The organism is Virgisporangium aliadipatigenens (assembly GCF_016863615.1).
Lineage (GTDB): Bacteria > Actinomycetota > Actinomycetes > Mycobacteriales > Micromonosporaceae > Virgisporangium > Virgisporangium aliadipatigenens.
Genome location: NZ_BOPF01000033.1, coordinates 1 through 111,528, shown reverse-complemented (window position 1 = coordinate 111,528; position 111,528 = coordinate 1). Strand labels below are relative to the sequence as shown.

115 protein-coding genes and 1 tRNA gene (1 of these 116 only partly in view) are annotated in these 111,528 nt (G+C 71.6%); 55 read left to right on the top strand and 61 right to left on the bottom strand.

The window, feature by feature from the left end; all coding sequences use genetic code 11:
• The 6 genes from Val02_RS35275 to Val02_RS35250 all read right to left on the bottom strand — a co-directional run.
• Positions 1-12 carry the 5' end (the start) of an ABC transporter ATP-binding protein gene (locus Val02_RS35275; protein ID WP_203903627.1) on the bottom strand. 891 nt of this gene lie to the left of the window's left edge, so only the first 12 of its 903 coding nucleotides appear in the window; it begins with the start codon at positions 10-12; the stop codon falls past the left edge of the window.
• Between the two features lie 112 nt (positions 13-124).
• Positions 125-592, bottom strand: coding sequence for a hypothetical protein (locus Val02_RS35270; RefSeq protein WP_203903626.1), 468 nt, complete (start codon positions 590-592; stop codon positions 125-127).
• A 117-nt stretch (positions 593-709) separates the two neighbouring features.
• On the bottom strand, positions 710-1,588 hold the full coding sequence (locus Val02_RS35265) for a hypothetical protein (protein ID WP_203903625.1): 879 nt from the start codon (positions 1,586-1,588) through the stop codon (positions 710-712).
• Positions 1,589-1,627: 39 nt separating this feature from the next.
• Complete coding sequence (locus Val02_RS35260; RefSeq protein WP_203903624.1) at positions 1,628-1,843, bottom strand: hypothetical protein; 216 nt, start codon at positions 1,841-1,843, stop codon at positions 1,628-1,630.
• A gap of 33 nt (positions 1,844-1,876) precedes the next feature.
• Positions 1,877-2,740: a lysophospholipid acyltransferase family protein gene (locus Val02_RS35255; protein WP_203903623.1), complete on the bottom strand. Its 864-nt coding sequence runs from the start codon at positions 2,738-2,740 to the stop codon at positions 1,877-1,879.
• Between the two features lie 11 nt (positions 2,741-2,751).
• Positions 2,752-3,492 carry a GNAT family N-acetyltransferase gene (locus Val02_RS35250; protein WP_203903622.1) on the bottom strand — a complete coding sequence of 247 codons (741 nt, stop codon included), beginning with the start codon at positions 3,490-3,492 and terminating at the stop codon, positions 2,752-2,754.
• Positions 3,493-3,668: 176 nt separating this feature from the next.
• Here Val02_RS35250 and Val02_RS35245 point away from each other — a divergent pair, with 176 nt between their 5' ends.
• The 4 genes from Val02_RS35245 to Val02_RS35230 all read left to right on the top strand — a co-directional run bounded on the left by Val02_RS35245 (position 3,669) and on the right by Val02_RS35230 (position 8,860).
• On the top strand, positions 3,669-3,956 hold the full coding sequence (locus Val02_RS35245) for a hypothetical protein (RefSeq protein ID WP_239153575.1): 288 nt from the start codon (positions 3,669-3,671) through the stop codon (positions 3,954-3,956).
• Between the two features lie 156 nt (positions 3,957-4,112).
• Entirely contained in the window at positions 4,113-7,898 is a 3,786-nt protein-coding gene (locus Val02_RS35240; protein ID WP_203903621.1) for a multifunctional oxoglutarate decarboxylase/oxoglutarate dehydrogenase thiamine pyrophosphate-binding subunit/dihydrolipoyllysine-residue succinyltransferase subunit, read from the top strand.
• Positions 7,899-7,958: 60 nt separating this feature from the next.
• Positions 7,959-8,138, top strand: coding sequence for a DUF6104 family protein (locus Val02_RS35235; RefSeq protein ID WP_203903620.1), 180 nt, complete (start codon positions 7,959-7,961; stop codon positions 8,136-8,138).
• Entirely contained in the window at positions 8,138-8,860 is a 723-nt protein-coding gene (locus Val02_RS35230) for a hypothetical protein (protein WP_203903619.1), read from the top strand. Before Val02_RS35235 ends, Val02_RS35230 begins: the two co-directional genes overlap by 1 nt.
• Before the next feature lie 4 nt (positions 8,861-8,864).
• Here Val02_RS35230 and Val02_RS35225 read toward each other — a convergent pair whose 3' ends face one another.
• Positions 8,865-9,041 (bottom strand): hypothetical protein, encoded by a 177-nt coding sequence (locus Val02_RS35225; RefSeq protein ID WP_203903618.1) that lies wholly within the window; start codon positions 9,039-9,041, stop codon positions 8,865-8,867.
• A 46-nt stretch (positions 9,042-9,087) separates the two neighbouring features.
• Here Val02_RS35225 and Val02_RS35220 point away from each other — a divergent pair, with 46 nt between their 5' ends.
• A complete protein-coding gene (locus tag Val02_RS35220; protein WP_239153574.1) occupies positions 9,088-10,002 on the top strand; it encodes an alpha/beta hydrolase family protein in 915 nt (304 codons plus the stop codon).
• 4 nt (positions 10,003-10,006) lie between these two features.
• Here the strand turns inward: Val02_RS35220 and Val02_RS35215 are convergent, their stop codons facing one another.
• The 3 genes from Val02_RS35215 to Val02_RS35205 all read right to left on the bottom strand — a co-directional run bounded on the left by Val02_RS35215 (position 10,007) and on the right by Val02_RS35205 (position 12,667).
• Complete coding sequence (locus Val02_RS35215; RefSeq protein WP_203903616.1) at positions 10,007-10,960, bottom strand: zinc-binding dehydrogenase; 954 nt, start codon at positions 10,958-10,960, stop codon at positions 10,007-10,009.
• A 19-nt stretch (positions 10,961-10,979) separates the two neighbouring features.
• A complete protein-coding gene (locus tag Val02_RS35210; protein ID WP_203903615.1) occupies positions 10,980-12,152 on the bottom strand; it encodes an NAD(P)-dependent malic enzyme in 1,173 nt (390 codons plus the stop codon).
• 155 nt (positions 12,153-12,307) lie between these two features.
• The gene (locus Val02_RS35205) at positions 12,308-12,667 is read right to left on the bottom strand and encodes a S26 family signal peptidase (RefSeq protein ID WP_203903614.1); all 360 of its coding nucleotides are present in this window, start codon (positions 12,665-12,667) and stop codon (positions 12,308-12,310) included.
• Positions 12,668-12,691: 24 nt separating this feature from the next.
• Here Val02_RS35205 and sodN point away from each other — a divergent pair, with 24 nt between their 5' ends.
• The 3 genes from sodN (at position 12,692) to Val02_RS35190 (ending at position 14,131) form a co-directional block, all read left to right on the top strand.
• Positions 12,692-13,096 carry a superoxide dismutase, Ni gene (gene sodN, locus Val02_RS35200; protein WP_203903613.1) on the top strand — a complete coding sequence of 135 codons (405 nt, stop codon included), beginning with the start codon at positions 12,692-12,694 and terminating at the stop codon, positions 13,094-13,096.
• A gap of 77 nt (positions 13,097-13,173) precedes the next feature.
• Positions 13,174-13,713: a GNAT family N-acetyltransferase gene (locus tag Val02_RS35195; RefSeq protein ID WP_203903612.1), complete on the top strand. Its 540-nt coding sequence runs from the start codon at positions 13,174-13,176 to the stop codon at positions 13,711-13,713.
• A gap of 16 nt (positions 13,714-13,729) precedes the next feature.
• Complete coding sequence (locus Val02_RS35190) at positions 13,730-14,131, top strand: ATP-binding protein (protein ID WP_203903611.1); 402 nt, start codon at positions 13,730-13,732, stop codon at positions 14,129-14,131.
• On the opposite strand, the gene Val02_RS35185 is transcribed toward Val02_RS35190, so the two are convergent.
• A complete protein-coding gene (locus tag Val02_RS35185) occupies positions 14,132-14,848 on the bottom strand; it encodes a FadR/GntR family transcriptional regulator (protein ID WP_239153572.1) in 717 nt (238 codons plus the stop codon).
• Between the two features lie 42 nt (positions 14,849-14,890).
• Positions 14,891-15,268: a hypothetical protein gene (locus Val02_RS35180; protein WP_203903610.1), complete on the bottom strand. Its 378-nt coding sequence runs from the start codon at positions 15,266-15,268 to the stop codon at positions 14,891-14,893.
• A 73-nt stretch (positions 15,269-15,341) separates the two neighbouring features.
• Here Val02_RS35180 and Val02_RS35175 point away from each other — a divergent pair, with 73 nt between their 5' ends.
• Together Val02_RS35175 and Val02_RS35170 are read left to right on the top strand one after the other, a co-directional pair.
• Positions 15,342-16,289 carry a diacylglycerol/lipid kinase family protein gene (locus Val02_RS35175; RefSeq protein WP_203903609.1) on the top strand — a complete coding sequence of 316 codons (948 nt, stop codon included), beginning with the start codon at positions 15,342-15,344 and terminating at the stop codon, positions 16,287-16,289.
• A gap of 316 nt (positions 16,290-16,605) precedes the next feature.
• Positions 16,606-16,863, top strand: a complete 258-nt coding sequence (locus tag Val02_RS35170) for a WhiB family transcriptional regulator (protein ID WP_203903608.1) — start codon at positions 16,606-16,608, stop codon at positions 16,861-16,863.
• Positions 16,864-16,980: 117 nt separating this feature from the next.
• Here Val02_RS35170 and Val02_RS35165 read toward each other — a convergent pair whose 3' ends face one another.
• The 7 genes from Val02_RS35165 to Val02_RS35140 all read right to left on the bottom strand — a co-directional run bounded on the left by Val02_RS35165 (position 16,981) and on the right by Val02_RS35140 (position 22,574).
• Positions 16,981-17,463, bottom strand: a complete 483-nt coding sequence (locus tag Val02_RS35165) for a TFIIB-type zinc ribbon-containing protein (protein ID WP_203903607.1) — start codon at positions 17,461-17,463, stop codon at positions 16,981-16,983.
• A gap of 4 nt (positions 17,464-17,467) precedes the next feature.
• Positions 17,468-18,208, bottom strand: coding sequence for a sirohydrochlorin chelatase (locus Val02_RS35160; RefSeq protein ID WP_275415639.1), 741 nt, complete (start codon positions 18,206-18,208; stop codon positions 17,468-17,470).
• A gap of 35 nt (positions 18,209-18,243) precedes the next feature.
• Positions 18,244-18,951 (bottom strand): phosphoadenylyl-sulfate reductase, encoded by a 708-nt coding sequence (locus Val02_RS35155; protein ID WP_203903606.1) that lies wholly within the window; start codon positions 18,949-18,951, stop codon positions 18,244-18,246.
• The gene (locus Val02_RS35150) at positions 18,948-19,109 is read right to left on the bottom strand and encodes a hypothetical protein (RefSeq protein WP_203903605.1); all 162 of its coding nucleotides are present in this window, start codon (positions 19,107-19,109) and stop codon (positions 18,948-18,950) included. The genes Val02_RS35155 and Val02_RS35150 overlap by 4 nt, the downstream gene beginning before the upstream one ends.
• Positions 19,106-20,806, bottom strand: coding sequence for a nitrite/sulfite reductase (locus Val02_RS35145; RefSeq protein WP_203903604.1), 1,701 nt, complete (start codon positions 20,804-20,806; stop codon positions 19,106-19,108). The genes Val02_RS35150 and Val02_RS35145 overlap by 4 nt, the downstream gene beginning before the upstream one ends.
• A gap of 124 nt (positions 20,807-20,930) precedes the next feature.
• Complete coding sequence (locus Val02_RS48745; RefSeq protein WP_373317998.1) at positions 20,931-21,011, bottom strand: putative leader peptide; 81 nt, start codon at positions 21,009-21,011, stop codon at positions 20,931-20,933.
• Positions 21,012-21,092: 81 nt separating this feature from the next.
• Positions 21,093-22,574: a sensor histidine kinase gene (locus Val02_RS35140; RefSeq protein WP_203903603.1), complete on the bottom strand. Its 1,482-nt coding sequence runs from the start codon at positions 22,572-22,574 to the stop codon at positions 21,093-21,095.
• 33 nt (positions 22,575-22,607) lie between these two features.
• On the opposite strand from Val02_RS35140, the gene Val02_RS35135 reads away from it, so the two are divergent.
• Both Val02_RS35135 and Val02_RS35130 read left to right on the top strand, forming a co-directional pair.
• Complete coding sequence (locus Val02_RS35135; protein WP_203903602.1) at positions 22,608-23,054, top strand: hypothetical protein; 447 nt, start codon at positions 22,608-22,610, stop codon at positions 23,052-23,054.
• A 1-nt stretch (position 23,055) separates the two neighbouring features.
• On the top strand, positions 23,056-24,351 hold the full coding sequence (locus Val02_RS35130; RefSeq protein ID WP_203903601.1) for a tetratricopeptide repeat protein: 1,296 nt from the start codon (positions 23,056-23,058) through the stop codon (positions 24,349-24,351).
• A gap of 24 nt (positions 24,352-24,375) precedes the next feature.
• On the opposite strand, the gene Val02_RS35125 is transcribed toward Val02_RS35130, so the two are convergent.
• Positions 24,376-24,591: a biotin/lipoyl-binding carrier protein gene (locus Val02_RS35125; RefSeq protein WP_203903600.1), complete on the bottom strand. Its 216-nt coding sequence runs from the start codon at positions 24,589-24,591 to the stop codon at positions 24,376-24,378.
• Positions 24,592-24,752: 161 nt separating this feature from the next.
• On the opposite strand from Val02_RS35125, the gene Val02_RS35120 reads away from it, so the two are divergent.
• Together Val02_RS35120 and Val02_RS35115 are read left to right on the top strand one after the other, a co-directional pair.
• Complete coding sequence (locus Val02_RS35120; RefSeq protein ID WP_203903646.1) at positions 24,753-25,796, top strand: ATP-binding protein; 1,044 nt, start codon at positions 24,753-24,755, stop codon at positions 25,794-25,796.
• 1 nt (position 25,797) lies between these two features.
• Complete coding sequence (locus Val02_RS35115; RefSeq protein WP_203903599.1) at positions 25,798-27,627, top strand: vWA domain-containing protein; 1,830 nt, start codon at positions 25,798-25,800, stop codon at positions 27,625-27,627.
• A gap of 2 nt (positions 27,628-27,629) precedes the next feature.
• Here Val02_RS35115 and rsrA read toward each other — a convergent pair whose 3' ends face one another.
• The 5 genes from rsrA to Val02_RS35090 form a co-directional block, all read right to left on the bottom strand.
• Entirely contained in the window at positions 27,630-27,914 is a 285-nt protein-coding gene (gene rsrA / locus Val02_RS35110) for a mycothiol system anti-sigma-R factor (RefSeq protein ID WP_203903598.1), read from the bottom strand.
• 85 nt (positions 27,915-27,999) lie between these two features.
• Positions 28,000-28,608 carry a sigma-70 family RNA polymerase sigma factor gene (locus tag Val02_RS35105; RefSeq protein WP_239153570.1) on the bottom strand — a complete coding sequence of 203 codons (609 nt, stop codon included), beginning with the start codon at positions 28,606-28,608 and terminating at the stop codon, positions 28,000-28,002.
• A 376-nt stretch (positions 28,609-28,984) separates the two neighbouring features.
• Complete coding sequence (locus Val02_RS35100) at positions 28,985-29,572, bottom strand: alpha/beta hydrolase family protein (protein ID WP_373317997.1); 588 nt, start codon at positions 29,570-29,572, stop codon at positions 28,985-28,987.
• A 42-nt stretch (positions 29,573-29,614) separates the two neighbouring features.
• Positions 29,615-30,034, bottom strand: a complete 420-nt coding sequence (locus Val02_RS35095) for a WhiB family transcriptional regulator (protein WP_373317994.1) — start codon at positions 30,032-30,034, stop codon at positions 29,615-29,617.
• Positions 30,035-30,212: 178 nt separating this feature from the next.
• Complete coding sequence (locus tag Val02_RS35090; protein WP_203903596.1) at positions 30,213-30,938, bottom strand: SOS response-associated peptidase; 726 nt, start codon at positions 30,936-30,938, stop codon at positions 30,213-30,215.
• Positions 30,939-31,032: 94 nt separating this feature from the next.
• Between Val02_RS35090 and aroA the strand changes: the two genes are divergently transcribed.
• From aroA to Val02_RS35075, 3 genes are read left to right on the top strand one after another with little or no spacing between them, the layout of a single operon-like run.
• Positions 31,033-32,379 carry a 3-phosphoshikimate 1-carboxyvinyltransferase gene (gene aroA / locus Val02_RS35085; protein ID WP_203903595.1) on the top strand — a complete coding sequence of 449 codons (1,347 nt, stop codon included), beginning with the start codon at positions 31,033-31,035 and terminating at the stop codon, positions 32,377-32,379.
• A complete protein-coding gene (gene rsgA, locus Val02_RS35080) occupies positions 32,346-33,425 on the top strand; it encodes a ribosome small subunit-dependent GTPase A (RefSeq protein WP_373317996.1) in 1,080 nt (359 codons plus the stop codon). Before aroA ends, rsgA begins: the two co-directional genes overlap by 34 nt.
• Positions 33,426-33,429: 4 nt before the next feature.
• Complete coding sequence (locus tag Val02_RS35075) at positions 33,430-33,783, top strand: nuclear transport factor 2-like protein (protein ID WP_203903594.1); 354 nt, start codon at positions 33,430-33,432, stop codon at positions 33,781-33,783.
• On the opposite strand, the gene Val02_RS35070 is transcribed toward Val02_RS35075, so the two are convergent.
• The gene (locus Val02_RS35070) at positions 33,765-34,310 is read right to left on the bottom strand and encodes a DUF2087 domain-containing protein (RefSeq protein WP_203903593.1); all 546 of its coding nucleotides are present in this window, start codon (positions 34,308-34,310) and stop codon (positions 33,765-33,767) included. The two genes, Val02_RS35075 and Val02_RS35070, sit on opposite strands and share 19 nt — an antisense overlap.
• 63 nt (positions 34,311-34,373) lie before the next feature.
• Here Val02_RS35070 and hisN point away from each other — a divergent pair, with 63 nt between their 5' ends.
• The 4 genes from hisN to Val02_RS35050 all read left to right on the top strand — a co-directional run bounded on the left by hisN (position 34,374) and on the right by Val02_RS35050 (position 39,424).
• Entirely contained in the window at positions 34,374-35,198 is an 825-nt protein-coding gene (gene hisN, locus Val02_RS35065) for a histidinol-phosphatase (protein ID WP_203903592.1), read from the top strand.
• A gap of 58 nt (positions 35,199-35,256) precedes the next feature.
• Complete coding sequence (locus Val02_RS35060) at positions 35,257-36,147, top strand: hypothetical protein (protein WP_373317993.1); 891 nt, start codon at positions 35,257-35,259, stop codon at positions 36,145-36,147.
• Between the two features lie 820 nt (positions 36,148-36,967).
• Positions 36,968-37,969, top strand: a complete 1,002-nt coding sequence (locus Val02_RS35055) for a LacI family DNA-binding transcriptional regulator (RefSeq protein WP_203903591.1) — start codon at positions 36,968-36,970, stop codon at positions 37,967-37,969.
• A gap of 36 nt (positions 37,970-38,005) precedes the next feature.
• The gene (locus Val02_RS35050) at positions 38,006-39,424 is read left to right on the top strand and encodes a serine/threonine-protein kinase (protein WP_203903590.1); all 1,419 of its coding nucleotides are present in this window, start codon (positions 38,006-38,008) and stop codon (positions 39,422-39,424) included.
• A gap of 96 nt (positions 39,425-39,520) precedes the next feature.
• Here the strand turns inward: Val02_RS35050 and Val02_RS35045 are convergent, their stop codons facing one another.
• The gene (locus Val02_RS35045; RefSeq protein WP_373317992.1) at positions 39,521-40,408 is read right to left on the bottom strand and encodes a Sco1979 family transcriptional regulator; all 888 of its coding nucleotides are present in this window, start codon (positions 40,406-40,408) and stop codon (positions 39,521-39,523) included.
• Between the two features lie 141 nt (positions 40,409-40,549).
• On the bottom strand, positions 40,550-40,789 hold the full coding sequence (locus tag Val02_RS35040) for a DUF397 domain-containing protein (RefSeq protein ID WP_203903589.1): 240 nt from the start codon (positions 40,787-40,789) through the stop codon (positions 40,550-40,552).
• Between the two features lie 677 nt (positions 40,790-41,466).
• Here Val02_RS35040 and Val02_RS35035 point away from each other — a divergent pair.
• Genes Val02_RS35035 through Val02_RS35025 form a run of 3 tightly spaced genes read left to right on the top strand, consistent with a single transcriptional unit; the run spans position 41,467 to position 42,108 of the window.
• Positions 41,467-41,727 carry a hypothetical protein gene (locus Val02_RS35035; protein WP_203903588.1) on the top strand — a complete coding sequence of 87 codons (261 nt, stop codon included), beginning with the start codon at positions 41,467-41,469 and terminating at the stop codon, positions 41,725-41,727.
• Between the two features lie 25 nt (positions 41,728-41,752).
• Positions 41,753-41,923, top strand: a complete 171-nt coding sequence (locus Val02_RS35030; RefSeq protein ID WP_203903587.1) for a hypothetical protein — start codon at positions 41,753-41,755, stop codon at positions 41,921-41,923.
• Positions 41,920-42,108: a hypothetical protein gene (locus tag Val02_RS35025; protein WP_203903586.1), complete on the top strand. Its 189-nt coding sequence runs from the start codon at positions 41,920-41,922 to the stop codon at positions 42,106-42,108. Before Val02_RS35030 ends, Val02_RS35025 begins: the two co-directional genes overlap by 4 nt.
• 11 nt (positions 42,109-42,119) lie before the next feature.
• Here Val02_RS35025 and Val02_RS35020 read toward each other — a convergent pair whose 3' ends face one another.
• Complete coding sequence (locus Val02_RS35020) at positions 42,120-43,292, bottom strand: histidine decarboxylase (protein ID WP_203903585.1); 1,173 nt, start codon at positions 43,290-43,292, stop codon at positions 42,120-42,122.
• A 230-nt stretch (positions 43,293-43,522) separates the two neighbouring features.
• On the opposite strand from Val02_RS35020, the gene Val02_RS35015 reads away from it, so the two are divergent.
• Positions 43,523-44,353, top strand: coding sequence for a hypothetical protein (locus Val02_RS35015; protein ID WP_203903584.1), 831 nt, complete (start codon positions 43,523-43,525; stop codon positions 44,351-44,353).
• 54 nt (positions 44,354-44,407) lie between these two features.
• On the opposite strand, the gene Val02_RS35010 is transcribed toward Val02_RS35015, so the two are convergent.
• The 4 genes from Val02_RS35010 to Val02_RS34995 form a co-directional block, all read right to left on the bottom strand.
• Positions 44,408-45,874 (bottom strand): APC family permease, encoded by a 1,467-nt coding sequence (locus tag Val02_RS35010; RefSeq protein WP_203903583.1) that lies wholly within the window; start codon positions 45,872-45,874, stop codon positions 44,408-44,410.
• A 315-nt stretch (positions 45,875-46,189) separates the two neighbouring features.
• A tRNA-Met gene (locus tag Val02_RS35005) sits at positions 46,190-46,263 on the bottom strand.
• Between the two features lie 42 nt (positions 46,264-46,305).
• Positions 46,306-49,281, bottom strand: a complete 2,976-nt coding sequence (locus Val02_RS35000; RefSeq protein WP_203903582.1) for a UPF0182 family membrane protein — start codon at positions 49,279-49,281, stop codon at positions 46,306-46,308.
• Between the two features lie 70 nt (positions 49,282-49,351).
• A complete protein-coding gene (locus Val02_RS34995) occupies positions 49,352-50,368 on the bottom strand; it encodes a YlbL family protein (protein WP_203903581.1) in 1,017 nt (338 codons plus the stop codon).
• A 170-nt stretch (positions 50,369-50,538) separates the two neighbouring features.
• On the opposite strand from Val02_RS34995, the gene Val02_RS34990 reads away from it, so the two are divergent.
• Positions 50,539-51,831, top strand: a complete 1,293-nt coding sequence (locus tag Val02_RS34990; protein WP_203903641.1) for a zinc-dependent metalloprotease — start codon at positions 50,539-50,541, stop codon at positions 51,829-51,831.
• Here the strand turns inward: Val02_RS34990 and Val02_RS34985 are convergent.
• Entirely contained in the window at positions 51,828-52,421 is a 594-nt protein-coding gene (locus Val02_RS34985; protein ID WP_203903580.1) for a hypothetical protein, read from the bottom strand. The genes Val02_RS34990 and Val02_RS34985 overlap by 4 nt on opposite strands.
• 3 nt (positions 52,422-52,424) lie before the next feature.
• A complete protein-coding gene (locus tag Val02_RS34980; RefSeq protein WP_203903579.1) occupies positions 52,425-52,952 on the bottom strand; it encodes a M48 metallopeptidase family protein in 528 nt (175 codons plus the stop codon).
• Between the two features lie 352 nt (positions 52,953-53,304).
• Between Val02_RS34980 and Val02_RS34975 the strand changes: the two genes are divergently transcribed.
• The 3 genes from Val02_RS34975 (at position 53,305) to Val02_RS34965 (ending at position 56,111) form a co-directional block, all read left to right on the top strand.
• Positions 53,305-53,454, top strand: coding sequence for a DUF5679 domain-containing protein (locus Val02_RS34975; RefSeq protein ID WP_203903578.1), 150 nt, complete (start codon positions 53,305-53,307; stop codon positions 53,452-53,454).
• A gap of 225 nt (positions 53,455-53,679) precedes the next feature.
• The gene (locus Val02_RS34970; RefSeq protein WP_203903577.1) at positions 53,680-54,771 is read left to right on the top strand and encodes a TOMM precursor leader peptide-binding protein; all 1,092 of its coding nucleotides are present in this window, start codon (positions 53,680-53,682) and stop codon (positions 54,769-54,771) included.
• Complete coding sequence (locus Val02_RS34965) at positions 54,771-56,111, top strand: ABC1 kinase family protein (protein ID WP_203903576.1); 1,341 nt, start codon at positions 54,771-54,773, stop codon at positions 56,109-56,111. Before Val02_RS34970 ends, Val02_RS34965 begins: the two co-directional genes overlap by 1 nt.
• Positions 56,112-56,369: 258 nt before the next feature.
• Here Val02_RS34965 and Val02_RS34960 read toward each other — a convergent pair whose 3' ends face one another.
• Both Val02_RS34960 and Val02_RS34955 read right to left on the bottom strand, forming a co-directional pair.
• On the bottom strand, positions 56,370-56,729 hold the full coding sequence (locus Val02_RS34960; RefSeq protein ID WP_203903575.1) for a WhiB family transcriptional regulator: 360 nt from the start codon (positions 56,727-56,729) through the stop codon (positions 56,370-56,372).
• Between the two features lie 567 nt (positions 56,730-57,296).
• Positions 57,297-59,435, bottom strand: a complete 2,139-nt coding sequence (locus tag Val02_RS34955; RefSeq protein ID WP_239153567.1) for an ATP-dependent DNA helicase UvrD2 — start codon at positions 59,433-59,435, stop codon at positions 57,297-57,299.
• Positions 59,436-59,496: 61 nt separating this feature from the next.
• Between Val02_RS34955 and Val02_RS34950 the strand changes: the two genes are divergently transcribed.
• The gene (locus Val02_RS34950) at positions 59,497-59,727 is read left to right on the top strand and encodes a mycoredoxin (RefSeq protein ID WP_203903573.1); all 231 of its coding nucleotides are present in this window, start codon (positions 59,497-59,499) and stop codon (positions 59,725-59,727) included.
• On the opposite strand, the gene nudC is transcribed toward Val02_RS34950, so the two are convergent.
• The 4 genes from nudC to Val02_RS34930 are packed head-to-tail and all read right to left on the bottom strand — an operon-like array spanning position 59,699 to position 64,197.
• Positions 59,699-60,601 carry an NAD(+) diphosphatase gene (nudC, locus tag Val02_RS34945; RefSeq protein ID WP_203903572.1) on the bottom strand — a complete coding sequence of 301 codons (903 nt, stop codon included), beginning with the start codon at positions 60,599-60,601 and terminating at the stop codon, positions 59,699-59,701. The two genes, Val02_RS34950 and nudC, sit on opposite strands and share 29 nt — an antisense overlap.
• On the bottom strand, positions 60,598-61,917 hold the full coding sequence (locus Val02_RS34940; protein WP_203903571.1) for a M16 family metallopeptidase: 1,320 nt from the start codon (positions 61,915-61,917) through the stop codon (positions 60,598-60,600). The genes nudC and Val02_RS34940 overlap by 4 nt, the downstream gene beginning before the upstream one ends.
• Positions 61,917-63,212, bottom strand: coding sequence for a M16 family metallopeptidase (locus Val02_RS34935; RefSeq protein ID WP_203903570.1), 1,296 nt, complete (start codon positions 63,210-63,212; stop codon positions 61,917-61,919). The genes Val02_RS34940 and Val02_RS34935 overlap by 1 nt, the downstream gene beginning before the upstream one ends.
• A gap of 31 nt (positions 63,213-63,243) precedes the next feature.
• Complete coding sequence (locus Val02_RS34930; RefSeq protein WP_203903569.1) at positions 63,244-64,197, bottom strand: hypothetical protein; 954 nt, start codon at positions 64,195-64,197, stop codon at positions 63,244-63,246.
• A 190-nt stretch (positions 64,198-64,387) separates the two neighbouring features.
• Here Val02_RS34930 and Val02_RS34925 point away from each other — a divergent pair, with 190 nt between their 5' ends.
• Positions 64,388-64,624, top strand: coding sequence for a hypothetical protein (locus tag Val02_RS34925; protein WP_203903568.1), 237 nt, complete (start codon positions 64,388-64,390; stop codon positions 64,622-64,624).
• Here Val02_RS34925 and Val02_RS34920 read toward each other — a convergent pair.
• The 4 genes from Val02_RS34920 to Val02_RS34905 form a co-directional block, all read right to left on the bottom strand.
• On the bottom strand, positions 64,588-67,863 hold the full coding sequence (locus Val02_RS34920; RefSeq protein WP_203903567.1) for an ATP-dependent helicase: 3,276 nt from the start codon (positions 67,861-67,863) through the stop codon (positions 64,588-64,590). The two genes, Val02_RS34925 and Val02_RS34920, sit on opposite strands and share 37 nt — an antisense overlap.
• On the bottom strand, positions 67,860-70,997 hold the full coding sequence (locus Val02_RS34915; protein ID WP_203903566.1) for an ATP-dependent helicase: 3,138 nt from the start codon (positions 70,995-70,997) through the stop codon (positions 67,860-67,862). The genes Val02_RS34920 and Val02_RS34915 overlap by 4 nt, the downstream gene beginning before the upstream one ends.
• A 117-nt stretch (positions 70,998-71,114) precedes the next feature.
• Positions 71,115-71,663, bottom strand: a complete 549-nt coding sequence (locus tag Val02_RS34910; RefSeq protein WP_203903565.1) for an LOG family protein — start codon at positions 71,661-71,663, stop codon at positions 71,115-71,117.
• A gap of 1 nt (position 71,664) precedes the next feature.
• Entirely contained in the window at positions 71,665-72,459 is a 795-nt protein-coding gene (locus tag Val02_RS34905; protein ID WP_203903564.1) for an LOG family protein, read from the bottom strand.
• A gap of 27 nt (positions 72,460-72,486) precedes the next feature.
• Between Val02_RS34905 and Val02_RS34900 the strand changes: the two genes are divergently transcribed.
• The 4 genes from Val02_RS34900 to Val02_RS34885 all read left to right on the top strand — a co-directional run bounded on the left by Val02_RS34900 (position 72,487) and on the right by Val02_RS34885 (position 74,560).
• Positions 72,487-73,281, top strand: a complete 795-nt coding sequence (locus Val02_RS34900; RefSeq protein ID WP_203903563.1) for a DUF3152 domain-containing protein — start codon at positions 72,487-72,489, stop codon at positions 73,279-73,281.
• Complete coding sequence (locus tag Val02_RS34895; protein ID WP_203903562.1) at positions 73,278-73,706, top strand: NUDIX hydrolase N-terminal domain-containing protein; 429 nt, start codon at positions 73,278-73,280, stop codon at positions 73,704-73,706. The genes Val02_RS34900 and Val02_RS34895 overlap by 4 nt, the downstream gene beginning before the upstream one ends.
• The gene (locus tag Val02_RS34890; protein WP_203903561.1) at positions 73,703-74,305 is read left to right on the top strand and encodes an NUDIX domain-containing protein; all 603 of its coding nucleotides are present in this window, start codon (positions 73,703-73,705) and stop codon (positions 74,303-74,305) included. Before Val02_RS34895 ends, Val02_RS34890 begins: the two co-directional genes overlap by 4 nt.
• A 108-nt stretch (positions 74,306-74,413) precedes the next feature.
• Positions 74,414-74,560, top strand: coding sequence for a hypothetical protein (locus tag Val02_RS34885; protein WP_203903560.1), 147 nt, complete (start codon positions 74,414-74,416; stop codon positions 74,558-74,560).
• On the opposite strand, the gene dapE is transcribed toward Val02_RS34885, so the two are convergent.
• On the bottom strand, positions 74,557-75,627 hold the full coding sequence (dapE, locus tag Val02_RS34880; RefSeq protein WP_203903559.1) for a succinyl-diaminopimelate desuccinylase: 1,071 nt from the start codon (positions 75,625-75,627) through the stop codon (positions 74,557-74,559). The two genes, Val02_RS34885 and dapE, sit on opposite strands and share 4 nt — an antisense overlap.
• Before the next feature lie 47 nt (positions 75,628-75,674).
• Between dapE and dapD the strand changes: the two genes are divergently transcribed.
• Positions 75,675-76,649, top strand: a complete 975-nt coding sequence (dapD, locus tag Val02_RS34875; protein WP_203903558.1) for a 2,3,4,5-tetrahydropyridine-2,6-dicarboxylate N-succinyltransferase — start codon at positions 75,675-75,677, stop codon at positions 76,647-76,649.
• A 3-nt stretch (positions 76,650-76,652) separates the two neighbouring features.
• Here the strand turns inward: dapD and Val02_RS34870 are convergent, their stop codons facing one another.
• The 3 genes from Val02_RS34870 to fdxA form a co-directional block, all read right to left on the bottom strand.
• A complete protein-coding gene (locus Val02_RS34870; RefSeq protein ID WP_203903557.1) occupies positions 76,653-77,315 on the bottom strand; it encodes an SIMPL domain-containing protein in 663 nt (220 codons plus the stop codon).
• Positions 77,316-77,376: 61 nt separating this feature from the next.
• Complete coding sequence (dapC, locus tag Val02_RS34865) at positions 77,377-78,450, bottom strand: succinyldiaminopimelate transaminase (RefSeq protein ID WP_275415637.1); 1,074 nt, start codon at positions 78,448-78,450, stop codon at positions 77,377-77,379.
• Positions 78,451-78,476: 26 nt separating this feature from the next.
• Positions 78,477-78,803, bottom strand: coding sequence for a ferredoxin (gene fdxA / locus Val02_RS34860; protein ID WP_239153566.1), 327 nt, complete (start codon positions 78,801-78,803; stop codon positions 78,477-78,479).
• 83 nt (positions 78,804-78,886) lie between these two features.
• On the opposite strand from fdxA, the gene Val02_RS34855 reads away from it, so the two are divergent.
• Positions 78,887-79,804, top strand: a complete 918-nt coding sequence (locus tag Val02_RS34855) for a GNAT family N-acetyltransferase (RefSeq protein ID WP_203903555.1) — start codon at positions 78,887-78,889, stop codon at positions 79,802-79,804.
• A gap of 4 nt (positions 79,805-79,808) precedes the next feature.
• On the opposite strand, the gene Val02_RS34850 is transcribed toward Val02_RS34855, so the two are convergent.
• The 3 genes from Val02_RS34850 to mshB all read right to left on the bottom strand — a co-directional run bounded on the left by Val02_RS34850 (position 79,809) and on the right by mshB (position 81,770).
• Positions 79,809-80,273: a hypothetical protein gene (locus Val02_RS34850; RefSeq protein WP_203903554.1), complete on the bottom strand. Its 465-nt coding sequence runs from the start codon at positions 80,271-80,273 to the stop codon at positions 79,809-79,811.
• 59 nt (positions 80,274-80,332) lie between these two features.
• Positions 80,333-80,821, bottom strand: coding sequence for a hypothetical protein (locus Val02_RS34845; protein WP_203903553.1), 489 nt, complete (start codon positions 80,819-80,821; stop codon positions 80,333-80,335).
• A gap of 73 nt (positions 80,822-80,894) precedes the next feature.
• A complete protein-coding gene (mshB, locus tag Val02_RS34840; RefSeq protein WP_203903552.1) occupies positions 80,895-81,770 on the bottom strand; it encodes an N-acetyl-1-D-myo-inositol-2-amino-2-deoxy-alpha-D-glucopyranoside deacetylase in 876 nt (291 codons plus the stop codon).
• A 62-nt stretch (positions 81,771-81,832) separates the two neighbouring features.
• On the opposite strand from mshB, the gene Val02_RS34835 reads away from it, so the two are divergent.
• Positions 81,833-83,932 carry a S9 family peptidase gene (locus Val02_RS34835; RefSeq protein WP_203903551.1) on the top strand — a complete coding sequence of 700 codons (2,100 nt, stop codon included), beginning with the start codon at positions 81,833-81,835 and terminating at the stop codon, positions 83,930-83,932.
• Entirely contained in the window at positions 83,929-84,204 is a 276-nt protein-coding gene (locus tag Val02_RS34830; protein WP_203903550.1) for a 4a-hydroxytetrahydrobiopterin dehydratase, read from the top strand. The genes Val02_RS34835 and Val02_RS34830 overlap by 4 nt, the downstream gene beginning before the upstream one ends.
• On the opposite strand, the gene Val02_RS34825 is transcribed toward Val02_RS34830, so the two are convergent.
• Entirely contained in the window at positions 84,185-85,048 is an 864-nt protein-coding gene (locus Val02_RS34825) for a LysR family transcriptional regulator (protein ID WP_203903549.1), read from the bottom strand. The genes Val02_RS34830 and Val02_RS34825 overlap by 20 nt on opposite strands.
• A 76-nt stretch (positions 85,049-85,124) precedes the next feature.
• Between Val02_RS34825 and Val02_RS34820 the strand changes: the two genes are divergently transcribed.
• From Val02_RS34820 to Val02_RS34795, 6 genes are all read left to right on the top strand, one after another.
• Positions 85,125-86,063 (top strand): threonine ammonia-lyase, encoded by a 939-nt coding sequence (locus Val02_RS34820; RefSeq protein WP_203903548.1) that lies wholly within the window; start codon positions 85,125-85,127, stop codon positions 86,061-86,063.
• An 11-nt stretch (positions 86,064-86,074) separates the two neighbouring features.
• Positions 86,075-87,511: a TldD/PmbA family protein gene (locus Val02_RS34815; protein ID WP_203903547.1), complete on the top strand. Its 1,437-nt coding sequence runs from the start codon at positions 86,075-86,077 to the stop codon at positions 87,509-87,511.
• On the top strand, positions 87,508-88,899 hold the full coding sequence (locus Val02_RS34810) for a TldD/PmbA family protein (protein WP_203903546.1): 1,392 nt from the start codon (positions 87,508-87,510) through the stop codon (positions 88,897-88,899). The genes Val02_RS34815 and Val02_RS34810 overlap by 4 nt, the downstream gene beginning before the upstream one ends.
• Before the next feature lie 166 nt (positions 88,900-89,065).
• Complete coding sequence (gene sdhC, locus Val02_RS34805; protein ID WP_203903545.1) at positions 89,066-89,878, top strand: succinate dehydrogenase subunit SdhC; 813 nt, start codon at positions 89,066-89,068, stop codon at positions 89,876-89,878.
• 11 nt (positions 89,879-89,889) lie between these two features.
• On the top strand, positions 89,890-91,779 hold the full coding sequence (locus tag Val02_RS34800) for a fumarate reductase/succinate dehydrogenase flavoprotein subunit (RefSeq protein ID WP_203903544.1): 1,890 nt from the start codon (positions 89,890-89,892) through the stop codon (positions 91,777-91,779).
• On the top strand, positions 91,779-92,837 hold the full coding sequence (locus Val02_RS34795) for a succinate dehydrogenase/fumarate reductase iron-sulfur subunit (protein ID WP_203903543.1): 1,059 nt from the start codon (positions 91,779-91,781) through the stop codon (positions 92,835-92,837). Before Val02_RS34800 ends, Val02_RS34795 begins: the two co-directional genes overlap by 1 nt.
• A gap of 77 nt (positions 92,838-92,914) precedes the next feature.
• Here the strand turns inward: Val02_RS34795 and Val02_RS34790 are convergent, their stop codons facing one another.
• On the bottom strand, positions 92,915-93,307 hold the full coding sequence (locus Val02_RS34790; RefSeq protein WP_239153577.1) for a (deoxy)nucleoside triphosphate pyrophosphohydrolase: 393 nt from the start codon (positions 93,305-93,307) through the stop codon (positions 92,915-92,917).
• A 214-nt stretch (positions 93,308-93,521) separates the two neighbouring features.
• Here Val02_RS34790 and Val02_RS34785 point away from each other — a divergent pair, with 214 nt between their 5' ends.
• The gene (locus tag Val02_RS34785; protein WP_203903640.1) at positions 93,522-93,833 is read left to right on the top strand and encodes a 4a-hydroxytetrahydrobiopterin dehydratase; all 312 of its coding nucleotides are present in this window, start codon (positions 93,522-93,524) and stop codon (positions 93,831-93,833) included.
• A 21-nt stretch (positions 93,834-93,854) separates the two neighbouring features.
• Positions 93,855-94,370, top strand: a complete 516-nt coding sequence (locus tag Val02_RS34780; RefSeq protein ID WP_203903541.1) for an NUDIX hydrolase — start codon at positions 93,855-93,857, stop codon at positions 94,368-94,370.
• Positions 94,371-94,481: 111 nt separating this feature from the next.
• Here the strand turns inward: Val02_RS34780 and ychF are convergent, their stop codons facing one another.
• The 4 genes from ychF to Val02_RS34760 are packed head-to-tail and all read right to left on the bottom strand — an operon-like array spanning position 94,482 to position 97,604.
• Positions 94,482-95,570 carry a redox-regulated ATPase YchF gene (ychF, locus tag Val02_RS34775; RefSeq protein WP_203903540.1) on the bottom strand — a complete coding sequence of 363 codons (1,089 nt, stop codon included), beginning with the start codon at positions 95,568-95,570 and terminating at the stop codon, positions 94,482-94,484.
• A 10-nt stretch (positions 95,571-95,580) separates the two neighbouring features.
• Positions 95,581-96,063 (bottom strand): hypothetical protein, encoded by a 483-nt coding sequence (locus Val02_RS34770; protein ID WP_203903539.1) that lies wholly within the window; start codon positions 96,061-96,063, stop codon positions 95,581-95,583.
• Positions 96,064-96,090: 27 nt separating this feature from the next.
• Positions 96,091-97,110 carry a hypothetical protein gene (locus tag Val02_RS34765; RefSeq protein ID WP_203903538.1) on the bottom strand — a complete coding sequence of 340 codons (1,020 nt, stop codon included), beginning with the start codon at positions 97,108-97,110 and terminating at the stop codon, positions 96,091-96,093.
• Positions 97,107-97,604: a SigE family RNA polymerase sigma factor gene (locus tag Val02_RS34760; protein ID WP_203903537.1), complete on the bottom strand. Its 498-nt coding sequence runs from the start codon at positions 97,602-97,604 to the stop codon at positions 97,107-97,109. The genes Val02_RS34765 and Val02_RS34760 overlap by 4 nt, the downstream gene beginning before the upstream one ends.
• A gap of 123 nt (positions 97,605-97,727) precedes the next feature.
• On the opposite strand from Val02_RS34760, the gene Val02_RS34755 reads away from it, so the two are divergent.
• From Val02_RS34755 to Val02_RS34740, 4 genes are all read left to right on the top strand, one after another.
• Positions 97,728-99,119 (top strand): AlkA N-terminal domain-containing protein, encoded by a 1,392-nt coding sequence (locus Val02_RS34755; RefSeq protein ID WP_203903536.1) that lies wholly within the window; start codon positions 97,728-97,730, stop codon positions 99,117-99,119.
• Positions 99,116-99,628 carry a methylated-DNA--[protein]-cysteine S-methyltransferase gene (locus tag Val02_RS34750; RefSeq protein WP_203903535.1) on the top strand — a complete coding sequence of 171 codons (513 nt, stop codon included), beginning with the start codon at positions 99,116-99,118 and terminating at the stop codon, positions 99,626-99,628. The genes Val02_RS34755 and Val02_RS34750 overlap by 4 nt, the downstream gene beginning before the upstream one ends.
• Before the next feature lie 18 nt (positions 99,629-99,646).
• Positions 99,647-102,127: a valine--tRNA ligase gene (valS, locus tag Val02_RS34745; RefSeq protein WP_203903534.1), complete on the top strand. Its 2,481-nt coding sequence runs from the start codon at positions 99,647-99,649 to the stop codon at positions 102,125-102,127.
• 117 nt (positions 102,128-102,244) lie between these two features.
• Positions 102,245-105,100 (top strand): tetratricopeptide repeat protein, encoded by a 2,856-nt coding sequence (locus Val02_RS34740; RefSeq protein ID WP_203903533.1) that lies wholly within the window; start codon positions 102,245-102,247, stop codon positions 105,098-105,100.
• A 44-nt stretch (positions 105,101-105,144) separates the two neighbouring features.
• Here Val02_RS34740 and Val02_RS34735 read toward each other — a convergent pair whose 3' ends face one another.
• Positions 105,145-105,957, bottom strand: a complete 813-nt coding sequence (locus Val02_RS34735; protein WP_203903532.1) for a hypothetical protein — start codon at positions 105,955-105,957, stop codon at positions 105,145-105,147.
• A gap of 43 nt (positions 105,958-106,000) precedes the next feature.
• Between Val02_RS34735 and Val02_RS34730 the strand changes: the two genes are divergently transcribed.
• The gene (locus tag Val02_RS34730; protein WP_203903531.1) at positions 106,001-107,170 is read left to right on the top strand and encodes a DNA recombination protein RmuC; all 1,170 of its coding nucleotides are present in this window, start codon (positions 106,001-106,003) and stop codon (positions 107,168-107,170) included.
• A 47-nt stretch (positions 107,171-107,217) separates the two neighbouring features.
• Here Val02_RS34730 and Val02_RS34725 read toward each other — a convergent pair whose 3' ends face one another.
• Positions 107,218-108,186, bottom strand: coding sequence for a 4-hydroxy-3-methylbut-2-enyl diphosphate reductase (locus tag Val02_RS34725; protein ID WP_203903530.1), 969 nt, complete (start codon positions 108,184-108,186; stop codon positions 107,218-107,220).
• 6 nt (positions 108,187-108,192) lie between these two features.
• Between Val02_RS34725 and xseA the strand changes: the two genes are divergently transcribed.
• Positions 108,193-109,434 carry an exodeoxyribonuclease VII large subunit gene (xseA, locus tag Val02_RS34720; protein ID WP_203903529.1) on the top strand — a complete coding sequence of 414 codons (1,242 nt, stop codon included), beginning with the start codon at positions 108,193-108,195 and terminating at the stop codon, positions 109,432-109,434.
• Entirely contained in the window at positions 109,427-109,624 is a 198-nt protein-coding gene (locus tag Val02_RS34715) for an exodeoxyribonuclease VII small subunit (protein ID WP_203903528.1), read from the top strand. Before xseA ends, Val02_RS34715 begins: the two co-directional genes overlap by 8 nt.
• Before the next feature lie 19 nt (positions 109,625-109,643).
• On the opposite strand, the gene Val02_RS34710 is transcribed toward Val02_RS34715, so the two are convergent.
• Positions 109,644-110,384 carry a DUF4245 domain-containing protein gene (locus Val02_RS34710; RefSeq protein ID WP_203903527.1) on the bottom strand — a complete coding sequence of 247 codons (741 nt, stop codon included), beginning with the start codon at positions 110,382-110,384 and terminating at the stop codon, positions 109,644-109,646.
• 93 nt (positions 110,385-110,477) lie between these two features.
• On the opposite strand from Val02_RS34710, the gene glpX reads away from it, so the two are divergent.
• The gene (glpX, locus tag Val02_RS34705; RefSeq protein WP_203903526.1) at positions 110,478-111,503 is read left to right on the top strand and encodes a class II fructose-bisphosphatase; all 1,026 of its coding nucleotides are present in this window, start codon (positions 110,478-110,480) and stop codon (positions 111,501-111,503) included.
• Positions 111,504-111,528: the final 25 nt, after the last annotated feature.

Genomic DNA, 111,528 nt, shown 5'->3' with positions numbered 1-111,528 from the left:
CGTCTCGACCACCGGTGCAATCTAGCGTGGTACGCAGACGCAGACGGCGCGCCCGGGCCGGGCGCGCCGCGTGCTCTATGTGGACCGCTCGACGGCGGCGAAAGGCAGAACGTAGGTAAGGCGGTCAGGAAGCGACGTACGGGTCGATCGAGCCGTCCCAGGAGACCGTCTCGTAGGCGCCGTCGTGGTTGTTGTCGGAGGTCAGGTCGGCCCACCAGCTGCTCTCGTGCGGCGCGGCCCCGATCAGGTCGAAGCTCGCGTCGAACTCGAAGTGCTCGGCGAACGCCACCGGGTCGAGAACGTCCGACGGGTCGTGGTCGGCGGCGTCGGTCGGGTCGTGGTCGGCCGGGTCGTCGGAGAAGTCGTCCGCGCCGTCGGAGGCGAGGTCGGGGTCCCCGTCGTGGTGCGCGCCGTGGTCGGTGTCCGCCAGGTCGAACCCGCCGTCCGCGTGGCCGCTGTCCGTGTCGTGCGCGTCGGGTGCGAACAGGTCGGCGAAGCCGTCCCAGGCGTAGGAGTCCGACGCGTACGAATCCGACGGGGCATCGGCCTCGGCGTTGGCGTCCTCGCCACCGTAGAAGTCGTACTCGCTCATCGGATTCTCCGCTCAGGTCCACTACCGGGGGGTAGGAGGTGGCTGACCTCCTGGAAACCACGGTAGGTAACCCTCGCGAAGGGGTGCTCCCAGAAACGTGCCAGTCGGTCCGCCCCGTCAGCCCGCCCGATGGCGTCCGCCACCTGCGGCTGGAGGCTCCTCCGGCAGGGGCCCACGGCGGTCGAGCCAGCCGTCGCCGTCGGTGTCGACCCAGGTGGAGTCGAGCCGGCCGTCCCCGTCGTCGTCGGTCGTGGCCGCGTCGATCAGGCCGTCGCGGTCGTAGTCGTGCCCGACGAAGTCGGCCCGGCCGTCGCCGTCGGAGTCGACCACCAGGTCGTAGCCGCGCGCGCCGCGGTCGACGGCCGTGAAGTCGTCCCACCTGCCGTCGCCGTCGGCGTCGACCCGGGTCTCGTACGGCCGGTCGGCGAGCGTGCCGTGCGCCGCGGGAGCCACCCGGTCGTGGGCGGTGTCCAGCGCGTCGCCGGAGTGCGCGAAGCTGCCGTGCGCGGGTGCGGCGCCCGGGTCGAGGCCGTCCGTCGGGGCGCCCGGCGCGGCGTGCAGGCCGTCCGTGGCGGGCATCCCGGGCATGGCGCCGCCGGTGGTGATGCCGGGACCGGAGGTGCCGTGTCCGCCGATCCCGATCCCACCACCCGTGTGGAACCCGCGCCCCGGCGCGAACGGCTCCCCACCACGCGTGATCCCGCCGATGTGCCCGTCCCCGCCCCCGCCGCCGGGCACGACGTCGCCGCCGCGCAACGCGTCGGACAGGCCGGTGCCGCCCAGCGGCGACAGCAGCCCGAACAGGCCCGCCTTGCTGGTGCGCTGCTCGACCTGCCGCTGCCCGCCGGTACCGCCGTCGACCTGGGCGCCGAGCAGCTCGCGTTCGTCGGCGGACAGGGTGTAGCCGGCGAGCGCACGATCGGGGTCGGCGGCCAGCGCCGCGCGGAACTCGGGATCGCCGATCAAGCGCTCGAGGGCATCGTCGAAGTCACTCACGGGTGACCTCCCGGGGCTCGGTCCAGAAACAGATCGAGCTTAGTCGAGCTCGGGCATGGGAACGGGCTGCGAACGGGGACGGCACGTGCCGCACTGCACGGCGTCCTCGACGACCAGTCCCTCGCTGCGGCCGCGCACCTGGCTGCGGTGCACCTCCAGCAGGAACGGCCCGAACTTCGCGTGGTCCTCGCACACCCCGCGCGCACAGAACCGGCACGAGCCCCGGGCGGCCTTCGCGCAAAACCAGCACAGCATGTGGTGTCTCCCTAGACGGCGTCGCAGAGCACTCTAGGAGACGTGGCCCACTTCGGCGGTGTCCGTCAGGGCGCGACTTGCGGGCGGTACGGGCGGGGCGTTCACCCTGCGACGGCTCACCGACGTGCGGCCCACGGACGACCCGGAGGCCGAGGCGAGCGTGCGCCGGGTCGACTCGCCCGTCGGGTACAGGGCCGGCAGCGCCTGCGCGGTGACGGTCAGGCCGCGTGCCACCACCACCCGCCGGAACGACCGCAGCAGCGTGTGGTCGGCGATGAACGCCGCCACCGTGGTGGCCGTCCCGTCGGCCAGCGTGTACCGCAGCCGCAGCGGCATGACCGGTGTGCCCGTGGCGACGACGGCCTGGAACAGCGCCGGCCGGAACCTCCCGCCGGTGCGGCCGCAGTATGTCGTTCCCTCGGGAAATGCCGCGACGACGTCACCGGCGGCGAGCGCCTCGCGGACCTCGGCCACGGTGTCGGGCAGCGTCCGGGGACGGCTGCGGTTGATGAAGATCGTGCCCGCGACGTGCGACAGCCGCCCGAAGACCGGCCACTCGCCCACCTCGGTCTTGGCCACCAGCCGGGCCGGCAGGTGCGCGTAGAGCACCAGGACGTCCATCCACGACACGTGGTTGGAGACCACGAACGCCCCCCGGCCGGGCAGCCGCCCGCGCACCGTGTGCCGCACACCGAGCGCGGCGAGCAGTGCGCGGGAGAAGCGCCGGACGGCCGCCGCGGCGCGCGGTGCCGGCACGAACGGCAGCGTCACCGCGCCCGCGAGCACCACCGCGACGACCGCGAGCAGCCGTCCGGCGACCGTCCAACGGGAGGCCCGGGGTACCGCTCCCTCGGCCGGCAGGCAGTCGCCGCCGCAGCCGGAGGTGGGTTGCCACATCGGAGCGCCCCTCACTCGCCGAGGAAGTGCTTCAGGTAGCGCGGGTCGACCCGGTCCAGCGAGAGCAGGACCAGGAAGTCCGCGACGTCGAAGTCGGGGTCGTGCGCGGGCGGGCCGCAGACCCACGCGCCGAGGCGCAGGTAGCCGCGCAGCAGCGGGGGGACCTGGGTGCGCCGGGGCGGTTCGACGGAGGCGACCGGCCACGGCACGTGCGGGGTGGCCCGCCAGGCGGGCGGGGCCAGGTGCTTGGCGCGGCCGAGCTGCCAGACGCCGGCCGCCGTCTCGCCGCCGTCGGCGAGCGGCACGGAGGCGCAGCCCATGAGCCAGCGGTGACCGGAGAGGTGCATGTAACGGGCGATGCCGGTCCACATCAGGTTGATCACCGCGCCGGTGCGGTGGTCCGGGTGCACGCAGGAACGCCCGGTCTCGACCAGCTGGTTACGCAGCGGGGCGAGCCCCCGCAGGTCGAACTCGCCGTCGGAGTAGAGCCGCGCGATGCGTCCGGGCGGAAGCATGCGGTAGGTGCCGACCACCTCGCCGGTGGGCTCGGCCGTGATGACGAGGTGGTCGCAGTGGACGTCGAGATCATCGATGTCCATGCCCGCCTCGACGGTGTGCAGGACCGCGCCGAGTTCCTCGGCGAAGACCCGGTGACGCAGGGCCTGAGCGGCCCTGACCTGCGCACCCTCGGTCGCCACCGAGATGGCGTACGAGAGCGAGCCGCTGGGCGCCGCGGCCGCGAGAATCGTCATGACCTGTGTGTAAGGGCCGGCCACGAACGCAACCGTGAGAACGTGTGTGCGTGCAGGAAACAGTGGGTTACAGCGGGACTCCCCTGTATCGCAAGCTGGGGATCGCGGCCTTCCACCGGGTACTTCTCGACGGTCGGCCGGCGGGGTTCGAGATGCTCTTGCCCCAAGGTGTGACGGTGCACGAGCGCAACGCCGGGGGTGGCATCCCGTACGACGTCATCCTCGCGTTCTGCCCGGACCTGCGCCGGCTGCGGCGCCGGTGGCCGATACTGCACGCGCGGACCAACGCCGCCGGCGCGCTGTGGATCGCGTGGCCGAAGAAGGCGTCCGGCGTGCCCACCGACCTCACCGAGGACGTGATCCGCGAGTTCGCGCTCGCCAACGGCCGGGTCGACACGAAGGTGTGCGCCATCGACGCCGTCTGGTCCGGGCTCAAACACGTGATCCGTGTCACGGATCGATAACAGGGTCGTTCGTTAGTCGTTCCGGGATGGGCCGACCGGTCGGTTCGCAACCTTTGCCTCCGGGACGGAATCCATTTAACGGACCGACAGCGCGTAGCCTGGGAGCCGACCAATCTCACCGTCAGCGCGTAAACGCGTGGAAGAGGCGATACCGGCGTGTCGACCCAGGCGACCAACGAGCAGGACAATCCTTTCGCTGGCTTCGGTCCCAACGAGTGGATCGTCGAGGACATGTACCAGCAGTACCTCACCGATCCGGGCAGCGTGGACCCGGCGTGGCACGAGTTCTTCGCCGACTACAAGCCGGTCGGCGAGGGCCAGGGCACCGACGCCCCGTCCGCCGCGACCGTGCAGTCGGCAAACGCCGCGCAGTCGGCCGCGGTCGGCCAGGCCGGCCCCGCAAAGCCGGCCACCACCGCCGCCCGCCCGGCGACGTCCTCGACCACAGCGGCCTCCACCGGCACCGGCCGGTCGGCTCCGGCAGATTCCCCGTCTGCCGGCCCCGCACCGAAGTCCGCACCGGCAGCCAAGGCCGCTCCGGCAGCCGCCAAGGCCGCGCCCGCCGCGTCCAACGGCAAGCCCACCGATGCGAAGACCGTGCCGCTCAAGGGCGTGGCGGCCCGCATCGTGCAGAACATGGACGCCTCGCTCGCCGTGCCGACGGCGACCAGCGTGCGGGCCGTCCCGGCGAAGCTGCTCGCCGACAACCGCATCGTCATCAACAACCACCTCGCCCGCGGGCGGGGCGGCAAGGTCAGCTTCACCCACCTCATCGGGTTCGCCGTCGTCAAGGCGCTGCACGCGCACCCGGAGATGAACAACTCGTTCGCGACCGCCGACGGTAAGCCCAACCTGGTGCAGCCCGCCCACGTCAACCTCGGCATCGCGATCGACCTGGCCAAGCCGGACGGCTCCCGCACCCTGGTGGTGCCGAGCATCAAGCAGTGCGAGTCGATGGACTTCCGCCAGTTCTGGGGGGTGTACGAGGACATCGTCCGCCGTGCCCGCCGCAACGAACTGACGATGGACGACTACGCCGGTACGACGATCTCGCTGACCAACCCGGGCGGCATCGGCACCGTGCACTCGCAGCCGCGGCTGATGGCCGGCCAGGGCACGATCGTCGGCGTCGGCGCGATGGAGTACCCGGCCCCGTTCTCCGGGATGAGCGAGGAACAGCTCGCCGACATGGCCGTCAGCAAGATCATCACGCTGACGAGCACCTACGACCACCGGATCATCCAGGGCGCGCAGTCCGGCGAGTTCCTCAAGGTCATCCACGAACTGCTGCTCGGCGAGCACGGCTTCTACGACGAGATCTTCACGGCGCTGCGCATCCCGTACGAGCCGGTGCGCTGGGTGCGCGACGTCGCGCACACCTCCGAGGGGCAGATCGACAAGGCCGCCCGCGTGGTCGAGATGATCCACGCCTACCGGGTGCGCGGTCACCTCATGGCGGACACCGACCCGCTCGAGTTCAAGATCCGCAAGCACCCCGACCTCGACGTGCTCCAGCACGGGCTCACGCTGTGGGACCTCGACCGCAAGTTCCCGGTCGGTGGCTTCTCCGGCAAGCAGAAGATGAAGCTGCGCGAGGTGCTCGGCGTCCTGCGCGACTCGTACTGCCGCCGCATCGGCGTGGAGTACATGCACATCCAGGACCCCGAGGAACGCCGCTGGATCGCCACCCGGGTCGAGAAGAAGTACGAGAAGCCCGACCGCGAGGAGCAGAAGCACATCCTGGGCCGGCTCAACGCCGCCGAGGCCTTCGAGACGTTCCTGCAGACCAAGTTCGTGGGGCAGCGCCGCTTCTCGCTCGAGGGCGGCGAGTCGCTGATCCCGCTCCTCGACGAGGTGCTGCAGAAGTCGGCCGAGGCCGACCTCGACGAGGTCGTCATCGGGATGGCCCACCGCGGCCGGCTCAACGTGCTCGCCAACATCGTCGGCAAGCCCTACGAGAAGATCTTCTCCGAGTTCGAGGGTCACCTGGACCTGAAGAGCGCGCACGGCTCCGGCGACGTCAAGTACCACCTCGGCATGACCGGCAAGTTCACGACGCCGGACGGGGACCACGCGACGACGGTCAGCGTCGTGGCCAACCCGTCCCACCTGGAGGCCGTCAACCCGGTCCTCGAGGGCATCGTGCGCGCCAAGCAGGACCGCATCGACCTGAAGCTCGAGGGCTACACCGTCCTGCCGGTGCTGGTGCACGGCGACGCGGCGTTCGCCGGGCAGGGCGTGGTCGCCGAGACGCTCAACCTGTCGCAGATCCCGGGCTACCGCACCGGCGGCACCGTGCACGTGGTCGTCAACAACCAGGTCGGGTTCACCACCGCGCCGGAGTACTCGCGTTCGTCGCTGTACTCCACCGACGTCGCGCGGATGATCCAGGCGCCGATCTTCCACGTCAACGGCGACGACCCCGAGGCCGTCGTGCGGGTGGCGCGGCTGGCGTTCGAGTACCGGCAGGCGTTCCACAAGGACGTCGTCATCGACCTGGTCTGCTACCGCCGCCGCGGGCACAACGAGGGCGACGACCCCTCGATGACCAACCCGCTGATGTACGCGATCATCGACCAGAAGCGTTCGGTGCGGAAGATCTACACCGAGGAGCTGATCGGCCGCGGCGACATCACCGTCGAGGAGGCCGAGGAGTCGTTGCGCGACTACCACGGCCAGCTGGAGACGGTGTTCAAGGCGACCCGCGACACCGGCTCCCCGTCGGCCCGCCGGTCCCGCCTGCGCGAGCCGGAGCCGGAGCCGGCCGTCGACACCCGCGTCGACGCCGACCTCCTGCGGCGCATCGGCGAGGCGCACACCAACCTCCCCGAGGGGCTGACCCCGCACAAGCGGGTGGCGCAGCTGCTCGAGCGGCGCGCCAAGATGGCCGTCGAGGGCGGCATCGACTGGGGCTTCGGCGAGATCCTGGCGTTCGGGTCGCTCGTGTCGCAGGGCGTCACGGTCCGCCTCGCCGGACAGGACTCCCGCCGGGGAACGTTCGTGCAGCGCCACGCCGCCGTCGTCGACTCGGTCACCGGCGGCGAGTACCTGCCGTTGCACTCGCTGGCGCAGGAGCCGACCCGGTTCTTCGTGTACGACTCGCTGCTCAGCGAGTTCGCGGCGATGGGCTTCGAGTACGGCTACTCGGTGGAGAACCCGGACGCGCTCGTGCTCTGGGAGGCGCAGTTCGGCGACTTCGTCAACGGCGCGCAGTCCATCGTGGACGAGTTCATCTCCTCCGGTGAGGTCAAGTGGGGCCAGCGCTCGGCGGTGACGCTGCTGCTGCCGCACTCGCACGAGGGGCAGGGGCCGGACCACACCTCCGGGCGTCCGGAGCGGTTCCTGTCGCTGTGCGCCGAGGACAACATGCGGGTGGCCATCCCGACCACGCCGGCGAACTACTTCCACCTGCTGCGCCGGCAGGCGCTGTCCAGCAAGAAGAAGCCGCTGGTGGTCTTCACGCCGAAGTCGCTGCTGCGGCACCGGCTGTGCGTGTCGTCGGTCGCGGAGTTCACCGACCAGAGCTTCGAGCCGGTGCTCGGCGACCCGGGCATCAACGGCACCCCGATCGACCCGGCCCAGGTCAAGCGGGTGCTGCTCTGCTCCGGCAAGGTCTACTACGACCTGCTGCAGGCGCGGGCCGACCGCGGCGTCACCGACACCACGATCCTGCGGGTCGAGCAGCTGTACCCGCTGCCGGTCGAGGAGCTGCGGCGGGCCCTGGCGACGTTCCCGGCCGCCGAGGACTTCGCCTGGGTGCAGGAGGAGCCGGCCAACCAGGGGGCGTGGTCGTTCATCGCGCTCAACCTGCTGGAGCACCTCGACGGGGTGCGCCTGCGCCGCATCTCCCGCCCGGCCGCCGCGGCGCCGGCGGTCGGTTCGACCAAGATGCACGACGTGGAGCAGGCGGCGCTGATCGAGGCCGCACTGCCGAAGGCATGAGTTGATGTGACAGACGGCCCTCGGCGCCCGCCGGGGGCCGTCTCTCATTAGGATCGCGCCGTGTATTTCACGGATCGTGGCATCGAGGAACTCTCCGAGCGGCGCGGCGAGGAGTCCGTCACCATCGACTGGCTGGCGGAACGCCTGCGTGAGTTCGTCGACATGAACCCCGAGTTCGAGACCCCGGTCGAACGGCTGGCCACCTGGCTCGCCCGGCTGGACGACGAGGACGAGGACTGATGCCGGCCTTCGAGGAGCAGCTGCGCGACGCGTTCGCGATCCTGCTCGGCCGGCCGCTCGAGGCGTTTCCCGAGGGCACCTACGCGACCTTCCACTGGGACGACGAACTGCGGGCCGAGCTGTTCTCGCCGGAGTTCGGCGAGGACGCCGATCCGAACGAGCTGGACCCCCGCCGCTGGCAGGTCGACGTGCAGCGCTCGCTGGTCCTGGTCGACGACGCCTCCGAGGTCGACCAGCTGGAGCCGATGGCCGACGCGCTCGACGAACTGTCGTTCGTGTCGGGCGACTTCGAGGTGGTGCGCGGCCGCGACATGCTGACGCTGCTGGGCGCGCACGGCGTGGATCCGGACGAGATCGACTACTTCGTGCCGGTGATCCTGCGGGTACGCACGGACGGCACGCTCTTCGACGCGCTCCGCGCCGCCACCTGGACCATGGACGAGGGTGCGCTCACGGAGCCCGACGAGGACGCGGAGGTCGACGGAACGTGGGCGGAACGCCTCTCCGCGATCGCCGACCCGGCCCTGCGGAAACACTTCGCCAACCTGTGCCTCGACGCCCACTCGGCCCGCGCCTACGGCGCCTGGTTCGCGGGTACGACGCAGCCGCTGAACTCCTTCGGGTCCGCGCTGGAGGCGTTCGGTGCCGAGGCGGTGGCGACCTGGGAGTTCGGCGAGGGTCAGGCGACGACGTGGGTGGTGCGCCTGAAGACGGACGCGTGACGCGTCAGGCGACCGTCACCAGAAGGATCACGACGACGGCGATCACGAGCACCACGACGCCGCCGATGACGATCTGGGGGAGCACGGAGGCCCGCTCGGGTGCCGACGTCCCCTCCGTGCGCTGCACGAACGCGCGGAAGGCCTCGGTGTTGCCGCTCGGGTCCTGACCTTGATCGGACATGGTCGACACCTTAGCGCCGTCGCGGCCGCGAGCTAGCCTCGGACGGGTGCCGCTTCGCGTCGGGTTCGTGATACTGGCCGCATCCCTACTGGTCGGATGCGGCGGAAACGCCGCGGACCAGGACAATGCGGCGCCTGCCGGGGCGGCTTCTCCGTCGCCTTCGGCCGCCGTGGTCAGCGCGCTGCCGCTGCCGACCGGCAAGGCCCCGACCCGCACGTACCAGGTCGCCAACCGCACCGACACGTACACCCGCGACGGCAGCCGCACGCTGCGCACCACGACCTGGTACCCGAAGGGAACGGCCGGGAAGTTCCCGGTGGTGCTCTTCAGCCACGGGCTCAACGGCCTGCCGGAGGACTTCCGGCCGCTGCTGTCGAAGTGGGCGGCGGCCGGGTTCGTGGTCGTGGCGCCGGCGTACCCCAACACCAGCCGCAACTCGGGGAAGTTCGACATCGCCGACGTGCTCAACCAGCCGGCCGACGGGTCGTTCGTGCTGACGCAGGCGCTGGCCGGGCCGTTGAAGGACATCATGGACCCGGAACGCCTCGGCGCCGCCGGCCACTCGGCGGGCGGGATCACCACGGTGGGCCTCTTCACCACCTCACGCGATCCGCGGCTGCGCAGCGGCGTGGTCTTCGCGGGCGCGGCGATCGGCGTCGGGTCGGGGTTCAGCGGAGCGGCGGTGCCGCTGATGTTCGTGCACGGCGACGCCGACGAGGTGGTCAGCTACGCGTCCGGCAAGGAGATCTTCGACGCGGCGCCGTGGCCGAAGGCGCTGTTCACGCTGCCCGGCGGGGATCACTCGACGGCGTACATGCGCGAGTCGGCGAAGGCGTACCCCGCGGTGGCGGCGTCCACCCTGGACTTCCTGCGGTACAGCCTCTACGGCGACACCGCCGCCCGCGGCAGGCTGGCCGCCGACGCGAAGCCGGCGGGCACCCTCGACGACAAACTGGGCTGAGACCTCAGCGGGTGTAGTCGATCACTACCTTGCCGAACACGTCGCCGTCGTTCAGCTTCTCGAACGCCTTGCGCACCTCGGAGAAGCCGAACACGGAGTCGACGACCGGCCGGACGTCCTTCTCCACGAGCAGCGTCATGAGCGCCGCGAGTTCCTCCGGGGTGCCCATGCTCGTGCCGAGGATCTCCAGCTGGTTGGCGAACACCCGGCGCAGGTTGACCTTGGGCAGGTGGCCGGCCGTGGCGCCGGAGACGACGATGCGCCCACCGACGTTCGCGCACTTCATCGAGTGTTCGAACGTCGCCTCGCCGACCGTCTCGATGACGACGTCGACCCGTTCGGGCAGCCGCGCACCCGGCTCGAACGCCGTGGCGCCCAGCGCGGCGATCCGTTCCCGCTTGGCCGCGTCGCGGCTGGTGGCGTAGACCCGCGCACCGAGTGCGCCGGCGAGCACCACGGCCGCCGTGGCGACGCCCCCGCCCGCCCCCTGAACGAGCACCGAGCCGCCCGCCGTCAGCCGCCCCTTCGCGGTGAGCATGCGGTACGCGGTCAGCCACGCCGTCGGCAGGCACGCCGCATCCGTGAAGCTCAGCGCCTCCGGCTTGCGCACCAGGTTGGTGGCGGGAACGGTGACGCGCTCGGAAAGCGTTCCCGGAAAATGCTCCGAGAGGATCGACCACGGCGGACCCGACTCGGGGCCGAAGATCACCGGATAGACGACCACCTCGCTGCCGTCCGGCGCGATCCCGGCGGCGTCGCAGCCGAGGATCATCGGCAGCTTGTCGGCGGGAAGGCCCACGCCGCGCAGCGACCACAGGTCGTGGTGGTTGAGGGAGCCGGCCCGGACCTCGACGGTGACCCAGTCGGGACCCGCCGGGGTCGGCTCGGGCCGCTCCCCCACCTCCAGCGCGGACAGCGGATCGGCGTCGTTGGCGGCGATGGCATAGGCGGCACGCATGCCCCCATCCCAGCACAGCTCAGCGGCAGACGCCGCCTTCCCGGGCGGCCACCGCGACGGCGTGCGCGACGGCGTCGGCCACCCGCGGGTCGAGCGGGCTCGGCACGATCGCGTCGGGCCGCACGCTCGCCGCGACCACGTCGGCGATCGCGGTCGCCGCGGCCACCTTCATCTCCTCGGTGATGCGGGTCGCGCCGGCGTCGAGCGCGCCCCGGAAGATCCCGGGGAACGCCAGCACGTTGTTGATCTGGTTGGGGAAGTCGCTGCGACCGGTGGCGACGATCGCGGCGTGCCGGGCGGCGATCTCCGGGTGGACCTCCGGGGTCGGGTTGGCCAGGGCGAAGATCGCGCCGCCCGGGGCCATCCCCGCGACGGCCGACTCGGGGATGGTGCCGCCGGAGACACCGACGAGAACGTCGGCCCCGCGCAGCGCCACGTCGATCCCGCCCGAGAGGTGCTCGGCATTGGTCAGGGCGGCGATCTCCCGCTTGGCGGCGTTGAGATCCGAACGCCCGCAGTAGATCGCGCCGCGCGAGTCGCACACGATCATCCGGTGCCCGTCGGCGCCGCCGGCGATGAGCATCTTCGCGACCGCGACCCCGGCCGCCCCGGCGCCGGAGATCACCACGCGCAGGTCGTCCATCTTGCGATCGAGCAGCGTCAACGCGTTGCGCAACGCGGCCAGCACGACGACCGCGGTGCCGTGCTGGTCGTCGTGGAACACCGGGATCGGCAGCTCCGCCTCGAGCCGCCGTTCGATCTCGAAGCAGCGCGGCGCGGAGATGTCCTCCAGGTTGATCCCGCCGAACGACGGCGCCAGCGCACGCACCAGCGCCACGATCTCGTCGGGATCCTGCGTGTCGAGGCAGATCGGCACGGCGTCGACGTTGCCGAACTGCTTGAACAGCGCGGCCTTGCCCTCCATGACCGGCATCGCGGCGCGCGGCCCGATGTTGCCCAGCCCCAGAACGGCCGACCCGTCGGTGACCACGGCGACGGTGTTGGCGACCCAGGTGTACTTGTGCACGAGGAACTCGTCCTCGGCGATGGCCTCGCAGACGCGCGCCACCCCGGGGGTGTACGCGATCGACAGATCGTCCCGGGTCGCCAGCGGAACGGTCCCGTGCACGGCGAGCTTGCCGCCGGTGTGCGAGATGAAGACCGGATCGTCAGGATCGAAGGATGCGGGCACGACTCCTCCAGTGCGCCAGTGCAGTGTGAGAGATCGGCACCGGAGGGGTCTCCTGGGCGGTGCTGGTGAATCGGCGTCCGGCGACGGTGGGCCGGACGGCAATGCATTACCTTAACCCGCGCGGCCACCCGTTTCAGACCACGAAACGACAGCGTTCATCGAATCATCCGTGGGCGCGGCCAGTAGCGCAGCACCACGCGGCCGAGCACCTCGCCGGGCCCGTAGGCGCGCGAGTCGTCGGACCCGAACGTGTTGTCGCCGACCAACCAGTACCCGCCGTCGACCGGCCGCTCGACCCGCTTCACCATCACGAGGTCCGGCCGTGCCGCGAAGCGCGCGATCACCACGTGGCCGGCCCGCGCCCGCCGGGTGCGCACGGCCAGCACGAAGTCGCCGGAGCGCAGAGTGGGCACCATCGACGGCCCGTGGACGGCCGCGGCGAACAACGGTAGGCGCATCGTCACCTCCGTGTCGCTGGGCGATGGCAGGCGGAGTAGGGTCGGCACGAGGATCATCGCAAACCATTCCAGGAGGGTTCGATGCGCTTGTCGCGCCTCTTCTCCCCGCGAATCGTGGCTCACGCCCACTGTGACCTGCCCTGTGGCGTCTACGACCCGGCGCAGGCCCGGATCGAGGCCGAGTCGGTCAAGGCCATCGCGGAGAAGTACCAGGCCAATGAGGACCCGGAGTTTCGCACCCGGGCGATCCTGATCAAGGAGCAGCGCGCGGAGCTGGTCAAGCACCACCTGTGGGTGCTGTGGACCGACTACTTCAAGCCGCCGCACTTCGAGAAGTACCCGCAGCTGCACGCCCTCTTCAACGAGGCGACCAAGCTCGCCGGTGCCGCCGGCGCCAAGGGCAAGGTCGACGTCAAGGTGGCCGAGGACCTGCTCGGCAAGATCGACGAGATCGCCAAGATCTTCTGGGAGACCAAGCAGGCCTGAGCCTGCGGACGGTTTCCGGCCCCCGATCCCTCACCCGGGACGGGGGCCGTCACCATCGGCGACCATCCGAGGAAACGATGGACATCACGATCCGCCCCGTCACTCCCGCCGACGTACCCGCCGTCGTCGGCATGGTGCACGACCTCGCCGAGTTCGAGCAGGCCGCGCACGAGTGCCACCTCACCGAGGCGCAGCTGACCGCCGCCCTGTTCGATCCGGCGCCGGCGCTGTTCGGGCACGTGGCGGTCCGGGAGGATGAGCCGATCGGCTTCGCCCTGTGGTTCCGCAACTTCTCGACCTGGCGCGGCGTGCACGGGGTCTACCTGGAGGACCTCTACGTGCGGCCGTCGGCGCGGGGCAGCGGCGCCGGTAAGGCGTTGCTCGCGACACTTGCGTCGATCTGTGTCGAACGGGGTTATGAACGACTGGAGTGGTGGGTACTCCACTGGAACCCGGCCCGGGAGTTCTACCACTCCATCGGGGCGGGTCCGATGGACGAGTGGATCCCGTACCGGTTGACCGGTGATCCCCTGCGGAGCCTCGCGGCGCAGGCGGAGACCTGGCACGGCGCACCGCCCGGCGACTCGCTGCCTGGCGGCGACGACGTAGAGTCATAGCGAGGGGGATGCGGGTGTGACGCAGGTGATACCGGAACCGTGGGCGACCGACGACGTCGTCGTGCTGTGCGTGCCCGCCGCGGGGGCATATCTCGGTGTGCTGCGGACGGCGACGGCCGGCCTGGCCGCGCGGCTCCAGTTCACGCTCGACGAGATCGAGGATCTGCGCATAGCCGTGGATGAGGCGTGCGCCATGCTGCTGCCGATCGCCACGCCGGACGCGGAGCTGTCGTGCCGCTTCGCCGTCACGGACGACGCGCTGACTGTGGAGACGAGCGTGCCGACGACCGCCTCGGGTTCGCGGCTGCCGGCGGAGTCGTTCTCGTGGCAGGTGCTCTCGGCCCTGGCCGACGAGATCGACGCGACCCTCAACGGCGGCCAGGCGGCGATCCGCCTGACCAAGCGGCGCCCCAAGTAGCTACACCGGCTGGTACCGCACGTCCGCGTAGGTCTCGTGCAGTGCCGCCAGGTGGGCCGCCGCCGCGCCGCGGGCCGCCCCGACGTCGCGGGACTCGATCGCCGCCAGGATCTCGCGGTGATCGCGGTCAAAGCGCTGCCAGCGGTCGAACGGGAAACGCGCGCCGATCTCGCGCTGGTTACCGACGCTGTAGAGCGGCTCCAGCACCATCTGCAGCACGGGATTGCCGCACGCCCTGGCGACTGCGGCGTGGAAGAGGCTGCTGCCGGCGAGCAGCGTGTCGAGGTCGGCCGTCTCCGGATCGCAGAACGTCGCCCGCATAACGGCGATGTCCTCGGCGTCGGCGCGGCGCGCGGCGAGCCCCGCGGCCGGCACCTCGAGCAGTTCGCGCACCTCGAAGACCTGGTGCCCGTCGACCGGGCCGCACGACATGAGGAACTGCAGGCCGTTCGAGAGCGACTCGGCGAACAGCGACGGGTGCGGCTGGGTCACGAAGCTGCCGCCGGTGACCCCGCGCACGGTCGTGATCAGGTGCTGGCTGGCCAGCAGCCGCAGCGCCTCCCGCACGGTCGAGCGACTCAGTCCGGTGGAGCCGCACAGCTGCGGTTCGGTGGGGAGGCGCTCGCCGGGCTTCAGCCGCCCGGAGACGATCTCGGTGCGCAGGCGGTCGGCGAGGGTCCGGTAAGCCGGTAAGGCCACCCCGTGTTCGGACTTCACAACTGCGAAGCGTATTACCAATCACTACACAGCGTTGCCATGTCAGCTGAGGACTTCCCTGGTAGAGGGAACGACGAGCGCGATCACGCACCCGGCGGCGGCGAACACGATCAGCGCGCCCAGCGGGAGCGACAGCGCCTTGGCGAAGACCACCCCGACGGCGATCAGCAGCAGCTGCAGCACGATCAACGGCGCCCGCGCCCATTTGCGCCGCCGCAGCAGCCCCCACATGAGATACGGGAACGCCACCGCATAGAGCCCGACGTATCCGAGACTGCGCAGCGCACCGGTGCCCTCGTCGCGCGTGACGGCGAAGCTCAGCACCGCGATCAGCATCCATACGACGGCCGTCTCGACCGCCACCACACCGATCGCCAGCCGCAGTGCCCGCGGCAGCGGAACGGTCGGGGAAGATGTCACGCGGGTAACTGTATCGGCAGGCCGGAGGGCCGCTGAAGGTCACAGGGCCGCACTTGGGAGTACAGTGCCGGCCATGCGCGCGCTACTCGTGGTCAATCCGAAGGCCACCACGACGAGCGAACGCAGCCGGGACATCCTGGTCCGCGCGCTGCGCAGCGAGGTCGACCTCACGGTCGAGTACACCAAGCGCCGGGGCCACGCGGCGACACTCGCGCGCGACGCCGCCCGTGCGGGCATCGACGTGGTCGTGACGCTCGGCGGCGACGGCACCGTCAACGAGGCGGTCAACGGTCTCCTCACGGCCGAGCCCGGCGCCAAGGACCCGGCCGGCGGCGCCGACCGCAGGCCCGCGCTGGCGGTGGTGCCCGGCGGTTCGACGAACGTCTTCGCCCGCGCGATCGGCCTGCCGCGGGACTGGGCCGAGGGCACCTACGTGATCCTGCAGGCGCTGCGGGCCGGCACGACGCGCACGATCGGGCTGGGCCGCGCCGACGACCGCTACTTCACCTTCTGCGCGGGCTACGGGCTGGACGCCGAGGTGATCCGCCGGGTCGAGCGCGCCCGCCTGCGCGGCAAGGTCTCCACGCCGTGGCTGTACATGCGCTCCATCGGCGTCCAGTACTTCACCGAGACCGAGCGCAAGACGCAGCTGCTGACGTTGGAGCGTTCCGGGGAGGCGGACGTGCCGAGCCTGGCGAGCGTGGTCGTGCAGAACACCGCGCCGTGGACGTATGTCGGCGACCGCGCCGTCAACGCGTGCCCGGACGCGTCGTTCGACAAGAACCTCGACGTGATGGCCCTGAAAGTGTTGCGCGTCCCGAGCACGGCGCGCTTCTTCGCTCAGCTCGCCTCCGCCCGGCCCGCGCTGACGGGCAAGCAGGTGTTGACGTTGCATGATGTCGGGTCGTTCACGCTGCGTGCGAGCCGTCCGCTCTCATTTCAGCTCGACGGTGATTATCTCGGTGAACGGGGTAAAGTGGAGTTTGTCGCGGTTCCCCAGGCACTCCGCGTCGTGTGTTGATATTTCAGCCGCATTCAGCGACACCTTGCCAAAGGTGCGTCGTTAAGCCTGCTGCGGTACTACATTGGTTACTGACTGTTGCGAGTTAGGGTCGGCTTCTTAAGCTAAATCGGGCAAAACGGTCGTGAGGTTGCTCACCGGCCGTATTTTTTCCCAGAAGCCCCCTTGACATCACGGCAGTTCGTGAAAGTATTCACAAGCGAACACACGCCTGCCTTCGCACTGCTGGGCGCCCTCACCACCGCCGCATTAATGCGTCCCGGCACTGCGTTTGCATAGAAATGATCCGATCCGCGAATCAAGGAGTGTTGCCGTCATGTCTGACTGGCGCCACGTTGCTCTCTGCCGCGACGAGGACCCGGAGCTGTTCTTCCCGATCGGGACGTCCGGGCCGGCGTTGTTGCAGGTGGAACAGGCAAAGGCGGTCTGTCGGCGCTGTTCGGTAGTCGACGAGTGCCTGAAGTGGGCTCTCGAAACCGGTCAGGACGCCGGCGTCTGGGGCGGGATGAGCGAAGAAGAGCGGCGCGCCGTCAAGCGTCGCGGCGGCCTGCGGGTCCGCGCTCACTCGGCCTGATCGCACGAGTAAGTAATTACAGAGAAGTACGACCACCACACCAAACGCTACCGACGCCCCGGGATCAGCCTCCCGGGGCGTCGTCGCGTTTATTGCCATCGATTCCTGGCAACTTTCTCAGTCGAACAATTCTTCGAGGAATCCCTTGTGCCGTCTGCGATGCGGCGTCCCGGGATAGCCGTGTCCCGAGGCGGGATAGCCGGGCCCGTACGGCGCCGGGCCGCCCGGTGCCGGAGGCGGCGGGGGCGGGGGCGGGGGCACGTACGGGGCGTCGCCGCGCATCGGAGCGGGCGGCGGAGCCGGCGGGAACGGCACGTCCCCGCTCCCCGGCCCGGGCCGGAACCCGCCGGGCGGCCCCTGAGGCGCCGGCGGCCCGCCCAACGGCTCCGGCAGCGGCGGCGGCGTGGCCGGCACCATCACGCCGGGCGGTGACGGCGGGACCTGCCGGGCCTGCCACTCGCGCTCGGCCTCGAACAGCTTCTGCATCTCCCCGCGGTCCAGGAAGATCCCCTTGCACTCGACGCACTCGTCGATCGCGACGCCGGCCTTGTCCACGACCCGCATGGCGCCCTTGCACTTGGGACACGTCAGTTGGCGCATGCCTTCACCGTAACGGCGCGGTGGCGTGCGCCGGCCGCGAAGATTCGGCGATGCGCCGGTGCACGAGCCTGACCAGCGCCAGGTCGGCACCGAGCGGCGCCGCCACGGCCACCGCCCCCGCCGCGAGGGCCGAGCGGCACGCGAGGTCGTAGAGCTTGCCCGGCGCCAGGAAGTAGCTCGCCATGACGACCCGGTGGGCGCCGGCCGCCCGCAGCAGGCCGACCGCCTCCCCCGCCGTCGGTCCCGAGGCCGACGCGTACGCCGGGATGCACGGGACGCCCAGCGCGGTGCCGAGCCGTCCCGCGACCAGGTCCACCGTGGTCCGGGCCACCGCGTCCCGCGTGCCCGCCGCCCCCAGCACGATTCCGTCGAACGGCACCGCCGGCAGATTGCCCCGCAGTGCCGAGAGCAGTTCGACGGGGACGGTGCCGGCGACCGGCCCGAGCACGTCGGTGACCGCCACCGGCAGCGTGAGCCCCTCGGCCCGCGCGTCGACGACGACCTGCGGGATGTCGACCCGCCCGTGGTACGCGGCCGTCAACAGCAGCGGCACCAGCACGGCCGAACGGTGGCCGGCCGCCTCGATGCGCGCCAGCACCTCGCCCGGACGCGGCCCGGCGTGGTCCAGGTAGGACGGCTCGGCGCCGACGGCCCAGGCGAGCGCGCGGGTGTGCATGGCGGCGCGCGGATCCGAGGACCCGTGCGCGACGAGCACGACCGACTGCGCCCGCCGGGGCTTCCCCACCGGCGGCCGGGTGACAGGCCTGTCGAGGGCCAGCGTCACTTGTGGAGCCCGCACTCGCTCTTGTCGAACATCGGCCAGCGTCCCGCCCGCGGGTCGGCGCCCGGAGGGGTCCGCTTGGTGCACGGCCAGCAGCCGACCGAGGCGTAGCCCTGGCGGATGAGCGCGTTGACCGGCACGTTGTAGCGCGAGATGTAGGCGTCGACGTCGGCCTGCGTCCAGTCCACCAGCGGCGCGACCTTGAACTTGCCCTTGCTCGCCTCGTAGCCCACCACCGGCGTGTTGGCGCGGCTCGGCGACTCGTCGCGACGCAGCCCGGCGGCCCAGGCGTCGTAGTCGCGCAGTGCCCGTTCCAACGGAGCCACCTTGCGAAGGTCGCAGCAGGTGTCGGGGTCGCGCGCCCACAGCCGCGGACCGTGCTCCGCCTCCTGCTCACGGACCGTCTGGTCCGGACGGACCGAGCGCACGATCACCGGCAGCGAACGCTGCACCACCTCGCGCACGTGCAGCGTCTCGGCGAAGTGCAGCCCGGTGTCGAGGAAGATCACTTCGATGCCGGGCGCCACCTTCGACACCACGTGCACCAGCACCGCGTCGGCGAAGGAACTCGTCACGCAGAACCGCTCGCCGAACTCCTCGAGCGCCCACTCGACGATCTTTTCCGATGATTGGCCCTCGAGTCTGGCCGATACCTCCTTCGCGAAGGCGATCGACTCGGCGGGGCTGCGCAGAACGGTCGTGCTCACCGCTTCACCTCCAGGACGGACGAGGACAGGCCGACGAACTTGACGGTGAAGACCCGGACACACGCCCGGCACTCCCACGCACCGTGGGACTCGCCGTGCGGCCGCAGGTCCTCTTCCCCGCAGTAGGGGCAGTAGAGGGGTGCTGACCTTTCACTCATTTCAGGGATCCCTCCTCGGCGCGGATGACCCAGTGGGCGAACGATTCACCGTCGGACCGTTCGGCGAGGTAGTTGCGGGCGACGCGTTCGACGTACTGCGGCAGCTCGGCGGCGGTCGTCTTGAGCCCACGCACCTTGCGCCCGAACCCGGCGCTCTGGCCGGCGGCCATCCCGAGCCCGCCGCCCAGGTGGATCTGGAAGCCCTCGACCATGTCGCCGTCGGGGCCGCGCACCAGCTGGCCCTTGAGCCCGATGTCGGCGACCTGGGTGCGAGCGCAGGCGTTGGGGCAGCCGTTGAGGTGGATGGAGATGTCGGCGTCGAAGTCGGCGAGGCGTTCCTCCAGGTGGGCCACCAACTCGGCGGCGCGCGCCTTGGTCTCGACGATCGCCAGCTTGCAGAACTCGATGCCGGTGCAGGCCATCGTGCCGCGCCGCCACGCCGACGGCGTCACCTGCAGGCCGTGCGAGCGCAGGGTGCGCGCCAGGGAGTCGACGTTCTCGCTCTCGACGTCGCAGATGAGGAACTTCTGGTACGGCGTCAACCGCACCCGGTCACTCCCGTGCGCCTCGGCGGCGTCGGCGATCTGGTCGAGCATCGTGCCCGACACCCGCCCGGCGACCGGCGCGGCACCCACGTAGAACTTCCCGTCCCACTGCTTGTGGATGCCCACGTGGTCGATGGGGCGTTCGGGCAGCTCGGGTGCGGGACCGTCGACCAGCGGCCGCTTGAGGTACTCCTGCTCCAGCACCTCGCGGAACTTCGCCGCACCCCAGTCGGCCAGCAGGTACTTGAGCCGCGCGCGGCTGCGCAGCCGGCGGTACCCGTAGTCGCGGAAGATCTGGATCACGCCGAGCCACACCTCGGGCACCTCGTGCAGCGGCACCCAGGCCCCGAGCCGCTGGGCGAGCATCGGGTTGGTCGACAGGCCGCCGCCGACCCAGAGGTCGAAGCCGGGGCCGTGTTCGGGGTGGATCACGCCGACGAACGAGATGTCGTTGGCCTCGTAGGGCGTGTCCGCCAGCCACGAGATCGACGACTTGAACTTGCGCGGCAGGTTGGACAGCGTCGGGTCGCCGATGAACCGTTCACAGATCTCGGTGATCGCCTCGGTCGGGTCGATGATCTCCGACTCGGCGATCCCGGCGACCGGGCTGCCGAGCACGACGCGGGGCGTGTCCCCGCAGGCCTCGGTGGTGGACAGGCCGACCGCCTCCAGTTCGCGCCAGATGGTCGGCACGTCCTCGATGCGGATCCAGTGGTACTGGATGTTCTGGCGGTCGGTGATGTCGGCGGTGTCCCGGGCGTACTTCTTCGAGATGTCTGCCAGCACGCGCAGCTGGGCCAGGCTGAGCTGGCCGCCGTCGATGCGCACGCGCAGCATGAAGTACTCGTCGTCGAGCTCGTGCGGCTCCAGGATCGCCGTGCGGCCGCCGTCGATGCCGGGCTTGCGCTGCGTGTACAGGCCCCACCAGCGCAGCCGTCCGCGCAGGTCGGCGGGGTCGATCGAGGCGAACCCGCCGTGCGCGTAGATGCTCTCGACGCGGGCGCGCACGTTGAGGCCGTTGTCGTCCTTCTTCGTGCGCTCGTTCGGGTTGAGCGGCTCCCGGTGGCCCATCGCCCACTGGCCTTCGCCACGGGCTTTGCGGACCGGCCGTGCGGCGGGCCTGGTACTGGGGGGTTCGGAAGTCAATGTCATTTGGTGCGTCCTCTGATGCGGGGACACGCGAGGCACCGACCAACGCCTGGCGAGGCGCTGGTTGACATCAGTGTCAAAAGCTACGGCGCTTCTGCGCGCCCAACGGAAAGCGGCGGGCGGCGTGTCAGAAGGCCGGACAGATGGCGCTACGGACGCGGCACAGATCCACGTGCCGGCGGCTGATCAGCCGAAGAGAGGACGCCATGCGGTAGATCCTGCCACGCACGCAGGCGCGCCGCCATCACTCAGTGAGTTCCATCTCACCGCATGGAACGAGGAAGAAATCCTATCTCTTTGATAGGGGAACCACAAGCGCGGCCTCCGTTCCGCCGTTCGCACCGCCCCTGATCTCGATCGATCCCCGTAGTTCTCCCGAGGCGAGGGTGCGCACGATCTGCAGCCCGAGGCGTTCGCTGGCGTCCATGTCGAACGTCTCCGGCAGGCCCCGCCCGGTGTCCGTGACCGCCACGTGCACCTCCCGCCGCTTGCGGTGCGCGGAGACCACGACCTCACCGCCCTCCCCGGGGCCGAACGCGTGCTCGACGGCGTTCTGCACCAGCTCGTTGAGGATCATCACGAGCGGCGTCGCGATCTCGGCCGGCAGCACCCCGAACGACCCCTCCCGGCGCAGCACCACGCGGGACTCCGTGGCGGAGACCTCGGCCGCGGCGGCGATCACCCGATCCACGATCCCGTCGAACTCCACCGCCTCGTTGCCGGAATGCGACAGCGTCTCGTGGACCATCGCGATCGACGCCACCCGACGCACGGACTCCTCCAGAGCCGCCCGCGCCGCCGGAACGCCCACCCGCCGCGCCTGCAGTCGCAGCAGCGCCGCCACCGTCTGCAGGTTGTTCTTCACCCGGTGATGGATCTCGCGGATCGTGGCGTCCTTGGTGATCAACTGCCGGTCCCGGCGGCGCACCTCCGTCACGTCCCGGATCAGCACCAGCGCCCCGATCGGCACGCTCGCCGGCATCAGCGGCAGCGCCCGGGTCAGCACCGTCGCGCCGCGCGCCTCGACCTCCTTACGCGCCGGGGCCTCGCCGCGCAGCGCCGCGACGATCCGTTCCGCCGCGTCGGTGCCCTCCAGCGGGTCGTCGGAGAGGCGGCCGACCAGCGCCGCCAGGTCCTCGCCCACCAGGTGGGCGGTGAGTCCCAAGCGACGGAACGCCGACTGGGCGTTCGGGCTGGCGTAGGTGACCTTGCCGGAGGCGTCCAGGCGCACCAGCCCGTCGCCCACGCGAGGCGCGCTGGTCAGCTCGCCCGGGTGCAGCACCGGCGGGAAGGAGCCGTCCGCCACCATCTGCGCGAGGTCGTCCGCCGTGGTCAGGTAGTTCAGTTCGAGCTGCGACGGGGTGCGGGCCGTCGACAGGTTGGTGTCCCGACCCAGGATCGCGATGACGCGGGAACTACCGGGGCGGCGCACCGGGATCGCCTCGTGCCGCGCCGGGGTGTCCCCGTACCAGACCGGATCGCCCTCCCGCCAGATCCGGCCCTGGTTGCGCGCCACCGCCAGGTGCGCCACCTCGGGGCCCCCGGCTATCCGGCCCACCTGGTCGTCCTGGTACGCCGTCCCGGCCGTGCTCGGGCGCACCTGCGCCACGCAGATGAACTCCCCGCCGCTGTCCCGCGGCACCCACATCAGCAGGTCGGCGAAGGAGAGATCGGAGACCAGCTGCCAGTCGCCGGCGAGTCGGTGCAGGTGCTCGATGTCGACGGGTTCGAGGGAGGTGTGCTCCTCGACGAGGTCGCGCAGGGTGGACACGAGCACAGCGTCGCACGCCGGTACATTCAGCGGATGCGCCGCCCGCCAAAGACGATCGTCGGGCTGTTCCTCGGCTGTCTCACGCTGTCGTCATGCGGGTTCGTCGGCACCGGCACCGGCCCCAACAACAAGCCCGACGCGTTCCTCATGCACGGGTACGTGACGGTGGCGATCGGCGAGGGCGCGGGTGCCTCACCGGGCACGCCCTGCACGACGCCGGCCGCCACGGCGGACATCCGCGCCGGTGGGCCGGTGCGCGTCGCCGACCCCGAGGGGCACACGCTCGCCGCGGGCCAGCTCGGCGCCGGTGTCTCCTCCGTCGACGGGGGCAAGCTGCGGTGCAACTTCCCGTTCGAGATCCGCGCCGTGCCCGGCGGGGTCGAGCGGTACGTGATCGGTGTCGGTGACCGGCCGCCGGTCAGCTTCCCCGCGCGCGAACTGCGGGAGAACAAGCCCGCCGTGATCACCGTGGAGGGATGAGATGTCCGTTCCGGACGAGGCCGGCAGCCTGCGCCTGGAGGCCGAGGGCGAGGTCGCGCTCGCCGTGCTCGCCCTGGACGACGGCGAGATCGGGCACGCCGCGGGCCACGCCGCCAACGCGCTCGGCTGCGACCCGACCCTGCCCGAGGCGCACGAGGTCCTGGCCCGGGTCGCCGCGGCCGCCGGCGACGGCGCGCTGGACCTGTACCCGCTCGACGGGCAGGTCTACATCGGCAACGTCGTCGCGCGCGCCCACCTGCTCGCCGCCGCGGGCGACCTGGACCAGGCGCTCGGCCTGCTCGTCGCGGCCACCCGGCACGACCCCGCGACGGCGTGGGCCTCCGCCGCCTGGCTCGACCGCGACGGCGTCGCCGCGCAGATCCCGCCGGACAACCTCGCCGCCCACTTCATGCGCCTGTGCTCCGGCCTGAGCGACCCGATCGACCGGGACACCCGGCCGGCGCTCGCGCCCTACCTGCGGCTCGCCCGCGACGCGGTCCGGGCCCACCCGCGGGACGGCCGGCTGCTCGGCGCCGCATCCGCGTTCGCCCGGCGGATGGGCTCCCCGGCCGAGGCGATCCGCTGGGCCCGCCGCGCCACCGAACTGGAGCCGGGCCTGCTCTCCTCGATCTGGCTCGGGTACGCCTACCGCACCGCCGGGCTGGTCGACGAGGCCGTCGCCGCCTGGGAGGGGAGCCTGGCGTACGAGCCGAAGAACTGCGCCGTCATGACCGACATCGCCGAGCTGCTCGCCAACAACGACCGGCTCCCCGAGGCCCTCGCCTGGATCGAACGGGCCGCCGCGATCAACCCCCGCGACCCGTCGGCGTTCCCGACGGCGTGCGCGCTGCGGTACCTCGACAGCGGGGACGTGCACCACCTCGTGCGGCTCGCCGACCACGTGCGCGACCACCCCGGCGAGGCACATGCGGAGGGGATGCTGACCGGCACCTGCCGCAAGCGCGACTGGCTCGGTGGCGTTCCCGGTACGGACACGACCTGGGCGCATCCGGTGGCCGCCTACGACGACGCGCTCGCCCGGCCCGGCACCGGCCGGGTCTGGGAGTCCCTGGGCCTGCTGCACCACCGGGCCGACGAGCCGTGGGAGTCCTCGACGCGGCGGGGCGAACTCGTCGCCCGGCTGTCGGACCCCGACGCCGAGACGCGCGAGTGCGCGCTGTTCGCGCTGATCGTGGCCGCGTGGGTCGAGCCGGCGGTGCGCGCCGACGTGGCGGCCCTGGTGCGGCACCACGCGGACGCGCCCGCCGCCCTCGTGCGGATCACGCCGAGCGCCTAGCGCCGCTCCAGGCGCAGGGCTTCGTTATTCGATGACCGCGATAAGGTCGCCCTCCTGGACGACGTCGCCCTCGTTGACGGCGATCTTGGCGATCACGCCGTCGGACTCGGTGATCACCGGGATCTCCATCTTCATGGACTCCAGGATCACCAGCGTGTCGCCGTCCTCGACCTCGTCGCCGACGGCCTTCACGATCTTCCACACGTTGGCGACCATCTCGGCGCGAATCTCGTCGGCCATCGGTTCTCCTCCAGGTTGAGCGCACGTCGGGTGGTATCCAATCATGCTCCCGGTCGTAATTCCCTCGCCCCGCCGAAGATCCACCGTCATCCTTGAGCCGAGCCGCGCACGAGAGGAGTTCCGTCGAGAGAAAGGCGTGCCAGGTGGAATCCGCGATCACCGTGACCCCGGCCCAACTGCCCGGGATCCTGTTGCACCTGGCGGTCGTCCGACCGGTCTTCCTCTGGGGGCCGCCGGGCATCGGCAAGAGCTCGCTGGTGCGGGCGTTCGCCGACGCGCTCGGGCTGCCCTGCGTGACGCTGCTCGGCACCCAGCTCGCCCCCGAGGACCTCATCGGTGTCCCCGAACTGGTCGAGGGGCGCAGCCGCTTCGCGCCGCCCGAGACCATCGCGCGCGACGAGCCGTACTGCCTGTTCCTCGACGAACTCAACGCCGCCACCCCCGAGGTGCAGAAGGCGTTCTACTCGCTGATCCTCGACCGGCGCGTCGGCGCCTACGAACTGCCCGCCGGGTCGATCGTGCTCGGCGCGGGCAACCGGGCCACCGACAACGCGCTCGCCCGCCCCATGGCGTCCGCCCTGGTCAACCGGCTCGTCCACGTGCACCTGCGGGCCAGCGCCACGGACTGGCTGGGCTGGGCCGGCGCGGCCGGGGTGCACCCCTGGATCTGCGACTACCTGACCCAGCGGCCCGACCACCTGTGGATCAAGCCGCCGACGTCCGAGGAGCCGTTCTCGACGCCGCGCGCGTGGCACATGCTCTCCGACGCGCTGCACTCCTACGGCGACGACATCGCCGAGGAGACGCTCCGGGTGATCGCCTACGGCACGCTCACCACGTCGCACGCGTCGGCGTTCTGCGCATACGTGAAGACGTTGCGGCACCGGTACGGGCTCGACGCCATCGTGCGCGGCGACCTGTCCTGGCCGCGCCGGCCGGAGGACCGCGACCTGCTGTTCTTCTTCGCGGAGGCGTTCCGGGCGCGGCTCGTCAAGGACCTGCCGGCGTCGAAGGAGCACGCCTCGCGGTCGGTGCGGGAGTTCGCGCGGCGGGCCAAGTCGCTCCTCGTGGAGCTGGCCGAGATCTCGCTCGAATGCGCCCAGCTCGTCATCGCCTCCGACGACGACGGGATGCCGGTGCTGCCCGGCTGGTTCCTGCTGGACGTGAGCCGGGACCTGCCCCGGCTCGTCGCGGCGCGGACCTGACATGGCCCGGCACAAGCCCAAGCGCCGCGACCCGCGCGCGGAGATCTTCGAGGCGGCCTGGGCGAACGTCTACAACAACTCGCTCTTCTCCGCGATGGTGTACGACCCCACCCGCACCGGTCTGCCCCGCGCTCTCGTGTGGCGGCACGAGGAGGCCCCGGTCGCCCGGGCCCGCGGCTGGGCCGTCGTGCACGGCAACGGGCTGATCGAGGTCAACCCGCTGCGCCACGGCACGCTGGAGGAGTGGACCTGGGTGCTCGCGCACTGCCTGCTGCACCTGGGCTTCGGTCACCTCGACGGGCCGGTGCCGGACCGGTTCCACGCGACGGCGTGCTGCCTCGTGGTGGCCCGGTTCCAGCAGGCGCTGCGGCTCGGCGAACCCCCGACGGCGCTGCCGGCGGAGCTGCCCAACGCGCCGGAGGAGGCCCTCGCCGACCGGTGGCGCCACACGGGCGTTCCCGAGGAATGGGCCGCCCTGGCGATCGGCGGGGCGGACGCCGACCTGGCGCCGTGGGAGGCCCCGCCGCCCCGCAACTCGACGATGAGCCCACTGACCTGGAGCGAACGCCTCTCCGTCGGCCTCTCCGCGGCGGCCACCAACGCCGTGCACGAGGCCGGGCAGCACCGGCACCTGCACGCCGACGCCCCCGACCCCAACAGCCGGTGGGAGGTCGCGCGGCGCTGGTTCGTGTCGTCGTATCCGCTGCTGGCGGCCCTGGCGACGGGGTTCACGATCGTCGCGGAACTCGACGTGGTGCGCGCGCTGGGCATCTCCGTCGCGGCCGTCGACACCGAACGCGCCGAGATCTACATCAACCCGTTCTGCAACCTGTCCGAGGAGGAACTGCGCTTCGTCCTCGCCCACGAGATGCTGCACGCCGCCCTGCGCCACCAGGAACGCGTGGGCGGCCGCGACCCCTACCTCTGGAACATCGCCGCCGACTACGTGATCAACGGCTGGCTCGTCGAGATGGCCGTGGGCCAGATCCCCGACGGGCTGCTGTACGACCCCGCGCTCAAGGGCCTGTCCACCGAGGCCGTGTACGACCGGATCGCCGGCGACCTGCGGCGCATGCGGCGGCTGGGGACCCTGCGCGGGCGCGGCGTCGGCGACATGCTCGACGGGCGGCACGACGACCTGTGCCGCGGCCGGGTCGGCGACCCGGTGGACCTCGACGAGTTCTACCGGCGGGCGCTGGTGCTCGGGCTGGAGCACCACCGCGCGCAGGGGCGCGGCGACGTGCCGGCCGGGCTGGCGGCCGAGATCCGGGTGCTCGACCAGCCGCCGATCCCGTGGGACGCGGAGCTGGCGAAGTGGTTCGACGCGCACGTGCGGGCCGCGGAGAGGCGGCGGTCGTACGCGCGGCCCTCGCGCCGGCAGGCGTCCACCCCGGGCATCCCGCGGCCCGGCTGGTACCTGCCGGAGGAGCAGGAACGGCGGGTCACGTTCGGAGTCGTGCTCGACACGTCCGGCTCGATGGGCGTGCGGCTGATGGGCAAGGCGCTCGGGGCGATCGCGTCGTTCTCCCGGGCGCGGGACGTGCCGGCGGCCCGGGTGATCTACTGCGACACCGTCGCCTACGACGCCGGGTACGTGCCGGTCGAGGAGATCGCGGGGCGCGTGCGGGTGCGCGGGCGGGGCGGCACCGTTCTCCAGCCGGCGATCAACCTGCTGGAACGCGCCGAGGACTTCCCGAAGGACGGCCCGATCCTGGTGATCACCGACGGCTGGTGCGACCCGCTGCGGATCCGGCGGGAGCACGCGTACCTGATGCCGGCGGGCGCGCGGCTGCCGTTCCGGCCACGCGGCCCCGTCTTCGAGGTGCGGTAGCGCTACTCGGGCAGGTACTCGTGGGTCTCGGCCTCGAAGACCAGCTCGGCGAGCCGCACCCGCAGCCGCTGCTTCAGCTCGGTCGGCGCGGTCTCCTTGCCGCAGCAGCGGGCCACCAGCGCCTTGACCTCCTGCTCGATGCCGTACTCACGCAGGCAGGGCGAGCACTCGTCCAGGTGGTGGCGGATCAGGTCGCGCCGGTCCTCGGTCGCCTCGAGGTCGAGGTAGTAGTAGACCTCGGCGAGCACCTCGCGGCAGTCCGTTTCGTGTGGGTCCCCGCAGCTCATCGGGCCCCCCGCTCAGTGCGCGGCTCCGCCCCACGGCGGCTTCCCTCCGCTGCGCTGCGGTCCAGGCGCCGCGCTTTGCACTCGCTCATTGGGCCACCTCGGGTTCGGGTTCGGCCACGCCACGGGTGAACCCGCGGTCGGACGCGTAGCGTTCGAGCTGACGCCGCAGGTTGCGCCGGCCGCGGTGCAGCCGGCTCATGACGGTACCGATGGGCGTACCCATGATGTCGGCGATCTCCTTGTAGGAGAAGCCCTCCACGTCAGCGAGATACACGGCGAGCCGGAATTCCTCGGGCAACCCCTGCAGGGCGTCCTTCACGTCGGAGTCCGGCAGCCGGTCCAGCGCCTCCGTCTCGGCCGAACGCAGTCCGCTGGACGTGTGCGACTCGGCCTCGGCGAGCTGCCAGTCGGTGATCTCCTCCGTCGGCGCCTGCACCGGCTGGCGCTGCCGCTTGCGGTAGGAGTTGATGTACGTGTTGGTCAGGATGCGGTACAGCCAGGCCTTGAGGTTGGTGCCCTCTTCGAACTGGTGGAAGGCGGCGTACGCCTTCAGGAACGTCTCCTGGACCAGATCCTCGGCGTCGGCCGCGTTGCGGGTCATCCGCAGGGCGGCGGCGTAGAGCTGGTCGATGAACGGCAATGCGTCCCGTTCGAAACGGGCCCGCCGTTCATCGGTCCTTTCGGTACGCGCCACGCGGGGGACCCCTTTCGACCGTCCCCGAGAGGATACGCCGGGTCCGGCCGGGGCGTCGGGCAACGGTCGGGTGCGCACCGTCCGAGCGACGGCCGGGGCGCTGCCCGTCACCGGCCACTCCGGGCCTTCGATCACTGATCGCAACCAGTTGCTCTGTGGGTCGCGTTCCCTGATGGGTGTCACGGGGGCTACAACGTCACGGGCCCCTCGAGATCTTCCCGGCCGAACGCCCCGCCTGACCCGGCGGCCGGGGCAACTTGCTGGGGACCGCCGTCGACCGCCGGGTGCAGGAAGGGCCTGGGAGCGGGCGGCCGACCCGCCGGACGCGAGCCTGCCACCATGTGGAGGAGCCCGGGTCGCCCCGGGTTCACGGTGGTCAACGACGCGCGAGCCATCCTGTGACGGCCTGGGCGACGGCTTCGAGATCCTTGCGCAGGTCGTGCACCGCTCCGGGGATCACGACCACCTCGCGTCCGGGTGCCTCCGGCGGCAGGCCGAACGGGTCCCGGTCGCCGTTCACCACGAGGGTGGGCAGTCCGGTGTCCAGCTCGGCCAGCCGCGACTTCTCCGGCTTGCCCGGCGGATGAACGGGAAATGCCAGCGCGAGCACGGCGACGGCACCCGCGGCGGTGGCCGTTCGGCACGCCACCCGCGCACCGCTCGAACGCCCGCCGACCACCAGCGGCCCGCCGCCGACCTCCGCCAGAACCGCCAACCACGCCGTGTCCAGTTGCGTGGCCGGTGCGGGCGCACGCCGGCCGGCCACCCGGTAGGGCTGGGTGACCCGCGCGACGGTGAACCCGGCGGCCACCGCCGCATCGCGCACGGCGACCAGGTCGGGTGCGGTCACGCCACCGCCGGCACCGTGTCCGAGGGCGAGCGTGCCCCGGGACACCCCGTCGGGCCGGTCGAGGTCAACTCCGGCCGGCCCGAACGGCGTCTCGATCATGCGCATGCCCGCCAGTCTGCCGGTCCGGCGGCGACGCACGCGCCATTCGGTTCATGCTTATGGTCTGGCGCCCACCGGTGCCAGTTCGACGCTGCGACGTGGTGGCGCGATGAGCCGGATCAGCGGCAACATCAACGGTTCGGCAGGCCGGTCCGCCGTGCCGTTCTCCGCGCGCCACGCGACGAGCATCGCGCGACGTTCCCGTGGGGTTGTGGCACCCCACACGCCATGACAGTCACCGACCTCCAGCGCCCACGCCAGGCAAGCACCCTGAACGTCGCAGGTGCGACAGAGGGCCACAGCGGCGTCGGCGGGTTCACTCGGTGCCGGAAAGAAGGTTTCCGGATCAACGGCCTGACACGCCCCCCGTGTCCGCCAGGCTGGATCAAGGCCGCGCTCGTCGACCGCGCGTAGCAGGCGCGGGTCTCTTCGTGCAGCGTCGACCTCGTGCGGCCGGGGCATCCTTGCCCGGGTCATTCACCCACCTCCCCCGTGGGTAAGCACGACAAAGAAAGCGGGTGGGCATCGACGCGGGCACCGTAGGTACGACGGGGCACGCAAAATGAAGCCCACCGGCGCTGAGTTCTATCGCAGAAGTAATGCCGGTTACAAGGCTTGGGCTACAGAAAGTCAAACTCGACGCGCGTAAATGCGGTCAAAACAACGTGAGATCGACACGCCCGTCCGGCTTCACCGGTGTGCCGATGCCGGGAATCCGTGTAACCAGTGACGGTCCGTCATTGCGCACATCACCGACCGCCGATCCCACGGGGCGGATCTCGAACCCGCTGAGATATTCATCGGTTGGTGGGGCCAACAACAAATCCGGATCCGCATCGCCGTCGAGCCAGGTGTCCCACTTGTCGGGAGAAAGCGTCAACGGCATTCGATCATGAACGGTCGCCAGGTCGCCGCGCGCCCCCGTGGTGACCACGCTGCACGTGAGCAGCTTGCGCTCGGCATCGCCCCAGACGGACCACAGGCCGGCGAAGACAACCACTCCGCCGTCCCGGGGCGTCATGAAGTAAGCCTGCTTCTCCTTCGGGCCGAGTTTCACCCACTCGTACCACCCGTCGGCCGGCACCAGGCAGCGCCGCTTGGCGAACGACGACTTGAACGCACCGGAGGTGGCCACCGTCTCGGCACGGGCATTGATCATGCGCGCCGCGCCCTTGGTGTCCTTCGCGTAGGACGGGACCAGGCCCCATGAGACCAGCGAAATCACCCGCGCGTCCGCGCTTTTGGACACGCGCACCACGGGCACCGAATCGGTCGGCGCGACGTTGTAGTCGGGCGCCAAGCCGTCGTCGGTCTCGTCCTGGGCGTCGAACAGGGCAGCCAGGTCGACCGCGCTCCGGGTCGTCGCGTAGCGGCCACACATGGGATCAACCGTAGCCGTCGCTCCGTTCGTTTGCCGCCCGGCAGACATTCCGGAACGCCCGACGGCCCGAACGCGTCGCCGACCGGGCCGGCCGATGACCACCCGCGGCAACCGTCCGACGACGGGCCGGCAGACTGTACCCGTGGCAACCGCGATCCATACCCCAGCGCCCTGGCCCGCGCCCACCGCCGACGGGCCGGTCAGCGCGAGCGTGCGCCTGCCCGGTTCCAAGTCGATGACGGCGCGGGCACTCGTGCTGTCGGCGATCTCCGAGGGCTCCAGCACGCTGCGGCTGCCACTGCGCGCCCGCGACACCGAACTCATGGCCCAGGCCCTGCGCTCGCTCGGCGGGCACGTCTCCACCCCGGACGAGACGCTGTGGACCGTGCGCTCCCGGCCGTTGCACGGGCCGGCCGCGATCGACGTCGGGCTCGCCGGCACCGTGCTGCGGTTCCTGCCGTCGGTCGCCGCGCTCGCCGAGGGGCCGGTCTCCTTCGACGGCGACCCCTACGTGCGCAAGCGGCCGATCGCCCCGCTCGTCAACGGGCTGCGCGGCCTGGGTGTGCGGATCGACACCGCCGAGGGCGACGGGCTGCCGATGACCGTGCACGGCACCGGGACGGTTCCCGGCGGCGAGGTCACGATCGACGCGTCGCGCTCCAGCCAGTTCGTGTCGGGGCTGCTGCTCGCGGCGACCGGGTTCGCGCACGGGGTGGTCGTGCGGCACGAGGGGCCGCCCGTGCCGAGCGCGCCCCACCTGCGGATGACCGTCCAGATGCTGCGCTCGGCCGGCGCGGCCGTGGACGACAGCGTTCCGGACGTGTGGAGCGTGGAGCCCGGGCGGCTGAAGGGGCGCGGCTGGAACGTCGAACCGGATCTCTCCGGCGCGGCGCCGTTCCTCGCGGCCGCGCTCGTCACCGGCGGCTCGGTCACCGTCCCGGACTGGCCGGCGGCCACCACCCAGCCCGGCGACCGGCTGCGCGAGCTGCTCACCACCATGGGCGGCGAGGCGACCCTGCACGCCGACGGGCTCACCGTCCGCGGCACCGGCCGCGTTCACGGGCTCAGCGCCGACCTCTCCGAGATCGGGGAGCTGACCCCGGTCCTCGCGGCCCTCGCCGCCGTCGCGGACTCCCCCAGCAGGTTGACCGGCATCGCCCACATCCGGACCCACGAGACCGACCGCATCACCGCTCTTTCGCGGGAACTGGGAAAGCTCGGCGCGGACGTCACCGAGCTGCCCGACGGGCTGGAGATCCGGCCCCGACCGCTCACCGGTGCCGCGTTCGACACGTACGACGACCACCGCATGGCGCACGCCGCCGCCGTCATCGGGCTCGTGGTGCCAGGGGTGCGGCTGAGCGACGTGGCGTGCACCTCGAAGACCCTGCCGCAGTTCCCGACGCTCTGGTCGGACATGGTGACGGGAGGCGGCGACTGAGTCGCAAACGCGAGTACGACGAGGACGACGTCCGGATCCGGCCGGGTCGCTCTACCCGTCCGCGCACCCGCACCCGACCGCGGCACGCGGACGCCGTTCCGGCCCTCGTCGTCGCCGTCGACCGGGGCCGCTACACGTGTGTCCTGGACGGCGACGACCGGCCGATCACCGCCATGCGCGCCCGCGAACTGGGCCGTCACGGCGTCGTCGTCGGCGACCGGGTGGACATCGTCGGCGACGTGTCGGGCAGCCCCGGTTCGCTCGCCCGCATCGTGCGCATCGCCGAACGCACCTCCGTCCTCACCCGCACCCCCGACGACTACGAGGACGCGGTCGAGGGCCGCCAGGAACGCGTCGTCGTCGCCAACGCCGACCAGATGGTGATCGTGAACGCGCTCGCCGACCCGCCACCGCGCACGGGTTTCATCGACCGTTGCCTCGTCGCCGCCCTCGACGCCGAGATCGAACCGCTGCTCTGCCTCACCAAGGCCGACCTCGCCGGCCCGGAGCACCTGCTCGACTACTACGCGGGCCTCGACCTGCCCTACGTGCTGTGCCGCCCGGACGCCCCGCTCGACCCGCTCCTCGAACGCCTCACCGGCCGCCTGTCGGTCCTCGTCGGCCACTCGGGCGTGGGCAAGTCCACCCTGGTCAACCGCCTCGTCCCGGACGCCGAACGCGCGGTCGGCGCGGTCAGCGCGGTCGGCAAGGGGCGGCACACGTCCACCAGCGCGGTGGCCCTGCGCCTGCCCGGCGGCTGGATCGTCGACACGCCCGGGATCCGCTCGTTCGGACTGGCGCACGTGACGGCCGACAGCCTGCTGCACGGGTTCCCGGACCTGGTGGAGGCATCGACGAAGTGCCCACCGAACTGCGACCACACCGGTGCGGGCGGCACCTGCGGACTCGACGCGCTCGTGGCCGCGGGCGGAGCCGACCCGCGGCGACTAGCGTCATACCGCCGGTTACTGTCTTCGCGCGCCGGCGACGATCCGACGCGCGATGCCGAGGAGGCAGGCCGCGCCGGCGCCGATCCTGGGGAGTAGTTGCATGACCGACCTGACCGCCGCCGTGGAGCGGCACTGCGAACTGTTCAACGACTGCGTCAGAACGGGCGACTGGGCGCCGTTCACGGCGTCGCTCGCCGACGACGCGCGCATGGCGTTCACCGATGTGCCGGTGGGGCCCTTCGAGGGCAGGGAGCAGATCGCCGTCGCCTACAACGAACAACCGCCCACCGACACGCTCACTCTGGAGGCCGTCGAGACGCTGGACCCGCACACCGCCCGCGCCCTGTTCGTCTGGGACAACAGCGGCGAGGACGGCGTCATGGTGCTGCGCTGGGACGACGGGAAGGTCGCCGCGATCGAGGTGACGTTCAGCGCTCAGGCGACCTCGACGTAGCCGCCGCTGCGCCAGTACACGCCGTCCTCCCGACTGAGCAGCAGCTCGTCGACGAGGTAGCGGCGCAGCGTCGCAAAGTCGTCGTGCCAGGCGCGCAGGGTGGCGTTCACGACCTTCTCGGGGTAACGGATCCCGGGCTCGAACGCCAACGCGATGTGCTCCAACACGATGCGGCGCTTGCCGCGGGCCGCCGGATACTGCGCCAGCCTCCCGTTCACGATGAACGTGCGCAGTACCGCGTCCCGCTGACGGTCCGGGTCGAGCGGCTCGGCCGGCTCAGCCCGTTCCCCCGCCAAACGAACGGCGTCCTTGAACGCCGACAGCTCCGCGACCAGCGTGCCCCCGGCGGACGCCACCAGTCCCCCGTGCTCCAGGCGGCGCAGCGCCGACGCGACACCGCGGGCGGGAAGTCCGCTCGCCGCGGCGATCTCGGCGGGCGTCGTGGCGCCCAGCACCACCGCGGCGAACACCTTCGCCCGCTCGGGCTCGGCGAGGAGGCCGCACAAGGCGGCGGCGTCGGGGGACATGCGTCGAGCCTAGGCCGCGACGGAAGCGGATTCCGTCAGCCGGCACTGCTAGCGTTTCGCCGCATGGCCCGGTACGCGGATGATCTCGCCCTCGCCCACATGCTCGCGGACACCGCAGACTCGATATCGATGCCGCGGTTTCGCGCGCAGGACCTGCACGTGACGCAGAAGCCGGACCTGACACCGGTCTCCGACGCCGACACCAGCGTGGAGAAGGCCATCCGGGCGACGCTGGCCCGCACCCGGCCGCGCGACGCGGTGCTGGGCGAGGAGTTCGGCGCGACGGCGGCGGCCGCGGGCTCCGGCAAGCGCCAGTGGGTGATCGACCCCATCGACGGCACGAAGAACTTCGTCCGCGGTGTACCGATCTGGGGGACGCTGATCGCTCTCCTGGAGGGTGACACGCCGGTCGTGGGGCTGGTCTCCGCGCCCGCGCTGGGCCGCCGCTGGTGGGGCGCCACGGGTCACGGCGCGTACGCGGGTCGACACTCCGCGGCGGCCACCCCGATAAAGGTCTCCGGGGTGTCGCGGCTGGCCGACGCGTCGTTCTGCTACTCGTCGCTGGGGTCCTGGGAGGAGATCGGCAAGCTCGACGGGATGCTCGACCTGATGCGCCGTTCGTGGCGCAGCCGGGCGTACGGCGACTTCTACGGCTACATGCTGGTCGCCGAGGGCGCGGTCGACGTGATGGTGGAGCCGGAACTGTCGCTGTGGGACCTCGCCGCACTTGTACCCATCGTGACGGAGGCGGGCGGCGTGTTCACCGACCTGACCGGCCGTCCGGGACCCTCCGGCGGCAGCGCGGTGGCCAGCAACGGAAAGCTCCACGACGACGTGATGGAACGCCTCGGACTCTCCACCGCCTGGCCCACCGGGGGACCGGCCTGACGGGTGCCGTTTGGCCGCCCGCGCTGTCGCGACGGCGACTAGGTTCTATCCTCTCCGGGTGACCTCAGGTTGGATCTTCCTTGCGGCAATGATCGCCGCATATGGCGTGGCCAACCTGTTGCAGTCCGTAGCGGCCGCACGCACAGACCTGCACCAGGGGTTCAACCCGCGGCTGCTGTTGAAGCTGGGGCAGCACCGGGCTTACGTGATCGGGGTCGGGTGCCAGTTCGCGGCGTTCGCGCTGGCGTTCCTGGCCCGCCGGGACCTGCCGCTGTTCCTCGTCCAGTCGGCAGTCGCGGCCGGCCTCGGCATCACCGCGGTCCTCGGCGTGGCGGTGCTCAAGTGGCGCCTGCCGGCCGCCGAACTCGTGCTGCTGGTGGTGCTCGGCGTCGGCCTCGGCGGGCTGATCGTCGCGGCGGAGCCGATGCCCTCGCGCCAACTGCCGGCCGCGGGAGTGGTGCTGCTGGTCGTCGCCCTGTTCGCCATCGGGGCGACCGGATTCTTCGCCGTGCGGCTGCACGGGGCGCCCGGTTCGGTGGTGCTGGGCGCGCTGGCCGGGTTGGCGTTCGGCGCGGCGGCGGTCGCCTCCCGGCCGCTCGCTTCGGTGCACTCGCTGGACCGGTTCGCTTCCGACCCGCTGCTGTACCTGGTGGTGCTGCACTCCGTCGTGGGTCAGCTGCTGTTGGGGCTGGCGATGCAGCGCGGTTCGACGACGGCCGCGGTGGCCGCGATGGACGCGGCGGCGGCCGTTCCGGCGGCGATCGTCGGGTTGGTCTTCCTCGGCGACAGCATCCACCCGGGGCGGGAGTGGATCGCGGCGGTGGGCTTCCTCGCCACGCTGCTCGCCGTGATCGGATTGAGCTTCTACGCCGAGCCGCAACACCACCACGAGGTGGCGGACGTACCGTCCGGCCGGGTCTCCGCACCCCCGGCCGCCGCGCGGTCCTAGCCGGGCCGCGGCCAGGCACCCGCGAGAGAGCGCTCACCGCGCCAAAGGAGAAAGCCAGCCGACGGCAGGGCCGTCGGCTGGCGATTCCGGATTGCCCACCCCACGCGAGCGCTCCAGGAATCGAACGTTATACATCGTGCGCCGGGTTGTCCAAGGGAACATGGGGCGACTTTCCGACGGGCGGGTCGCACCCTAGGGCAAACGGGCAGGTCAGAGCGATGCGGATGACAGGCCCGGCGGAAATTTTTCGACCCCTCAGTTGATCTTCATGACTCCGACCGGCCGATCGGACGATCACCCGCCGGGCGTACACCGATCGCCCGACTACCACCGGGTCCGCACCCCCACAACTGCGGGATCGGGCGTCCCATAAATGGGGACCAGAGTGTGGGACACCGGTTACGGGGAATGCTTCCGGGATGTGGGATCGGGAACGGCGGCCCGACGCTCCCCACCCCTCGACCGATCGGGCAGCCCGGAGCTACCGTTCGGCTACCCCGAAGGGCAGGCCAGGGGACGTCCGGCGAGCGCTCGGACACCGGGCGCACACGCCACGCGTTCAGAACTAAGCGCAAGATTAATTTACGATAAGGACCGCGAATCGGGCGTTTCAGAGGCGGCATAATCAATCACGTAATGGAGGTTGTCAATCCCATGTCCGCCCGCTGGCGAGTTTTTCGCGAGGTCGAGCACCGTCAGCCACCGCTGGCCCTGAAATATTTCATGAACCTGAAACACTAGTTGACACGGGTTTAACAAGTGCCCGACGCTGTGTGGGAACGCTCCCACAAATGGGACACATCGTGCTCAGGGAGTTCGTATGCCCGACCAGCCAACGCTCGCCGAAGTGGCCGCCGCCGCCGGAGTCTCTCCCGCGACCGCTTCCCGGGTACTGACCGGTTCCGTCCGCGTGCGCACCTCCGCACGCGTCCAGGTGCACGCCGCCATGGCCCGCCTGGGTTACACGCCGAGGGGCGGTGGGGACCGCCGGCAGCGCCGGACCGTGCCCGTCATCGCCGCCGTGGTGTGTGAGTCGACCCGCCGGTTGTTCACCGACTCGTTCTTCGCCCGGCTCATCACCGGGGCCGAGGAGTCGCTGGCCCGCGAATCGGTACCCCTGCTCGTCCTGCCGACCTCCCCCACCACGCTTGCCGCGACGGAGCGGTTCCTGGTGAGCGGCGGGGTCGACGGGGTTCTCCTGATCAGCGCCCACAAGCAACATCCGCTCGCAGCCGCGGTGTCGGCGGCGGGCGTTCCCGTACGGTGCGCCGGCCGACCGGCCGACGACCTCCCGCTCCCGTTCGTCGACGCGGACAACCGGGGCGGGGCCCGACGGGCGGTGGAGCACCTCATGCGCACCGGCCGCCGGACCATCGCCACCATCGCCGGACCGCCCGACCTCAGCGCCGCCGTCGACCGGCTGGAGGGGTACCGCGACGGGCTGGAGGACAGCGCGATGCAGGCGCCTCCGGTCGCGTACGGCGACTTCACCCAGGCCTCCGGAAGCCATGCCATGGGCTGGCTGCTGCACCGGGTGCCCAATCTCGACGCCGTGTTCGTCGCCTCCGACCTCATGGCCGTCGGCGCCATCCACACGCTGCGCCGAGCCGGTCGCCGGGTACCCGAGGACGTGGCCGTCATCGGGTTCGACGACGCACCGGCCGCCCGGTACGTCACGCCGGCCCTCACCACCGTCCGCCAACCCGTGGAGAACCTGGGCGCCGTGGCGTCCGAACTGCTGCTCGGCGAGGTGCTCGACGGCCGGACCGGCAGCCACAACCCCGTCCTACCCACCGAACTCGTGATCCGTCAGTCAGCCTGACCGCGGTCCGCGTAGCGCGGAGAGGGGTAACCGAGCGTGATCGAGCAGTGGCCGGCCGAGGGTGACCTGCTCAACAGGCGATACCGACTGCTCGAGGCGATCGGCTCGGGCGGGATGGCAACAGTGTGGCGCGCGCGCGACGAGTCGTTGGAGCGGCTCGTCGCCGTGAAGGTGCTCAACGCCGACCTGGCCGTCAACCCGCGCGTCCGGGAACTGGTCCGCCGCGAGGCGCGCACCGCTGCCCAGCTCACCCACCCGCAGGCGACTCCGGTGTACGACTACGGCGAGGCGTTCGCGCCGTCGGGCCGGCCGGCCGCGTTCGTCGTGATGCAGCTGCTCGACGGCACCCCGCTGGACGAACGCCTCGCCGCCGGCCCGCTGCGCTGGACCGAGGCCGCCCAGATCGGCGAGCAGGTCGCCCGCGTGCTCGCCGGCACGCACACCCGGGGCCTGATCCACGGGGACATCGCGCCCAGCAACATCGTGCTGACGTCCGAGGGCGTTCGGGTGATCGACTTCGGCATCGCCGAGACGCTGGTGGAGGCCGGCCGGCCGGGGATCGGCGGGCTCTTCGGCACGCCGCCGTACATGGCACCGGAACGCCTCGCGGGTGCGCCCACCCGGCTCGCCAGCGACGTGTACTCCCTCGGCGCCCTGCTCTTCGAGATGATCGGCGGGCGGCCGCCATATCCCACTCTCACCTGGGAGAACGCCGCCGAGGTCCGCCGGCGGGAGCCGACTCCGACGCTCGCCGGCGTCGGTGACGTTCCCCCGGAGATCATCGAACTGGTCACCGACTGCCTGGCGCTCGACCCCGAACGGCGCCCGCCGGCGAGCGAGGTGGCCGACCGCCTCGCCGAGCTCCGGACGGCCGCGCCCCCGCGCCCGAGAAGGGCGCCGGTACGCCACCGCGTGCTCATCGGCGTCCTGGCGGCGGTGCTGCTGCTCGCCGTCGGCGGCCTGGCGCAGGTGGGCCTGGGCCATCTGACCGCGCCGCGGCACGACGACCGCTCCTCCGGCCAGGGCGGCGGCGAGCACAACACCACCAAGGCCACGGAGGATCCTGGCGCGGCCGACCAGGCCGGCACCGCGGAGGCCACCTCGGCCCGCTCCGGCACCGGCCCGGCCAACCCGGAGACGCAGACCGGCACGTCGGCGGCCGGCACGGCGGAGCCGCTGACCGTGCAGCAGGCGATGGACCACCTGCGGGCGGTGCTCGACGCGGCGATGGCCGACGGCACGGTCCAACAGGCCACGGGTTACATGCTGCGCACCGAGCTGCTCAACATGACGGCGAACAGGACCTCCGACGAGAGCGCCGCGCTCCGGCAGATCGACAACTTCCGGCGGAAGATCCTCGACTTCACCCGCAGCGGCGACATCAAGGACTCGGCGTCGCGCAACCTGCTCGGGGCGCTCGACCAGCTCGCCACCGCGACGAGGTCCGAACTTTAGTCGGATCGGTGAACGGCGTTCACGGCGCGCCGGTGCGAGAAACCGCGGCCCGGCACCGGTGAAATCACCGATGGGCCGGGCCCGGTGTCGAACGATCTACTTCTCGAGGTCCCGCAGCATGCCGGAAAGAATCTCCGCGGTGCGGGCCGGCGGGTCGGCGTCGACGCACAGCCGCTCCATCGCGGCCGCGTAGTAGTCGACGTCCTCGCGCTTGTCGAGATAAAGCGCACTGGTGAGCTGCTCGACGTACACCACGTCCGGCAACTCCTGGTCGGAGAAGCGCAGAATGCTGAAAGCCCCGCCCGCGGCGGCGTGGCCGCCCTTGGCGAAGGAGACGACCTGGAGCTGGATGTTGGGCATCTCGGTGGCGGCGATGAGCGCCTCGATCTGTTCCCGCATGATCTCCGGGCCACCGATCGGGCGGCGCAGCGCCGCTTCGTCGACCACCGCCCACAGCTTGGGTGGCTCCGGACGGCCCAGCACCTTCTGGCGGCGGTCCATACGCAGGTTGACCCGCCGGTCGAGCTCCTCGTCCGGTGCTCGGCCGTGGCCGAGTTTGATCACCGAACGGGCATAGTCGCTGGTCTGCAGGAGGCCCGGGACGAACTGGACCTCGTAGGTACGGATCTGGGTGGCCGACTCCTCCAGCCCCAGGTATGACTGGAACCAGTTGGGGAGGATGTCGCTGTACCGATGCCACCAACCGGGCGTGTTCGCCTGGCGGGCCAGTTCCAACAGCACCTCGCGTTCCTTCTCGTCGTCGACCCCGTAGAGGGTCAACAGGTCCGAGACGTCCCGCTCCTTGAATCCCACGCGACCCAGCTCCATCCGGCTGATCTTGGATTCAGACGAGCGAATCTCCCACCCGGCTTTTTCGCGGCTGACGCCCTTGGCCTCACGAAGCCGGCGCAATTGGGCACCCAGCATGATCCGGAGCACCGTCGGCCCTCCGGCCGACCCGCTCTCGTGCTGAGCCGTTGTCACGCGCCAACCTCCGTAGGGATTTCACTCGGCACGACGGCGAGAGCCGTCAGCTTTGCGTAGGCATCGTATGACCCGACGGTAAGACGGGGAACAGAACACCCCAGACCTTTCCACGACCCGGAACCGAATGGCAACACCGTGCTACGGGAGCAGGTCGTCGAAGTCCCCGTCGCGGGCGCCGTGGATGAAGGCGTCGATTTCGGCGTGGGTGTAGATCAGTACCGGTCCGTCGGGGAACCGGGAGTTGCGCATCGCGATCCCGGTGCCGTCGGGGAGTTCTGCGAGTTCGACGCAGTTGCCGCTGGGATTGCTGCGGCCACTCTTGCGCCATTTCAACGGGGGTAGGTCGGCGGCGGACATTCCGTTCGTCGGAGGTCGCATATGTCTGTTCTCTCTATGTGGTTCCTCGGCTCGGTTCGGCCGGACGGGCGGCGGATCTCGGTCCGAACGGCGAACCCTGCCCTATGTGATCTCTCTCACCTCGCTTGCGCGCACACGAGACGGGGTCGGAACACCGGCTACCTAAATGGCTGCTGACCATCGCTAACCGCGACATGCCGGCGAGACCGTCACGCACCGCTGCCTCCCCCGCCACCGAACGCACGCCTATTTGCACGTGCATCCGGTCTTGCATCTGCAACGCATAGCGCGGAGGATAACGCACATGCACGTCACCCGATCGTTTGAACTTCATGATCGGAACCCAAGATGGCAGCAAAACGGACGCACCAGGTAGCCGTTCCACACCGGCCCCGCGGCGCGCGGCGGATCTCCACACCGCCGCCGCCGCGACCGGAATGGTGTCCGCCCCGATCACCACGGAACGCTCTCCGGTCGGCCCCGGCCCGCATGGCCGACCGGCTGGTGCCCGCACCGCCCGCGACCCCGGAGCCCGACCGCCCTGGGTCGCGGTGCATGCCATCCCGGCCGGCGGGCCGCACCCACCGGGTGCGGCCCGCTGACCCGGCCCAACGTTCGCCGTAGCCGGCACCGCGCTCGGAAACCGCCGCACTGATCCGTCACCGACCACACCGTCACTCAGGCAGGAGGCCCGCGACATGGCAGTTCCCACGATCGAGCCGCATCTGCGCAACCCGGCCGAAGTGGCGCCCACCGACAGCTACCGCCCCGGTGTCCCGGTCTGGGTGTACCGCGGCGGCGCGTGGTGCGCCGGATTCATCGAGGCGTGCTCGGCCCGGGCCGCGATGGTGACGTACCGCCCCAGCGGCTCCCGGGGCACCGGAGTCGACACGATCTTCGCCCGGGACATCGTCGCCCGGGCCGATTCAGACCCTCTTCTGGACAGCGCCCTCGGGTGACATCGGCACCCTGAAAGGTGACGTCATGGTCACGCTGATCACCGTCTTCGGGCTCCTCGCCGGTGTGGCGCTCGGTTGGTACCTGCGCAGTGTCAACACCTGGTGCCCGCAGTGCGGCGACGCGATGAGCTGTGCGGGCTGCGGCAAGCGGCCCTCGTGGTCCTCACCCGGTCGCAACCGGCCGCCGGTCCGATGACCTCCCCGCAACCGGCGGGCGCCGACACGTTACGCCGCCAGCGCTGGGCCTCGGACGTCGCGCCGCCGCGCCCGGAGGCCGCGACGGAGTCGACGGTGACGGCGTTCAACGAGGCACCCCGGGTGTGCGTCGACCTCGACACCGACGCCGACCGGACCTGGCGGGGACTGGTCAACCCCCGATAGCAAGGCCCTAACTACGCAGCCGCCGCCGTCGACGATCTGAGTTGGGTGAACGCGTGCAGGTCCGCCACGAACGCATCGATCTGGGATCGGGTGACCCCGGGCGTGCACACGATGTGGCTGAGTCCGTCCACAGTGGCCAGTGGCCAACGCGCCAGCACCTCGTCCGGCGGAGTCTTCAGCACCACCGTGCAGGCCATCGGCTGCGAACGCCAGGCCTCCCAACCGATGGCGGCCAGTTGGCGTTCGGTGTAGGCGGCGGTCTCGCGGATGTGCTCGGCCAACCGGCGCAGCCCCGACGGGCCGAGAGTGCGCAACCGGTGCCACAGCACCAGCACCGCATGCCCACTGCGCGAACTGCCGATCGTCGGATCCGGGCTGCCCGTGTAGGCGGCCACGCGGCTGGTCCGCGACAGGTGCCCGGCCCGGGTCAGCACCACCCCGCACGGGAACGGCGCACCGAGGAACTTGTGCCCGCTGATGGAGACGCTGTCGGCCGCCTCCGGCCCCAGCCCGAACGCCGGCGCCGCCGACCCGCGCAGCGCCAACGGGATACCCGAGAGCGCCGCATCCGCATGGATGTAGAACTCCCGCACCCCGGCGTGGCGCAGGGCGTGCCGCACGCGCACGACGTCGTCGACCGCCTCGGTCAGCGTGGTGCCGACGCTCGCCACGACGACGGCCGGACGGCCGGGGTGCTTCGCGAGCGCGTGGTACAGGCCGGTGTAGTCCATCTCGCCGCGGTCGTCCGTGGGGATCACGACGGCCTGCCGGTCCAGCAACGCCGCGGCCTTCGCCACGCTGCTGTGCGCGGCGGACGAGTGGTAGAAGACGGCGTTCGGGTGCAGGGTGCGGCCCAGCCAGAGGCCGTACATGATGCCCTCGCTGCCACCCGTGGTGACGTAGCCCCAGCGGTCCCCCGCCGGCGCGCCGAACAGGTCGGCGAGCGTTTCGACCAGCTCGCGTTCCAGGTCCTTGGTGTGCCAGGCGAACATCGGATCGACGTACGGATCGCCGTAGTTGTTGAGCTCGTGCGACAGGAACGGCAGCAGCTCGGGCGCCAGCGGCGTGGACCACCCCGGGAAACCCACCTTGCGCTGCTCGGCACCGTACAGGCGGTGGAGTCGGGTGGTGAGTTCGGCCGCTAAGCCCTCGTCGTCAGGCTCGTCTGCGTCCTCGCGGCGCATTACCCCAAGGCCCCCTATAGGCGATCGATCGGCGTGGCCTCCGGGTCGCGGCCCCGGCGCCGAGCGATCACCAGACTAGGCCCCACCTCGATCGACGTCCACCGACCGTCCAGTTTGGACGATCGGTTGACCTTGACAGTTACATATCGACATGGAAGAAGTACGGTCGGCACATAGATCGCGACCGTCCACACTCGACATCAGCCCTCCACATCGAAGGAGAACCCGCGTTGGGATACGACATCCGGTCGGAGACGCCACGCGAGCGTTCCGATCGGCATCGGGAGTCCGGCTACCCGAGCTATCCACCGGGAGGCGCCGACCGGTACCCGCCGGCCGCCCAACGCAGTGCCGAACCGTCCGAGCCGCACGAGCAGACCCGCCTGGTGCAGCTGCGCAACGCCGCCCTCATGCGCATGCGGGAGATGTCGTCACGGCACGGCATGCACGCGTTCGATGAGCGGCGCGGCACCGACGCGTTGGGCCCGCACGCCATCGCGTTCCTCTATCAGGACTACGAACGCAAGCCCGGCATGGCCACGCACGAGGTCGTTCGCGCGGCCACGCGGCTGTTCCGCGACTCCGACGAGGTTCGTGACCTGCCGCAGTTGCTGTACACGCTCGCCGGTATCGCACAGCAGTACGCCCAGCGGGGGCCGTTCGACCCGCGGCGCACGATGGTGCACCGTTCGGACGACATGACGACGCAGGCGCGGTACCTGGGTGTAGCGGTGTCCACTTTGGACACCCCGGCCGGGCACTGGGCCAGCGTTCAGGAACGCGCGCGCAACGCACTCGAGATCGCCGGCCGCAGCTACCTGCACCTCAGCGACGGTTCGCGGATCGTGCTGGACCGGGGTGGGCCGTTCGGGGTCGTCGGCATCACGCAGTCCTCCGCCGCGCTGGAGGCGGGTGGCCTCGCGTACGGCAACTGGCAGCCGTTGCACCTGCGGCCGGGCGACCCCGAAGAGCCGGTGTGGGCCGCGTTGGAGTCGCTGCACCTGCACGTGCTGCACGGCGTTTCCCAGCCGCCGCGCGGCGGGCGCAGCCGCTACAGCTGAGCGGTCCACTGTGGACGGCGGCCGCACCTCGGGACCGCCGTCCACAGTGGATTGTCAGAGACGGAAGCGTTCGAGGCTGTGGTCCATCGCGGCGAGCGGCTGCTCCAGGCCCGCGCCGACCTGATCGAACACCTGCGGGTTGGCCGCCTTGATGGCCGAGCCCCAGACCAGGCCCACCACGATCGACACGACGACGATGCCGGGCAGCACCAGCGACAGGATGCCAGCGGCCGGGCCGAGCAACGAATCGACGTTCACCACAGTGGTCGCCAGGACCACGAGGAGCAGGAGAGCGGCGAGACCGGGAGCGAGTGCACTCGACCAGGCGCCCTCCTCGAGTTGGGGACGGCGCCGGAAGAACCCGATGACCGCGAGCGACGCGAGAATCATCAGGGTCATGACGCCCATGGCGGCGAGCGCCGACAGCAGCGTGAACAGGTCGAGCAGCGGGTCCGCCCCGACGACCGCGAAGCCGCCGAACGTCAGCAGCGCCACCACCGACTGCAGGAGCGAACCGCTGATCGGGGCACCGCCCCCGCCGCCGCTGCCGATCCGGCCCAGCACCTGCGGCAGCACCCCGTCCCGGGCGAGGCTGAACACGTACCGCGCGATCGTGTTGTGGAACGACACCATCGCACCCAGCATGCTCGTGATCAGCAGCACCTTCGCCAGGGTGGACATGGCGCCGCCGTAGTAGTTCTCGATCAGCGCGAACGGCAGCCCGGCCTCCGGGTTGCGCGCGACGTCGACCACGGATTTCGGCCCGACCGCGACGGCCAGCGCCCACGACGAGACGGTGTACAGGATGCAGACCACGGCCACCGCGCCGAACGTCGCCTTGGCCACCGCGGCGCCGCTGCGCGCCTCCTCGCCGTAGACGGCGGCGAGTTCCATCCCCACGAACGCGGCGATGCCGAACGCCAGCACACCACCGATGCCGCTGACCAGGAGGCTGCCCGGCTCCATCGGCACACTCAACGAGCCCGGGTCGGCCGGCTGCGCGAACGCGCCGATGTCGAACAGCACGATCATCACGATCTCGGTGATCAGCAGTACGGCGATGACCTTGGCGTTCATGCCGATGCGGCGCACACCCATCGCGGCCACCACGGCCCACGCCAGGCCGGCCCAGGCCCACCACGACATCCCGCCGACCAGGCCCGCGACCGTCGCCCCGAACAGGCCGTACAGCGAGATCTGGATCGCGTTGTAACTGACCAGCGCCAACAGGCCGCCGGCCACACCCCAGATCCGGCCCAACCCCTGCGCTAGATACGCGTAGAACGGACCCGGGTTGGCCACCTGGCGGGCCATCGCCCCGTAGCCGACGGCGAAGAGCGCGAGCACGACACCCAGCCCCAGGAACGACAGGGGCACACCAACCACACCGGTCGCCGCGTAGGTGGCGACCATACTTCCAGCGAGCACGACCATCGGCGCGGAGGCCGAGACAGTGAGGAACAGCAACGACATGGGGCCCAGAGTCCGCCGGGCCAGTCCACTCGGTGCGGTCATCGACATGGAGCGATCCTCGTCATCGTCGGGAGGCACACGCGCGTTCGCGGAACGCGCGGCGGGTGAGCACGAGATCACCGGACGCGAGAAAGATACAACCCCATGATTGCCAACGGAGATCGCGGAGGCCCGCTCCGCAGAGGACTATGACGAATCGGCCGGAAAGCGCTGGAGCGGCGGCGACCGGCCCCGGGAGCGGAGAGTGACGACCCTCACCCCGCGCCGCGGTCCGCGCGGCGTATGAAAATCGCCTTGCGAGAAATGAATTCGAGAGAAAGAGAATCGGCCCTCTCAAAATTCGAGAGGGCCGATTCTTCGGAGTAGCGGGGACAGGATTTGAACCTGTGACCTCTGGGTTATGAGCCCAGCGAGCTACCGAGCTGCTCCACCCCGCGTCGCTTGGAAAACAATAGCGCACTGACGCGGGGTGCGCCAAATCAGCCCGGCGGGCCGGCCGACGCCGACGGCCCGGGGCTCGCCGACGGCGACGAAGAAGGCCCTGAGCTGGGGCTCGGCGACGCGCCGGCGTTTCTGCGCGCCTCCTCGTAGGCCTTGGTCGCCTCGTCCAGCTCCTTCAGCGCCTTGCCCTCGCGCTCGAAGTCACCCGCCTTGCGGGCCTCACGCAGTTCGTTGATCGCCGCCTGGATGCGCGCCGCCGCCTGTGCCACCGGGTCGTCACCCGCGGGCGGCTGACCGCCGGTCGGCGGTGGATTCTCGGTGCCGGTGGTGGGCGTCTTGCCCTGCGCCTTCTCCGTCAGGATCTTCAGGCCGTCCGCCATGTTGTCCGCGTACGCCGAGTACTCGCCGTAGTTGAGCAGGACCTTCTTCATCGTCGGGAACGAGTTTGCCTGCGTCGAGCGGATGTACAGCGGCTGCACGTACAGGACTCCCCCGAGCAGCGGCAGCGTCAGCAGGTTGCCGAACTCGATCTGCGCCTGGTCGGACTTCAGCTGGTTGATCTGCACCCGCGCGGTGTCGTCCTGGTTGGTCATCCGCTGGTGCGCCCGGTCGGGGCCCTGGATCGCGGAGTTGTCCGGTAGCTCGAGCACCGACAGGACCGGGCGGTTGTCCTTGTCGTAGGAGCCGCTCACCACGCCGGAGAGCGCGGGGCCCTGCACCATCGCGGCCGTCAGCTGGAACGACGCGTCGGTCTGCTCCGGTGCCGTCGCCAGCACGTAGTACGGCGGCTGCTTCACGCCGGCCTTGTTCGGGTCGTCCGGCACCTGCCAGAAGTCGTTCTGGCCGAAGAAGCCGCCCGGGTCGGTCACGTGGAACCGCGACAGCAGGTCCCGCTGCACCTTGAACTGGTCCTCGGGGTAGCGGAAGTGCTGCGACAGATTGGTCGGGATCTCGCTGCGCGGCTTGAAGAGCTTGCCGCCGAACGCCTTGTTCCACGCCTTGAGCACCGGGTCGGTGTCGTCGAACGTGTACAGCGTCACCGTGCCGTCGTAGGCGTCGACCGTGGCCTTCACGGAGTTGCGCAGGTAGTTGATGTCCTGACGCTGCTGCGCGAACGTGCCGTCGCCGGTCTGCGCGTCACTGGTGGCGCCGCGCAGGTCGACCCTCGTGGCGTACGGGTACGTCGAGGAGGTCGTGTAGGCGTCGATGATCCAGACCACGCGCCCGTCGACCACGGCCGGGTACGGGTCGCCGTCCATCTTCAGGAACGGCGCGATCTTCTGGACCCGTTCGCGGGGCTCGCGCACGTACAGCAGCTTCGAGTTGTCGTTGAAGACGCTGGAGAGCAGGAAGTTCGTCTCGCGCAGGTGGGCGGCGTACAGCACCCGCCGCGGGTACGAACCGATGTCGACGCCACCCTCGCCGGCATAGGTGTTCTTCGCGTCGGCGACCCCGGTCGGCCGGTCGAACTCGACGTCCTCGCCGCCCTTCTTGCCGACGATGGCGTACGTCGTCATCTGCTCGCCGTAGTAGATCCGCGGCTCGCTGGTCTTGATCAGGTCGTCCTGGGCGTTGCACTCCTCGTTGCCCTGCCGGCGGTGCTCGCCGAGGAACCCGGCGACGAAGTACGGCTCGCCGTTGCAGACCAGCTTGTTGGCCGGCGCCGCCACGAAGCCGTAGCCGTGGGTGTAGTAGGTGTGCCGGTTCTGCCAGTTGCTGTTGGTGGCGCCGAGCTGTTCGTAGTTCATCTCGCGGACGCCGACGACGTAGTCCTGCGTCTTCATGACCGCCGGGTTGGCCGGGTCCGGCAGCGTGTACCGGTCGATGTCGAGCTTCGCCGGGAACTGGTAGAACGGCCGCGTGCGCTGGCGCAGCGTGAACGTGTCGTTGACGACCGCCGGGTCGAGCAGGCGCACGTTCGGGATGGTGCCGGTGTCCTGGGCGAGGTTGAGCGGCGGAACGGTGTTGTCGGTGTACTGCTTCGTCTGCACGTTGCTGAGCCCGTACGCGTCGCGCGTCGCCTTGATGCTCTGCTCGATGAACGGCGCCTCCTTGGCGCGCGCGCTCGGCTTGACCGTGAACGACTGCACGCTCGCCGGGATGATCCCGCCGATCACGACCGCCGAGATGCCGAGCAGTGCCAGTGCCACGCCGGGCCACACGAGGTTGCGCATGAAGGCGTTCGAGAAAACGATGATCGCGATGGCGACCAACAGTGAGATCCAGGCGAGGACCTCCTTGGCCGGCAACAGCGAGTTGATCGCGGTGTAGGACGCGCCGTTGAGGTTTTCCACGCTCGGGTTGGAACCGAGCAGGAGGCCGCGGCGGTCGAGGAAGTAGGCGGCGGCCTTGAGGAGCACGAACGCCGCCACCAGCGAGGTCAGGTGGGCCCGCGCCGCGGCGGTCATCCGGTCGCCGGCGCCCTGCAGCCGCACGCCGCCGAGCAGGTAGTGCAGGCCCAGCGCGCCGAGCAGGGCGATCACCACCGCGCCGAACCCGACGCCCAGCAGGTACCGGTAGAACGGGTACTCGAAGACGTAGAACCCGATGTCCACCTTGAACTGCGGGTCGGCGACCCCGAACCGCTGGCTGTTCTGGAACAGCAGCCAGAGCTGCCAGCGCCCCTGGGCCGACAGGCCGGCGAAGAGCCCCACGAGTCCGGAGAGGACCGTGATCCACATACCCATGCGGGGCAGCATCAGCATCCGGTACCGGTCGAGGGCGTGCTGCTCGGCGGAGTGCGGTCGCAGCAGCGGGCGCATCCGGTACGCCAGATACAGGTTGAGCGCGACGATCAGTCCCACGCCGAACCCGAACGTCAGGAACAGCAACAGCTGCGTGGTCAGCACGCCGCTGAAGACGCGGTTGTAGCCCACCTCGTCGAACCACAGGTAGTCCGCCCAGATGTCGACGATCCGGTCCGCGAACGCGATGATCACCAGCAGAATGGCGAGCACCACCAGGGTGACCCGGCCGCGCCGGCTGACCCGGGACAATGGGCTGCGAAGTACCACGACGGACTCCCTGCTGGTGGCTCCCCGAACGGGACAAGACTAGTCGGCGCTGCTGACCAAAGTGCGCGACCTAACAGCGGGCGGGCATTCGCTTCTCGCGCAGCTCCTGCAGCGCGGCCAATGCGTCGTCCACAGTGGCCACCCGGATCAATGGAAGTCCGTCGACGGCATTCGCCTTCGCCTCGGCGCAATTCGCGGCCGGCACGAGGAAGACGGTTGCCTTGTCCCGCTTTGCCCCACGCAATTTCTGCGGGATGCCGCCGATGGGGCCGACGTTGCCCTCGTCGTCGACCGTTCCGGTGCCGGCGATGCGGACTCCGCCGGTGAGGTCCTGCGGGTCGACCTTGTCGATTACGCCCAGCGTGAACATCATTCCGGCGGACGGGCCGCCGATCCGGTCGAGGTCGAAACTCACGTCGAACGGGGCGTTCTGCTTCTGGTCCGGCACGACGCCGAGGCGCGGCACGCCGTCGTCGCCCTTCGCCGGCGTGATCGTGGCGCTCGCCTCGACCCCGTCGCGCGTGTACTTCACCTCGCGCGGCGTCCCGGCGTCCTTGGCGCGGATCAGGTCGCGCAGCTTCTGGGTGGAGGTGACCGGCGCGCCGTCGATGGCGACGATGACGTCACCGACCTTGAGCTTGCCCTCCGCCGGGGAACCCTGGCTCACCTCGGTGATGGAGACCTGCACGGGAAAGCCGAGCTTGCGCAACGCCACCGTCTCGGCGCTGGTCTGCGACGCCTTGAACTGCTGGGCGTTCTCCTGGTCGACCTGCTGCTCCGACTTGTCCGGCGGGTAGATGAGCTCCCGCGGCACGACGGCCGTGTCGCCGCTGAGCCAGCCCTTCACCGCGTCGAACAGCGTCGTGCTGTCGCGCACGTTGACCGTCGTGAGGCGCAGCTGCCCGGCCGAGGTGGTGGCCGGAACGCCGGTGAGCCCGATGACCGGATGCCCCTCGACGGTGCCGAGCGTGTCGACGGTGGGACCCGGCCCCAGTTCGACGTACGGGACCGGCGCGACGAGCGCCTGCCAGACGAGTGCCAGCAGCAACAGTGCGCCGACAACGAGAGTCGCTCCCCGACGGTCCATGCGGGGACTCTAGCGTTCCGCCCTGAGCGGAACCTGGCAGCCGGGCTGCGAGGGGACGGCCGGGCGTGCGGACGTCGACAGTCGACCGGCGTACGGTTGACCACGTGCCCGCAGACACTCCGTTCGGCTTCGGCTTCACCGGTGGACCGGATCCCAACGATCCGCAGCAGATGCAGCAGTTCATGAGCCAGCTCCAGCACATGTTCGCCGCGCCCTCCGGTGGGCCGGTCAACTGGGATCTGGCGCGTCAGGTCGCCCAGGGCCACCTGACCGGTGCCCCGGGCGGCGGCTTCGGGTTCAGCCTGGCCGGGATGTTGCCGGGGCTGACCGCGGGTGCCGGGCAGACACCCGGCGACGAGCCGGAGAAGCCGGTGGGCGATCCGTCGGTGACGCCGTTCGACCGGGAGGCCGTGAGCGAGGCGCTGCGTCTGGCCGACCTCTGGCTCGAGCCCGAGTCGGCCCTGCCCTCCGGGATCACCACGTCCGTCGCGTGGAGCCGCGGCGAGTGGCTCACCAAGACGCTCGACATCTGGCGCAAGCTGTGCGACCCGGTCGCCGCGCGCATCGTGGGCTCGATGACCGACCTCGTTCCCGAGGAGATGCGCGGGCAGTTGGGGCCGATGTCGGCGATGGTCTCGTCGCTCGGCGGCGCGCTGTTCGGCACGCAGCTCGGCACCGCGCTCGGTTCGCTCGCCGCCGAGGTGCTCTCGGCCAGCGACATCGGCCTCCCCCTCGGTCCCGCCGGCACAGCGGCGTTGGTGCCGGCCAACATCGCGACCTACGGCAAGGGCCTGGAGCTGCCCGACGACCAGGTGCGCCTCTACGTGGCGCTGCGCGAGGCAGCGCACCAGCGGCTGTTCAGCCACGTGCCGTGGCTGCGCGGGCACGTCCTCACGGCCGTCGAGACCTATGCCGCGGGGATCCGGGTCAACAAGGAGGCCGTCGAGGAGGCGGTCGGCCGGTTCGACCCGATGAGCCCCGAGGGTGTGCAGGAGATCGCGCTCGAAGGCATCTTCGCGCCGGACGACAGCCCGCAGCAGCAGGCCGCCCTGGCTCGCCTGGAGACGGCGTTGGCGCTGGTCGAGGGCTGGGTCAGCGTCGTGGTCGCCCGCGCCGCGAAGGAGCGGCTGCCCGAGGTCGTCAAGCTGGGTGAGACGTTCCGGCGGCGGCGTGCGGCGGGTGGGCCGGCGGAGCAGACGTTCGCGGCGCTGGTCGGGTTGGAGCTGCGGCCCCGCAAGCTGCGGGAGGCGGCGGCCGTCTGGGAGGCGTTGACCGAGCACCGGGGCGTCTCCGGGCGGGACGCGCTGTGGGGGCATCCGGACCTCATGCCGGACGTCGAGGCGTTCGCCGACCCGGAGCTGTTCGCCCGCACCGAGCTGGATCTCGGGGATCTGGGCTTCGAGGAGTTCGAGAAGGGCATCGAGGACTCCGGCGAGCAGAAGAAGGACGACCCCGAGGCCTAGCCGCCGAGGAGCAACCGGGTGTTGTCCCAGCCGTCCAGGCCGGGATCGAGCCTGCGCAGGTCGTCCGGCCCGCGCAGGCGGTGCCATCCGGGCGTCACGGCGACCTGCGCCCGTCGGGGTGCCGCGCCGCGCAGGTCGTCGGGTGTCCCCTTGTCCAGGTCGATCTGTGGGAACCACTCCGGCAGCGGCAGGCGGCTCGACACCCCGAGCAGCCCGCCGTTGTGCGCGGGCGCCACGCCTGCCCTCCGGGTGGTCAGCGGCTGCAGGAGCTTGCCGACGAGGAGCCCGGGCAGGTCGGGAGCGTCACCGGCGATGACGGCCGCCTGGTCGTAACCCGCCTCGGTCGCTGCCACGAGAGCGGCCGTCACGCTGGATGTTTCCATAGAAAATCTGGACATCGACGGCCAGGCGAGGGAGTCCGCCAGTGCGCGGTCGGCGGACGCCACGGCAATTCCGGCGTCGGCGGCGGCGAGGGCGGCGATCAGGTCGACCACGTCCTCGGCCAGCGCCTCACGCCACGCCTCGGGCGGAACACCCGGCGGCGCCCAGGCGGGCGGGGTCAGCAGCGCGACGACGATGCGGCGGGACACCGGTCAATCGTCGGACATGCACAACCCCGCCGCCGCGGAGACCCCCTCCAGGAACCCACGCGCCCGCTCCGACCTGGGGTAACGCGCCACGAGTGCCCAGAAGTCACTGTTGTGGCTGGGGACGACGAGGTGCGCCAGCTCGTGCAGGAGCACATAGTCGAGCACCCAGTCCGGCATGTCCTGGACGCGGTGCGACAGGCGGATCGTGCGGTCGGCGGGCGTGCAGGAGCCCCACCGGCCGTTCTGGTTGGTGACCCAGCGGACGCTCCGGGGGCGCACGCGGGTCGCATGATCGGAAAAGTATGCTGCCGCGAGTCGCGCCGCCCGGGCCTCCAGCTCGGCGTCGCTGCGCCGGGCCCGCTGGTCGCGTGCGGAGAGCCGCTCCAGCATCCGGTCGACCCACTCGCGCTCCTCGGCGCGCGAGAACTGGTCGGGAATGAGCACGACAACACGCTCACCGTCTCGATAGGCCGAGACGGTGCGCCGGCGACGCTGGCTGCGCCGCACCTCTACCACCGGCTTACGTGTCATGCCGGCCGGCCTGGGGTACCGCCCACGCAGGAACGCTAGCGGGCAGATGCCCTTCCTCCGCAAGAGTCAAAGTCCCGACACCCGGTTGATTGACCCCGGTTGGTGGCGACTCGTCGGAAAGATTCCGGCGGACTCGGCACAGAGGCGGGGCAACTGCAGAACTCCGGAGGTGGCCCGCCGGTCACCCACACGGTACCCACACGCCCCCCAAAACGGCACAGAAAGGACAAAACACCCGCCGAGATCGGCGTGTCCCGACTAACCACACTTTCCGTGAGTGTCGGACAAGGCAGACTCTCACGAGGTCGGTCCCGCCCTTGATGGGACCGGCGCTGAACTCAAGGAGGACCTCGTGGCCGAGTACAACGGCTATTGCGTGAAATGCAAGGACAAGCGGGACTTCGACGGCGAAGTGACCGAGACGAAGACCGGTATGCGCATGGCCAAGGGCAAGTGCCCGGTGTGCGGCACCACGGTCAACCGGATTCTCGGTAAGGCCTGATCATGACGCCGGGCGCGTGGGCCGAGGCCGGTTAACGCTTCGGCCCACCGCCCGAAACCGTTCGGCCACGCGCCCGACTACCGTCAGAAACGCGACACTTACCCTCAGCGTGACCGCGGAACGGTGGATAACTTCCCCGAACCTGTGGATAACTCAGGTCCGTGGCCCACAGGCCTGTGGACAACGAGCGAACCGGCCACACGCAGCGTGCCAGTGTCACGCCCCATGCGGCCCCTCCTGCTCCCGCACCTGCGCCGGCTCTGGCGCGACGCCGACACCGTTCAGATCGGGACCGACCCGCGCGTCGCGACGGTGCTCCAGCTCGCCGACCCCGCCGTCGCGCGGATACTCGACCTCCTCGACGGCACCCGCACCCGGGACCAGGTGATCGGAGCCGCCGCCGGGCTCGGGATCGCCGCCGCGCCGGCCGTGGCCGTGCTCGACGGGCTGGTCCGCGCGGGACTCGTCGTCGGCGGGCACACCTACCTGCCGCGCGGGCTCACTCCGGCGCTTCGCGAACGGCTCGGCCGCGAAGCCGGCGGGCTCGTGCTGGATCACCTCGGGGCACCCGCCCGGCGCACCCCGGCCGAGATGCTCAGACGGCGCGCCGCCGCGCGGGTCCTGATCGCCGGCCACGCCTGGCTCGGTGCGCCGCTCGCCGCCATCCTCGCCGCCAGCGGCATCGGCAGCCTCGACCCGGCCCTCGACGGCTGGGCGGTACCCGGCGACGCCATGGTCGGCGGCGTGCTGCCGGCCGACGCCGACCGGGCCCGTTCGAGTGCCGCCGCCGATGCCGTCCGGCGGGCCGCCCCCGAGGCGCGGGTGACGCCGCTTCGCTCGGGTGCGGCGACGTTCGTGGTGCGGGTGGGCAACCGTCCCGGCAGTGCGCTCGCCACCAAGGGCGTCCGGCAGGGTGGCTCGCCGCGGCTGGACGTGTACCTGCGCGACGGGCTGGTCGTCGTGGGGCCGCTGGTGGTGCCGGGGCGTTCGCCCTGCGGCCGGTGCCTGGAACTGCACCGCAGGGACGCCGACCCCACCTGGCCCGTGCTCGCCGCCCAGCTCGCCACCGGCCGTGACCTGGCCGAACCGTGCACCGTGACGACCACGCTCGCCGGGTGCGCGTTCGCCGCCGCGGAGGTGCTCCGGCACGTCGACGGGCGTCCCACGCGCACCCGCGGGGCCATCGTGGAGGTCTCCGACGCCGGACGCACCAGACGGCGCAGCTGGTTGCCGCATCCCCGCTGTGACTGTTCTCGCCGCCGGTCGGCACGGACCACGCACCGGCGACCCCGTTCGCCGAGTAACAATGAGTCTTGATGAGTGATATCCCGCGTCGCGCCGTCACCCGGACAGCGAAGCTGGCGGCGCTGCCGCTGGGGTTCGCCGGCCGGGCCGCTCTAGGTCTGGGCAAGCGGGTCACCGGCCTCGCCGGCGAGGTGATCTCCTCCGAGGTTCAGCAGCGCACCGCCGAGCATCTGTTCAGCGTGCTGGGTCAGCTCAAGGGCGGTGCGATGAAGTTCGGGCAGGCGCTGTCCGTCTTCGAGGCCGCGCTGCCGGAGGATCTCGCCGGGCCGTACCGGGAGGCGCTGACCAAGCTGCAGGACGCCGCGCCGCCGCTGCCCGTGGCCAGCGTCCACAAGGTGCTCAAGGAACAGCTGGGCGACGGCTGGCGGGAGCGGTTCGCGGAGTTCGACGACTCCCCCGCCGCCGCGGCCAGCATCGGTCAGGTGCACCGGGCCGTCTGGGAGGACGGCCGCGAGGTCGCCGTGAAGGTGCAGTACCCGGGGGCCGGCAAGGCGCTGCTGACCGACCTCAACCAGCTCGCCCGCCTCGCCGGGATGATGACGGTGCTCCAGCCCGGCCTCGACATCAAGCCGCTCCTGTCCGAGCTCAAGGAGCGGATCAGCGAGGAGCTGGACTACGAACTGGAGGCCACCGCGCAGGCGGCCTTCGCGGCGGCGTACGCCGACGACCCCGAAATTTTCATCCCCGCCGTCGTGGCCTCGGCCCCGATGGTGCTGGTGACGGAGTGGACCGAGGGGACCCCGGTCTCCGCGGTGATCTCCAAGGGCTCGCAGGAGGAACGCGACGAGGCCGGCCGCAAGCTCGCCCTCATGCACTTCTCCGCGCCGGCGCGGGCCGGGCTCCTGCACGCCGACCCGCATCCGGGCAACTTCCGCATCCTGCCCGACGGCCGGTTGGGTGTGCTCGACTTCGGCGCCGTCGCGCGGCTGCCCGAGGGACACCCCGAACCGGTGGGCCGCCTCGTCCGGCTCGCCCTCGCCGGGGACGCCGAGGCGGTGCTCGACGGGCTGCGCGGCGAGGGGTTCGTGAAGCCGGACGTGAAGGTCGACGCGCAGGCCGTTCTGGACTATCTGCTGCCGATCCTGGAGCCGATCGCCGGCGAGCGGTTCCGCTTCAGCCGCGCGTGGCTGCGTGGCGAGGCGACCCGCCTGGCCAACCCGAAGAGCCCGGCCTACACGCTCGGCCGCAACCTCAACCTGCCGCCGTCGTACCTGCTGGTGCACCGGGTGACGTTGGGGTCCATCGGGGTGCTGTGCCAGTTGGAGGCCGAAGGCCGGTGGCGGGCCATCCTCGAGGAGTGGCTGCCCGGGTTCGCTTCGGAAGAGGGCGAAAGAGAAGCCCCGGCGCCGTAGCGCCGGGGCGTCGATCACATGTGGGTTATTTACAGGCCGAGCATCCGGTTGGACTCACGGCGCGAGTCCATCGCGATACGTCGGGCCGAGCGGCGCGCCTCAGAGTGGTTCGTCTGAGGCCGGCGCATTCGCGCTCGCGATAAGGCTTCATTGATGAGTGATATGTGCCGGGTGATGTTCACGACGGTGTCCTTCTGAAGATCGTTGGCTTTGACGGACCGGTTCCTGCTGGTCGGCTGAATGCTGAGAGTGTTCATTTCAGGCCGCCTGGCCTGCGACGACGGCCGCCGCGCGGGCGGTCGCCTCGACCCGGAGCGCCGCGTCACGCGCGACGTCCTCCTTGCGCGGACGACCCCGCGGCCGCTTGCGCGGAACGACGGCGCCACGCTCGAAGATCTCGCCGCCCCAGACGCCCCACGGCTCCTGACGCTCCAGCGCCGCCGAGAGGCAGGCGACCCGGACCGGGCAGTCACCGCAGAGGGACTTGGCGAGCTCCAGCTCGGCCGGAGCCTCGGCGAACCAGAGGTCCGGGTCGAAGTTGCGGCACGGGAGAGCGGACTTGGTGGACACCTCAGCACCCGCCTCGGCGACGCCGAGAGGGGCCATGACCAGGTTCATTCCCGGTCACCTCGCTTCCTACTGTGGGTGGTTCGTGGATGGTTGGTAGTGATCGAGTGGAGGGGCAAAAAATTAAGGCCGCGGATCCCAGGTGTGGGATTCCGCGGCCTCGAGGTGAGCCGGCTCGGTCTTGTCAGACCGATGACCTTCCTCGAGGCGGTTTCCCGCGGACTCCACCAACCGGGTCCATGACGTCGACGCGCGGCTTGGCAACGAAGCCACTGGTCCCCTGGACCTTGGCCTCTTGCCGGACCGTCAGCCACTGCGCCGCAGCCAACGTGCCTTCGGGTGCCGTCCTGACAGCGCCGTAGCCCACCGAACCGTGGGCTGTGGGGGCGCCGGCAAGCGGCGACAAAGACACCGGAGCGCAGACAGCAAGCAGCCCTGCCGGACGCTGGATCTCGTAGCTCAGCACCGGGGACCACCTCCTCATCTGCACTCGTCGTGAGTCTTGCTTCTTCGGGTCTGGCTCTTGTCTTGCTCGCACACCCGCTCGCGCGAGGTGTGTTGGCAGGCTATGCCGGTCGCGCAGGGCGACGCAAACGAATTAACGGCAAAGTTGCCGACTTATTTTTCTAGACCCTCCGGGAGGGCCTCCTCGACGTCGTCCACCGGCGTCCCGTCGATGAGTCTGAGCACGTCAGTGCCGTACATGCCGAGCTTGCGCGGACCGATGCCGGAGATCGCCACCAACTCCTCCGAGCGCGCCGGGCGGCGTTCGGCGAGGGCCGCGAGCGTCACGTCGGTGAACACCACGTACGGGGGAACCTTCTGCCGGGCGGCCACCCGCACCCGCCACTCCTGGAGGCGGGAGAGCAGTTCCTCGTCGAGATCCGACGGGCAGGCCGAACAGCGGCCGAGCTTGCGGTCCGCCCCGCTGATCAGCGCCGTGCCGCAGATCCGGCACGACACCAGGATCCTGCGGCGCGTGCCGTCCGCCTCTTTGCGCGTGCGGCCGGGGGTTCGCGCCGCCGGCGCCGGGCGGTCCGGGTCGAGCGCTGGCACGAACCGGCAGGCCCGGCGCTGCCGCCCGCCGGGAATCTGCGCCACCGCGTAGGACAGCCACAGCCAGTGCCGGGCGCGGGTGATCCCGACGTAGGCGAGACGGCGTTCCTCCTCCAGGGCGTCGGCGGTGCGCGCGTGCCGGATCGGCAGGGTGCCCTCGGCGAGGCCGACCAGGAACACCGCGTCCCACTCCAGCCCTTTGGCCGAGTGCAGCGATGAGAGCGTCACCCCGTCGACCGCCGGGGCGTGCTGGGCGGCCGCCCGGCGGGCCAGCTCGGCGTTGAACGCCTCCAGCAGCGGCGCCCCCTCCGGAAGATCCTGGCGCTCCTGCGCGAACTCGTCGCAGAGCGCCGCCAACGCGGCAAGCGCCTCCCAGCGCTCCCGGGACGCCCCGCCCGCCGGAGCCCGGTTCGGCCGCCACCCGATCGCGTCCAGCGCACCCACGACCGCGTCGTGCAGGGGCGTGCCCGCCTCGACGGTCCGGGTCGCCGCGCGCAGCGCCACGAGCGCCTGCCGGATCTCCGCGCGTTCGAAGAACCGCTCGGCGCCGTGCACCACGTACGGCACACCCGCCTCGGCCAGCGCCGCCTCGTACACCTCGGACTGGGCGTTGATCCGGAACAGCACCGCGATCTCGCGGGCCGGGGTGCCGGCGGCGATCAGCTCGGCACACTTGCGCGCCACCGACGTCGCCTCCGCCGGCTCGTCCGGGAACGACCGCAGCTCCGGCTCGGGGCCGGAGGGGCGCTGCCCGTGCAGTTCCAACCGGAGGCGGGCCAGCTCACCACGGGCCTGGGAGATCACCGCGTTGGCGAGCCCGACGACCTGCGGGGTCGACCGGTAGTCGCGGACGAGCCGCACCACGGTGGCCCCGCGGTAGCGGCGCGGGAACGACACCAGATGGTCCGACGACGCCCCGGTGAACGAGTAGATCGTCTGGCTCGCGTCGCCGACCACGGTGATGTCGTCCCGACCGCCGAGCCACGCGTCGAGCAGCCGCTGCTGCACCGGGTTGACGTCCTGGTACTCGTCGACGACGAAGTGCCGGTACTGCGCGCGCACCTGCTCGGCCACGTCGGAGTGCTCCTCGATGCCCCACGCCGCGGCGCGCAGCAGGTCCTCGAAGTCGATCACCCCGGCGGCGCGCTTGAGCCGCTCGTAACCGTCGAACACCTTCGCCACCGTGGCCGGCGCGAACGGCGGCTCGCGCCGCGCCTTCGCCGCGGCGACCTCGTACTCCGACGGCTCGACCAGGCACGCCTTCGCCCACTCGATCTCGGCCGCGAGGTCGCGTGCGCCGGTCTGGTCGGTGGTGATCCCGGCCCGGGTGGCGGCCTGCCCGACGAGGCGCCCCTTGCGGTCGATCAGCTCGGGCAGGTCCCGCCCGGCGAACAGGCGCGGCGCGAAGTAGCGCAGCTGGCGCAGCGCCGCGGCGTGGAACGTGCGGGCCTGCACCCCGGCCGCACCGAGCGCGGTCAGCCGGGCCCGCATCTCGGCCGCCGCCCGGGCGGTGAACGTCACCGCGAGCACGTGCTGCGCCCGCACCTCGCCGGTGTGCACCCGGTGCGCGATCCGCCGCGTGATGGCCCGCGTCTTGCCGGTGCCGGCGCCGGCCAGGATGCAGACCGGCCCGGCGGGCGCGGTGACGGCGGCGCGCTGCTCCTCGTCCAGCTCGTCAAGAGCATCCGAAGATTTCGCCACGGGCGGAATCATGACAGCACCCTCCGACGTTTTACCCACCGTGGAAACTCAGCCGTTGGTCATGTACTCGACTCCGTGGTGCGGCTACTGCCGCCGGCTCAAGGGCCAGCTCGATCGCGCCGGTATCCCGTACCAGGAGATCGACATCACCGACGACCCCGAGGCGACGAAGTTCGTCGAGGGGGTCAACGGGGGAAACCAGACCGTGCCGACCGTGCGCCTGCCCGACGGGCGGGCCTTCACCAATCCCACGCTGCAGCAGCTCACGGCTGCCCTGAGTGCCACCGCGTGATCAGGTAGTGGGCGATCGACACCGCACTGGGCAGGCCGAACTCCTCGGTCTGCTCAGTTAGCGCCGCACCGATCTCGGCCCGGGTGAACCAGCGCGCGTGCGAGATCTCGGCCGGATCCGGGTGCAGTTCGGCGTTCGGGTCGGCGCGGGCGAAGAAGCCGAGCATCAGCGAACCCGGGAACGGCCACGGCTGGCTGGCGATGTAGCGCAGGTCGGTCACGTCCACCCCGACCTCCTCGCCGACCTCACGGATCACCGTGGCCTCGGCCGACTCGCCCGGTTCGACGAAGCCCGCCAGGCACGAGTAGCGGTTCTCCCAGCCGGGCATGGTCCAGGTGGCGTTGTGCCCGAGCAGGCAGCGCCCCTCCGGGCCGTCGACACCGTCGTGGATCAGCACGATCACGGCCGGGTCCGTGCGCGGCCAGGACGTCTCGCCGTCGTCGGTCACCCTGGTCCAGCCGGCCTCACCGGCGGTCGTGGCCAGTCCCGATTTCGCGGAGAACGCGTGGCGGTGGTGCCAGCTCGCCAACGCCACCGCGGTGATGAGCAGCCCCGCGTCCCGCTCGTCGAGGCCGGTGCCCGCCTGACGGAGATCCTGCGCGTGCGCACCCTCGACCTCGGGCAGCTCGGCGAGGACGGCGAAGTAGGGCGTCTCCTCCGCGTCGACGCCGAGGAAGAGCCGGTCGCCCTCGGGCGCGCTCTCGGCGGCCAGCAGCACGAGCGAACCGTCCCGCACCAGCGCCCGCCCCTTGTGCACGACGAGCACGCGCCCCTTGGCCCACGCGTCGCGTTGCCAGTCGGCGTCGGTGCGCCGGTGGGCCGCCCGGTCGAGCAGCCCCCGCGCCAGCGGCGGAACCCCGGGAGTGGTGGTCATGGCTGAACGCGGGTCACCGGCATGAGCGTCCCCAACGACTTCTCGACGACGGCCGCGTCGCCGAGCACGACCGTCGCCGCGCGGGACGGGGCGAGATACTCGGCCGCCACCCGGGCGACGTCGTCGACCGTGGCGGCCGCCAGCCGAGCGGCGTGCGTGGCCAGGTAGTCCAGCCGCAGCCCGAAGCCGGCGTACGTGCTCGCCAGCCCCGCCAGCCCGGCCTGCGTGGACAGGCCCAGTTGCAGCGTGCCGAGCGCGTACTGACGGGCCTGGGTCAGTTCGTCCTCGCCGGGCGGAACCGTCGCCAGCCGGCCCAGCTCGTACACCGTCTCCAGGAGTGCGGGCGCGGTCACCTCGGTCGCCACCTCGGCGGCCACGGTGACCGTGGAACCGGCGACCGAGTGCTCGATCATCGAGTGCGGCCCGTACGTGTAGCCCTTGTCCTCGCGGATGTTCTCGACCCAGCGGGAGGAGAAGTAGCCGCCGAAGATGAGGTTGGCCAGTTGGAGCAGCGCGTGGTCGGGATGCGTGCGGGGCACCGCTCCCAGCGCCATCCGCAGCGAACTCTGCACCGAGCCCGGGCGGTCCACCAGGGTCAGCGGCCCCGGGCCGATCTCCGGCACGGCCGGCAGGTCGACCTCCTTGCCGTCACCGGTCCAGCCGGCGAGGGCGCGTTCGGCGGCGGCGATGGCCTCCTCGGGGTCGAGGTCGCCGACGAGCACGAGCGTGCCGCCCGCGGGCTGGACCCGGGCGGCGTGCAACTCGTTGAGCCCGGCCGACTCCACCGCCAGAACGGCGTCCGCCTCCGGCGTCTGCAGCGCGTACGGGTGTTCGCCGTAGATGCGCCGCAGCAGGGCCTTGCGCGCCAGGTGTGAGGGCTGACTGTTGGCCACCCGGATCCGGTCCGCCAGGCGCGAACGCTCCGTCGAGACCTCCTCGTCCGGGTAGGTCGCCCCGGTCAGCACCTCGGCGAGCAGGCCCAGCAGCTCGTCGAGCCCGGTGACGAGCGCGTTGCCGGACACGAGCAGCCGGTCCGGGTCGGCTCCCGCCGAGAGGCCGCCGCCGACGGACTGCAGCGCGGCCGCGATGTCGACTGTGGTGCGATCGGCCGTTCCCGAGAAAAGGGTCTGGGTCAGGACGGCGCTCTGCGCCAGGTCCGCCCGGGCGAACGGCACCCGCAGCCGGAGCTCGAACAGCGGCACCGACGAGCGCCGGATCGCCATGACGGTCAACCCGTTGGCGAGCGTGCGCTCCACAGTGGACGGCAGCGTCAGCTCCCGCACCGGACCGAGGTCCGGCAACGTGGTGATCGACATTAGTTGTTCCCACCCTCCGCGATGACCTCGACCGTGGCCCGGCGTTCGGGCACGAGGGTCGCGGCGGCCGCCGTCACCTGCTCCTCCGTGACCTCGCTCAGCAGCCGGGGCAGCTCGGCGAGCAGCTCCGGCGCGCCGCGTTGCACCTCCAGCACGGCCATCTGCAACGCCCGGCCGAGCACCGAGTCGGTGTCGCGCAGCAGGTGCGTGGCCATCCGGGCCTGGGTGCGGGCCAACTCGCCCGGGGCCAGCCCGTCGCTCGCGATGCGAGCGTTCTCCTCGTCGATGGTGCGCAGCACCTTGTCGACGTCGCCGCCCGGGGGCAGGTGCGCCTGGAGCAGCATCGCCGTGGGGTCGCGGACCGCGAACGGTTCGCCCATGAAGCCGATGTACCCGCCGACGCTGGTGACGGCGCGGTCGCGCAGCACCAGCCGCTCGACCAGGCGGGAGGCGTCCCCGTCGGTGAGCACCTCGGCGAGCACCACGAAGGGCAGGTAGCCCTCGAGATCGGTGATCGGGTTGGGGACCCGCCAGGCGCTCGCCACCGCGGGCAGCGGGGCCAGCCGGTCGACGTAGCTCTCGCGGCGCTCACTGGTCAGGTCGGGCTCGGCGAAGTCCGGCCGCTGCGGGGCCCGGCGCGCGGGAACGTCGCTGAAGTGGCGTTCGACCAAGGCGCGGGCCGTCTCGACGGTGAAGTCGCCGGCCACCGCCAGCACCGCGTTGTCGACCGCGTAGTACTTGTCGAAGAAGTCCGCCGCGTCGTCGACCGTCGCCGATTCGAGGTCCTCGAACGAGCCGTACCCGTCGTGCGCGTTGGGATACGTGTCGAACATGACCGGCGGCAGCTTCAGCCACGGGAAGCCGCCGTAGGGCCGGTTGAGCACGTTGACCCGGATCTCCTCCTTGACCACGTCCACCTGGTTGCGCAGGTTTTCCTCGGTCAGGCGGGGGCCGCGCATGCGGTCGGCCTCCAGGAAGAGCGCGCGCTCCAGGGCGTTGGCCGGCAGCGACTCGTAATAGTCGGTGTAGTCGAAGTGGGTCGACCCGTTGAACGTCCCGCCGCTGCCCTGCACGTGCCGGAAGTGGGCGAGCTTCTCGAGGTTGGTCGACCCCTGGAACATCAGATGCTCGAAGAGGTGCGCGAACCCGGTGCGCCCCTGCGGCTCGGAACGGATGCCGACGTCGTACACGACGGCCACACCGACAACCGGTGCGCTGGGGTCGGGGGTCAGGACCACACGCAGGCCGTTCGGCAGCGTGAACCGTTCGACAGGATGGCGGATCACCGGAAGCACAGTGTCGACCCTAGCTGATCGACGGGATCCTTCAGACCGCCCGCACCGAGTCGAACACCTCGTTGACGACGCCGTCGAACTGCCGGTGCGTGTCGGGGATGGAGACGTACACGATGGCGGCGTTGGGCCGGCCGACGTCGATCAACGCGAGCCCGACGAGCTCGCTCTTGGCGCTGAGACCCTGCCGGTTGAAGTGCAGCCGGAAGATGGACACCCAGGCCGGCCGGCCGCCGAGCCGGGTCTCCCGCTCGTCGATCTGCTCCAGCCGGTTGGGGTTGGGGTAGTACTGCTGCCGCACGTCGGCGGCGATCTGACGGCCGGTGCACTTGAGGTCCACGACGAGCGCGTCGTTGTTGGTGGCCGGCACGCTCGCCGACAGGATCGAGGCGTGGTAGGTGCCGCCGCTGTAGACCTCGGTCACGAAGTGCTGGCCCACCGAGTAGTCGACCTTGAGCGTGCCGCCGGTCCACGTGGTGTCCCACGGGATCCACGGCTCCCCGAACGCCTTGTAGGAGACGCCGGAGTCGCCGTCGACGGTGCGCGGGCCGGGCTCCGGCGGCGGGGCGGCCTGCGGCTCCGGGTAGGCGGAGGGGACGGGGCAGTTCTTCACGAGGTCGGGCCGCGTGTCCGGGGGCGCGTCGGCCTTGTCGCCGAACAGGTCCGGCACGGCGGTGCCGCCCGAGCCGAGCACCATCGCCAGGGTCGCGATGACGCCGATCAGCACGACCAGCGCGGCCGCCCCGCCGAACCAGCGCATGAGCAGCTTGTTGCGCTTGACCGGGTCGTCGTCGGCGCCGAAGGCGAGCACGTCCGGCGGCGGCGGTGGCGGCAGGTCGACCGGCCTGGTCACCGCGCCCGCGCGGGCCGGACCCGTGGACGCGGTCCGCTGCGGCGTCACCACCGGGGTCGCCTCGACGGGCGACGGCACGGGAGCCACCTCGATGACCGTGTCGGCGCTCGACCACGGGGACGGTTGATCAGCCATAACGGGTCCAGTGTGCCAGCCGAACGCCCGACGCCGGAGGGGTGAGGGTGCTCCTGGCAGCTTTCTCAGGTGCGGGGCCGACCGTCGAATCGATGGCCGTCACCGGCACGATCTTGGGATTCCTTCGTCCGGGGCCGGAAATACTGTTCATCTCGCACCGCACAACAGCGAGAACACAGGAGAAAGAACAATGAGCGAGACCACCGGCACCGAGTACGACGTCTCCTACGAGGAGCAGACCGTCGTCGCCGACGAGTACGGCAACGTCTTCGTGCAGACCGTCGAGGTCGACGCCACGGCCTACGACTTCGACAACGACGGCACCGTGGACGCCTACGAGGCCGAGGCGCACGCCGAGACGTACGCCCAGGACAGCGAGGGCAACTGGGTCTACGGCGAGTCCGACGTCGAGGTCGCCGCCTGGTGACCCTGGTGCGGGATGCGGGTGATCAGATCGATCAGGCCCGCCTCGTCGAGCAGGTCCGCGGGGCGCACCGTCACGCCCTCCCTGATGTATGCGAACGCCGCGCCGACCCGTTCCACCGGGACGCCGGCCAGGGCCGCCCACGCCAGCCGGTACGCCGCGAGCTGCACCGCCGCCGCGTCGGCGGCCCGACCCGGAGCGGGCTGGGCGCCGGTCTTCCAGTCGACGACCTCGAACCCTCCCCCGGGGGCGTCGAAGACCGCGTCCATCCTGCCCCGCAGCACCACCCCGGCGACCGTCGCGCTGAACGGCACCTCCACCGCCGTCGGCGTCCGGTCCGCCCACTCCGAGGCGAGAAACGCCTCCTGCAGTTCCTTGAGCGCCCGGTCGCCGGCGGCGTCCTCGTCCTCGGCGCCGGGCAACTCGTCCAGGTCGAGGAGGCGGGTCGCGCCGTAGCGCTCCTCGATCCAGCGGTGGAACGCCGTGCCGCGCCGCGCGTACGGGTCCGGCCGCGACGGCATCGGGCGACGCAGCCGCCGGGCCAGCGTCGCCGGTTCGCGGCGCAGCAGCACCAGCTGCGACACCGACAGGTGATCCGGGAGAACGACATCCGCTGACGGCTCGGCCGACGTGCGCTCGGCGAGCAGCAGCGCCGCTTCGCGTGCCCAGCGGTGGTAGTCCTCCCCCGGCTCACCCTCCTGCGGGGAACGCACCAGCGCGGCCGCGTCGGCGAGCGTCGGGCGGCGATCGCCGAGCGGGTCGCCGGGCCAGCTCGCCCGGGGCAGGTGCGTGAGCGTGGGGTTCTCCGCGTCCGGCCCGGGGTCGGGGGCCCACGCGTCGACCGTGCCCGCGCCGGCCGCACAGCGTTCCCGGATCTCGTCGAGGAAGATCGACGGGCCGCGGCGCGACTTGACGCCCTCGCCCCACCAGTAGCCGGAGCAGAGCAGCAGGCGGCGCGGGCGGGTGACGCCCACGTAGGCGAGGCGGCGTTCCTCGCGAACGTCGTGCGCGCGCCAGGCCTCGGTGAAGTCCTTGAGGGCCTTGGCGACGCCCTTCTGGTCGGCGACCTGCGCCAGTTCCAGCGCGGGCAGGCCGGAACGGTCGCCGCGCAGCGGGAACGGCAACACGCCCAGCCCCTGCAGCCAGTGATCCGAGGCGATGGTCCGGCCGGGCCACACGTCGTCGGTCAGTCCCGCGACGGCGACGATGTCCCACTCCAGCCCCTTGGCGGCGTGTGCGGTGAGGATCTGCACGGCCCCCTCGACCACCTCGACGTCGCCGGGAGCCAGCCCGCGTTCCTCCGCCTCGGCAGCGGCCAGATACGCCAGGAACGCCGACAGCGTCGGCCCCTCGGACTCGGTGGCGAAGCGCGCCGCGATGTCGCCCAACGCGTCGAGGTGCGCCCGCGCGAGCCCGGCGTCGCCCGGCCGGACGGCCACCTCGACGTCGAGCCCGATGGTGCGTTCGACGTCGGCGAGCAGGTCCGGCAGCGGCTGGTCGAGCCGGCGGCGCAGGGCGCGCAGCTCGTCGCGCAGCGCCGCGAAGCGGCGGTACCCCTCCGCCGAGTAGCGCTCCGGCAGGCCCAGGTTGTCCAGCGCCTCCACCAGCACGGCCTCGTCGAGGGCGTCGGCGAGTTCGAACTCCTCCTCGGTGGCGATGCGGCGCTCGACGGCCAGCGAACGCGCGCGCCGGTACAGGGCCACCAGGTCGCGCGGGCCGATCCGCCAGCGCGGTCCGGTCATGAGGCGCAGCAGCGCGGCCCCCTCCACCGGGTCGGCCAGCACGCGCAGGGTGCTGACGACGTCGCGGACCTCCGGGGTGTCCAGCAGCCCGCCGAGGCCCACCACCTCGACCGGCAGCCCGACGGCGCGCAGAGCCGCCTCGATGGCCGGGATCTGCGCCCGAACCCGCACCAGCACGGCCGTCGTGGGCCGCTTGTCGACCGCGATCTCCCACGGGAGCGCGTCGGGCTGGCCCGCGCTGTGGCTCCACGCGGCGGCGATCCGTTCGGCCTGCCACCGGGCCTCGTCCACATAGGACTCGAACAGTCCACAGTGGACCGTGGCGGTGGACGCCATCGGGGCGAGCCGGTCGGCGGGTGCCAGTTCGGCGACGCGGGCGCCGTGTGCGCGCAGCGGGCGGGACAGGGCGTTGGCCACGTCGAGGATCTCGGGGCGGTTGCGCCAACTGGTCGTCAGCGACAGTTCCCGCGCCGGTGCGCCGTCGCGCTGCGGGAACTCCTCCGGGAAGCGGGTGAGCGTGCCGGCCGACGCGCCGCGCCACCCGTAGATGGACTGGCACGGGTCGCCGACGGCCGTCACCGGATGCCCGTCGCCGAAGAGCGCGCGCAGCAGGGTCACCTGCGCGTGGCTGGTGTCCTGGTACTCGTCGAGGAGCACGACGCGGTAGCGGTCCCGTTCGACCAGACCCACCTCGCGGTGGCGGACCGAAACCGTTGCCGCGCGGGCCAACTGGTCCCCGAAGTCCATCGCCTCCAACGCGGCCTTGCGCTCGGCGTAACGGCGCACCAGCGGCAGCAGCTGGAGCCGGGCCCGCTGCCGGTCCAGCATCTTGCGCACGTCGGCCGGGATCCGCGAACCCGGGATCGCGTTGACGCTCGCGTGGAAGCGGCCGGTCCAGGCGGCCACGTCGTCGGCGGAGACGAGGTGCTCGGCCATGTCCCCGGCGAGGCGCAACACGGCATCGACCACTGTGGACGGTGCCGCCGACACCGCCGTCATGTCGCCGTCGTAGGTGCGCACGACCGAGTCGGCGAGCTGCCAGCAGGCCGCCTCGGTGAGCAGCCGGGTGGCCGGTTCGTAGCCGGCGCGCACGCCGTGCTCGCGCACGACCCGCGCCGCGTAGGAGTGGTAGGTCGCGACCGCGGGCTCTCCCGCGAGGAGGTCGTCCCGGCCGAGCTTGCGGACCAGTTGCGCCAGTCGCGCCCGGATGCGGTGCGCGAGTTCCCCCGCCGCCTTCCGGGTGAACGTCAGCCCGAGGATCTGCTCGGGGCGCACGTGGTTGTTGGCGACGAGCCACAGCACGCGGGCCGCCATCGTCTCCGTCTTTCCCGATCCGGCACCGGCGACGACGAGCAGCGGCGCGACCGGAGCGGCGATCACCTCGGCCTGTTGCGGCGTGGGCGCCACGAGTTCGAGGAGCTTGGCCAGCTCGACGGGCGTGTAGCGGGGCCCCATCCGGGGCTGCACCCGCGGCGCCTGACCGACCTCGAACAAAGTCATAGGTCGGTCACCTGCCGGCCGCGGCCGCTCACCGGGCACGCGTTGCGCACCGGGCAGGCGCGGCACTTGTTGTTCGCCACCGCCTCGAACGTCGAGTTCGCCATCGCCCGCGCCGCGCCCTTGACCAGGTTGACGGCCCAGTTGGGGTCGGTCGTCTCGTGCGGCGGCGGCTGCACCTGCTCGCGCGCGGTGGTGTTGGTGGTGCCGAGCTGCACGAGGGACGCCCCACCGGCCTCCGTCGACTCCTCGAACGCCCCCGCCGCCACGGCCGCCTGGTAGGCCGCGAGCTGTGGATGTTCGGCCACATCGGCGTTGACCGGGGCGCTCTTGCCGGTCTTCAGGTCCACCACGACGAGGCGGCCCTGCTCGTCCAGTTCGAGGCGGTCGACCCGGCCCTTGATCTCCACGGGGCCGTCCGGGTCGGTCAGCTGCACCAGGAAGTCCTGCTCGATGGCGATGAGCCGTCTCGGGTTCCCGGCGAGCCAGCTGACGAGCTTGTCGAGCATGCCCTCGGCGCGGTCGCGTTCCCGGCCGGCGAGCCAGCGGGCGCTCAGTTCGATGGCGTCGAAGCGTTCGGCCACGTAGGAGACGAGGGCCGCGCGGTCGGCACCGGCGTCGCCGGCCAGCATCGCCGCGGCGTGCACGAGGTTGCCGATGCCCTGCTCCGGTGAGGGGCGGGTGCCGCCGCCGTGGCGTTCGAGGAGCCAGCGCAGCGAACACCTGCGCACGCTGTCCACTGTGGACGGAGTGACGGTCACCGGCTCGCCCTCGTCGACGAGCGGCCGTTCGTCGGAGAGTTCGCGCAGGCCCCACCAGTCGTCCGGGTCGGCGCCGGGCACGTTCGCGGCCGCCAGTTCGGCCAGCATCCGCGCGGCGTCCCGTTTCCGGGCCTCGCCCGCCTGGGAGTCGGCCAGCACGGTGCGCAGTTCGGCCACCAGGCCGGGCAGCGTCATGCCGCGCGGCAGGGCGGTCGTCGGCGCCTCGACCTCCGCGTCCGGGTCCAGTTCGTGCAGGAACCGGCTGGGCTGCTCCTCGCCGTCGCCCGAGGAGACGGCCGTCATCAGCAGCGCCCGACGCGCCCGGGTCGCCGCCACGTGGAACAGCCGCCGCTCCTCGTCCAGGGTCGCGGCGATCCGGCCGACGAGGCCCAGTTCGCGGCCGGCCGCCAGGTCGACCAGCAGCTCGGAGCCGAGCACGCTGCCGCGCAGCCGCAGGTCCGGCCAGAGCCCCTCCTGCACACCGGCGACGGCCACCACGTCCCACTCCAGACCCTTGGCGGCGTGCGCCGTCAGGATGCGCACCGCGTCGCCGCGGTCGGCCACCGGCGCCATCGCGTCGCTCGGCAGTTCCTGGCCGAAGACGTGATCCAGGAAGACCTCGGTGCGGGCGCCCGGCAGCCGGTCGACGAAGCGGGCCGCGGTGTCGAACAGGGCCACCACCGCGTCGAGGTCCCGGTCGGCGGCCTCGCCCCGGGGACCGCCCTTCTCGGACAGGTTGGCCCACCGGCCGGCCAGGCCGCTGGCGTTCCACACCGCCCAGAGGACATCCTCCACAGTGGACTCCGGCTTGGCGGCCTCGGTGCGCGCCAACGCCAGCAGGGTGCCCACCGATCTGGCGGGTCGGGCCCAGCGGCGTTCGACGGCCGCCAGTTCCGTCGGGTCGCGCAGCGCCTCCACGACGAGCACGCCCGAGGGGCGCCGGTCGCCGGCCGCCAGCGCGAGCGCGCGCAGCCCCTGGCGCAGGCGGCGTTCGGCCAGCGGGTCGGCGCCGCCGAGCGGCGAGTGCAGCAGGGCCACCGCGGCGTCCTCGTCGAGGCGTTCCGGCTCCAGCGCGCAGCGCAGCAGGAGCAGCAGCGGCGCCACCGCCGGGTGCGCCTGCAGCGGCAACAGGTCCGAACGGGTCACCGTCGGCACGCCGGCCTGCTGCAGCGCCCGCTGCAACGGGGCCAGCTGCAACAGCGTGGAACGCACCAGCACCGCCATCCGCGACCACGGCACGCCGTTCAGGAGGTGGTACTCGCGCAGCCGGTGCGCGACGAACGTCGCCTCGCTCGTCGCGGAGCGGAACGTGCGCACGTCGACCGTTCCCGGGTCGGTGTCGGGCGGCGTCGCGACGAACCGGTGCCGGGACGGGCCGCCGAGCCGCGCGGAGACCCGCAGCGCGGCCTCCCGAAGGCGCGTGCCGCCCCGGTAGGCCATCGGCAGCCGCAGCGTCGGCGCCGCACCACCGGCCACCGTGCGGAACTCCTCCGGGAAGCGGTTCACGATCGAGGGATCCGCGCCCCGGAAGCCGAACGTGGAGGAGTCCGGATCGGCGAACGCCACCAGGTGCCCGCCCTGACCGGCCACTGTGGACAGAAGTTCGATCTGCGCCGGGTCGGTGTCGTGCAGCTCGTCCACGTAGACGTGCCGCAGCGAGCGGCGGTGTCCGGCCAGCAGCTCGGGATCGGCCCGCAGGTGCGACACGGCAGCGCGGATCAGTTCGGCGTAGTCGAACGCCGTCCCGGCCCGCGCCGTCAGGTCGCGCAGCGCCAGCACCTCCGTGTACCGGCTGTAGAAGCGGGCCGCCGCCAGCCAGTCCGGCCGCCGGTGCGCCTCGCCGAGCCGGGCCAGCGCGGCCGGGCCGATGCCCCGTTCGGCGGCGCGCAGCAGCAGGTCCCGCAGCTCCTCCGCGAACGCCCGCGTGTGCAACGCCGGCCGCAGCCCGTCCGGCCAGCCGGAGTCGTCGTCGGCCAGCAGTTCCCGGATGACAAGATCCTGCTCGGGACCGGTCAGCAGGCGCGGCGGTGGATCCCCGACCGCGGCGGCGGCCAGCCGCAACAGCCCGAACGCGTACCCGTGGAACGTCCGCACGACCGGCTCGCCGCCGACCCGGGACAGCCGCGCCCCGATCCGGTCCCGCAGCCGGCGCGCACCCCGCCGCCCGAACGTCAGCACCAGCACCGAGTCCGGCGCGGCACCGGCCTCGACCCGGGCGGCCACCGCCTCGACGAGCGTGGACGTCTTCCCCGTACCGGGCGCGCCGAGCACCAGCAGCGGCCCCGCGGCGTGCTCCGTGACGGCCCGTTGCACCTCGTCGAGGGCGAGCGGCGGCGCGGCGGGCGCGGCGGAGCGCACCAGCCGGTAGGCGGTCACGCGTGGTCCTTCGACGGAGCGTCGCGCGGGTGTCCGGCCCCCTGACACCCGAACGGTGGTGCGTCGAATCCCGGTAACCTCACCGCCGCTTCGGCGGACGTGTGGGCGGGGGGACGTTCAGCTCGGCACGCTCCTCTCGATCGCGTCCAGCGCGGACGCCACGTCGGGCACCACGATCAGCTGCGAGAGGGCCGCGTCGCGGACGAAGCGGTGGGAAGTGAGCCCGCTCAGCCACTCGACCAGCCCGGAGTAGAACCCGTCGGAGTCGATCAACACGACCGGCTTGGCGTGCATTCCGAGCATCGCGGTGGTCCACACCTCGAACAGCTCGTCCAGCGTGCCCAGCCCACCGGGCAGCGTGATGAACGCGTCCGCCTTCTCGATCATGACCGTCTTGCGGGCGAACATGTCGGCGGTGATCACCAGTTCGTCCGAGGCCCGGTCGGCGATCTCCAGGTCGACCAGCGCCTGCGGGATCACGCCGAGCGTGTGCGCACCCGCCGCCCGCGCGGCCTCGGCGACGACGCCCATCATGCCGACGATCCCGCCGCCGGAGACCAGGGAGTGGCCGCGCCGGCCCAGCTCGGTGCCGGTCTCGGCCGCCAGGTCCAGCCACTTCTGGTCGAGAGTGCGCGACGAGGCGCAGAACACGCAGATCGCGGCCACGTCAGCTGCCCGCCTCCTCGGCGGCCGCCTGCTGGGCGGCCTGTTCGGCGGGCAGCCCGTGCAGCTCGGAGTCGGCCGTGCGGATGTACTGCACCGCCTCGTCGACGTCGTCGGTGATCAGCATCAGGTCCAGGTCGTTCGGGCCGATCGCGCTCTCGGCGGCCATGGTGCCGCGCATCCACTCGATGAGGCCGGACCAGTACGCCCTGCCCATCAGCACCACGGGGAAGCGGGTGACCTTCTTCGTCTGCACCAGCGTCAACGCCTCGAACAGCTCGTCCATCGTGCCGAAGCCGCCGGGCAGCACGACGAAGCCGTTCGCGTACTTGACGAACATCGTCTTGCGGGCGAAGAAGTAGCGGAAGTCGATGCCCAGGTCCACCCACTCGTTGAGGCTCTGCTCGAACGGCAGCTCGATCCCCAGGCCCACCGAGACGCCGCCCGCGTCGGACGCGCCCTTGTTGGCCGCTTCCATCACGCCGGGTCCGCCGCCGGTGATCACGGCGTAGCCGGCGCGCGCCAGCGCGGCTCCGACCCGTTCCCCCAGGTCGTAATGGGCCGAGCCGGGCTTGAACCGCGCCGAGCCGAAAACGCTGACCGCCGGCGGCAGCTCGGAGAGGGTCTCGAAACCCTCGACGAACTCGGACAGGATCCGCAGCGCCCGCCACGCGTCGCGGGTCTTCCAGTCGCTGCGGGCCCGCGAGTCGAGCAGTTTCTGGTCGGCGGTGCTCGGCGGAATCGCTTCATGACGTAGCGTCACCGGGCCCCGGCGGCGCTCCGAGGTCGACTTGGTCATAACCGCTCACGGTAGCCGGTCCTCCTCGTGCAACAGTTCGCGACGCGGCGCCGTCGCCAGTTCGTGAAGTTCTTCCGCGCATCACTCTTCGTCGTGGCCGGTCTTCTTCTCCTCGGATACGTCTTCACGACCCGCATGCCCGGATCTGCCGCGCCGGGGCTTTCCGCGCCGCAGCCGTCGGCGCCGCCCGCCGAGCCCGCGTTCGGCGTGCAGTCCCCGGCCGCGTCGCCGGTCGCACCGAGCCCGCCGCACGTGCCCTACTCCGGGCCGCAGCGCTTCGAGTACGTGCGCACCGACAGCGCACCGGTCGGCGCCGGCCGGATCTGGCGCTACCGGATCGCGGTCGAGGAGACCAGCGGCGTCGCGCCCGAGGAGTTCGCCCAGGCGGTGGAACGCATCCTCGCCGAGCGCCGCAGCTGGATCGCGAAGGGCAACGTGGGATTCCGCCGGGTGGCCGCCGACCCGTCGGACCTCACGATCCACCTCGCCACCCCGGCCACGACGGACAAGCTCTGCAGCGGCGTCGGCGTGCAGACCAAGGGCGAGGTCTCCTGCCGCGGCGGGCGCACCATCGTGATCAACCTGGCCCGGTGGCAACTCGCCGTCCCGTGGTACGCCGACGCGCGCGACGAGTACCGTGCCATGGTGGTCAACCACGAGGTCGGGCATTTTCTCGGGAACGGGCACGTGCGCTGCCCGCGCCCCGGTGGCCTGGCCCCGGTGATGCAGACCCAGACGTACGGCCTGGAGGGCTGCGTGCGCAACCCGTGGCCCTACCCCGACGGCAAGACGCTCGTCACCGGCCCGGTGGGGTCCGATTGACCGACCTCCTGGCGGTGGCCGAAGAGCTCCGCGCGATGGCCGCGAACGGCCTCTACTACCCGTGCTCGGAGCTCGACGCCCGCCTGCTGACCGAGCTGCGGGACGCGGCGGCCGACCTGTACGCGGCGCTCGGGGCCGGCGACGCGGCCGCGGTGCTCGCCGCCGACTCGCTGCGCACGCCGCTCGCCGCGGTCGCGGTGTTCCGCGCCGACGGCAGCGTCCTGCGGGACTGGATGCGCCCCGCGGAGTCCGTGCCCGACGCCGCCCTGCGGCTGGCCGGCACCCCGTGCGAGGTGGCGACCGTGCTCGACAACGCCGACCGGCCGGAACGGACCGAGCCGCACACTGTGATCTTCGTCCTGCGGGCACCCGGGGCGGACCTGCCGGACGACGACCGGAAGATCGCTGATCTACTGACAGCGTGAGTGATCTCACGGCAATCGCGGCCCGGCTGCGCCGCACCGCCCTCGACGGGCTGGCCGGCTCGACCGACCCGTTCAACCTCGAGCGGTACCGTCGCGTCCTCGCCCTCGCGGCCGCCCTTGAGGGCCGGCGGGTGGTGCCCGGCCCGCCGCCGCGGGACCTGGGGATCCGCACCCCAGCCCTCGGCGCCGAGGCCGCCATCTTCGACGACACCGACCGGTTGTTGCTGGTCAAACGGGCCGGCGACGGTACCTGGGCGCTGCCCGGCGGGGTCGGTGAGGTCGGCGAGAACCTGGTCGACACGGCAATTCGCGAGGTGCGCGAGGAACTGGGCGGCCTGGTCGTGGCGGCCACGCACCTCATCGGCGTCTTCGACAACCGGCTCATCGGGGCGCCGCACGCCTCGGTGCCGATCGTCGCGAACTACGCCTGCCGCATCGTCAGCGGGACACCGGCCGTCTCGTCCGAGGTGCTGGAGTTCGGCTGGTTCACCCCCGACGGGGTGGAACCTCTGACGATCTTCCATGCCCACCCGGCGAAAATCGCGGCGGCGTTCGCGGACCGCGTCCGCCGGGCCGGACGATCGTTATACCCCGCGTAGGGCCTTTGATGACGAGCGGTATCCGTTCGGTCACTGTTGGATCTACGACTGCGTAAACGGTCAGCAACCTGCCACCCCTGCTCGGGCGTCTCAGTAAGTATGGGAGCCATGATCAGCCACATCGAGCAGGCCCGGCGTCGTCGCCAGCTCAATCAGCGCATCCGCGACATCATCGCGATGCGCCGCGCGTTCGGTCCCGCGTCGGCCGCCGAGCCGACCGAGCCCGAGCCGCTGGAGCAACGCGAAGCCGCCTAGCACTCCCCGCCGACCAGCCAGCGGCGCAGGGTCTCGGCGCCGGCCTCGATCTTGTCGATCTCGACGTGCTCCTCGCGGGTGTGCGCGAGATTCGGGTCACCGGGGCCGAAGTTCAGCGCCGGGATGCCGAGCGTCGCGAAGCGGGCCACGTCCGTCCAGCCCAGCTTGGCCTGCGGCGGCCGCCCGACGGCGGCGAGGAACTCCTTCGCGGGCGGTGCCGTGAGCCCCGGGAGCGCACCGGGTGCCGAGTCCGTCACCGCCACCTCGAACCCCTCGAAGACCTCCCGCACGTGCGCGTGCGCCTGCTCCTCCGAACGGTCCGGAGCGAAGCGGAAGTTCACCTCGATCCAGGCCTCGTCCGGGATCACGTTCCCGGCGACGCCGCCGCCGATCTTCACGGCGTTCAGGCCCTCGCGGTAGACGCAGCCGTCGATCTCCACGCTCCGCGCCTCGTACCGCCGCAGCCTCGCCAACGCCTCGCCGGCCCGGTGGATGGCGTTCTCGCCGAGCCAGCTGCGCGCCGAGTGCGCCCGCCGCCCGCGCGTCGTCACGACCGCCCGCATGGTGCCCTGGCAGCCCGCCTCGACCAGCCCGTAGGTCGGTTCGAGCAGCAGCGCGAAGTCGGCGGCGAGCAGTTCCGGGTGCGAGGCGGCCAGTTTGCGCAGGCCGTTGCGCTCGCTCTCGACCTCCTCGCAGTCGTAGAAGAGGTACGTCACGTCGTACTTCGGCGCCGGGGCGTGCACGGCCAGGTGCAGGGCCAGCGCCGCGCCGCTCTTCATATCGGACGTGCCGCAGCCGTGCATGATGTTCCCCTCCGTGCGGGAGGGGAGGTTGCCGGCGACCGGCACGGTGTCCAGGTGCCCGGCGAGCACCACCCGCTGCGGCCGGCCCAGCGACGTGGCCGCGACCAGTGTGTTGCCCACCCGCGTGACGTCCAGGTGCGGGGCCGCCTTCAGCGCGGCCTCGACCGCGTCGGTGATCTCCGCCTCGTTGCCCGAGACGGACTCGATGTCGACGAGAGCGCGGGTCAGGGCGACAGGATCGGCCAGCACGACGTGGGACAGCATGGCCCCGACCTTAACGGCCGCCGGGTGCGCGGCTAACTTCTGTAGGCGTGAGCGCACTCGACACGCCAGCCTGGGGGCTGAGCCTCGCGACCGTGACCGCCGACGGCACTGTCCTGGACGCCTGGTACCCGAGCGGCAAGCTCGGGCTCGGCGCACCGCCCGCGCTCGACGCGCCGCCCGGCCAGCCGCTGCCCGCCGGCGAGCTGCTCGGCCTGCCCGCCGACGCGGCCTCCGACCGGCCGCTGCCCGGGCTGCGCAGCGTCGCGATGCTGGTGGTGCTCGGCTCCCTCGCCGACCCGCCGAAGGACGCCTACGACGCGTACCTGCGGCTGCACCTGCTCTCGCACCGGCTGATCACGCCGCACCAGGCCAACCTGGACGGCATCTTCGGCGCGCTGACCAACGTCGCGTGGACCTCCGCCGGCCCCTGCCCGCCCGACCGCGTGGACGAACTGCGCTGGGCGCTGCGCTCCAAGGGCGAACGGCTCGCGGTGTACGGGCTCGACAAGTTCCCCCGGATGATCGACTACGTGGTGCCCAGCGGGGTGCGCATCGCGGACGCCGACCGGGTACGGCTCGGCGCGCATCTGGCCCCCGGAACGACGGTCATGCACGAGGGCTTCGTCAACTACAACGCCGGCACGCTCGGCAACTCCATGGTCGAGGGGCGCATCTCGGCCGGGGTCGTGGTCGGGGAGGGCAGCGACGTCGGCGGCGGCGCCTCGATCATGGGAACGCTCTCCGGCGGCGGCAAGGAGGTCATCCGCATCGGCGAGCGCTGCCTCATCGGCGCGAACGCCGGCTGCGGCATCTCGCTCGGCGACGACTGCGTGATCGAGGCCGGCACCTACGTGACGGCCGGCTCGAAGGTGAAGCTGGCCGACGGCCGCGTGGTGAAGGCCCGCGAGCTGAGCGGCCTCAACAACGTGCTGATCTGGCGCAACTCGCTGACCGGCGCGCTGGAGGCGAAGGAGCGGGCCGGGCGGGGCATCGAGCTCAACGCCGCCCTGCACGCCAACTAGAGATCACCCGCCCAGCGACGGCGGATCGGTGATCGCGAAGCGGGCCTCCACCGACGCGTGCACCCACTGCAGCCGCGGCTCCAGGTCCAGCTGCGGCGCGGACGCCGACATCGTGCGCATCGCACCGCCGCCGGCGGAGAGCGCGATCGGGCCGCCGCCGCCGTCGCGGGCGGAAAGCCCGGTGTCGGCCAGCTCGATCAGGCTCACCACCTGGGAACCCAGCGCCTCGGCGTACTCCCGGGCGCGCACCAGCGCGTCGGCGATCGCGTCGTGGCGGGCCTGCCGGTGCGCGCCGCTGTCCGGACGCAACGCCCAGTGCGGGCCGCTGACCGTCGCCTGGTCCTGATCCGCCAGGCGCAGCACCAGGTCGCCGAGAACGGTGAAGTCGGCGACGGTCGCCGTCAGCGTCACGCTGCCCCGGTAGCCGGTGACCCGCTCGGCCGGCCCCTTCGTGATCGGGTACACGTACAGGCCGCTGGTCTCGCGGCGTTCGATGACGTCGCCGAAGCCGTCGAGCAGGACGCCGAGGGCGGCGTTGCGTTCGGAGAGGCGGGTCAGGGCGACGGTCCGTTCGCGATCACTCGCGGCGACGCTGACGGAGACGGTGGCGATCTCGGGCGGAACCTCCCGGGTGACCTCACCACGGACGGCAACGGTGGGCGACATGCCCCGAAACTACCCGCCCCGGCGGCCACCCGCAGACCGCGCCGCACCCACCGGACGGCGCCTAGACGACGGCCAGCCGTACCGCCGCCGCACGCACCCGCTCATCCGTCGCCGTCAATGCGATGCGGACGTGGCGTTCGCCGGTGGGGCCGTAGAACTCGCCGGGCGCCACCAGGATCCCGCGCCGCGCCAGCCAGTCCACCGTGCTCCAGCACGGCTCGCCGGCACGGCTGGCCCACAGGTACAGCCCGGCCTCGGAGTGCTCGATGGCGAACCCGGCACCGCGCAGCGCACCAGCCAGCACCGCCCGCCGCGCGGCATAGCGTTCGCGCTGCTCGGCCACGTGCTCCTCGTCGGCGAGCGCCGCGACCATGGCCGCCTGCACCGGCTCCGGAACGATCATCCCGGCGTGCTTGCGCACCTCCAGCAGCCGCGCCACGAGAGCCGGGTCGCCGGCCACGAACCCGGCCCGGTACCCGGCGAGGTTGGAGCGCTTGGAGAGCGAGTGCACCGACAGCACACCCGTCAGGTCGCCGTCGCAGACGGACAGCGCCGAGACCGGCGAGGCCTCCCAGCCGAGCGGGAGATAGCACTCGTCGCTGGCCACGACGGCCCCCCGCGAACGCGCCCAGTCGATCACCTTGCGCAGGTGCGGCTCGGGCAGCACCCGGCCGGTGGGGTTGGACGGGGAGTTGACCCACACGAGGCGCACCCGCGTGGTGGGGCCCAGCGAGACCAGCGAGTCGGCGCGCGCCACGGTCGCCCCGGCGAGCCGCGCGCCGACCTCGTACGTGGGGTAGCCGAGGGACGGCACGACGACGGTGTCGCCGCGGCCGATGCCGAGCAGCGTCGGCAGCCAGGCGACGAGTTCCTTCGACCCGACCGTGGGCAGGACGCCGACGCCCTCCGGCGCCAGGCAGAACCGCCGCACCCAGTCGGTCAGCGCGTCGCGCAGCCGGGCGTTGCCCATGGTGAGCGGGTACCCGGGCGTGTCCGAGGAGTCCCGCAGCGCGGCCTGCACGGCGGCCGGGACCGGGTCCACCGGCGTGCCGATGGAAAGGTCGACGAGGCCGTCGGGGTGGGACGCCGCGAGCTGCTTGGCCGGAGCGAGCCGGTCCCAGGGGAAGTCCGGCAACCGGCTCGCCGACGGTTTGACCGCAGTCAGTGGTTCACCTCGCGCGGCGGCTGGCTCGCGACGAACGACGCGTCCTTCTCGATCTTGCCGACCTTGGAGGCGCCACCGGGCGAGCCCAGGTCCTCGAAGAACTCGTAGTTGGCCCCGGTGTAGTCCTTCCACTGCTCCGGGACGTCGTCCTCGTAGAAGATCGCCTCGACCGGGCACACCGGCTCGCACGCACCACAGTCAACGCATTCGTCGGGGTGGATGTACAACATCCGGTTTCCCTCGTAGATGCAGTCGACCGGGCACTCCTCGATACACGCCTTGTCGAGCAGGTCGACGCACGGTTCGGCGATGATGTAGGTCACGACTATCTCCTCTGCTTGCCGCTGGTCACGCGGCGCCTCGCAGGCTATCCGAAGCCTAGTATCCCCGGGGGAGGTGGTCGATCGTGCTGGGCCATGGGGATGTCGGTCACCGTGTGGTGGTGCGGCACCGGGTCGGCTCGCAGGCCACGGACGCTCTCGGCGAGCTGGTAGCGGTGAGCGAGAGCAATTTCACAGTTCGCACCCGGGACGGCGAGGTGGCGGTGCCGCGCGTCGACGTGCTCGCCGCGAAGCGGATACCCGACCGTCGGGCGCGCAGCGGCACCGAACGCCTGGAGTCGATCGCCGCGCTCGGCTGGCCGGCCGCTGAAACGGATCACCTGGGCGACTGGCTGCTGCGCGCCACCGACGGCTGGACCGCGCGCGGCAACTCGGCGCTGCCGGTCGGCGATCCGGGCCTGCCGCTCCCCGAAGCGGTCGACGCCGTCGTCGCCTGGTACACCGCGCGCGGCCTGGTGCCGGCGATCACCGTTCCGCTGCCGCTGGGCCGCCGGCTCACCGCCGAACTGGACCGCCGGGGCTGGAGCGCGTCACCGCCCACGCTGGTGCAGACCGCGCCGATCGACGGCCTCACCGGCCCGCCCGACCCCGGCATCCGCGTCACCCGCGCGCCGTCCGAGGAGTGGCTGGCGGCCGCCGGCCGCCAAAAACACGGCCTCCCGGAGGTCGCCCGTCGCTTGCTCTCGTCGGGCCCCGAGGTCCGTTTCGCTCAGGGGAACGGCCCGACGGGCACACTCGCGGCGATCGGACGCGGAGTCGTGGCACACGGGTGGCTCGGGATCTCCGTCGTCGGGGTGCAGCCGGAGCACCGCCGACAGGGCTGGGCGCGGCGCGTGACGAAGGCCCTGGCGGGCGAGGCGGCCGCACTCGGGGCCACCTCGGCCTACCTGCAGGTCGAGGCGCACAACGAGGCGGCGATCGCCCTCTACGCCGACCAGGGCTTCCGCACCGCACACGCCTACGTGACCCGCCGGATGGCCTAGCGGCCTAGCGGCGCACGACCTTGCGGGGCTTGGCGTTGGCCTGCTCGGCGTAGCGCTTCCACGCCTGCGACTTCCAGTCCTTGCCGAACGTCATCACCGCCAGCGCACCGAACGCGCCCGCAGCGAGCGACATGCCCAGGTACCACCAGATCTGCCGGAAGAAGAGCCCCGCCCCCTCGGCGAACGGCGTCTCACCGACGAGCAGCGGCCCGATGAGCACACTCGCCGCGCAGGCGGCCAGGACGGCGCCGCCGAGCGTGCCCCACACGCGGTTCATCGGATAGCGCTGGGTCCACCGCACGGCCATCCCGAGCACGATCACGCCGATCACGCCGAGCGCGACCAGTCCGATCGTGATCTGCTTGTCGTCATCCTTCTCGGCGAACAGCTTCGCGGCCACCCGACCGATGACGTTGACGCCGAACAGCACGCCGGCCAGCACCGCTACCGGCACCCATCGCTTCCCCATGACAGCCTTCTACCAAATTCCGGAGGGCATCTGACAGTGGCCGACCGTACAAGCCACTGTCACGAGGACGCTTCGGGCCCGGCTTTCGGTTCGCTGCGGATCGGTGGGAGTCCGGTCAGGATCAGTTTGTAACCCGCCACCGCGAACGCCACCGAGCCGACCGTCATCGTGGCGACGCCGACCCAGTTGTGCTCGGGGCCGGTGACCACCAGGTCGCCCTCGGCCGTCTGCGTGCCGGCCACGAACAGCACGGCGATCCAGACCAGTGCCGGCAGCAGCGCCGCCGCCTTCCGCCTGGTCGTCACCCAGGTGAACCAGACGATCGCCGGATTGAGCACCAGCGCCGCCACGAGCGAGACCGGGATCCGCCAGCCGTTCCACTGCACGGGGGTGAGGAACGCCTCGAACAGCCCGGTCAGCAGGGCCAGACCGGTCGCGACGACGAGGCCGGCCCACGACAGGACCGGATCGACCCACGGCGGCAGCACGAACGGCGTCGGCGGGGTCGGCGGCGGGGCAGCGTCCGGCTTCGTCAGGTCGACGCTCATAGCGCTACCCGCTCAGTGCACGGCTCCGCCCCACGGCGGCTTCCCTCCGCTGCGCTCCGGTCCAGGCACTCGCTCATATGACCAGCCCCGCGAAGAGGTCGGCCTCCCAGCCGTTGGGGCCGCCGCCCGGCCCGCGTTCCCCGACGGCCAGCTCGTAGAACTCCACGCCCATGAACTCGGCGCCGAAGTTGCCCGCGATCGTCATCAGCCAGGAGTTCGGCGAGATCTGCGTGGCGTGGGCCAGCATCGCGGCCACCTTCTGATCGGCGAACTCGTGCCCGTCCACGCGCGCCGCGATCTCCTTGTCGGGCGTGCCGAACGGCAGGTCGTCCGGGCTCGTGAGGCCCTCGAACGGGTTGCCCTCGGTGTCCGCGAACTCGCCGATCCCCGCCTCCAGGACGCTGTACGGCACCGCCGTCCAGTAGACCTTCGCGGGTGCGATCCCCTCGGCGGCGGCCAGTTCGACGGCGCGCATCGTCACCCGGTGCGCCTGGATGTGATCGGGGTGGCCGTAGAAGCCGATCTCGTCGTAGGTGACGACCACCTGCGGACGGGTCTCCCGCATGACGTCCACGAGCATGCCGGCCGCCTCGTCGAGATCCGCCTGCCAGAACGCCCGCGGCCGCAGGTTGGTCTCCCAGCCCATCATCCCGGAGTCCCGGTAGCGGCCGGCCCCGCCGAGGAACCGATGATCCGTGACCCCGAGTGCGGTACACGCCTCCTTCAGCTCGGCGATGCGGTAGCCGCCCAACTGGTCCGCGGCGTCCGACGCGAGGCCGGCGTAGGCGGGGACGTGGATCTCGCCCTCCTCGCCGAGGGTGCAGGTCACCAGCGTCACCCGGGCTCCCGCGGCGGCGTAGAGCGCCATCGTGGCGCCGGTGCTGATCGCCTCGTCGTCGGGGTGGGCGTGCACGAAAAGAATGCTGCGCTCGGTCCGGGGGGAACTCACCGCCCAAACTCTACGTGGCGATCCGCATGACAACGGGGCGGCACACGGGTAACCATTCCCGGGTGGACTATCCCGAGCTGGCAGCCCGCACCAAGCGGTTCACGCACGGCACACCCCGGGCGATCAACGTTTCCCGCGACGGCGACCGGGTGATCTTCCTGCGTTCCAACGGTCCCGAGGATCCGGTCACCCGGCTCTGGGTCTACGACGTGCGCGAGGCGTCCGAACGGCTCATCGCCGAGCCGGCCGGCCTGCTCGACGGCGGTGCGGCCGACCTGCCCGAGGCCGAACGGGCGCTGCGCGAGCGGCTGCGCCTGAGCGCCTCCGGCATCGCCTCCTACGCCCTCGACCGGGCCGGTGAGCTGGCGGTCTTCCCCCTGGCCGGGCAGCTGTTCCGGGCCGACCTGCGCAGCGGCGAGGTGGTGCACGTGCCCACCTCGGGACCGGTCGTCGACCCGCGACTGGACCCGACGGGTCAGCGCATCGGCTACGTCAGCGGCGGGAAGCTGTACACGATCTCGCCCGAGGGCGACGACTCGCTGCTGGCCGGCGAGGAACACGTCACCTGGGGGCTCGCCGAGTTCATCGGGGCCGAGGAGTTCCGCCGCTACCGCGGGTACTGGTGGTCGCCGGACGGGCGGTGCGTGCTCGCCGCGCGGGTCGACGAGTCGCGCGTGCCGCGCTGGCACCTGCACGACCCGTCGAAGCCGGAGGAGGCGCCGACCACGGTGGCCTACCCGCACGCGGGCGCCACGAACGCCGCCGTCACCCTGCACCTGCTCGACCTCGACGGGGGCTGGGTCGACGTGCACTGGGACCGGGAGACGTACCCGTACCTGGTGGCCGTCTCCTGGTCGCAGGCGGGCGGGCCGCTGATCGCGGTGCTGCGCCGTTCGCAGCAGCACGGGTTGGTGCTGGCCGTCGACCCGCGCACCGGCGAGACGCAGGTGCACGCGGAGCTGGCCGACCCGCGGTGGGTGGAGCCCGTTCCCGGGACGCCCGGGTACCTCGCCGACGGGCGCGTGCTCGTCGGCGGCGAACTGGCGCACGAGGGCTACGACGCGCGCTGCCTCTTCGCCGACGGCAGCCTGATCACGCCGCCGGGGCTGTACGTGCGGCGGGTCGCCGGGCGTTCCCGCGGGGACCTGCTCCTGGAGGCCAGTGACGGCGAACCGAGCGAGCAGCACATTTACCGCGTTCCCCTGACTCCGAGCGGAACGGACGCGAAACGCCTCACCTCCGGCGCCGGCTGGCACACGGCGGAGGTCGGTGGCGACACGACGGTGATCGGCTCGATGTCGCTGGAGCAGGCCGGAGTCCGCTACGAGGTCTTCCGCGGCGACACGCTCGTCGGCACGCTGGACAACCACGCGATGACCCCGCCGTACTCCCCCCGCCCCGCGCTGGAACGGGTCACCGACCGGCGGCTGCCGACCGGGGTGCTCTACCCGCGCCACCACGCCGGCGGACGGCTGCCGGTGCTGGTCGACATCTACGGCGGCCCCGGGCACCAGGAGGTGGTCGCGGTGCGCAGCCGCTGGCTGGAACGCCAGTGGTGGGCCGACGCCGGCTTCGCCGTCGTCTCGATCGACAACCGTGGCACGCCCGGCGTCTCGCCCAGCTACGAGAAGGCGATCCACCGCCGCTTCGCCGACGTGATCCTCGCCGACCAGGTCGACGCGCTGCACGCGCTCGCGGAGAAGCACACCGACCTGGACCTGGGCCGGGTGGCGATCCGGGGCTGGTCGTTCGGCGGGTGGCTGTCGGCGCTGGCCGTGCTGCGGCGTCCCGACGTGTACCACTGCGGGGTCGCCGGTGCCCCGGTCACCGACTGGGCGCTGTACGACACCGCCTACACCGAACGCTATCTGGGCCTGCCGCAGGACAACCCCGAGGTGTACGCGCACAACTCGCTGCTGGAGGCGGCGGCCGAGCCCCCGGGCGAACGCCCCAGCCCGCTGCTGCTGGTGCACGGCCTCGTCGACGACAACGTGGTGGCGGCGCACACGCTGCGGCTGTCGGCCGCGATGCTCGGCGCCGGCCGGCCGCACTCGATGATCCCGCTCACCGGTGCGACGCACATGGCCGCCGGCGGGCTCGCGGAGAAGCTGCTCCGCATCGAACTGGACTTCATCCGCCGCAGCCTGGGGGCCGCCTCGTGAACCAGGACGAGCTGTCGCACGCGCTCTCCGCACTGCCCGGCTGGACGGGGAGCCCGTCGGCGATCGAGCGCACCGTGGCGTGCGAGTCGTTCATGGGCGCGATCGGGCTGGTCAACCGGGTCGCGGAGGCCGCCGAGGAGGCGAACCACCATCCGGACATGGAGATCCGGTGGCGGGAGGTGACGTTCCGGCTCAGCACGCACTCCGAGGGCGGCGTGGTGACGGAACAGGATCTCGCGCTGGCCCGCGTGATCAACTCCCTGGCGCCGTAGCCGCCGTCAGGTAGCGCAGGAGGGCCGCGGTCGCCGGCGGGTCGGGCGGGTCGCCGTAGACGGCCGCCACGACGGTGCGCTCCGCGCCGGGGATCGGATCGGTGCGCACCCGCGGGTGGCGGTGGGCGGCGATCGCCAGTTCGGGCAGCACGGTCACGCCCAGCCCGGCCGCCACGAGGGACTGCACGGCCACGTAGTCGTCGGTGGTGTAGGCGATGCGCGGGGTGAAGCCGGCTTCCGCGCAGAGGCGGATCAGCTGGGCGCGGCAGCGTTCGCAGCCGGCGATCCACGGGCTCTCCGCGTGGCTTCGCAGATCGCCTCCGTCGCGGGTGACCAGGTGCAGCGGCTCGCGCAGGAGCGGGACGCGGCGCAGGCCGTCGGTCTCCGCCGCCGCGTAGTCGAACAGCAGCGCCACCTCGACCTCGCCGGTCCGCAGCAGCGTTACCGCCTCCGGCGGCTCGGCGTCGACCAGTTCGATGTCGACCTCGGGATGCGCGCTGACGAAGCTCGATGCGGCTCTCGGGACGAAGGTGCCGAGCGCCGAGGGGAACGCCGCCAGGCGCACCCGGCCGGCCCGCAGCCCGGCGTGGGCGGCCAGCTCCTCCGCGGCCGCGTCGAGCCGGCCCAGGATCTCCTCGGCGCGTGCCGCCAGTACCCGGCCGGCCTCGGTCAGCCGGATCCCGCGCCCGACGCGCTGCACCAGCCGGGTGCCGGTCTCCGCCTCCAGCCGCGCCAGGTGGTGGCTGACGGAGGGCTGGGCGTAGCGGAGTTCGCGGGCGGCGGCCGTCACCGAACCGAGCCGCGCGACCGCCGCCAACACCCGAAGGCGGGTCACATCCAGCACTCATAGACCGTACCTATGCAACTGTCGGCAGATTGGCATTGGACCGATGGGACGCCGCCGTCCGAGCATGGGACGCATGACGGTGACCTTCAACGACGTCCTCCGGGCCCAGCGCCGGCTCGCCGCCCACCTGCCGCCCACCCCGCTGTGGGCCTATCGCCAGCTGGACCCGGACGTGCTGGTCAAGCACGAGAACACGCAGCCGACGGGGGCGTTCAAGGCGCGCGGCGCGCTGACCCTGCTGGACCGGATGAGCGCGGACGAACGCGCGCGCGGCGTGGTCACCTACTCGACCGGCAACCACGCGCAGGCCATCGCCTATGCGGCAGCGGCGTTCGACACGCGCTGTGTCGTGGTGATGCCGGAGAAGGCGAACCCGTTCAAGGCACAGGCGGCGCGGGCGCTCGGCGCCACGGTCGTGCTCGAAGGGGCCGACCTCGCCGGTTCCGGGGCGCACGCCGCCGCGCTCGCCGAGGCGGACGGCCTGCGCCTGGTCTCCCCCGGCGACGAGCCCGACATCCTGGCCGGCGTCGGCACGCTGTACCAGGAGGTGTTCGCCGCCGCACCCGACCTCGACGCCGTCGTGGTGCCGATCGGCAGCGGAACGGGCGCCGCCGCGGCCTGCGTGGTGCGCGCGGCACTCGCGCCCCGGTGCGAGGTGATCGGGGTGCAGTCGTCGGCCTCGCCCGCCGGACACGACTCGTGGCGTGCCGGCTCCTGCGTGACGCGGCCGGACACCACGGCGGTGGAGGGGCTCGCCACGGGACGCGGGTTCGACCTGCCGCAGCGGCACCTGCGCGGCGCCCTGAACGACTTCCTCCTGGTCGACGATGCCGACATCGCGCGGGCCCAGCGGCTGCTGGCCACCCACGCGCACACGCTCGCCGAGGGTGCCGGCGCCACGGCCCTGGCCGCGGTGCTCACGCATCCCGACCGGTTCGCGGGCCGGAAGATCGCCGTCATCTGTACCGGAGGCAACGCGGGTCCCCAGGAACTTCGAAACCTTTCCGCCTAATGTGAACTCCCATGACGGAATTCGACGCGGCGACCGCGGCGGTGGAGGCCGCGCTGGCCGCCGGTGCGCGGTACGCCGACGCGCGGGTGATGCTCCGCTCCGACGAGTCGATGTCGGCCCGCAACGGCGCGGTCACCGCGCTGAACCGCTCCGACGACGCCGGCCTGGGGGTGCGCGCACTCGTCGGTTCCTCCTGGGGGTACTTCGCGGTGCCCGACCCCGGCGGCGCGGCGGCCCGCGACGCCGGGCGGACCGCGGCGGAGATCGCCCGCGCGAGCGCCTCCGTGCCGGGGCCGGCGATCGACCTCGTGCCGGCCCCCGCCGAGGTGGCCTCCTGGGCCAGCCCGTGCGAGGAGGACCCGCTGTCGGTGCCGCTGTCGGAGAAGGGCGACCTGATGACCTCGGTCACCGCCGACCTGCACCGGGCCGGCGCGGACCTGGGCGAGGCGCAGTACCACATCTGGGACCACCGGACGTGGTTCGTCTCCTCCGAGGGGCACCGCATCGACCAGCACATCCGCAAGTGCGGCGGCGGGATGTGGGCCACGACGGTCGGCGAGCACGAGACGCAGCGCCGTTCGTACCCCTGCTTCCGCGGCCAGTACGGCACCGCCGGCTGGGAGCAGATCCGCGGGCTGGACCTGCCGGCGCACACCGCCCGGATCGCCGACGAGGCGAAGGCGTTGCTGCGCGCGCCGGCCTGCCCCGCCGGTGAGACCACGGTGATCATCGGCAGCGAGCAGATGATGCTCCAGATCCACGAGTCCGTCGGCCACGCCATCGAACTGGACCGCATCCTCGGCTGGGAGGCCGCGATGGCCGGCACGTCGTGGCTGGACCTGGCCGGCCTCGGCGACCTGCGCTACGGCTCCGAGCTGATGAACATCGTCATCGACCCGACGCTGCCGGGCGGCCTCGGCTCGTTCGGCTACGACGACGAGGGCACCCGCGCCCAGCGCCGCTACGCCGTCAAGAACGGCATCTGGGTCGGCGTGCTCGCCGGCCGGGACTCGGCGGCCGTCGCCGGGCTCGACTACGGCGGCAGCGTGCGCGCCGACGGCTGGTCCAAGATGCCCATGGTGCGCATGACGAACGTCGGCTTCGAGCCGGGCCCGCACACGCTCGACGAGATGCTCGACGCCACCGACGACGGCGTCTACATGGAGAACAACCGCTCCTGGTCGATCGACGACAAGCGGCTGAACTTCCAGTTCGGCTGCGAGATCGCGTGGGAGGTGAAGAACGGGCGGCGCGGCCGGATGCTGCGCAACCCGACGTACACCGGCATCGGGCCGACCTTCTGGCGTTCCATGGACATGCTCGGCAGCGAGACGACCACCTGGGGGACGCCCAACTGCGGCAAGGGCCAGCCGGGCCAGATCGGCCACACGGGTCACCCGGCGGCGCCGGCCCGTTTCCAGAACGTCCGCGTGGGGGTGTCCGGATGAGCGCGATCGTGGAGCAGGTGCTGTCGCTGGTCCCGGCCGGGGTCGAGGCCGAGGTGACGGTGGTCGAGCACGCGTCGGCCGTCACCCGGTTCGCCAACTCCTACATCCACCAGAACGTCGCCGACACCGGCACCCGCGTCACGCTGCGCCTGCACGCCGCGGGCCGGACCGCCTCGGGCAGCACGACGACGGTCGACGCCGCGGGTCTCGCCCGTCTGGTCGAACGCCTCACCGCCACGGCCGCCCTCCTGCCGCCCGACGCGCTGTGGGCCGGTGTCGCGCCGGCCGGATCGTTGGACCCGGCCGCACGGGACGGGTTCGCGAGTGTCGACCCGGCCACCGCCGCCGCGACCCCCGCCGAGCGGGCCGCCGTGGTGGGCGCGTTCGTCGAGTCGGCGAAGGGGCTGCTCGCCGCCGGCTACGTGCGCACGTCCACGGCCACGGCGACGTTCGGGAACACGGCCGGGCAGTCGCTGCGCGGCGGCTACACGGAGGCGTCCCTGGACGGCGTCGCCCGCGCCGCCTCGACCGACGGCGGCCCGGCGGACGGCGTCGCGCGGGCCACCTCCCGCCGGCTGGCCGATCTCGACGGCGGCCTGCTCGGGGCGCGCGCGGCCGCCAAGGCGCAGGCCACGATCGGCGGCGTCGACCTGCCGCCGGACGACTACGAGGTGGTGCTCGAGCCGCAGGCCGTCGGCGACCTGCTCAGCGGGCTGTCGTTCTACGTCTTCAACGGCCGGGCCTTCGCCGAACGCCGCTCGTTCGCCCGGCCGGGCGAGGCGCAGTTCGACGGCGCGCTGACCCTGGTCGACGACGCGCTCGCGGCGGACACGTACGGCGTGCCGTTCGACGCCGAGGGCACCCCGAAGCGCCGCACGGAACTGGTGCGCGACGGCGTGACCCAGGGCGTGCCGCACGATCGCCGCACCGCACGCGAGGTCGGGGCGGAGTCGACCGGCCACTCGAACGGCTTCGGCGACACGTTCGGGCCGATGGGCACGCACCTGGCGATCACCCCGGCGGGCGGCCCGGCGGCGACCGAGGCGACCGGACCGGTGGTCGACTCCGACGTGGCGGCCCTCGTCGCCGGTGTGCGGCGCGGCCTGCTGGTGACCGACTTCTGGTACACCCGGGTGCTCGACCCGCGCAGCGCCGTCATCACCGGGCTCACCCGCAACGGCGTCTGGCTGATCGAAGACGGCGAGGTGACGGCGCCGGTGCGTAACCTGCGCTTCACCCAGTCCTACCCGGCGGCGTTGGCGCCCGGTCGCGTGCTCGGCATCGGCGCGCACGCGCACGCGCTGGTCGAACGCTATTCCGGCGCCGCGCACCGGGCACCCGCCCTGCGCCTGGCGTCCTGGCACTTCACCGGCGGTGCGAGCGGGTGAGCCGGCGGCGCGAGCGACTGAGCAGGCGGTGCCGGGGATGACACCCGGGCAGTGAATTTCTGCACACACTCCCGTCACATACTGGACGCCCCGTGGCGGTGAGGACGATTCTCCGGGCGTAACGTGTCCTGCGACTCACCCAAATATGTCCGCTCAGGAGCTTGCAATGACGAGCACGGTAACGAGACCGGGAGGGACGCGTCCCCGCGCCGCCATCGCGGCACGCACGCTGCGGACCGACCGGTGGTGGTTCTTCCCGCTGAGTATCGCGGCGATTCTTGGTTTCTTCATCGTGTACTCCACGATCCGCATCTTCATGAATAAGTATTACTGGGTCGACGACTTCGGTTACCTGACGCCGCTGTACTCGCCGTGCCTGAGCGAATCGTGTGTCCCGGGGTCAGCGCACTTCGGTACGCCTTTCGGCGAGTTCCCGCGCTGGCTGCCGCTGGGCCTGGCGGCGTTCCCGATCGTGGCCGGCTTCCGGGTCACCTGCTACTACTACCGCAAGGCCGGGTACCGGTCGCTGTGGCTGTCGCCGCAGGCCTGCGGTGTCGCCGAGCCGCACAAGAAGTACACCGGCGAGCGTGGGTTCCCGCTCATCGGCATGAACTCCCACCGGTACTTCTTCTACCTCGCGGCCGTCGTGCTGCTCATCAACTTCTACGACGCGACGAAGGCGTTCCACGGCGCGGACGGCGGCTTCGGTGTCGGGCTCGGCACGCTGATCATCTGGGTCAACGTCGCCATGCTGACCGGCTACACGCTCTCCTGCCACGCCTGCCGGCACGTCGTCGGCGGCCGGCTGAAGCACTTCTCCAAGCACCCGGTGCGCTACCGGTTCTGGACGCTCGTGTCGAAGCTGAACGCGCGACACGGCACCTTCGCGATGAGTTCCCTGGTGACCGTCATCCTGGTCGACGCCTACATCATGTCGGTGTCCGCGGGCTGGATCACCGACTTCCGGTTCTACAACTAAGAGGCGCTGCGATGACCAACATTGAGCGGCACTCGTACGACGTCGTGGTGATCGGGGCCGGCGGTGCCGGCCTGCGCGCGGCGATCGAGGCCCGGCTGGCCGGCAAGAAGACCGCCATCATTTCCAAGTCCCTCTTCGGCAAGGCGCACACCGTCATGGCCGAGGGCGGTGCCGCCGCCGCGATGGGCAACGTCAACCCCAACGACAACTGGATGGTCCACTTCCGGGACACCATGCGCGGGGGCAAGTTCCTCAACAACTTCCGCATGGCGGAGCTGCACGCCAAGGAGGCCCCGGACCGCATCTGGGAGCTGGAGACCTACGGCGCGCTCTTCGACCGCACCAAGACCGGAAAGATCTCGCAGCGGAACTTCGGCGGCCACGAATACCCGCGCCTCGCGCACGTCGGCGACCGCACCGGCCTCGAACTGATCCGCACGCTGCAGCAGAAGATCGTGTCGCTGCAGCAGGAGGACTACCGCGAGTTCGGCGACTACGACGCGAAGATCCGCGTTTTCGCGGAGACCACGATCACCGAACTCTTCATCGAGGACGGCCGCGTCGCGGGCTGCTTCGGGTACTACCGCGAGTCCGGCGACTTCGTGCTCTTCGACGCGCCCGCGATCGTGCTCGCGACCGGTGGCGTCGGCAAGTCCTACAAGGTCACGTCCAACTCGTGGGAGTACACCGGCGACGGCCACGCCCTGGCCCTGCGCGCCGGCGCGACGCTGATCAACATGGAGTTCCTGCAGTTCCACCCGACCGGCATGGTCTGGCCGCCGTCCGTCAAGGGCATCCTGGTCACCGAGTCCGTGCGCGGTGACGGTGGCGTCCTGAAGAACACCAAGGGCGAGCGGTTCATGTTCAACTACGTTCCGGACGTGTTCCGCAAGCAGTACGCGGAGACGCCGGAGGAGGCCGACCGCTGGTACGAGGACCCGGACAACAACCGGCGTCCGCCCGAGTTGCTGCCGCGCGACGAGGTCGCCCGCGCGATCAACTCCGAGGTCAAAGAGGGCCGTGGAACGCCCGCGGGCGGCGTGCTGCTGGACATCGCCAGCCGCCTGCCGGCCGAGCAGGTCCGTAAGCGGCTGCCGTCGATGTACCACCAGTTCAAGGAGCTGGCCGACGTCGACATCACGAAGCAGCCCATGGAGGTCGGGCCGACCTGCCATTACGTGATGGGTGGCGTCGAGGTCGACGCGGACACCGCGCAGGCGCACGTCGAGGGGCTCTTCGCGGCCGGCGAGGTCTCCGGCGGCATGCACGGCTCCAACCGCCTCGGCGGCAACTCGCTCTCCGACCTGCTGGTCTTCGGCAAGCGCGCGGGTGAGTACGCGGCGAAGTTCGCCGACGCGCACCCGCGCAAGAAGGTGTCGGCGGCGACCGTCGAGGCGGCCGTCGAGACCGCGCTGGCCCCGCTGAACCGCGGCGAGAGCGGGGAGAACCCGTACACGCTGCACAGCGAGTTGCAGCAGGTGATGGGTGACCTCGTCGGCATCATCCGCCGCCAGGGCGAGCTGGAGCAGTCCCTCGGCCGGCTGATGGAGCTGAAGGAGCGGGCCAAGAAGGTCGGCGTGGGCGGCGGCCGGCGCTACAACCCGGGCTGGCACCTGGCGCTGGACCTGCGCAACATGCTGATCGTCTCGGAGTGCACCGCGAAGGCGGCGCTCCAGCGGGAGGAGTCGCGCGGCGGCCACACCCGCGAGGACTTCCCCGGCATGAACCCGCAGTGGCGCCTGGTCAACCTGGTGTGCTCGCTGGAGGGCGAGGACATCGCGTTGACGCGGCAGCCGGTGCCGACGATGCGGCCGGAGCTGCTCGGCCTGTTCGACTACTCGGAACTCGCGAAGTACATGACCCCCGAGGAGCTTTCCGGGCTCGACAAGGATGGTGCGTGATGGGAACCGTTCGTCACTTCCGCGTGTGGCGGGGCGACGAGAGCGGCGGTCAGCTCGAGGACTTCCAGGTGGAGGTCAACGAGGGCGAGGTCGTGCTCGACATCATCCACCGGCTGCAGGCCACGCAGACGCCCGACCTGGCCGTGCGCTGGAACTGCAAGGCCGGCAAGTGCGGCTCGTGTTCCATGGAGATCAACGGCAAGCCGCGGCTGGGTTGCATGACCCGCATGTCGACCTTCGGCGAGGGCGAGACCGTGACCGTCACGCCGGTGCGGACGTTCCCGATCATCCGGGACCTGGTCACCGACGTGTCGTTCAACTACCAGAAGGCGCGGGAGCTGCCGGCCTTCGAGCCGCCGAAGGACCTGCAGCCGGGCGAGTACCGGATGCAGCAGATCGACGTGGAACGCTCGCAGGAGTTCCGCAAGTGCATCGAGTGCTTCCTCTGCCAGAACGTCTGCCACGTGATCCGCGACCACGAGGAGAACAAGCCGACGTTCTCCGGTCCGCGGTTCTTCATCCGGGCGGCCGAGCTCGACATGCACCCGCTGGACGAGCGCGAGAACCGCAAGGAGATGGCGCAGCAGGAGCAGGGGCTCGGCTACTGCAACATCACCAAGTGCTGCACCGAGGTCTGCCCGGAGCACATCAAGATCACTGACAACGCGATCATCCCGATGAAGGAACGCGTCGTCGACCGGAAGTACGACCCGATCGTGTGGCTGGGCCGGAAGATCTTCCGCCGCGACCAGCTGGACGAGCCGGCCGTCTCGACCCCGCACCGCGCACCGGCGATGTCCGGCGCGTCCGTGTCGGGTGGCGAGGAGGCCGCCGCCGCGGGGACGCAGGCGTCGACCACCACCAACTGGCACCACACGCCGGCCGCTCCGCAGGCGGCACCGGTGGGCGAGGACGGCAAGCTCAACCTCACCGAACTGACGAGCGACCGGGCTGCCGCGCAGTCCCCGTTCGGCGACGACGTGACGTTCCCCTTGCCGACGGAGAACCTGTCCTACCAGCACCCGCGCGAGGAAAAGCCGAAGCACGACGAGCACTGACCGTCGAGGTCACCCGCCGCCGTCCACTCCCCGTGAGTGGGCGGCGGTTGCGCTTTCGGTGAACCGCTTCGACGCCGCTACGGAGTGCTCACGCGGGGCAGCAACGGCGCCAGCGCCGCCACGATGGGCGCGTCGGCGGGTAGCCACACCACGTCGTCCAACTCGTCGGCGGAGAGCCACCGCAGCGCGGAGTGCTCGATCAGGCGCGGCTCCTGGTCACCCACCAGCCGTGCGAGATAGACCCGCAGCAGTCGGCCGCCCCGGACCGGAACGTCGGGGCCGACACGCTCGCCGACCTCCACGGTCACGGCCAGTTCCTCTTCGCATTCTCTGACGAGCGCGTCGACGTCGGATTCACCCGGCTCGACCTTCCCGCCGGGGAACTCCCAGCGACCGGCCATTTCGGGCGGATCCGCACGTTCGCACGCGAGCACACGGCCATCGACGATGATCGCGGCTCCAACAATCAGTCCAGGCATCGGCCGTTCAATGTACACGGCGGTCAACAGTGCCAGAACTAAGCGAAGAAGAGGTGCACGCCTACGTCCCGTAGGTCACCAGACGGGGGAATTGTGGGCGTGGACAGTTTCCCTGCTGTTCGGGAAGGATGGCCTTGAGCGAATGATGACAGCGCGGCTTCGAAATGGCCACAAGCCGGCAACGACGCCGAAACAGGGGGTGGCGATGCGTGCTCGTTGGGGCAGCAGAGAGCAGCGAAACTATCTGACCGACGCGTTCGCCCTACTGCAGGGCTGGACCCGGGAGAAGCAGGAGATTCGCCGGACCCTCCGTCTCGACGACCATCAACACGCCGCACTCACCGAGCAGATCAAGGTCGCCGCCGACGCCCACCAGCTTCGGCCGCACATCCGCCGGCTCGACGGCGCCACGCAGATCAGCCTGCGCAGCGCCCACGGAGAGGATCTCTCCGAAGGCGAGGTTGCTTTAGCCGCCCGGATCGAGGACATGTACCGCCGTATCACCGGAGTTGCCTAGCTCTTCGCATAACCTGGCCGGATGCTCCTTTCCGGATACATCGCTCGCGACGAGACCGAGGCCGCCGACCTCGCCCGGACCCGCGCGATGCTCGCCACCACCGAAGACCCGTTCCACCGCTCCATCCCGCTGCACCTGACGGCGTCGGCCCTGATCATCCACCCGCCGACCGCGCGGGTGCTCCTGCGCTGGCACGAACGCCAGCAGGCCTGGCTGCAGGTGGGCGGCCACGCCGACGAGGGCGAGGACGACCTGCTCGCCGTGGCGCTGCGCGAGGCGCACGAGGAGACCGGGCTGAAGGACCTCGAGCCCTGGCCCGCGGACGCACCCGTGCATGTGGTGATCGTCCCCGTGAAGCCCAAGGGCGACGAGCCGGCGCACGAACACGCCGACATCCGTTACGTGCTCGCGACCTACACCCCCGACGAGATCGTCCCGGAGAACGAGCAGGCGCAGCTGAGGTGGCTCACGGCCGAAGAGGCCAAGGCCCAGACCCAGCCGAACGTGGCCGAGACCATCAGACGAGCCGGCCTGTAGTCCACTGCACGCGCAGCCGGCAGCGGAGCGGCCGGGCACGCGAAGCGGCCCGGCCCGGAGCGGTGCGCGCGGGCGGTCGCGCCCACGACGGACGCGCGTAAATAAGAATCTCTATACGTTGAAGCGGAACTCCACCACGTCGCCGTCCTTCATGACGTAGTCCTTGCCCTCGATGCGCACCTTGCCGGCGGCCTTCGCGGCGGCCATCGTCCCGGCCGCGACCAGGTCCTCGTAGCCGACGACCTCGGCCTTGATGAAGCCGCGCTGGAAGTCCGAGTGGATCACGCCGGCCGCTTCGGGCGCGGTGGCCCCGATCGGGATCGTCCACGCGCGGGCCTCCTTCGGCCCGGCCGTCAGGTAGGTCTGCAGGCCGAGCGTCCGGAAGCCGACCCGGATCAGCTGGTGCAGGCCCGGCTCCGGCTGGCCGATGGACTCCAGCAGCTCGCGGGCCTCCTCCTCGGGAAGGTCGATCAGCTCCGACTCCACCTTGGCGTCGAGGAAGATCGCCTCGGCCGGCGCGACCAGGGTGCGCAGCTCGTCCAGGAACGCCGGGTCCGCCAGCTCCGCCTCGTCGACGTTGAACACGTACAGGAACGGCTTCACGGTGAGCAGGTGCAGCTCGCGCAGCAGCTCGACCTCAATGCCGGCCTTCGCGGCCCCGGCGTACAGGGTGGTGCCGCCGTTGAGCAGCTCGGCGGCGGCCTTGGCGGCGGCGGCGACCGGAGCCCGGTCCTTCTTGAGCTTCGCCTCCTTCTCCAGGCGCGGCACGGCCTTCTCCAGCGTCTGGAGGTCGGCGAGGATCAGCTCGGTGTTGATCGTCTCGATGTCGTCGGCGGGCGAGACCTTGCCGTCGACGTGCACCACGTTGGGGTCGGAGAACGCCCGCACCACCTGGCAGATGGCCGCCGACTCGCGGATGTTGGCGAGGAACGCGTTGCCGCGCCCCTGTCCCTTGGAGGCGCCCCGCACCAGGCCTGCGATGTCCACGAACGACACCGGCGCCGGCACGATCTTCTGCGACGCGTGGATCTCCGCCAGCTTGTCGAGCCTGGGGTCGGGCAGCCCCACCACGCCGACGTTGGGCTCGATGGTGGCGAACGGGTAGTTCGCGGCGAGCACGTCGTTCTTGGTCAGCGCGTTGAACAGGGTGCTCTTGCCGACGTTGGGCAGGCCGACGATGCCGATGGAGAGTGAGGACACGCCTGCGAGTCTACGGACGCCGCCCGCGCCAGCGGTCACGGAGCCAGATGCGCGGCTCCCTGGCCAGCCGGTAGGCGAGCCATCCGCACGCGTACCCGACGCTCCCGATGACCGCCGCCAGGATCAGCTGCAGGGCGACGGTGAACGCACCGGGGCCGCCGGCCGGGTAGGCGCGATCGCCGTCGAGGCCGCCGACGACGGCCGGCACCCGGGCGCCCGGGTCGTGCGGCTCGTCCTCGGACAGGTCGATCCGCACGGTCGGATCGCCTCCGCCGGCTTCCTTCGCACGGAAGCGGCCGGTGCAGGCCCGCGTGCCGACGTCGGCGTCCGGTTCGCCGCAGGCCGCTATCTCGACCGCGCCGGAGTCGCCCAGCCAGGCGGCGTCGGCCAGCCGCCACGCCTTGTCCAGGTGCCCGACGGCGGTCCACGCGGTGCCGGCCGCGAAGCCGACGAGCACTACGAAAAGGAGCGTGCCGATCACCTTGCGCAGCATGCCCGAAGGGTATCGGTGCCTGTCTCTCTAGAGCGGCGCCACCCAGGTGGACCGGTCGCGGCAGTCCCGGACGTCGGCGCCGGCAACGATGCGTTCCAATTCCGCCCGCGGGAACCGGGCGCGGTCCAGCACCGTCACCGTGAAGAGGCAGGTCGGGAAGCGGACCGCGAGGAGCGCACCCTTCGGGCCGACGTTGACCCGACCGACCGGCCGCTCGTACCACCACGCCGGCCGGCCCGCGACGGTGGTGTTCGGCTCGTCGGGGAGCATCTCCTCCAGGGGCGCCGGCAGCGACGAGACGTTGACGATGAGCTGAGAACCCTCCCGCCCCCAGTCGAACATCGACGGGATCGGCGCGGTCGCGCTGCCGCCGAACCCGAGATTGGTCTGCGCCCACCCCGGCGCTCCCCCCAGGTCGACGCGCGCCGTGCCGACGTCGATGCCCGGTGGCCGGTATCCCAGCCGGAACGGCATCGCCAACGGCCGCGGCGGCCCGAGGCGCACCTGGGCGGCGGCGTTCAGCAGGCCGTCACGCAGGTCCTCGCCGGACACCAGGAGCCATGCGCCGGAGGGGTCCCGCAGGGCCACCAGTCGTGGGCCCGAGTCGGTCGGCGGGTCGGACAGGTAATAGCCGGTGCGGTTCCCCAGCGTGACCGGCTCGCCGCCGAGCAGCGGCGTGGGGTCGAAGGCGCCCGGGTCGACCACCGTCAGGTAGCCGCGGCCGTACCGGTAGCTCTGCGCGCGCCCGATGATGAGGTACTCCCGTGGCGCCAGCTCGACGTTCAGTTCCAACGGGCCGCGGGACCACGAGAACGCCGAGGGCGACGGGGACGGCGTCACGTACGGCGTTCGCGATGCGCCGCCGCCCAGGAAGCGCAGCGGCACCACCACGACCGCGGCCAGCAGGACGGCCACCACGACCGCCGTGATCCGCCGCCGGCGCCGCACCCGACGGGCCCCACGACGGGCCTGCTCGAGCATGCCCTCCGGCGACGGGGCGAGATCGTCGGCGAACTCCGTCATCAGCTGCGACAGGTTGTCGGTCATGGGGTCCTCCCCTCGTGGACCAGCCCGGCGCGCAGCGTGGCCAACCCCCGCGCCGCGAACGCCCGCACGCTCGACGGCCGGCAGTGCAACACCTCGGCGATCTCGTTGTCGGTGAGCCCCTCGTAGTAGCGCAGCACCAGCACGGCGCGCTGCTTGCGGGGCAGGCCGGTCAGCCGCTGCCACAGTTCGGCGCGATCGTGCAGTGCCACGACCGGATCGGGGGCGGCGGGTGCGCGCGGCCCGTCGAGCGCCTCGTAGGTCAGCGCGACCGTCGGGAGCCGGCGGCGGCGCAGGATCGACAGGTACGCGTTGGTCGTCATGGCGCGCACGTACGCGTAGGGGTCGTCGAGGCGTTCGATGCGGCGCCAGCGGACCAGCGCCTTGGTGAGCACCTCCTGCACGAGGTCGCGGGCCAGCTCCCGGTCGCCGGTGAGCAGCACCGCGTAGCGCAGCAGCGCCGGCAGCCGGTGCGCCGCGAACTCCTCGAACGCCATCGAGCCCCCTTCCGTCGCTAGTCTTAAACGCGAAAGCGGCTCGATCCGCTGCGCGGTGATGCCGAAATCCTGAGGTCCGAAAACCGCCAGCATTCGGCGGGTCACGGGAGCAGGATCGACGGCATGGAGCTGGACTTCGAACGCTGCTACCGGGCGGCCGCCACCCGCGACGGACGCTTCGACGGCTTCTTCTTCACGGCCGTCACGAGCACCCGCATCTACTGCCGGCCCTCCTGCCCGGCGCTCATGCCCAAGCGGGAGAACGTGCGCTTCCTGCCGAGCGCGGCAGCCGCGCAGCGCGAGGGCTTCCGCGCCTGCCTGCGCTGCCGGCCCGACGCGGCCCCGGGCTCCCCGGAGTGGAACGTCCGCGCCGACGTGGTGGCCCGCGCGGTCCGGCTCATCGCCGACGGGGTCGTCGACCGGTCCGGTGTCCCCGGACTGGCCGCACGCCTCGGCTACACCGAACGCCACCTGCACCGCCTGCTCACCGCCGAACTCGGCGCCGGCCCCATCGCGCTGGCCCGCGCGCAACGGGCACAGACGGCGCGGATCCTCATCGAGACGACCACGCTCGGGCTGGCCGACGTGGCGTTCGCGTCGGGGTTCGGGAGCGTGCGGCAGTTCAACGACACGATCCGGGAGATCTACGGGCGGGCGCCCTCGCAGCTGCGGGAGAAGGCCGCGCCGGCCGGGGGCGCGCTACGGCTGCGGCTGCCGTACCGGGCGCCGCTGCACGCGGACGCGCTGCTGGACTTCCTGGGACACCGCACGGTGCCGGGAATCGACGCCCGCGACGGCGACACGTACACGCGCACGATGCGCCTGCCGCACGGGGTGGCATCGGTGACCCTGAAACCCGTTCCGGGCTACGTGAACGCCGAACTCACCCTCGCCGACGTCCGTGACCTCGCGCCGGCCGTGAGCCGCTGCCGGCGCCTGCTCGACCTCGACGCCGACCCGGAGGCGATCGACGAGGTCCTGGCCGCCGACCCCACGCTGGCGGAGGAGGTGCGCAAGAACCCCGGCGTGCGCTCGCCCGGGGCGACCGACGGGCTGGAGATCGCGGTCCGCGCGGTGGTCGGGCAGCAGGTCTCCGTCGCGTCGGCGCGCACGGTGCTGTCGAAGCTCGTCGTGGCGGCCGGCGGCGCGTTCCCGGACGCGGCGGGGCTGCTCGCCCTGCCGGACAACGCTTTCGCCATGCCGACCGCGCGCCGGGGCACCCTGCGGGCGCTCGCGGCAGCGGTCGGCGACGGGTTGGACCTCGACGGCGGCGGCGATCGCGACGAGGTGCGCGCGGCACTGCTGGACCTGCCCGGCGTCGGGTCGTGGACCACCGACTACATCGCGTTGCGCGCACTCGGCGACCCCGACGTCTTCCTGCCCACCGACCTGGGAGTGCGCCGCGGCGCGGCCGCGCTGGGCCTCCCGTCCGACCCCAAGCGCCTCGCGGCCCACGCCGAACGCTGGCGCCCGTGGCGTTCCTACGCCGTCATCCGCCTCTGGAGGCACGCATGAACACCTACATGTCCACAGTGGACACCCCCGCCGGCCCGTTCACTCTCGTGGTCGACGACGAGGCGGTCCTGGCGAGCGGCTGGACGTCCACAGTGGACGATCTGCTGCACCTCAACACCGCGACGGCACAGCCGGAGCAGCGGGCCGAGCTCGGACAGTTCACGAAAGCGGTCATCGCCTACCACGACGGCGATCTCGGCGCGGTCGACGACATCCCGGTCCGCCAGCGCGGCGGCCCCTTCCTGAGCACGGCCTGGGACGCGCTCCGCAGGGTCGACCCCGGCGTCCCGGTCACCTATACGGAACTGGCGGCGCGGGCCGGAAACCCGGCGGCGGTAAGGGCCGCGGCGATGGCCTGCGCGCGCAACGCGGCGGCGCTCTTCGTGCCCTGCCACCGGATCATCCGCACGGACGGCACGCTCGGCGGCTTCCGCTGGGGGCTGCCGGTCAAGCGCTGGCTGCTCGACCACGAGAGCCACCCGAGTAATGGGGCGCAGCGCCTCGTGTGAGGTGTCTAGCATCGATGCATGACGGATACGGTGCAGCGCGCCGTCCCCGCCCGCCCGGAGCTTGCCGGGCTGGAGGAGAAGTGGGCGCGCAGGTGGCAGGAGGAAGGGACGTACGCGTTCGACCGGTCGGCTGACCGGGCGGACGTATACGCCATCGACACTCCCCCGCCCTCCGTATCCGGCGTGCTGCACGTGGGGCACGTGTTCTCGTTCACGCACACCGACCTCGTGGCCCGCTACCAGCGGATGCGCGGCAAGGCCGTGTTCTACCCGATGGGCTGGGACGACAACGGCCTGCCCACCGAGCGCCGCGTGGAGAACTTCTTCAAGGTGCGCTGCGATCCCACGCTCCCCTACGTGCCGGGCCTGGAAAACCCGAGCGGGCCGGTGTCCCGGCGCAACTTCATCGAGATCTGCGAACAGATGACCGCCCTGGACGAGAAGGCGTTCGAGGAGTTGTGGCGCACGCTCGGGCTCTCCGTGGACTGGTCGCTGACCTACACGACGATCGGTGACGTGGCGCGGGCGGCGTCGCAGCGGGCGTTCCTGCGCAACCTGGCGCGGGGCGAGGCGTACCTGGCCGAGGCGCCGACGCTGTGGGACGTCACGTTCGGGACGGCGGTGGCCCAGGCCGAGTTGGAGGACCGGGAGTCCTCGGGCGCCATGCACCGGCTGCGCTTCGGCGCCGCCTCGGGTTTCCTTGAGATCGACACCACCCGGCCCGAATTGCTGCCGGCCTGCGTGGCGGTGGTGTGCCATCCGTCCGACGAGCGGTACGCGTCGCTCGTGGGATCGTTTGTGAGGACGCCCATCTTCGGCGTTTCGGTGCCCGTCTTCGCGCATCCGGCCGCCGATCCGGCCAAGGGTACGGGACTCGTGATGGTGTGCACGTTCGGCGACCTGACGGACGTGACGTGGTGGCGGGATCTCGACCTGGACACCCGCGTGGTGATCGGACGGGACGGGCGGTTCCTCGCCACAGCACCGTCCGATGTGGACGGTCGCGCCTACGCGCCGCTCGCCGGCCTCACCCCGCAGCAGGCCCGCCGCGCCATCGTGGAACGCCTCCGCGACCGCGGCGACCTCGTCGGTGAGCCGTACCCGGTGCGCCATCAGGTGAAGTACTACGAGAAGGGCGCCGCGCCGCTGGAGATCGTGACGTCGCGCCAGTGGTACATCCGCAACGGCGGCCGGGACAACGCCCTGCGCGCCGCGCTGCTGGAACGCGGCGGCGACCTCGAATGGATCCCGGCGCACATGCGGCACCGGTACGACCACTGGGTCGGCGGGCTCACCGGCGACTGGCTGATCAGCCGGCAGCGCTTCTTCGGCGTGCCGTTCCCCGTGTGGTACCCGATCTCCGCGGACGGCACGGTGGAGCACGGCCGCCCGTTGACGCCGGACGAGAGCCGCCTGCCGGTGGACCCGACGACCGACGTGCCGGACGGCTACACCGAGGCGCAGCGCGGCAAGCCGGGCGGCTTCGCGGCCGAACGCGACGTGATGGACACCTGGGCCACCTCGTCGCTCACGCCGCAGATCGCCGGCGGCTGGGAACGGGATCCCGCGCTCTTCGCGAAGGTGTTCCCGTACGACCTGCGCCCGCAGGCACACGAGATCATCCGGACCTGGCTCTTCGGCACCGTCGTGCGGGCCCATCTGGAGCACGGTGTGCTGCCCTGGCGCCGGGCCGTCATCTCCGGCTGGATCCTCGATCCCGACCGGAAGAAGATCGGCAAGTCGCTGGGCAACGCCGTCACGCCCACCGGTCACCTCGAACGCTACGGCTCCGACGCCGTGCGCTACTGGGCGGCACAGGGCCGGCCCGGCGCCGACCTGGCGTTCGACGAGGGCCAGATGCGCATCGGCCGGCGGCTCGCCACCAAGGTGCTCAACGCGTCCCGGTTCGTGCTGGGCTTCGGGCACTCCGACGCGCCGGTGACGGCTCCGCTCGACCGTTCGATGCTGGCCGAACTGTCCACTGTGGTCGATGCGGCGACGGCGGCCTTCGACGCGTACGACCACACGAGTGCGCTCGCCGGGACGGAGCGGTTCTTCTGGACGTTCTGCGACGACTACATCGAACTGGTAAAGGAGCGGGCCTACTCGGGCGACGAGTCAGCCCGTTCGGCCCTGCACTCGGCCCTTTCGGTGATGTTGCGGTTGTTCGCGCCGTTCCTGCCGTACGCCACAGAAGAGGTGTGGTCGTGGTGGCGGGAGGGATCGATCCATCGGGCTCCGTGGCCGACCGAGCACTTTCCGGGGGAACCGGCGGTGTTCGCAGCCGTCGCCGGTGCGCTCAGCCAGGTGCGGCGGGCCAAGTCCGAGCGAAAGGTGTCGATGCGCACTCCGGTCCTCGCGGCCCGGATCATCGGCCCCGCAACGGATCTCGGCCACATTCAGGACGCTTTGCCCGATCTGCGGGCAGCCGGGCACCTCAACGCCGTTTCGTTCGCCCCGTCGGAGGACGGTGCCCTCAGGGTCTCCTGCACCATCTAGCCCCCGCCCGTACGATCTTTCATGAACGCCCGGATCCTGGCAGACTTTGTCACGCTGCGGATCCGGGCGATCAGCCCATCGTGAGGTCGTGCAGGCTCCAAGGATCGAGGGACGCGGATGTCCAGCGGACGGTGGAACGGCGGCACCCGGGCCCTACTGGTCCTCATCGGGTTCGTGCTGGTTTCGCTGGGGGTTCTGGCGACGATCCGGTTCCAGAGCGGTGCCGGAGCGGCCGCACTCGTGATCGGCGGGCTCGTCGTGGGGCTGGCCGGAGTCGCCGGCAGCATCGCACTGTCCCGGCAGGCGCAGCCGGTCGCCAGTTCCGAGGTGCGGCTGTCCGCCGCCGCCGAGGCGCAGCAGGCCGGGGACATCGAAGGTGCGCTCGACCGGTTCGCGCAGGCGCTCAAGGTGTACGCGCCGGAAAATGCCGATTACCACGAGGCGGCCACGCAGGCGATGTACCAGGCCGCCGGCCGTGCGGGTGAGCAACTGCGGCCGCTGTACGGGTTCCTGCTGAGCCCGCTCGCCATGTCGGGTTCGCTGGTGCTGGTGGACATCCGGGGCGGCACCGGCTTTTCGCTCACGCGTATGCAGACCACGTACCAGACACTGCTGGTGGGGCCGCCGGCCGTGTTCGACGCGGTGCTCGTCATCGTCAACGCCGCGCCCAAGCACTCCACCGTCGCGGCCGTCAGCGAACTGGCCACCGCCCTGGAACGCCCCGTCGTGGCCGTCGGCTGGCGGGTCGACGACGAGTTGGACGCCCTCCTGGCCGGCATCGACCGGGTCCGTCACGCGGTGGCCGAACGCGCACCCGCCGTTCCCGCCGCGGTAGGCGTGGCGACCGGTCGGCCGGCGGTCGGCGCGCCGCCACCGGTCCACCGCCCGGCACCCGCCCCGCCACGGCCGGCACCGGCCCAGCGACCCGCGCCGGAGCAGCGGCCGCCCGACCCGTCCTGGCAGGGCGACCCCTGGGCGCAGGAACCCTGGACCGACGGCGCGGGCCGCCCCCCGGTGGCCCCCGAGGTGACCGAACATCCCGACGACGAACCCGCCCGCCCGTCCGGCGGGATATACCGTGCGCCCGCGCCCGACGACACCGACCCGGTCGGCACGGCCCCGCACGGCGCGGCCGGCGGTCGTGGTGCGGCCAGCGGCGCGGGGCAGTCCGGTCGGGGCGGCGGGCGTGGTGCCGCCGGGTCCCTTGCCGGCGCCTCGGGCGGTACGGCCGGCGCGGACGACGGGTTCGAGGAGATCGGTGGAGCAGCCGCGACAGGGTCGTCCGGGCGGCGCGGCGGGTCCGGGACGGCCGGCGGCCACGGCGCATCGGCCGATCCGGGTGCGGGTGGCGGCGGATCGGGCGCTACGCGCGGCGCGGGTCCGACCGGCGGCGGCTCCGCTGCCGGCCGCGGATCCGGCGGTCCCGGTGCATCCGGCGGCGGCTCCGCTGCGGGACGCGCGTCGGGCGGTCCCGACCCATCCGGCGGCACCGGCGCGTCCGGGGGCATCTATCCGGGTGGCGGCTCGGCCGGGAGCGGCGCGCCCGCCGGTGGCGCACGCGGCCCCGGAGGCGACGCCTACGCGGCCGGCGGCCAGGCAGGCGGCGCACACGGTGGCGGCAGCGCGGGAGACATCTACCCGGGTGGCGGCCAGGCGAGCGGCACACGCGCAGGCAGCGGCCAGACCGGCGGCAGCGGACACGCAGGCGATCCCTACGCGGGCGGCGGCCCGGCGAGCGGCACACACGGCGGCTCCCGTGCCGGCAGCGGCCAAGCCGGCGCGCACGGCGGTGGCGCACACGGCGGCGGCCCGGCGGGCGGCGCACACGCCGGGGGCGGACAGGCAGGCGGCGCACACGGCGGGGGCGGCCAGGCGAGCGGCGGGCAGCCCGGCTTCCCGCCCCAGCCGTTGCCCGGGGCCGCCGGCACCACCCCCCGTGCGGTGAGCCAGTCCCCCACCGCACCCCCTCGCCCGGTGCCACCCGCCGGCCCTCCCCCCGCGACGGCTCCCCGCCAGGTCGGCTCCGCACCGGCGCCCCGCCCGGTCGGCAGCACCCCGCCGCCGCAGCCGGCCGACGGAGCCGACACCCCGGACGAGCCCCGCCCGGCCGTCGGCGCGGCGGCCGTCCCGCGGCCGACACCACCTCCCGCACGCACCTACGATGACAGCGCGGCCTGGCGCCACGCGACCGAACTCCACTGGCAGGGCCAACTGCAGGAGGCCGAGGGCGCGTACCAGCGCATCATCGGCGACCGCGCACGTGCGCTCGGCCCCGAACACCCGGACACGCTCGCCGCCCGCGACCAGCACGCGACGGTGCTGCGCGACCTCGACCGGCTCGGCGAGGCGCTGCGCGAGTGCGAGGACGTGCTGGCCGCACGGACCCGTTCGCTGGGCCAGGATCATCCGGACACGCTGACCAGCCGCAGCCACCTCGCGACGATCTTCCACCAGCTCGGCGAACTCACCCAGGCGGAGGCCGAGCACCAGCGGGTCCTGCACGCGCGCACCCGGGTCCTGGGCGCCACCCACCAGGAGACCCTGATCAGCCGCAGCAATCTCGCCAAGGTGCACCAGGACCTGGGCGAACTCGACCGCGCCGTGGACGAGCACCGGCAGGTCCTGGAGGCCCGCCAGCGGGTGCTGGGCGCGGAGCACCGGGACTCGCTGATGAGCCGTTCGCTGTTGGCGTCCGCGCTGCACCAGGCGGGGCGGCTGGAGGAGGCCGAGGCTCAGCACCGGCGGGTCCTGCGCAGCCGGTTGCGCCTGCTCGGGCCGGTACACCTGGACACCGCTGTCTCGCGGCACCGGCTCGCAAGTGTGCTGCACGACATCGGCCGCCTGAACGAGGCGATCGCGGAGTATCGCGCCGCCCACGAGATCTACTCGGAACTGCTCGGCGAGGGCAGCCCGTTCGCCCGCGCCGCAGCTTCGGACCTCGCCATGGCCGAACGCGCCCTCAACCGCCGCTGAGCCCCGGCGGGACGCCCGCCATGATCATGAGGCCGTCGACGGGGTTAGAAGTCGCCGCCGCCGAAGTCGCTGAACGAGTCGCCGCCGTCGAAGGAGTCGAAGGAGTCGACCGAGTCACCGGAGTCGCCGCCGTCCTCAAACCCGCCGACCTCGTAATCCCCGTCCGAGGAGTCGCCGTCCGAGGAGTCGCCGTCGAGGGAGTCGCCGTCGAAGGAGTCCCCCACGTCGCCGGACACCAGCCCGGCGTCATAACCCGGGTCCGCGAAGACCGGGCTGAACAACGCGCTGAACAACAGCGCCGAACCCAGTCCCCACGCCCCGCCGATCAACGCCGCCCGCCACCACGGTTCGGAGTACCAGCCGCGCGGCACCCGGCGCCCCGCGACCACCCCGCCCGGGTAGTAATACGGCGTCCCGTCCCCCGCGTGCGGCGCCGCGGAGACCCGACGCCCGTCCGCCTCCACGGAACGCGGCACGGTGATCTCCCCCGCCGCCCGCTGTGCTGAGGTGAGCGGCAGCGCGGGGCCGGGGTCGAGGCCCAGTGCCGTTCGGGCGGCGCGCACGTAGGACAGGCCCTCCAGGGCGGAGTCGCGGGCCAGCTCCACCTGCCGCACCGAACGCGCGGAGGCGATCTCCCCGCCGGCGGCGTTGAAGCGTTCGCTCGCGTCGGCCAGCGCCTGCCGCGCCGCGGCCGAACCCTGCGGGTCGAGCGTGCTGAGCTGCCCGCCGAGCTGTTCGTGCCACCGCCGGGCCTCGGCCCGCGCGTCCTCCAGCGCCCGCGCGGCCCTCAGCCGGGAGAAGACGAGCAGCGCACCCACCACGAGCAGCAAAAGAACGATCACAATCACGGCCGTCATACGGATTCCGCTACCCAAAGCGCGTATGTCGTACCCACCGTGCATGCTGTCCACCGTGGAGCTACTGGTACTGCTGGTCGGTCTCGCCGTCGGCGGGGCGCTCGGATGGTTCGCGGCCCGGTCCCGTTCGATCACGGAGATCGCCCGGCTGGACGCGACCCTACGGGCGACCCGCGAGGGCGAGGCCCGACTGGAGCGGTCGCTCCGCGCGCTCAACTACGAGGCCGCCGAGCAGTCGCAGGCGGCGGTGGCGGACGCGGTGGCGCCGCTGCGGGAGTCGCTGGCGCGGTACGAGACGCGCGTCTCCGAGCTGGAGCGGGACCGGGTGGGCGCCTACGAGTCGCTGCGCGAGCAGGTGCGTTCGATGACGGCGGTCTCCGGGGAGCTGCGCACGGAGACGCGGCAGCTGGTGGCGGCGTTGCGGGCGCCGCAGGTGCGCGGCCGGTGGGGCGAGCATCAGCTGCGTCGGATCGTCGAGGCGGCCGGCATGCTGGATCACTGCGACTTCGAGGAGCAGGTCAGCGGCCGCACCGACGCCGGCGGCGTGCGGCCGGACCTGGTGGTGCACCTGCACGGCGGGCGGCAGGTGGTGGTGGACGCGAAGGTGCCGTTCGACGCCTATCTGGGGGCGATGGAGGCGCGCGAGGACGACGTGCGCAACGAACGCCTCCTGCACCACGCCAGGCAGGTGCGCGCCCATGTCGATCAGCTGTCGGCCAAGGCGTACTGGGAGGCGTTCGAGCCGACGCCGGAGTTCGTGGTGCTGTTCCTGCCGGCGGATCCGTTCCTGGACGCGGCGTTGCAGCGGGATCCGACGCTGCTGGAGCACGCGTTCAGCCGCAACGTGGTGTTGGCGACGCCGTCGACGCTCGTGGCGTTGCTGCGCACGATCGCCTACGCCTGGCGTCAGGAGGCCCTGGCGCGCAACGCCATGACGGTGCACACGATCGCCCGCGAGCTGTACGGGCGGCTGTCCACGATGGGCGATCACCTGGCGAAGGTGGGCACCTCGTTGAGCGCGTCGGTGACGGCGTACAACCGGGCGGTCGGTTCATTGGAGGCCCGGGTCCTGGTCAGTGCCCGCAAGCTCGCCGAGCTGGGCGTGTCGGGCACGGACCTGCCGGCGCCCCCGCAGGTCGAGGTCGCGCCGCGGTCCGTCCAGGCGACGGAGCTGGTCGAGTCGGAGTACGAGGCGCTGCTGAGCGACGAGTAGCGCCGATCTTGCGGCTCGCCCGAGGCCGACCAGGGCCCGCGCAAAGATCAGGCCCGCGCCGCAGCAGCCTTCATGTCGCGCTTGAGCTCCTGGGGAAGGCTGAAGGTCAGGCGCTCCTCCGCCGTGTTGACCTCCGTGACGCTGGTGAAGCCGCGCTCGGCCAGGAACGCCAGCACGTCCATCACCAGCTCGTCCGGCACCGACGCCCCGGAGGTCAGGCCGACCGTGGTGGCGTCGGTCAGCCACTCCTCCTGGATCTCGGAGGCGAAGTCGATCAGGTACCCCGCCTTGGAACCGCAGTCGACGGCCACCTCACGCAGCCGCTGCGAGTTGGAGGAGTTCTGCGAACCGACGACCAGCACGACGTCGCACTCCGGCGCGATCTCCTTGACGGCGAGCTGGCGGTTCTGCGTGGCGTAGCAGATGTCGTCGCTCGGCGGCGCCTGGAGCAGCGGCAGCTTGAGCTTGAGCCGGTTGACGGTCTCCATGGTCTCGTCCACCGAGAGCGTGGTCTGCGACAGCCACACGACCTTCGAGGGGTCCCGCACCTCCACCTGCTCGACCGAGTCGGGCCCGTCGACCAGCGTGATCCGGGCCGGCGCCTGGCCGGTGGTGCCGATGACCTCTTCGTGCCCCTCGTGCCCGATGAGCAGGATGTCGTAATCGTCGTTGGCGAACCGGCGCGCCTCGTGGTGCACCTTCGTCACCAGCGGGCAGGTGGCGTCGATGGCCTTGAGCGAACGCTCCTTGGCCTGGGCGTACACCTCGGGCGCCACGCCGTGCGCGGAGAAGATCACGACGGAGCCCTCGGGCACCTCCTCGTTCTCCTCCACGAAGATCGCGCCGCGCGCCTGGAGCGTGGTCACGACGTGCTTGTTGTGCACGATCTCCTTGCGGACGTACACCGGTGCGCCGTAGAGGTCGAGCGCCTTCTCGACGGTCTGCACCGCACGGTCGACGCCGGCGCAGTACCCGCGCGGCTTGGCCAGCAGAACCCGCTTCGGAGAGGTGGTCACCCGGCCATGGTACGTGCCGCCGATAGGGTGGCACCCGTGTCGGAATCGTCCCCCGAGCAGCCGTGGCCGGTGCGCGTGGTCAGCCAGAAGATCTCCGCGTGGATCGGGAAGCTGGGGTGGGTCTGGATCGACGGGCAGGTGGCGCAGATCACCCGCCGGCCCGGTGCCGGCACGGTGTTCATCACGCTGCGGGACCCGTCGGCGGATCTCAGCCTGACGATCACCACCAACCGGGACGTGCTGGATCGCGGCGCACCCGAGCTGGAGAGCGGCGCCCGGATCGTGGCGCGGGCCAAGCCGGACTTCTTCCCGGGCCGGGGCACGTTGAGCCTGCGCGCCGACGAGATCCGGCAGGTGGGCATCGGCGAACTGCTGGCCCGGATCGAGAAGCTGCGCAAGCTGCTGAACGCCGAGGGTCTCTTCGACCGGTCGCGCAAGCGGCGGCTGCCGTTCCTGCCGCACAGAGTGGGCTTGATCACGGGCCGGGCCAGCGCGGCGGAGCGCGACGTGCTGCAGAACGCCAAGCGCCGCTGGCCGTCCGTGGAGTTCCGGGTGATCAACGTGGCGGTGCAGGGGGCGCAGGCCGTTCCGGAGATGATCAATGCCCTGCGGGTCCTCGACGCGGACGAGGGCGTCGACGTGATCATCCTGGCCCGGGGCGGCGGCAGCGCCGAGGACCGGCTGCCCTTCTCCGACGAGGGGTTGTGCCGCGCCGTGTTCGGCTGCCGCACGCCGGTGATCTCGGCGATCGGCCACGAGACCGACACCCACCTGGTGGACTACGTCGCCGACTACCACGCGTCGACCCCGACCGACGCCGCCAAGCGGGTCGTGCCGGACCTGCGCGACGAGTGGCGCCTCATCGACACGGCGCGCGGTCGCCTCCGCCGCACGATGCACCACCTGATCGAACGCGAACAGCACCGCCTCGACGGGATGCGCAGCCGCCCCGCCCTGGCCAAGCCGCACGCCGTCCTCGACGGGCTCGCGGCCGACACCAGTGCGCTGCGCGACCGGGCCGAACGCATCCTGCGCCACCGCCTCGACCGGGCCGACGACGGGCTCACGCACACCACCGCGCGGCTGCGGGCGCTGTCGCCGAGGGCCACCCTGGAACGCGGCTACGCCATCGTGCAGCGCGCCGACGGGGCGGTCGTGCGTTCCCCGGAAGAGGTAGCGGAAGGCGAGACGCTGCGGGTGCGGCTGGCGGGCGGCGAGCTGACCGCTAAGGTCGCCAGCGATGACTGAGCAGCAGCAACTGAGCTACGAGCAGGCCCGGGCCGAGCTGGCCGGCGTCGTCGAACGGCTGGAGGCCGGCGGCGCCACCCTGGAGGAGTCGCTGGCCCTGTGGGAACGCGGCGAGAAGCTGGCCGCGATCTGCCAGCAGTGGCTGGACGACGCCCGGGCCAAGCTGGACGCCGCCCGCCCGGAAAGCTAGCCGGGCGGGCGGCAAAAGATCACTTCAGCGACCCCGCGAGCTGCTTCAGCTCGTCCTCCGAGGCCTTGCCGACGACGATCACCGTGCGGCCCGGCTCGCGCAGCACGAGCGCCTTCTCACCGGTTCGCGCGGGGTAGCTCTCCCACGACCTGCCGCCCACGTCGACGTTGCCGGACGAGGTCCGCTCGCCGCCGAGTTCGCGGCGCAGCATCTCCTCCGGCGGCAGGCTGCCCTCGATCAGCTGCACGGAACCGCCGTCCGGCGTCTCGTAGCCGACGCGCAGCTCCGCTCCGGACTGCTGCGGCTGGTACAGCGCGCGCACCGGCTTCCAGTCGTCGCTGAGCCCCTTCGGTTCGAGCACCGGGAAGGCGGCCGCCGCCCGCGCCTCCGCGTACGTGGGACCGGGGTCGATCGCCGCCGAGTCGCCGCCGCCGAGGAAGCTGTACACGCCGAAGAGGACCAGCAGGATGCCGACCAGCACGCCTATGGAGATCACCATGTCGCGCGGGCGCCGGCTGCGTTCGGCGACGGCCTGGACGGGACCGCGGTTCTCGCGCAGGCCGTCCTCGACGGGCTCGTCGTCATCGTCGTAGTCGGTGTCGTCGGCGTACGCCGGGATCTGCCCCGTCAGCGCCGGCGGATGGTCTTCGCCGTAGGCCGGACCTGGACCGTCGGGCGGCAGGGGCGCCAGATCGGGATCGGTCGAGTCGGGCGGCCGGGGGGCCCGACCGGTTCCCTGGGGCCAGGAACTCTCACTCACACAATCACCTCGCTCCGCGTCATCCTCGCCCATGGCCCCGGGCCCGCGCACACCCCCCATGGGAGGATTGCGGTCAGCGCGAGGAGGAACCCGATGGACGTACCTGTACGCAAGCCTCAGGATCTCGACCGTAACCTCGCCCTGGACCTGGTCCGGGTCACGGAGGCGGCCGCGATGGCCGCGGGCCGTTGGGTGGGTCGCGGCGACAAGGAGGGCGGCGACGGCGCGGCCGTCGACGCGATGCGCAAGCTGATCAACTCCGTCCCGATGACCGGGGTGGTCGTGATCGGCGAGGGCGAGAAGGACAACGCCCCGATGCTCTACAACGGCGAGCGGGTCGGCGACGGCACCGGTCCCGAGGTGGACGTGGCGGTCGACCCGATCGACGGGACGACGCTGATGAGCAAGGGCATGCCCAATGCGCTGGCCGTGCTGGCGGTGGCCGAGCGGGGCGCGATGTTCGACCCGAGCGCGGTCTTCTACATGGAGAAGCTGGCCGTCGGGCCGGACTGCGCCGACGTGATCGACATCGAGGCCGGCGTCGAGGAGAACCTGCGCCGCATCGCCAAGGTGAAGCGTTCGGCCGTCTCCGACGTGACGGTCTGCATCCTGGACCGGCCGCGGCACCAGGACCTGATCCGGCGGGTGCGCGGGATGGGCGCACGGATCCGGTTCATCTCGGACGGGGACATCGCCGGGTCGATCAGCGCCGCCCGGGAGGGCAGCGACGTCGACGTGCTGATGGGCATCGGCGGCACGCCGGAGGGCATCGTCTCCGCCTGCGCGCTCAAGTGCATGGGCGGCGCGATCCAGACCCGCCTGTGGCCGCGCGACGACGCCGAGCGGGAGAAGGCGCTGGCCGCCGGTCACGACCTGGCGCGGGTGCTGAGCACCGACGACCTCGTCTCCGGCGACAACATGTTCTTCTGCGCCACCGGCGTGACCAGCGGCGACCTGGTGCGTGGCGTGCGGTACCGCTCCGGCGGGGCGTACACGCAGTCGATCGTCATGCGCTCCAAGTCCGGCACGATCCGCGTGATCGACTCCTACCACCGGCTGGAGAAACTCGCCCTCTACTCCGCCATCGACTTCGACGGGCGTCCGATCGAGACCCTTTAGAGATCTATTTCGCGGGCCCGCCGGG

What these genes read in the sequence shown, in the direction of transcription:
- Val02_RS35270 (WP_203903626.1), bottom strand. Translation starts at nt 592, where the DNA reads ATGAGCGAGTACGACTTCTACGGTGGCGAGGACGCCAACGCCGAGGCC.
- Val02_RS35260 (WP_203903624.1), bottom strand. Translation starts at nt 1,843, where the DNA reads ATGCTGTGCTGGTTTTGCGCGAAGGCCGCCCGGGGCTCGTGCCGGTTC.
- Val02_RS35255 (WP_203903623.1), bottom strand. Translation starts at nt 2,740, where the DNA reads ATGTGGCAACCCACCTCCGGCTGCGGCGGCGACTGCCTGCCGGCCGAG.
- Val02_RS35250 (WP_203903622.1), bottom strand. Translation starts at nt 3,492, where the DNA reads ATGACGATTCTCGCGGCCGCGGCGCCCAGCGGCTCGCTCTCGTACGCC.
- Val02_RS35230 (WP_203903619.1), top strand. Translation starts at nt 8,138, where the DNA reads ATGCCGGCCTTCGAGGAGCAGCTGCGCGACGCGTTCGCGATCCTGCTC.
- Val02_RS35225 (WP_203903618.1), bottom strand. Translation starts at nt 9,041, where the DNA reads ATGTCCGATCAAGGTCAGGACCCGAGCGGCAACACCGAGGCCTTCCGC.
- Val02_RS35215 (WP_203903616.1), bottom strand. Translation starts at nt 10,960, where the DNA reads ATGCGTGCCGCCTATGCCATCGCCGCCAACGACGCCGATCCGCTGTCC.
- Val02_RS35205 (WP_203903614.1), bottom strand. Translation starts at nt 12,667, where the DNA reads ATGATCCTCGTGCCGACCCTACTCCGCCTGCCATCGCCCAGCGACACG.
- sodN (WP_203903613.1), top strand. Translation starts at nt 12,692, where the DNA reads ATGCGCTTGTCGCGCCTCTTCTCCCCGCGAATCGTGGCTCACGCCCAC.
- Val02_RS35195 (WP_203903612.1), top strand. Translation starts at nt 13,174, where the DNA reads ATGGACATCACGATCCGCCCCGTCACTCCCGCCGACGTACCCGCCGTC.
- Val02_RS35175 (WP_203903609.1), top strand. Translation starts at nt 15,342, where the DNA reads ATGCGCGCGCTACTCGTGGTCAATCCGAAGGCCACCACGACGAGCGAA.
- Val02_RS35170 (WP_203903608.1), top strand. Translation starts at nt 16,606, where the DNA reads ATGTCTGACTGGCGCCACGTTGCTCTCTGCCGCGACGAGGACCCGGAG.
- Val02_RS35165 (WP_203903607.1), bottom strand. Translation starts at nt 17,463, where the DNA reads ATGCGCCAACTGACGTGTCCCAAGTGCAAGGGCGCCATGCGGGTCGTG.
- Val02_RS35150 (WP_203903605.1), bottom strand. Translation starts at nt 19,109, where the DNA reads ATGAGTGAAAGGTCAGCACCCCTCTACTGCCCCTACTGCGGGGAAGAG.
- Val02_RS35145 (WP_203903604.1), bottom strand. Translation starts at nt 20,806, where the DNA reads ATGACATTGACTTCCGAACCCCCCAGTACCAGGCCCGCCGCACGGCCG.
- Val02_RS48745 (WP_373317998.1), bottom strand. Translation starts at nt 21,011, where the DNA reads ATGGCGTCCTCTCTTCGGCTGATCAGCCGCCGGCACGTGGATCTGTGC.
- Val02_RS35135 (WP_203903602.1), top strand. Translation starts at nt 22,608, where the DNA reads ATGCGCCGCCCGCCAAAGACGATCGTCGGGCTGTTCCTCGGCTGTCTC.
- Val02_RS35130 (WP_203903601.1), top strand. Translation starts at nt 23,056, where the DNA reads ATGTCCGTTCCGGACGAGGCCGGCAGCCTGCGCCTGGAGGCCGAGGGC.
- Val02_RS35125 (WP_203903600.1), bottom strand. Translation starts at nt 24,591, where the DNA reads ATGGCCGACGAGATTCGCGCCGAGATGGTCGCCAACGTGTGGAAGATC.
- Val02_RS35115 (WP_203903599.1), top strand. Translation starts at nt 25,798, where the DNA reads ATGGCCCGGCACAAGCCCAAGCGCCGCGACCCGCGCGCGGAGATCTTC.
- rsrA (WP_203903598.1), bottom strand. Translation starts at nt 27,914, where the DNA reads ATGAGCTGCGGGGACCCACACGAAACGGACTGCCGCGAGGTGCTCGCC.
- Val02_RS35095 (WP_373317994.1), bottom strand. Translation starts at nt 30,034, where the DNA reads ATGACCCGGGCAAGGATGCCCCGGCCGCACGAGGTCGACGCTGCACGA.
- Val02_RS35090 (WP_203903596.1), bottom strand. Translation starts at nt 30,938, where the DNA reads ATGTGTGGCCGCTACGCGACGACCCGGAGCGCGGTCGACCTGGCTGCC.
- aroA (WP_203903595.1), top strand. Translation starts at nt 31,033, where the DNA reads ATGACCACCCGCGGCAACCGTCCGACGACGGGCCGGCAGACTGTACCC.
- Val02_RS35075 (WP_203903594.1), top strand. Translation starts at nt 33,430, where the DNA reads ATGACCGACCTGACCGCCGCCGTGGAGCGGCACTGCGAACTGTTCAAC.
- Val02_RS35070 (WP_203903593.1), bottom strand. Translation starts at nt 34,310, where the DNA reads ATGTCCCCCGACGCCGCCGCCTTGTGCGGCCTCCTCGCCGAGCCCGAG.
- hisN (WP_203903592.1), top strand. Translation starts at nt 34,374, where the DNA reads ATGGCCCGGTACGCGGATGATCTCGCCCTCGCCCACATGCTCGCGGAC.
- Val02_RS35055 (WP_203903591.1), top strand. Translation starts at nt 36,968, where the DNA reads ATGCCCGACCAGCCAACGCTCGCCGAAGTGGCCGCCGCCGCCGGAGTC.
- Val02_RS35040 (WP_203903589.1), bottom strand. Translation starts at nt 40,789, where the DNA reads ATGCGACCTCCGACGAACGGAATGTCCGCCGCCGACCTACCCCCGTTG.
- Val02_RS35035 (WP_203903588.1), top strand. Translation starts at nt 41,467, where the DNA reads ATGGCAGTTCCCACGATCGAGCCGCATCTGCGCAACCCGGCCGAAGTG.
- Val02_RS35030 (WP_203903587.1), top strand. Translation starts at nt 41,753, where the DNA reads ATGGTCACGCTGATCACCGTCTTCGGGCTCCTCGCCGGTGTGGCGCTC.
- Val02_RS35025 (WP_203903586.1), top strand. Translation starts at nt 41,920, where the DNA reads ATGACCTCCCCGCAACCGGCGGGCGCCGACACGTTACGCCGCCAGCGC.
- Val02_RS35020 (WP_203903585.1), bottom strand. Translation starts at nt 43,292, where the DNA reads ATGCGCCGCGAGGACGCAGACGAGCCTGACGACGAGGGCTTAGCGGCC.
- Val02_RS35010 (WP_203903583.1), bottom strand. Translation starts at nt 45,874, where the DNA reads ATGTCGATGACCGCACCGAGTGGACTGGCCCGGCGGACTCTGGGCCCC.
- Val02_RS34995 (WP_203903581.1), bottom strand. Translation starts at nt 50,368, where the DNA reads ATGGACCGTCGGGGAGCGACTCTCGTTGTCGGCGCACTGTTGCTGCTG.
- Val02_RS34990 (WP_203903641.1), top strand. Translation starts at nt 50,539, where the DNA reads ATGCAGCAGTTCATGAGCCAGCTCCAGCACATGTTCGCCGCGCCCTCC.
- Val02_RS34980 (WP_203903579.1), bottom strand. Translation starts at nt 52,952, where the DNA reads ATGACACGTAAGCCGGTGGTAGAGGTGCGGCGCAGCCAGCGTCGCCGG.
- Val02_RS34970 (WP_203903577.1), top strand. Translation starts at nt 53,680, where the DNA reads ATGCGGCCCCTCCTGCTCCCGCACCTGCGCCGGCTCTGGCGCGACGCC.
- Val02_RS34965 (WP_203903576.1), top strand. Translation starts at nt 54,771, where the DNA reads ATGAGTGATATCCCGCGTCGCGCCGTCACCCGGACAGCGAAGCTGGCG.
- Val02_RS34960 (WP_203903575.1), bottom strand. Translation starts at nt 56,729, where the DNA reads ATGAACCTGGTCATGGCCCCTCTCGGCGTCGCCGAGGCGGGTGCTGAG.
- Val02_RS34950 (WP_203903573.1), top strand. Translation starts at nt 59,497, where the DNA reads ATGTACTCGACTCCGTGGTGCGGCTACTGCCGCCGGCTCAAGGGCCAG.
- nudC (WP_203903572.1), bottom strand. Translation starts at nt 60,601, where the DNA reads ATGACCACCACTCCCGGGGTTCCGCCGCTGGCGCGGGGGCTGCTCGAC.
- Val02_RS34940 (WP_203903571.1), bottom strand. Translation starts at nt 61,917, where the DNA reads ATGTCGATCACCACGTTGCCGGACCTCGGTCCGGTGCGGGAGCTGACG.
- Val02_RS34930 (WP_203903569.1), bottom strand. Translation starts at nt 64,197, where the DNA reads ATGGCTGATCAACCGTCCCCGTGGTCGAGCGCCGACACGGTCATCGAG.
- Val02_RS34925 (WP_203903568.1), top strand. Translation starts at nt 64,388, where the DNA reads ATGAGCGAGACCACCGGCACCGAGTACGACGTCTCCTACGAGGAGCAG.
- Val02_RS34920 (WP_203903567.1), bottom strand. Translation starts at nt 67,863, where the DNA reads ATGACTTTGTTCGAGGTCGGTCAGGCGCCGCGGGTGCAGCCCCGGATG.
- Val02_RS34905 (WP_203903564.1), bottom strand. Translation starts at nt 72,459, where the DNA reads ATGACCAAGTCGACCTCGGAGCGCCGCCGGGGCCCGGTGACGCTACGT.
- Val02_RS34885 (WP_203903560.1), top strand. Translation starts at nt 74,414, where the DNA reads ATGATCAGCCACATCGAGCAGGCCCGGCGTCGTCGCCAGCTCAATCAG.
- dapE (WP_203903559.1), bottom strand. Translation starts at nt 75,627, where the DNA reads ATGCTGTCCCACGTCGTGCTGGCCGATCCTGTCGCCCTGACCCGCGCT.
- Val02_RS34870 (WP_203903557.1), bottom strand. Translation starts at nt 77,315, where the DNA reads ATGTCGCCCACCGTTGCCGTCCGTGGTGAGGTCACCCGGGAGGTTCCG.
- Val02_RS34850 (WP_203903554.1), bottom strand. Translation starts at nt 80,273, where the DNA reads ATGGGGAAGCGATGGGTGCCGGTAGCGGTGCTGGCCGGCGTGCTGTTC.
- Val02_RS34845 (WP_203903553.1), bottom strand. Translation starts at nt 80,821, where the DNA reads ATGAGCGTCGACCTGACGAAGCCGGACGCTGCCCCGCCGCCGACCCCG.
- Val02_RS34820 (WP_203903548.1), top strand. Translation starts at nt 85,125, where the DNA reads ATGACGGTGACCTTCAACGACGTCCTCCGGGCCCAGCGCCGGCTCGCC.
- Val02_RS34815 (WP_203903547.1), top strand. Translation starts at nt 86,075, where the DNA reads ATGACGGAATTCGACGCGGCGACCGCGGCGGTGGAGGCCGCGCTGGCC.
- Val02_RS34810 (WP_203903546.1), top strand. Translation starts at nt 87,508, where the DNA reads ATGAGCGCGATCGTGGAGCAGGTGCTGTCGCTGGTCCCGGCCGGGGTC.
- sdhC (WP_203903545.1), top strand. Translation starts at nt 89,066, where the DNA reads ATGACGAGCACGGTAACGAGACCGGGAGGGACGCGTCCCCGCGCCGCC.
- Val02_RS34800 (WP_203903544.1), top strand. Translation starts at nt 89,890, where the DNA reads ATGACCAACATTGAGCGGCACTCGTACGACGTCGTGGTGATCGGGGCC.
- Val02_RS34795 (WP_203903543.1), top strand. Translation starts at nt 91,779, where the DNA reads ATGGGAACCGTTCGTCACTTCCGCGTGTGGCGGGGCGACGAGAGCGGC.
- Val02_RS34785 (WP_203903640.1), top strand. Translation starts at nt 93,522, where the DNA reads ATGCGTGCTCGTTGGGGCAGCAGAGAGCAGCGAAACTATCTGACCGAC.
- Val02_RS34780 (WP_203903541.1), top strand. Translation starts at nt 93,855, where the DNA reads ATGCTCCTTTCCGGATACATCGCTCGCGACGAGACCGAGGCCGCCGAC.
- Val02_RS34770 (WP_203903539.1), bottom strand. Translation starts at nt 96,063, where the DNA reads ATGCTGCGCAAGGTGATCGGCACGCTCCTTTTCGTAGTGCTCGTCGGC.
- Val02_RS34765 (WP_203903538.1), bottom strand. Translation starts at nt 97,110, where the DNA reads ATGACCGACAACCTGTCGCAGCTGATGACGGAGTTCGCCGACGATCTC.
- Val02_RS34760 (WP_203903537.1), bottom strand. Translation starts at nt 97,604, where the DNA reads ATGGCGTTCGAGGAGTTCGCGGCGCACCGGCTGCCGGCGCTGCTGCGC.
- Val02_RS34755 (WP_203903536.1), top strand. Translation starts at nt 97,728, where the DNA reads ATGGAGCTGGACTTCGAACGCTGCTACCGGGCGGCCGCCACCCGCGAC.
- Val02_RS34750 (WP_203903535.1), top strand. Translation starts at nt 99,116, where the DNA reads ATGAACACCTACATGTCCACAGTGGACACCCCCGCCGGCCCGTTCACT.
- valS (WP_203903534.1), top strand. Translation starts at nt 99,647, where the DNA reads ATGACGGATACGGTGCAGCGCGCCGTCCCCGCCCGCCCGGAGCTTGCC.
- Val02_RS34740 (WP_203903533.1), top strand. Translation starts at nt 102,245, where the DNA reads ATGTCCAGCGGACGGTGGAACGGCGGCACCCGGGCCCTACTGGTCCTC.
- Val02_RS34735 (WP_203903532.1), bottom strand. Translation starts at nt 105,957, where the DNA reads ATGACGGCCGTGATTGTGATCGTTCTTTTGCTGCTCGTGGTGGGTGCG.
- Val02_RS34730 (WP_203903531.1), top strand. Translation starts at nt 106,001, where the DNA reads ATGCTGTCCACCGTGGAGCTACTGGTACTGCTGGTCGGTCTCGCCGTC.
- xseA (WP_203903529.1), top strand. Translation starts at nt 108,193, where the DNA reads ATGGTACGTGCCGCCGATAGGGTGGCACCCGTGTCGGAATCGTCCCCC.
- Val02_RS34715 (WP_203903528.1), top strand. Translation starts at nt 109,427, where the DNA reads ATGACTGAGCAGCAGCAACTGAGCTACGAGCAGGCCCGGGCCGAGCTG.
- glpX (WP_203903526.1), top strand. Translation starts at nt 110,478, where the DNA reads ATGGACGTACCTGTACGCAAGCCTCAGGATCTCGACCGTAACCTCGCC.